We start from the raw sequence: 115,343 nt of genomic DNA, 5'->3' as shown, positions 1-115,343 counted from the left end.
CTTGGCAGACCGAGGACGCCGCCGTGCGTTCCCTCCTGGCCGAGGCTGACACCGCGACGGCCGCCCAGCAGCCGCCCGCCGACACCGCAGCCGCGGAACACGCCGCCGCCGAGGCGGAACGGCGACTGCGCGAGGCAGCCTCCGCGCGCGACGCGGCCGCTCACCGCCGCACCGAGCTGGATCGTCTCTCCCGCCGGGCCACGGAGGCGGTCCGCCGCCTCGCACCGCTTCGCGACGCGTACGACCGGGTCGCCCGGCTCGCCGCTCTCACCGCGGGCACCTCCGCCGACAACGAGCGCAAGATGCGCTTGGAGTCGTACGTGCTGGCGGCTCGGTTGGAGCAGGTGGCCGCCGCCGCGTCCCTGCGCCTGCAGCGCATGTCCTCCGGCCGCTACACCCTCGTCCACTCCGACGACCGCACCGGACGAGGTCGCAGCGGGCTCGGGCTGCACGTAGTCGACGCCTGGACCGGTCGGGAGCGGGACACCGCCACCCTGTCCGGCGGCGAGACCTTCTTCGCCTCCCTCGCGCTCGCCCTCGGCCTTGCCGACGTCGTCACCGACGAGGCGGGAGGCGTACGTCTGGACACCCTCTTCATCGACGAGGGCTTCGGCAGCCTCGACGACCAGACCCTCGACGAGGTGCTCGACGTCCTGGACTCGCTGCGGGAGCGGGACCGCGCCGTCGGCATCGTCAGCCACGTCGCTGACCTGCGGCGCCGCATCCCCGCCCAACTGGAGGTTCGCAAGGGCCGAGCGGGCTCCTCGGTGCGGCTGCGCACCGGGGCGGACGCATGGGGCGGCTGATCAGGCGGCTGTTCCCGAGGCCGCCGGCACGGCGTTTGCGCTCCGCGGCCTGCCACGGGCTGGTGGTCGTGGATGAGGCCCAGTGCGTGGTCCTGTCGGTACCGCGTTCGCGGTGTGTCAAGGACGCCTATCCGGGCGTGATCGTGTCCGGTTCCAGCGGCTGTGGGGCGCTCGGCCCGGTCAGGTGATCATCTGGGGTCCTCACCGTGCGGTGGGCCGGGGGCCTCGGGGCCCGGTGGTGCGGAAGGGAAGGGCGGACGATGGCGGACACGGCATCGGTCGAGGAGCAGGTCGAGCGGCTCAAGGCGCTGTTGACGGGGCAGAGTTCGCGTGCGCGCACGAATCGGGCGCTGGCCGGGGGCGGGATGGGGAACCTGCTGCTGGGGGTGGCCCTGCACGGTGCGGACCGGGTGCGGGAGGGGCAGACCCCGACGGATCTGGAGCGGCTCCTGGTGGACGCGATGGGCACGGTCCTGGAGCAGGCGGATGTGAAGGAGTGGGGCAGGGCGTATCGCGAGACGGTGCGGGACGCGGCACCGGGCTCGCTGATCGTGCCGCAGGTGATCGCCGAGCGGCCCGTCACCTCCGGCTTCGCCCTGACCGATCTCCCGCAGGTGGTGCCGGAGCTGACGCGTGCGGCGCAGGCGGCGCCGAACGTGTCGCTGCTGACCCTGGAGGATCTGGCGGCGGGCCGGGCCGAGGAGGACCCGGCGTTCGTCGCGGCGATGCGCGAGGAAGGGTTCGCTGTCACCGGCGTCGCCCGGTACACCGCTCCCGGCACTGCCACTGTCGCTGCGGCGGCGGACACCGCGGCCGACGGTGCTTCCGCCGCCGAGACCGCGGGCAGCTCAGCGGACACGGCCCCAACCCCGGTCCCGGCCGCGGAGGAGGTGGCGCAGGCGACGTGGCGGGCGCGGCTGGAGATGAGGGAGTTCTACGTCGAGCGGGCCGTCGGTGACCAGGGGGGCGGCCGTGACGAGATCTACTTCACCGCCGCCACCAGTACCGGTGAGGGCGGACAGACATTCATCTCGCAGGAGTTCGGTGCCGTCGAGGAGGGCGACCGACGGACCTTCTCCGTGGGCCGCCGCGAGTTCCTCGACGCGGACACCTCCATCGGCCTGGTCACCAGCATCAGCGTCTGGGAGGCCGACCAGTCCAACGCTGCGTGGTACGACCAGCTCCAGCTGGCCCTGCAGCACGCCGTGCACGTCATGAACACCGCGATGGACTCGCGCAACCCGATGAACGCGATCATTCCCATGCCCGACTCCGTCGCGTTCGCCTGGGAGATCGCGAAGGTCTTCATCGCCTTCATGGACTCGCTGCGCAACCACGACGACCTCTCGTGCAATCGCACCATCGTGCTCGACCGCGACCAGCTCGCCCTGGCCTACTACCGGCCGACGATGGAGTGGAACTTCAACGGCGACGGCCACCACAAGTTGAAGGTCGTCTACACCGGCGAGCGCCCCGTCTACCCCGCGGGCAGCGTCCAGATGATCAGCCGCGACCGCGGCACAGGCCCCGGGGGACCCGGCTCGTGGGGGGCGCCGGTCCCGCTGGGCTGGCAGTCCATCACCGCCCCGGCCATCGCCGTCTACCACGGCAAGCCGCACGCCGTCTTCTCCCGGCCGGGTGACAAGGCAGTGATGTGGAGCCGCTACGAAGGCGGCGCCTGGACCGTACCGCGGCGCATCAACGGCGATCACAGTGAACTGCCCGTGGCCCTGGCCGTCCACGACGACAAGCTGTACTACATGGTCACCGGCCTGAACAGGAGTGTCTATCACTGCCGCCTGGAGGGTGAGAGGTGGACCCCGACCCAGAAGATCCCCGACTGGGTCTCGGGCTACGGACCGGCCATGACCGTCCACGACGGCCACCTGTACTCCGCGCACACGGGCGGTGATTACCGTGTCTACCTCTCCAAGCACGAAGGCAACGGCTGGGGCATGGCGGATTTCCTCTCGTGCATTGAGCTCCCCAATGCACGCTTCGTCATGGGACAGTGCGCACCCGCGCTGGCCTCCGCTTCCGAACGCCTGTGGATCGCGACCCGCAGAAGCGACGACAGCATCTGGGTCTTCGGTAGCCCCCCTCCAGGCTTGCCCTTCTCGTTGTGGATCGCCTACGGAGCCCCGTACTGGCGCTCCAAGCAGGGATCCGCCCTGTACTTCGACGGTGACATGTGGCTGGCCCATACCGGCACCGAAGGACACCCGTACACAGCCCCGCTGCGCATTCCCCCCTCGGACGACTGGTACCCGGCCGAACGCATGGCCTTCGACGGCACACCCGACACCGTCCTCGGCCCTCCCTCCCTCGTCACCGTCGACAATCACGTGCACGCCCTCTACTACACCTGACCGTACGCACCGGGCACGGCATCACCCAGAGGCCCAATTTGCTCGGTGCCGCCTGAAGAGTGAAAGAGCACGCCCTGCTTCTGGCTGTCGGCAACACGTGCCGTGCTGCCGACAGCCACCACGCCCTGCCACAGCCCGACGCTGAGAGGCCCGAGGCGCGGACAGGCATTGTGACAAGTGCCGCTGGCTGAGCAGCAACGCTCGATGTCTTCCCAAACCTCAGCCTTGTTACTGAGCGGTCAAACGGGCGGGTGGCCATCTACGTCCGCTCAGGCGTGCGTCCTGGGAGTCGGTCGACACGGCCCCGCTGTGTTGCGGGTTCGCCAGCCCTGTCAGCGCATGTATCGCGGCGCCCATGCGGTCCAGCGAATTCATACCGGCGACCCAAGTGACCACCTTCTGCTCCAGGAGCGGCCACTCTCCGACGTGGTGGGTGCGTCCCCGCTCGCAGAGCTGCGCGATCGGCTCGGCACGCAGCCCCTTGCGTGCTTGGCGGTCACCGGCAGGACTGCGGGTATCAGCATGTTCTCGGCGCGCTGCTCGTGCTGGAGTTCCTGCCATGCCTGGTGGATGACCTGGCGGGTCATGTCGCCGCCGTAGTTGGACTCGATCGCGATCGCGTCGGCGCGCAGCTCGATCGCCAGGGGACAGGTCTCGCGGTCCGTCCACGTCGAGCCAGGTGATGGCGATCTTGTCCCAGCCGAGCTTCTTCGCGGCCTTCAGGGCGTGATTGCCGGCGAGGGCTTCGTTCGGGCGCCCGGTGAGACTGCTCCGGTTGATGACGATCGCACGGTACTGGCCGTTGGGGGACCGTGCGATCGCCTCCAGGCCACCGGTTCGCGGGGTGCGGTGATACGGCGTCCTTCAGGGGAAGACGTCACGGACCCTCCCAGAGGCAGCCAAGCCGGCGAGGCCCGAGATCAGTTCCGCTGCAACAGCACGAACCCGTTCTTGTTGGCGACTTCGGTGTACCCGTTGGCAAGTGCCGTGTGGAGGGCGGCTTGTTCCGCTGTGTGGGAAAGTGGCCATCGCCGCTCGTCGGGAACCTGCGTGTCCACCATGATCCACCCCGGATTCGGGCGACTCCCGGCCCAGCCGAAAAGGCTCACGCTGGTCCGGTTGGTGAGCTGAGGAACCAGATTCGTGGACGCCTGTACGGTGGCACCATCGGGGATGAGGCGCATCACGTCGCGCGCGGCACCCAGTCGGGGGGTGGCGCGCCAGGTGGCCGGCTGGACGAGCTGCCAGAGGGGGAACTGTGGGAGCAACAGCAGTGTCACAGCAAGCGAGCCCGCCAGGTACCTTCGCAGGCTCGCCACCTGCCCACGCCGGACGAGTGCGTCGACGAAGGCGGCGAAGACGATGGTCATCAGCACCAGTGAATAGTGAAAGCCGGTGCCCCAGTTGAAGCTGTTGTTGGAGGCGAAGCGCCATACGAGCGTCGGCACCGCGACCCACACCAGCGGCGATCGAAGAGCCAGGAACAGCGTCGGTGCCAGCACGAACAGCAGGGTCGACACCTTTGTCACGGGGGTGATGAGGCCAATCGTGTAGTGGTACAGCGTCCCGGCCAGGCCCTGTTCCGCACCGGCGGGATCCCCCAGCCGATCCCAGTAGCCGAAAGAACCTGTCGGACTGAATGCAGGCAGGATGAGGAACAGGGTCAGCAAGGTCCCCGCCAGTCCGATCCCCGCCGTTGCGAGGCCGATCCGTCGGTTCCCGCGCCAGGCAATGACCAGGCCGATCGCGATGACTGTCAGACCAAGATCCTCCTTGACCAACAGCAGCGGCAGCGCCCAGGCTGCCGCCGCACGCAGCCGCCCCTGGCCCAGAGCGCACAGCGAACAGGCCAGCAGCGGGGCTGCGAAGGCGACCTCGTGGAAGTCGAAGCCGACGGCACTCGCCACTCCCCAGGACAGCCCGTAGCTTGAGCCGATGATCAGGCCCGCCAGCCGCCCCAGTGACCGGCGGGCCCAGAGGGCCAGCGGGATGGCGCTCGCGGCCACGAGCGCGGCCTGGGCGACTAGGAGCGTCTTGGGTGACGGCCACACCCAGTAGAACGGGGCCAACAGCGCAAGGATGGGGTGGAAGTGATCCCCGAGCAGCGGGAAGTCCGGTCCTTTCAGTTCGGACACAGGCAACTCACCATGTGCGTAAGAGCGAATCGCCTGCTCAAAGATTCCCAAGTCGTAGCTGTTGGACAGCAAACGCTCATGGGTACGCAGGGACACCAGCGCATAGAGGAAGAACAGCACGCCGGACAGCGCCCAGATCCGCCACCCGATGCCTTGTTCTCCCTCGGGTGTTGTCTCCGCATCCGTGCTCCGCTGCACAGCTGCTTCTCGCGTGGAAAGCTGAACGGGAAGTGCTGTCACGGCTGGCACCTTTCCGAGGCTGGATCATGGATCAGGTTTTTCACATGGTGATTTCTGAGTGAGGAGGATCAGGGAATTCCCGGGCGTCCGAGCCCAACCGCCTCGGTGGCACCGATCAGCACCGGGGGATCAGGCCAGGAGTGTCGACCGACGGTGGGTGTGGCATCGGGTCAGCTGGCCGTCGGAGACGGGTCTCTCCTCCCGCCCGTCGGCACAGCGGGGACGTGGTGGGCAACAGCGGTGGAGTTTGCTCGTCGAGCGGTGAGGACCTCTTCACTGAAGCGCCGGTTCTTCACCGTCTGTTCGCGGATCTCTTCGGGGAGGTCGGGCATCTGCAGCAGACCATCGCACGCGTTGATGGCCCCAGCATGGTCACCCACCCAGTAGGAGGTGATCGAGAACTCGAAGAGCAGTCCCCAACGGTAGACCCACGGCTGCGTAAACAGCAGGTCCTCGGCAGGCAGGGCGCCACCCACCACACTGCTCACCACTGCGTGCGCGCTGCGGTACCGCCTCATTCCGCGCAGTCGCGTGACCATCTCGTAGCAGGCTTCCAGGCGCTGTGGACGGCTCTCCCATGCCTGAGCGAAAGCTTCCATGGCGTGTGGCCAGTCCCCGACGGAGGACTTGAGAACTCCGATTTGAAGGAGGGACCAATACACCTCCTCGACCCATCCGCCAAGCTCGACACGTCGCTGGTACAGCCGGACGGCCTCGGCGGTGCGCCCCAAGTCCTTCATGGTCTGGGCGAGATAGAAGACGGTTCTGGGATCATTAGGGTTCCGCTGCAACTCGCCCGTGAGGAGACGGGCATCACGCTCGAACTTGTCGTGCTTGCTTCCACCGTCGCCGTGGTCAACGATGACGAGCGCGTCCAGGTTCTCCTGACGGACGTCTTGATCACACGTCAGGTATTCGTGGGTCACACCTTCGTAGCGCCAGGGCAGGTCTCCGCGAACCAACCGGCGGATCCGGTAGGACGTGTCACAGGCATGGCGCAGCATGTATGCGTCCGCGGACAACGGAGGCAGAGGCCCTTCCCGGCGGACTTCCAGATCGGCGTCCACGAGGAGGAGGTAGTCGGCTTTGCCGCGAGCGTGCTGGAGGTTCAGGCTGCGGTTGTGACCGAAGTCCACCCAACGTTCCTCGTGCAAAACACCAGGAATATCCGCGAGAGTTCGGCGAATGCAGTCCTGTGTCCCATCGGTCGACCCGGTGTCAGAGATGACCCAGGTGTCAATGAGCCCCTTCACCGAGGCCAGACAACGCTCGATGACCTTCGACTCGTTCTTGACAATCATGCACAGGCAGATGGACGGCCGCACGGAGATCTCCTTAGCGAGGACGACATGAGTGGGAGAGGTGTTCCCTGATTCGAGAAGACATGTCTCGCGAGGGAAGAATCGCAGCGATGCCGCTCCGCCGCGCCGTGATCAGGTGAGGTCATCCGTGGGCTCCGACTCCGGTGCCGCCGTTGCCGGCTGGACCGTCACGGACTCGATGATCACCGGAGTTCTGGGCCTGCCGTCGGTCGAGTGGTCCTGCGTCCCGTTAGCGCCGATCTCCTTCACCACGTCCAGGCCGTCCACCACTCGACCGAAGGGCGTCCACTGTGGTGGCATCTTGACCGAGGGGTCGGCGTAGCTGATGAAGAACTGGCTGCCGTTGCGGCCGGGCACCACTTTGGAGACGCCAACGGTTCCCGCCGGGTATGACGCGCCCCTCAGGTTCTCCTCCTTGAAGTAATAACCGGGGTCGGCCGTTCCCTTGCCGGAGGGGTCCCCGCATTCCAGGACGAAGATGGACCGCGTTGTCACACGGTGGCAGGTGCTCTGGTCGTAGTACCCCTTGCCGGCCAGGTAGGCGAAGGAGTTGGTGGCGCAGGGCGCGCGGGTGGTCAGCGCCTCGAATGTGATGGCGCCCCTGTTGGTGACCAATCGGACGCTGTACGGACGTGCGGCCTTCGTGGCGTCATAGGGCGGCACGGTGACGGCCTTCCCTGCCTGGCTGGGCATGTACACGCACGTAGATGTGGCCCCCGCCACGGGGCGCGCTGGCACCGTTTCCCTGGTGAGTGCCAGGGCGGCCCACGCGGCCCCTGCGCCGACTACGCCGACGGAGAGAGCGGTCACCACCAGGCGGGACTTCCGACGTGCGCTCCGCCCCGGCCTGCGCTCTTCGCCTTCCTCGGCTGGACCCGTGCGCCACAGTCCGGGGTTGCGGGCCTTCGGCCCTTGGCTGATGCCAGACATGTACACCTCGGTGCATGGGGTGGTGGGCGCCCGGTGGGTGTCACCGGGTGTTCCGGTCCCCACACCGTTCCCATGCGTGGGACGCGTGTATGCGGATAAGGGCGGAATAGGCCCCGTTCAGATGGCAGGCCCTGAGGCGCCTGCGTGACCCGTCAGCCGTGGGCGTGGGCCGGGGTATTCACTCAGTCAGCAGTCGCCAGATCAGGGATCGTCTTCCCACCGGCGAGTAGCCGCAGGTGAGGCGTCCGCCCACACATCAGGGAGAGAAGGTTCCTCCCCCGGGTCGCGGCATGTGGGGCTCTCGAACAAGCGGAGCCGGCCAGGTTCCGACACGGCGAGGACGCCTCGGACGCCCGGACTGGGTGGAGTGCGTGGGGGTATCACGGGGCGGCCCCGTAGGCGTGGGAGTGCCAGCCCGCCACGCCACCCGGCGTCACATCCACTGGTGATTCCCCTGCATGCACAGAGGGTCATTGAATGTGATGATCTGATTACTGACTGCTATCTGCGGTGAGCGTGGCCAACCTCGAAAGGGTAAGAGAATGAGCGTTCGATCGAGACGTGCCCGGGTAAGGGGACTCCGTCGCCGGCGCCTGTGGGGGCTGGTAGGGGTCACTGCAACGGTTTTCTCAGTCAGCACGGTTGGCGCAGCCGCAAGTGTGCCCCTGGAGTCGACCCGTTTGGCGGGGCAAGCCCTACGGGCCCCGCAAGACCCCTGTTCAAGGGACTGTCACGCGGGCGACCAGCACGGTAAGGGCGACCACGACCAGGGTGACAAGGGAGACCACGGCAAGGCCGGCCCGACTGGTCCGACTGGTCCGACGGGTCCGACGGGTCCCACGGGTCCGACGGGTCCCACGGGGCCTACAGGTCCGACGGGTCCCACGGGTCCGACGGGTCCGACGGGTCCCACGGGTCCGACGGGTCCGACGGGTCCGACGGGGCCTACAGGTCCGACGGGTCCGACGGGTCCGACGGGTCCGACGGGTCCCACGGGTCCGACGGGTCCCACTGGCCCCACCGGCTCCACGGGTCCTCAAGGCCCCACCGGCCCGTCAGGCTTTGCCACCACGTCGGAAGTACTGGGTACTACCTTGACCTTGGCTCCGACCGAAATCGGCACGGTGACGGCGACCTGCCCAACGAGCGCCGTGCTCACCGGCGGCGGCTACACGAGTGATGGCAGCCTGACCGTGCGGGAGTCCCGCCGGAGCAATGAGCCCGGGACGTGGACCGTGACCGCCGTCAACGACTCCGGATTCAACGTCAGCTTCGTCGCGTTCGCCGAATGCACGGAGTGATCTGACGTCGCAGATCCCCGGAATCGTGCATTGCCGCCGGTGCGGCACAGCCGCACCGGCCCCGGCACCACTCACCCCACCGTCCAAGGACCCAAGTCAAGGAAGCCACGACCGATCCCTGCCGGTGGGGTGGCCGGAAAACTGACGTTCCACGAAGAACAGGACACTGCATGAACCTCCAACGTTCGACTCGCGCCGCAACCGTGGGCGCGGCTCTGGCCGCAATCTCCCTCTTCACAGCGCCGACGCCGGCCCACGCCGCCACCATCGCCGCCGCCTGCAACGCGAACCCCATCACCGCTGGTACCAATCTGAAGAACGCCATCGCCAGCGCCGCGACCGGAGACACCGTCACCCTCGTTGACTACTGCATCTACGCGTTCAACGACTCCAACGTTCCGGCGGCCGACGAAAGCGCCCTCACCATCGACAAGACCCTCACCATCGACACGGTCAGCGGCGCCAACACGGCGACGATCCGCCGAATCACCACAGCGCACGACTTCCGGATCATCAACATCACCACAGGTGAGGGCGGACCCGGCAATCTCACCCTGAACCACACCACCGTCCAGTTCGGATCCACTCTTGCCGGAGGAGAAGGAGGTGGCATCAGACTCGAAACCACCGGCACCATGCTCCGGACGAACAACGCCACCGTCGAGGGCAACAAGGCGAGCAGACGTGGCGGCGGCATTTTCGCCGTACTCAACTCCGGCAGTGTCGAACTCAACAACACCCTCGTGAGGGACAACGCGACCGACACGAACGATGGCGGTGGCATGTACACCAACGCCGCCACAACCGACGTGAACGGCAGCACCTTCAGCGAGAACCGGGCCCGGACCGGGGGCGGAGGAATCTATGTGGCCAACGCCGCCACCATGCTGATGGTGCACAACAGCACCTTCAAGAACAACACGTCCGAGGACGGCGGAGGTCTCTTGGTGAACGGGGGTGCCATGAACATGGACCACACCGTCATCACCAACAACCTCGCCTCGCGACCTGGAGTAGGAGGCGCAGGCGGCGGGCTGATGATCGGGCTCGGCTTCCCAGCCAACATCACGGACAGCCAGATCACGGGGAACAAAGCGACGGGCAACGGTGCGAATGGAGGTGGCCTCAACGTCACGACAGCGGGCGCGTCGAATGAGTCACTGAGGGTTGAGAACACCGACATCAGTGGCAACGAGACCATCGGCGCCGGTGGCCGTGGGGGTGGTGTCATGATCTTCGGGGTCTCCGCCAGCAGGATGCTGGACTTCGAGAATTCCACCATCAGCGGAAACCGCGCCGCAGGTGACAACTCTTCCGGAGCAGGCCTGTATCGAAACGACGCGGGTACAACGACTCTGGGCAATGTCTCGATCACGGACAACACTGCCAGCGGCACCGGCTCCCAAGTCGGTGGTCTCTACAACGTCGGTTTTGGGGGCAACTCGGTCCTGGCCTTCACCGGCGTGTCCATCACCGACAACACTGCACCCGCCGCTCCCGCTCCCGGTGGTCTGTACACCGACACCGCGGTGACTGACAACGGCGGCAACTCGGTCACCGGCAACAGCCCCACCAACTGCACCTACAGCCCTGTGGTGCCAGGCTTCTGCACCAACCTGCCCTAGACGAGTCACTCCGAATGCTGACGGAGCGTTCGGGAACGCAGACAGGGCGTCCAAGACCAATCTGTGACGAATGACATGGACGCCCTGCTCACCGCGCTGTACGTGAAGATCGACGATGAGATCGGAGATACCCGATGGCTGGGCCGCCCGTCCCGGTCGACGGATTCCGAGCTCGTCTGCCTCGCCATGGCCCAGGCGATACCGGGCTTCACCTCGGAGCGCAGGTGGTTGCGGCTCTTTCGCTGCCGCCTGCGCTCGATGTTCCCGTACGTGCCGAAGCAAGCGGGCTGGGACGGGAGGCTGCGGGCTGTGTCGCCGCGGGTCCGCGCCCCGACTGGGCTCGGGTTGGTCGCGTACGGGGTGGTTCCACCCGGGACCTTGCCTGCGTACGGAGCCTGCTCACCGCCGGCGACGGCACGGCTCCGGTCTTCGGGGACGAACCGGCCTCGGCCTTCCACCTGCCCGAACAGGCACGTTCCTGCGTTGGTCCGCCGGGCGCACCCGTGAGGTGGCCCAGGCGGTCCGGTTCGTCCTCAGACCGTTAACGCAAGGCGTCGAAGGCGATGTTCAGATGGCGGGGGCCCCGCAGCACCGCGTTCTGCCGGTAGGGCGGCGGGTCCTCGACCAAGCGGGGTCCGTCGAGCCGGCGGGCCAGTTCGGTCAGGGCGATCTGCGTCTCCAGCCGGGCCAGCGGAGCGCCGAAACAGCTGTGGACGCCGCTGCCGAAGCCGAGGTGCTGGATGTCCCCGCGGTCCGGGTCGAAACGCTCGGGGTCCGAGAACCGCTCCGGATCGCGGTTGCCCGCGCCGAGGACGAGCCAGATGCGCGAACCCTTCGGGATGGTGACCCCGCGCACCTCGATGTCGGCGATGGTGCTGCGCTGCGGAACGATCTGCACCGGTGGCTCGAACCGCAGCAGCTCCTCCACGATGTTGGCCGACAGACCCGGATCGTCCCGCAGCCGCGCCAGGATGTCCGGGTACCGCAGCAGGGTGAGCATGCCGTTGGTGATGAGATTGACGGTCGTCTCGTGACCGGCGATCAGCAACAGCAGCGAGGTGCTCAGCACCTCCATCATCGTCATGGCGCCGTCCGGACCGTGGCTGCTGACCAGGTCGGAGAGCATGTCGTCCTGAGGTTCCTTGGTGCGCTGCTCTACCAGGGAGGACAGATACATGCCGAGCTGCATCCGCGCCTCCTGCGCGGTCTTCCGGAATTCGGCATCGGCGTCCCTGCGGGTGTCCGGGTCGAGACTGGCGACCACCGGGTCCACCCACCCCCGGAACTTCGGTTCGTCCTCCCGGGGCACCCCGAGCAGCCGGCAGATCACCGTCACCGGGAAGGGGTAGGCGAACTGGTCGACCAGGTCGATCTGCCGTGCGTCGCCGAAGCCGTCGATCAGACCCGTGACGATGTCTGCCAGCTCGCCCCGCATGGAGTCGATCCGGCGTGGCTTGTGCGGCGGGCCGAAGGCGCTGTTGGTGATCCGGCGCAGCCGGTCGTGCTCCGGCGGATCAAGCCGGATGAAGGACGGAGGAAGCCCCGTCTCCTCTGGCTTGGACAGCTCATCGGCTCCGGCGGCGGTCAGGTTCGCGGCGTCCGAGCTGACCCGAGGGTCGTGGAGCAGAGCCTCGATGTCCCAGTACGAGCTGAAGACGTAGGGACCATCCTCCTCCTCGTGCAGCACCGGCGTCTTGCGGAGTTCCTCGTAGAGCGGATACGGGTTGGCACGATTGGCGAAGTCGGTGATCTGGCGCATCAGCGAGGCTTGGGTCATATCGGGTCCTTGGGGCGACAGGCCTGGGTGGCGGTCAGTGGTGGGCCGGGGTGAAGACCAGCTGACGGTCGGTCGGCGAGAAGCCGCTGAGGGTCACGGTGGGACCGTGCGTCGGCAGCGACGGGTCGGGGAAGTCGGCGGCGACCGGCTTCCGGCCCTCCGGGCGCCGGTCCATCGTCGGGAACTCCACCGGGAACGGCGCGCCGCGCTCGATCTGCCGCTGGTAGAACTCCAGCCACCGGGTGTTGTCGAAGCTCACGGCGGCCACCATGCGGCCCCGGTGACCGTAGACGGCGATGAAACGGCGTTCGGCCAGCGATCCCTGGGTGACCATGAGCTGGTCACCCATCGGCGGTACCCCGACCGACTTGATGTTCACGCCGAACTGCGAAGACCAGAAGGCTGGCATCCACATGTGGGGGCGGCGTTCGGCGCCCGCGCTGATCATGTTGTGCGCGGCGGTCTCCGCCTGGGCGACGGCGTTGCCCCAGTGCTCCAGGGCGAGGAACTGGTAGCCGAACAGCGGGTGCGGCGACCGCGCGACATCACCCGCGACGAAGACGTCGTCGGTGACGATGCCCCGGAAGTCGAAGGCCCGGCAGCCCGCGTCACAAGCGACGCCGCGGGGCCCGGCACCGAGCCCCGACCCGTTCAGCCATTCCGTGTTGTACAGCGAGCCCAGGGAGACGACCACGACATCCGCCTCGATGACGCTCTCGTCGGACAGGTGGACGGCCCGCACTCGGCCGACCGAGTCGCCCTCCAACTCGGTGACCGTGACTCGGGTGCGCAGGTCCACGCCGTTTTCCAGCTGCAGTTCGGCGGCGACCGCACCGATCGTCCCGCCGAGGGCGCCCACCAGCGGCGCGCCGGCCCGCTCGGCCACGGTGACGGCGATGCCCATCTCCCGGCAGGCCGAGGCGATCTCCGAACCCGCGAACCCGGCGCCGATGACGAACACCCGGCGCGGCCCGGACTTCAGCCGCTGGTACAGCGCGGTCGCGTCGTCGCGGGTGCGCAGCACGAAGACGCCGTCCAGACCGGCCTCCGCCTCCTTCGGCCAGGGACGGGCCCGGACGCCGGTGGCGATGAGCACGCGGTCGTACTCCACCTCGTCCCCGTCAGCCAGCCGTACCCGCTTGGCGGTCAGATCGAGGCCGGTCGCCGCGACGCCGAGCCGCCACGTCGCGTCGATCTCCCGGCGGTGCGGCAACTCGGTGTGGTGCGGGGACGCCTTCCCCAGTAGGACGGCCTTGGACAGCGGTGGCCGGTCGTACGGTTCGTACGGCTCGTCACCGATCATCGTGAGCGAACCGGTGAAGCCCTCGGCGCGTAGGGTCTCGGCGGCCCGAAGCCCGGCCAGTGAGGCGCCCACGATCACGATGCGTCCCTCGTGCCGGAGCCGGTCCACGTGGTCAGCTTCCATGGGAAGCCTCCCGGGCGGACTCGGCCGTCGGTTCGGCCGCACCGTCCAGGCCGTCGGCCGTGATCGCCTGTACCGGACAGGCCGCGACGGCACGCGCGAGGCCCTGCCGCTGGTCCTCGGCTACCCGTGGGTTGTAGACCAGGGATTCCTCGCCGTGCATGGTGAAGACATCGGGTGCGAGGAACGCGCACTGCGCGTAGCCCTGACACTTGTTGAGATCGACGACTAGCCTCATGGGCGTTTCGACCTTTCGGTGGCCAGGTCCGGTGCGCGTCCCCTGGTGCACGGGCACTTCCGGACGGCGGGCAGCTCTCGCTTGCCAGCATGGGAGCCGCGCCACCCGGTCCGCGCGCTGGTGCACGCCGATCGGGTGAGCGGTTCGCCAGCGGTGCAGAGGCCACCGTGCCGTCGTGGCCCCGGCCGGAGCCGCCGGTGGGGTGGGCCGCTCAGGAGGCCGCTGCGGGGTGGGTCCGGTTGTGGCCGCTCACCACGAGGATGTAGAGGCTGAGCACCAGTGACCAGGCCGGGAAGACCAGGTCTGTCAAGGGGAGGCTGGGCGAGACGAACAGCAGGGCCAGAGCGGTGAGGGAACCGAGGGCCGTGAGCCAGCGGGGCAGGACGCCGAGGCGTTTGCCGAGGACCGACAGGGAGGACACGAAGACGGCGGCCATCCGCGTTGCGTAGCTGGTCATCATCGTGTGGGCGAAATGGCGGCCGAAGTCCCAGGAGGCCAGCGTGGGTGTGGACCCGCTGGAGTGTGTGACCGCCAGCACAGCGCTGGCCGCTGCCGCCGCGACGAACATCGTGGCGGTGAAGACCAGACCGCTGCCGAGGAAGACGGTACCCAGGAACTTGTCCTCGACCTCGCCGACGTGGGCCCGCACGGCTCCCATGAACCACAGGAAGAAGATGCCGGCGAACGGCAGGAGCGACAGGGCCGTCTGCACCGCGCCGCGTTGCTGGGAGTCGGTGAACCCTTGCGCGTTGACCGCGTCAGCTCCTTGGGGGATCCCCATCCGGATCAGGATGATGGCAGCGGCCAGCAGCAACGCGAAGGCGATCCCCGCCAGTGCGGCGGCTCGAGGGGTCTCCAGCGCCTTCTGCGTCGGCCCTTTTCCCTGCATGTGTGGCCCGCCTCCACTACATCGGCTACCGCCACCAGCAAAGCCTCGCGACGGTGGCCCGCGCCATCGCAGGGGCCCACTTGGCCGAGCCGGTGGCACCCTGGTGGCAGCCCGACGGCCCCGGACGGTGACGCCGGCGGCCTGACGCCGCCGTTGCCGGGGGTGCCCGCGGCCGGGGCGTGGACCAGGCGGCACGCCGGACCGGATCGACACAGGGGTACTGGATGCCCACCGGGCGGTGGACGTGGACCAGGGTCCACCGCCCGGTGGGCACCGGTGACGGCCGGGGTGAAGCACCCGCGGCCGTCATCCCGCTTCCCGGCCGGGTGCCGGGTGCCGGGTGCCGGGTACGGGTGCCGGCTGTGCTGGCCCCTGGCCCCCTTCACCGCACGGCCGGCCGCCGACGGGACGGACCGGATCACCGGCCGGAGCAGCACATCGAGGCAGGCGTGGTCACGGAGCCTTGTGGTGTCAGAGCCGGGAAAGTTCGTCCACCAGATCGTCCAGGCCCAGCGACCCCTGCGACAGCGCGGCCATGTGCCAGGCCTTCAGGTCGAACGCGTCGCCGTGCCGCTCGCGTGCCCTTTCCCGGCCCAGCAGCCATGCCCGCTCACCGAGCTTGTAACCGATCGCCTGGCCCGGAATGGTCAGGTATCGGGTCAGCTCGCTCTCCACGAAGTCGGCGGGCCGGCTGCAGTGCGCGCCGAAGAACTCCTCTGCCAACTCGGGTGTCCAGCGCTCACCGGGGCGGAACGGCGAATCTGCCGGGATCTCCAGCTCCAGGTGCATGCCGATGTCCACGATCACCCGGAGCGCCCGCATCATCTGCGCGTCCAGGTAGCCAAGCCGTTCCTCCGGGTCCGTCAGATAGCCCAGCTCGTCCATCAGCCGTTCCGCGTACAACGCCCAGCCTTCCGCGTTGGCGCTGACCCCGCCGACCGTCGCCTGGTAGCGGGAGAGGTTCTCGGCCACGTGCGCCCACTGGGCGAGCTGCAGGTGGTGTCCGGGGACACCCTCGTGGTACCAGGTGGACACCAGGTCGTACACCGGGAACCTGGTCTGGCCCATCGTCGGTAGCCAGGTACGGCCGGGCCGGGAGAAGTCCTCCGACGGCCCCGTGTAGTACGGGGCCGCGGCACCGCCCGGCGGGGCGATGCGCGACTCCACCTTCCGCACCCGCTCGGCGAGTTCGAAGTGTGTGCCGTCCAGGTCCTCGATGGCACGGTCCATCAGGTCCTGCAGCCACTCGCGGACCTCGTCCACGCCCTGGATGTGCCGGCCGTGCTCGTCGAGATGTGCCAGTGCGGCCCACGGCGTCTCGGCGCCGGGCAGGATCTTCTCCGCTTCCTGCTTCATTTCGCCGAGGATCCGGTGGAACTCCGACCAGCCGTAGGCGTACGCCTCGTCCAGGTCCAGGTCGGTGCCGTTGAAGTACCGGGCGCAGCGCGCGTACCGCTCGCGGCCGACCACGTTCGGGGCGCCCTCGATGGCCGGCGCGTACACGTCCCGCAGCCAGTCCCGCAGCTCCGTCTGGGCCTCAGTGGCCGCACGGGCCGCCTGGTCCAGTTCGGTGCGCAGCGCGTCGGGCCCGGCCGCGGCGAAGTCCTCGTACCAGCCACGCCCCTTGCCGTCGATGTCCGTCCACTCGGTGAGCTGCCGGATGTAGGTGGCGGTCGGGCGGGGAGCCGCGAACAGCTTGCGGTCCAGGCCGAGTTGGAGCGACTCGCGGTAGCCCGCGAGCGCGCCCGGCACCGCGCGGAGCCGCTCGGCGATCGCCGCCCAGTCCTCCTCCGTCTGCGCCGGGGTGACCGTGAAGATGTCCCGCACCGAGTGGCCTGGCGTGTCCATGTTGCCCATCGCGCGGAGATGTTCGTCCGCCTCGTGCATCGCGAGTTCCGCGGTCAGTCGCTCCCGCAGTAGCCGTCCGCAGCGCCGCTCCGCATCGCTGTCCGCACCGGACTGCCGCTCTGCCCCGTCCAGCTTCGCGAGCGTCGTCCGCGCCAGCTCCGCGAGGGCCTCCTGGCCGGCGGGCGAGTAGTCGGGGAGCCTGTGAGAGCTCTCCTTGACACCGAGATAGGTGCCGGTGACCGGGTCCAGGGCTATGAGATCGGCGACATAGGCATCGGCGACCTGCCGGGGCAGTGGGCTGTTGGTCTCTGACATGCCGACCATCCTCGTATGAAGAGGATCACCGCGTCACCGGGTATGGGGGATTCAGCTCTGGGCGTGGCCGGGAGGCAGCAGTGGTCCGCACTCCCACTGCTGGAAGATCAGCCGGGTCTCCACCCGGGCCACCTCCCGCTGTGAGGTGAACTCGTCCAGTACCAGCCGCTGCAGGTCCGCCATGTCCGCGACAGTGACATGCACCAGGTAGTCGTCCGGTCCGGTCAGATGGAACACCGTCCGAGCCTCCGGCAGCGCGCGGATCCGCTCCACGAACGGCCCCACCAGTTCCCGCCGGTGTGGCCGGACCTGCACCGACAGCAGCGCCTGGAGCCCGCGCCCCAGCTTGGCCGGATCGAGTCGCAGCTGGTGCCCCAGGATCACGCCCGAGCGGCGCAGCCGGGTCACCCGATCCAGGCAGGTCGACGGCGCCACACCGACCTGTGCGGCGAGATCGCGGTAGGTGGTCCGGGCGTCGTTCTGCAGCAGCCGGAGTAGATGCAGATCCACCGGATCCAGTACGACAGATTCAGCCATTGGCCGAACGTAGCACGGTGTCGGGCTCCGGTGAACCGTTCGATATTCACTCTTCCGCCCATGGACGCAGCGAGCACCGGTGCCTACGACGACGTACGCACCGCTTCGAGAGCCCTGGCCACCGAGGCCGTACACGCCGGCCGCGACGATCTCGCCCGTCAGGGCCTGCACGCCCCGCCGATCGATCTGTCCACCACCTACCCCTCCTACGACAGCCGCGCCGAGGCCGCCCGCATCGACGCCTTCGCCACCGACGGCGCCGACCCGTCCGGGCCGCCCGTCTACGGCCGCCTCGGCAATCCCACCGTCTCCCGCTTCGAGACCGCACTCGCCCGTTTGGAAGGCACCGAGTCGGCGGTCGCCTTCGCCAGTGGCATGGCCGCGCTCAGCGCGGTCCTCCTCGCCCGCTCCGCCACAGGCCTACGGCATGTCGTGGCTGTACGCCCCCTGTACGGCTGTAGCGATCATCTCCTGACCGCCGGACTGCTCGGCACCGAGGTCACCTGGACCGATCCGGCAGGCATCGCCGATGCGCTGCGCCCGGACACCGGTCTGGTGATGGTCGAGTCCCCGGCCAACCCGACGCTCGCCGAACTGGACCTGCGGGCCGTGGCCCATGCCTGTGGCTCGGTTCCGCTGCTCGCCGACAACACGTTCGCCACGCCGGTGCTGCAACGACCGGTCGAACAGGGCGCACGGCTGGTGCTGCACAGCGCCACCAAGTACCTCGGCGGTCACGGCGATGTGCTGGCCGGGGTGGTCGCCTGCGACGAGGAGTTCGCGGGCCGACTGCGGCAGATACGGTTCGCCACGGGGGGTGTCCTGCATCCACTGGCGGGCTACCTGCTGCTGCGCGGGCTCTCCACCCTGCCGGTGCGGGTGCGGGCCGCCTCCGCGAACGCCGCCGAACTGGCCCGCCGCCTCACCGCCGACCCGCGCGTGGCCCGGGTGCACTATCCGCGGATCGGCGGCGCGATGATCGCTTTCGAGGTGCACGGCGACCCGCACGAGATCATCTCCCGGGTCCGTCTCGTCACCCCCGCGGTGAGCTTGGGCAGCGTGGACACGCTCATCCAGCACCCTGCGTCCATCAGTCACCGGATCGTCGACGCCGACGACCGGCGCGGTGCCGGGGTGAGCGACCGACTGCTGCGGCTGTCGGTGGGCCTGGAAGACGTCGACGACCTGTGGGCAGACCTGGACACCGCCCTGGGGGAGTACGTGGGTACGCCGGTCCCACTTCAGGAGGTCCGGGGATGACGGGCTGACCGGCACGGGCGCTACTGGCGGCCGGGGCGTCGGCGGCGGGCGCCGCCGGACGCCGACACCCCGGTTGGGCGTGCGCCCGGCCGTGACTCAGCGTCGCCGTGTCGGGCCCGCCTCCTTGGTGTCGACCGCGGACGGTCCGGTGTCCCGCCGCCGGGCCGCCCGCGGGTTCTCCGCGTGTTGGTGTGGGTCGCAGTCAGTCCCGGTGGGTCGGACCGCCAAGCCGCCGCAGACCGCCGTCATGCGGCGGACGGGAGGCGACCGGGGTGGCGTCCAGCCGGGCCGTGATGACCAGCGTGCCCTCCTCGACCTGGTAGTCCAGGGGCAGCCCGAGGCCGCGCATCGCAGCTACCATCCCCGTGTTGGAGGCCTGCGTCACGGCGTACACACTCTCGCAGCCGGCTTCCACCGCCATCGTCACCAGGCGGCCGAGTAGTTCGGCGCCGATGCCACGCCGCTGCCAATCGTCCTCGATCAACAGTGCGACCTCGGTCTCGTCCCCGTCCCACAGCAGGTGCCCGAGGCCGACGATGCGGCCCGAGGCGGTCTGCGCGGCCAGCGTCCGCCCGAAGCGAGGGCTGAGCAAGTGCTTCAGATAGCGGTCCGCGTCGCCGACCGGGCCGTGGTAACGCATACCGAGGGTGCGCGGGGAGCAGCGCTCGTGCATCGCCTTCGCCGCGGCAAGATCCGCGGTACCGACCCGGCGCACGGTGATGTCGTCGCCCGCGGCCAGCGTCAGCACATCGTGGCTGCTCGGAACCCGGGGACCGAGCCGGCCGTCCAGTTCCACCAGCGCCCGGGCCCGCGCGAACTCGGTCGGCGTGAAGGGCAGATACGGCCGCTCCACGGTGAGCACACCACCCTCCGGCGCCCGCAGCCGGATGACGGTGTCCTCCAGCAGGCCCTCGACCGGCACGGGCTCCGGACCACGTCCCCCACCGGCCGGTGTGCCGGGCAGTGAGCGGATCGTGCAACGGCCCAGGAGCTGGCGCAGGGCTAGCGGCAGTTCGGCGGCGTCCAGTGCCGTGCGTGCAGCCAGGCCGAGTACCCGGGTGGGGGCGTCGACCAGATCGTGAGCGTCGGCGCGTTCGATCCAGGTGGACGTACCTCCGGCCAGTGCCGCCGCGCGGGAGATCTCGGCCGCAGGCAGTGCTGCGGGCGCCCGGAGCAGGAACTCGTCCACGGTGCCGTCGGCCAGCGGATGCGTCTGCAGGCTGAGAATGTCGACTCGCTGCTCGGCAAGCACCATGCACAGTGCGGCCAGCGAACCCGGCTCGTCCTTCACCGTCGTCCGCATCCGCCACAGCACGCTCGCACCAGCCGCGCGGTCCATGGGGATGCCGGTGGGCGCGGGCCCGGTCGGCGGCGTTCCGGCGGCCGACCGGGCGCTGGTATCGCTGGCTGGTGGCGCGTGCCCGTGTCGGCGCGCCCACCAGGCGTGGAAGCCGGCCGTCGCTGCCAGCACGATCGCCGAGATCACCAGCAGGGCCGGGCCGTCGGGCCCGTGCCCGATCAGGTTCGCCACCCCGTCCGCCACGGCGACGGCGGTGAAGAGCGCGGCGAGCTCGACCATATCCCGCCGCCAGTGGTGCACGGGGCGACCGTGTCTCGCCCGGGTCACATCAGACATGTCTGGAGTCATGCAGCCACAGTGGCGGCAGGGTGTTGCGTGATCACGAACGGTTTGTGACTGATGGGTAAAAGCATGCTCCGCCCTATTTATTGCCTTTTCTACTATCGCTGGGGGCCGGTGGTCCGTGGTGCTGCGCTCGGGCAGCAGTCGGGCCGTGCAGGCGTCTATGGGCCCGGGCCGTGCAGGCGTCGAGGGGAGCTGCGGCCGATGACCCGGGCGGTGTTCGTCGTGCCGTGATGCACCGCACTGCCATCCGGGCCTGGGGTGAGCACGTCCAGGCGCGCGTACACCCGCCCCAACCGAAGAAGGGCTCGAAGTCCACCCGGTCGCCGTTGCCCGTCACCACCGGGGCGAGCGAGGCGCGCAGTTGCGACTGGTCGTACCGTGCGACCGCACCTGGGCCACCGCGAGCAGCCCGGCGGCTGCCATGTGGGGCGGGGTCAGAAAACCTGTGAAGAAACGCGAATGGTCCTCGACACCCATGGGTGTCGTACCCCGGGAGATTTCGCTCCCAGGTAGCGCCTGCCAGCGGCGGACTTCAGTGCGGAGGACCGGCGACAGGCCACGGCCCGCAGGGATCGCGTCATGGGAGGACCGTAGAGGCGACCGACAATCAACTCAACCTGTGGAAGCTGCTGCAGGCGCGGCGTCGAACTGCCCACGGACCGCAGGATTCGCCGGCCGCGCTCCGGGGGATGACGCCGGCGCGCGGCACGATGTGAAGAGTACGGGATCCGCGATGTGCCCGAGGCGTACCAGGGCCCCACCGGTGTCAGCGGGCCACCCCGGCCGGCCGCGGCCCGGTGTGAACAGCACGCTGCCGCCCGGCACGTCGGCGGGAGACGCACCAGGCGTCAGTGGCCCGCAGACGAGCCCCCAGACAGGTTCGGTGTCCGTGCTGTGTGACCGGCTGCGAGTCGGACCGTCCGGAAACCGGCCCGCCGGTCGACCGGTTCTCCGACTCCGCCGTACGGATCAGCGGCTGCAGTCCAGGATGACCCGTGCGACCAGCGCCGGGTCGTCGTTCATCGGGCAGTGGCCGCAGCCGGGCAACTGCACCAGTCGCGCCTGCGGGATGATCCGCTTGGCCCGGATGCCCTGGCGCCGGACCAGGAGCCGGTCCCGGGTGCCCCACGCCACCGTGACCGGCAGGCCCGGCAGGTCGTCGGTGAATTGGACGGTGGTGCCCGCGCGCAGCGTCGCGTCGAAACCGGTGGCTCCCGCGAGGGCCAGCGTCTCGGCGACCACGGCTTTTGGGGCCCGACGCGTCGGACGGCCGTAGATGGTGCTGGTCAGCGCGGTGCGGCCGGCCGCGGTGCGGCTCAGGCGTTCCACCAGCGGCAGCGGGAGGCGCTGTGCGATGCCCCGCATGGCGAGCAGCACCGCGAAGGCGTACCGGCGCTCGGCCTGCGTCCAGAAGCCAGCCGGGGACAGGGCCGTGACGGAGCGTACGAGCTTCTCCCGGCCGAGTTCCAGGGCGAGCAGGCCGCCCAGCGAGTTGCCGGCTATGTGCGGACGGTCGAGGTCGAGCGCCTCGAACAGGGCGCCGAGCACGGAGTCGGTGGTGGGCAGGTCGTAGGAGAGGCCGTTCGGTAGGGCGGGGGAGGCCCCGAAGCCGGGGAGGTCGAGGGCGATCACATCGCGTTCGGTGGCGAGGATGTCCACGACCGGGTCCCAGGCCTGCCGGTGGTGGCCGATGCCGTGCAGCAGGACCAGCGGTTCACCGTGCCCCACGCGCGCGTAGGACACGGTCACGTCCTTCGGGCCGTGTGGGGTGGGGACCTTGAAGGAGACGGTGGCGGACATGGAGTGCTCCTCTGGGTGCTGACGGACGCCGTAGACAGCTTGTCAGCAATTGCTACCGCCGGGTAGTCCCCCGTGTGACGGAGGCCGGCGCCCGCAGGGCGTGCGTGGTCTCCTCAATGGGCCCGCCGCACTTCGATGTTGAAGTCCGCGTTCCCGATCCGCCGGAACAGTCCGAGCCACAGTGGCAGATACATCTCCACCGCGCGCGCCGACCGGATGCCGCCCAGGTCCCACACCCGTTGCGCCGGCCAGCCGAACTCCCCAAGCATCACGATGACCTGCTCCTTGGCTTCGGCGTCCTCGCCGCACACGAACACGTTGTGTTCGCCCGGCACCCGTCCCGGCTCCGTCATCACCTGGCAGTTGACGGTGTTCAGCGTCTTCACCACGCGTGCGCGCGGGAAGGCCCGCTGAATGCGCTCGCCCACGCTGTCCGACTCCACGGGGTCCAGGCGCAGCTCCCCGTCCTCGATGGCCAGGGGATTGGACACGTCCACCACGATCTTGCCGTCGAGGTGCTCCCCGCCCGCCGCCTCCAGCGCTTGGAGTGCCACCCGGCCGCCGACTGCGTTGATCACCACCTCGGCGGCTGCGGCCGCGTCCGCGAAGTTCCCCGCGTGGGCCCGGCCCGCCGCGGCCGTGGCCCACTCGTGGGCCACCGGGTTGTCCTTGGAGCGGGATCCGAGGGTCACTTCGTGCCCCAGCTCCAGCAGTCTGCCACCCAGCGTGCGGCCCACCTCGCCCGTGCCCAGTACCGCGTAACGCATCGGCCCTCCAGATCGCTAGTCGCCGCCCGTCGGCGGTCCGCGGCCATTGTGATCCGAGTCGTCTCCCGGAGGCGTCCATTGCAGGAGGACACCCCGCCGTCGTGTCGGGTGGGATGGGGAGGCGGCAGCCGACCTCGCGAGCGACGTCGTCGAAGAACACCGGCTCCTGCTCACGTACGTTGCCTCCCGCGTGCTCGTTCGCGTCACGGACGCTGAGGGCGTGGTCCAGGACGCCTGGCTACGCTGGACAGGTGCTGCCGATCGCGTGGCGGTCCGCGAACCGTGCGTCCATCTGGTGCGCGTCATCACCCGTCTGGCCATGGACTGGCTGCGCCAGGTACGGGCACGTGGCGAGACCCACCTCTCTGGTCCGGTCCCCAGCCCGACACCCTGTGCCAGCTGGACGTCGTAGACGGCTGCAATGCCGTCTGCATCATGCACAACCCGCGCAAATTTCCACAGAGTGCCGACTCCGGCATCATGCCCGCCGGCCTCGGACTGCCGGGGCTTCGCTGGGGCTGCGTGGGCTTTGCTGCGATGTCATGAACGGCACCACTTGCGAACGCCTCGTGAACGGTCCGCGGCGAACCGCCTGTGCAGTGCCTAAGGGATCGAGGATTGGTCTTGACCAAGGGTGATGGCCGCCCTATGGTCGCAGATAAGTGCAACAACCTTTAATAAACAAGGGCGCCAAAACCGCCGGACCACGGCTCTTGCGGAGGACAGGGTGGGGACCACGCAGCTGGAATCGGTGCCGGAACCGAAGTACTGGCATCTCAAGACCGTTCTCAGTGAGGCATTGGACTCCGAGTTCTCGGTCGGTGAGATCCTGCCCAATGAGCGCGAGCTCGCCGCCCGCTTCGGCGTGGCCCGTGCGACGCTGCGCCAGGCTCTGGAGCAGCTTGAACTGGAGGGCCGACTGCAGCGACGACGCGGCGTCGGCACCACCGTCGCACCCCCACGCGTCGGCGTGGCCGTAGGCACCGAGCAGCACGCCTGGCCGGGGGCCAGCGGAGACGTCTGGCAGTCCGTTGACAGTGTCCTGGCGACACCGCCTGCGGTGGTAGCCGCGGCGCTGGAATGCAGCACGGACGAGCCCGTCCACACGGTGCGCCGGTCCCGCATGTCCCACGGCCAGCGCGTCGCCACCGAACTTCTCTACATCCTGGCGGCGGCGGTGCCCGACCTCACCGCGATCGACGCCCCCTCCGGCGCTGCACGCGCGCGTGCGGTGCTACGCGAACTGCAGCACCTGACACTGGAGGGGCAGGACCGCGCCGTCGAGCTGGGCTCCGCGCGTGCGGACGACGCCAAGGAACTCGACCGGCTCCCCGGCTCGCCCGTCCTCGTCGTCACCACCCGCTTCTTCGCCCAGGGCCGCACCGCCGCAGTGTCCGTCGCCACATACCGCGCCGACACCTGCCGACTGACCTTTGGCGACCCGGCCGGAGTGGAGATACACCACGACCCCGAGCAGCAGGCCTCCTGACCCCTGTGACGTCTGTGACCTCTGTGACCTCTGTGTTCTGACGGCGGGGCTGCCGTGGCGCGGCGGCAGCCCGTGCCGTGGAGGCCATCCGGTTCCTCCGTAGACGTTCCGCTCTTCAGGGCGGAGAGGAAACGGGCTCCTGCCGAGCAGGTCGAGGGGCTGCGCTTTGATGACGGAAGCTGCAGCCGGGACCGGAGCGGTGCCCCGGACCGGATCCGATCAGCGCCGTGCCGTCGCCGTGCCCTCCACAGCGAACAACTGCGCCTCGACGTGGTCCAGGGCGAGCCGCAGCGCGCCCGTGGCCACGGCCGCCTCGCCCAGCAGCGACAGCGTCACCTGGGGCGGGCGCAGACAGTAGCGCGCCAGTTCGCGGCGCAGCGGTTCCAAGACGCCGTCGAGACCGGATGCCCAGCCACCGATCACGACCAGCTCCGGATCGAGCGCCAACACCAGCGCGGCCACGTCGTGTACGAGCCGCTGGATGAACCGTTCGACGGCCGCGCGCGCCCGCTGGTCGCCCCCCCGAGCCAGCGCGAACACCTCGGCGACCGCTTGTTCGTCCAGCGGGTGCAGGGGTTCGTCAGTGGTGGACAGCAGAGTCTCCGGGGTCACCTCCCGGCCGAGCAGATGCAGCGCGCCGATCTCCCCAGCCGCCCCGCCGTAGCCGCGGTGCAGCCGTCCGCCGATCAGCGAGCCCGCCCCGGGGCTCAGCCCGGCCAGCACGAACACCACGTCGTCCGACTCCCTCGCGGCGCCCTTCCAGTGCTCGGCGACGACGGCCGCGTTGGCGTCGTTCTCCACCAGCACCGGGCACTTGAAAGAGCGGCTGAGGCGGTCACCCAGCCGCAGGCCCGTCCACTGGGGCAGGGCCGTGCCCAGCCGTACCGTGCCGTCCGCCTCCACGATGCCCGGCGTGCCCACCCCGACCGCGCGTAGCGAACTGCGTGCGATCCCGGCCCGTCGCAGCAGTTCGGCGACCACACCGCGCAGCCGGTCGAGCCGCTCGTCCGCCGGGTCGGTCACGTCGACCTCCTTGGCTTGTGCGCCCAGCACCCGCCCATCCAGGTCGGACAGGAGTGCCGCGACCCGGTGTGGCCCGATCTCCAGACCCAGCAGATGTCCTGCCTCAGCCCGGAACCTGAACCGGCGGGCGGGCCGCCCCTGGCGGCGTGCCGTACCCTCGTCCGCCGCCGTCTCCACGACGAGCCCTGCCTCGGTGAGCCCTTCCACGACGCCTTCGACAGTAGGCCGGGACAGCCCGGTGACCCGGGTGATCTCGGTGAGCGTCGCGCAGTCCGCAGCACGCAGTGCGTGCAGCACCACCGCGGAATTGATCCTTCGCAGCAGCGAGGGGTCACCGCCGGTCAGCTGCCCCACCGTCCGTCCCTCCAGGTTGCGGGCGTGTTGGCCGGATCGTACTCGCCCCGGCGGGCCCCGGCGAGCACCGGGCTCCGCCCCGGCCGGCGACGGCGGGTCAGCCCGGTCCGGCGGCGTGGCCCGGCTCGGCGAAGCCGGGCGGGCGTGCTGCCGTCCGGTCGGCTGGTACGGCTGCCGTGCTGCCGTCCGTGGCAGGCCCGAGGACCCAGCGGCACAGCAGTAGGGAGGCAGCACGCCGGGTGGGTCCTGCTGCCTCCGGACGTGGGCAACGCGTCACGCCGACCCACGTCGGCCCGCCCGCCCGGGCAGGGACGCGGCCGGGCGTGTTGCCGGACCGGCACGGTGTTGGACGGGTGCATGGAGTCCCGGTCGGAGGAGGTGCCTGACGGGCCGCCAGATGTCAGTGGTGCGCGCTTTACTGGACCGCATGGACATCGCGAAGTGCCTGGCCCTGATCGACCTGCTGTGCACCGAGGAGTTCCCCGCGCATCGGTGCAGGACGGACACTGGTACGGGCGGGCCGGGGTTCCTGATAGCCGAATTACAGACCAGCGGCGACTTCTTCGAGGACGACGGCACCGAACGGGCCGAGGCGGAGGCGCAGTACGAGGCCGACCGGGACGCCCTGGGCGAGCGGCTCGCCGAGCGATGGGGACCAGCGGACGTCTTCAGCCTGTTCAGCGTGTTCCAGCGGGGCATGGAAGGAGAGGAGACGGCTCAGCCATGGGGGACGCTCGCCTCGCACGTACCCGACGTACACCTGTGGCGGGTTGACCCGGGGCGGTGGGTGGCCCTGGGCGTCTCCCAGTGGGACGGCGAACTTCCCTTCCAGTTGCTGGCCATAGTCACCACGGCGGCACCGCCCTGAGCAGGGCCCCGCGCCCACCCGTACGGCCTCCCGGCGCCGGGGCCGCCCGATTCCTCAAGGGTCGGCCCTCAAGCCTCCGTCGCCGTGCGCAGCCGCGCGAACTCCGCTGCCATCGTCGCCGCCGTCCAGTGCGCGTTCAGCCCGCTGGGATTGGGCAGCACCCAGATCCGGGTGTTGCCGATACCCCCTTCCTGAGGCCCCACTTGCGCTGTGCGGGCGCCGAACGCGGCACGGTACGCGGTCACTCCGACCACGGCCAGCCACCCCGGCTGAAGTCGCCGCACCTTTGCGGTCAGCCGCCGTCCGCCCGCGATGTACTCCTCGGCGGTCAGCTCGTCCGCCCGTGCGGTCGCCCGAGCCACCACGTTCGTGATGCCCAGCCCGTACGACAGCAGTTCCTGCTGTTCGGCCGGGGCGAGCTGTCGCGGGGTGAAACCCGACAGGTGCAGCACCGGCCAGAAGCGGTTGCCAGGGCGGGCGAAGTGATGGCCGGTCGCAGCCGTCATCAAACCCGGGTTGATGCCGCAAAAGAGCACCCGGAGGCCGTCCGTGACCACATCCGGGACGAGTCGGTCGCGGGCGGCCTCCAAGTCCGCCTTGGTGAGACGGGTCAGAGGATCGCTCCAGGGGTGTAGCCGGCGGCCTCCGGGCGTTGCTTGGCGATCTCCTCGATCCGGCCGATGACCGCGCCGACCTGGTCGCCAGCGGCCCCGGTGAAGGACAGCTTGTCGGCCATCAAGGCCTGAAGCTGCTCACGGTCGAGCGGCAGGCGCTCGTCGGCGGCGAGCTTGTCGAGCAGGTCGTTACGCTCGGCGCCCTGCTCGCGCATCGCGAGCGCGGTGGACACGGCGTTCTCCTTGATCGCTTCGTGCGCGACCTCGCGGCCGACACCGGCCCGGACGGCACCCATCAGCACCTTGGTGGTGGCCAGGAAGGGCAGGTAACGGTCCAGTTCACGGGCGATGACGGCGGGGAACGCGCCGAATTCGTCGAGGACCGTCAGGAAGGTCTCCAGCAGACCGTCCAGCGCGAAGAACGCGTCCGGTAGTGCGACCCGGCGCACCACCGAGCAGGACACGTCGCCCTCGTTCCACTGGTCGCCCGCAAGCTCGCCGGTCATCGACGCATAGCCGCGCAGGATCACCATGAGGCCGTTGACGCGCTCGCAGGAGCGGGTGTTCATCTTGTGCGGCATCGCCGAGGAGCCCACCTGGCCCGGCTTGAACCCCTCGGTGACCAGTTCGTGCCCGGCCATCAGACGGATCGTCTTGGCCAAAGAGGACGGCGCCGCCGCCAGCTGCACCAGCGCGGTGACGACCTCGTAGTCCAGTGAGCGCGGATAGACCTGGCCCACCGAGGTGAGGGCCTGCGAGAAGCCGAGGTGCCGTGCGACCCTGTTCTCCAGTTCGGCGAGCTTCGAGGCATCACCACCGAGCAGGTCCAGCATGTCCTGCGCGGTACCGACCGGACCCTTGATGCCCCGCAGCGGGTACCGGTCCAGCAGCTCCTCGAGGCGGGCGTGGGCGACGAGCAGCTCGTCGGCGGCGGTCGCGAAGCGCTTGCCCAGGGTGGTGGCCTGCGCGGCCACGTTGTGCGAGCGGCCGGCCATGACCAGCTCCGCGTACTCCCCGGCGAGCCTGCCGAGGCGCGCCAGGACGGCCACCGTACGGTCGCGCATCAGCTCCAGCGAGAGCCGGATCTGTAGCTGTTCGACGTTCTCCGTGAGGTCACGGGAGGTCATGCCCTTGTGCACGTGCTCGTGCCCGGCGAGGTCGTTGAACTCCTCGATCCGCGCCTTCACGTCGTGCCGGGTGACCTTCTCGCGTTCGGCGATCGAGGCCAGGTCGACGGTGTCCAGGACGTGTTCATAGTCGGCGATCGCCCCCTCCGGCACCTCGATGCCGAGGTCCTTCTGGGCCCGCAGCACGGCGAGCCAGAGCTGCCGCTCCAGCTTCACCTTCTGCTCGGGGGACCAGAGCGTGGCGAGTTCGGCCGAGGCGTAGCGTCCGGCGAGGACGTTGGGGATGCGGGGCTTGGCGGGCGCTGAAGTCACGTGTACGGAGTTTACCCGGCGTCCGTGAGGGCTCCGGGACGTCCATACAGTCCGGAGAGCGCAGGTCGCGTGCACTCGGACCTGCGCTCTCCGGTGGGTCTGTGAGACACGTGCGAGACGGCCGTTTTGCCGCCGTCGGGATTCGGTGGCTGGCGCGTCCTCTTGGGCACACCGTGCCTTGCCGCTCGGTGAGTGCGGCTTGCCCTTGCCGCTCGTGGAGACGTGGCTGCCGCACTTACGTGATCGCCGCGTTCGCCGATGGTGCCCGATGACCATGGCGTTGACCAGGGTCAGGGTCAGAAGCCGCTCATCGCCGCGCACGTACCGCAGGCCTTCGCCGATCTCCTCACCCAGCCGGCGGGCCCGCGGTCGATGCGGGGCGGGTTCGCGGGCCTGGATGCGGGCGGTACATCCGGCACTGACCAGAAAGGAGGCGACGTCGCCGATCAGCGCCCGGGCGGGGCCGAGCAGCGCGGTCAGCGCGGCGCCGAGGTGGCTTCCGGCGGTTGCGAACAGCGCGCCCACGCGGCTGTTGCTCCGCTGGATCAAGGGCTGGTCGACGAGGCTGCGCAGGAGGCTGATGGCCGCCGTGTCGTGCAGTGCGCTCGCTGCCCCCTGGACCACGGCGACGATCATGAGCTGCGTCAGGGTCAGGGTGCCCAGCGCGGCCGCCACCGGCACGGTGGCGAGCACCGCGGCACTGATCAGGTCACCGGTGATCATCTGCCGGCGCTTGGAGTGTCGGTCGGCGAGCGCGCCGGCGTGCAGGGCGAGCAGCGCGTGAGGGAGCTGTCCGAGGAACGCCAGCCACGCGACCTGGGCGGTCGTGGCGTCCAGGTGGAGCACGGCGAGCACCGGCAGCGCCATCTGGGTGAGCGAGCTGCCGGCCACGCTCGCAGTCTGGCCGGGCAGGTACCTGCGGAAGTCCCGGTGCCACCACAGCGAGGCGCCCGGGACAGAGAGGGTCTCACCGCAGGACATCACGGAGCACCTCCTCGGCTTCGTCCAGGCGCTCCCACAGCACGCCCGCGGCCTCGTGCCGGGCGTGCCCGTACGCCTCCAGCGCCGGGGTAACCGCAGCGGGATCGTTCAGCGGCTCGGACAGGGGATAGACCGAGCAGGCCAGGTACCCGGCGGCAACCCGCGGCACGGCGAGGAGGTCCTCGGCCGGAAGCCGCGGGTTCGCCGCCCGGTAGGCACCGACCGCGCGGGCCAGGCCCGGGATCCATTCGTCCGGGCGGGCCAGGACGGTGCGCGGGTCCAGCACGATCCGGCCGAGCTCCCAGGCGGCACTGCGATGCGACGGCGGCCGGAAGTCGATCACCGCGGCGACCGCCTCGCCGCGCAGCAGCAGGTTGGGCGAGGCAAGGTCACCGTGCACGACCTGCGTCATCACGGTGGCCGGCAGCTTCTCCAGGCGGGCCGCAACCTCGGGAAGGGCGGCACGACGCTGCTCCGCGGTCTGGGCGCACCAGGCGGCGAACCCTTCCGGTGCCGGCGGCGCGGCGGACCAGCGGGCGAGGAGTTCCTCCAGCCGCCGCCCGGCCCGCGCGACGTCGCACACTGCGCGGGACGCAACAGGGCGCGGCGGTCCGACCGGGTGGCAGGCCAGGACCCGGTGCAGCCGGCCCACGGTCTCACCCACTGACGCCCACCGGCCGCCGGACAGACCGCCCTCCGCGGTCTGCGCATCCGCGACGTACTGCGCCACGGACACCGACAGCCCTCCGGCTGAGGCGATCACGTCGCCGGTCACCGTCCGCCGCACGCCCGGTACCGGCACCCCGCCCCGCCTGGTCATCTCCCCCAGAGCCAGCGCCCGCCGCTCCTCGGCCACATCAGTGCCGGGCGGGTACGCCTTCACGAACCACCGCCCGCCCTCACGGTCCTCGGCGAGGTAGTTGCGGGTCGCCGTTCCCGACGGGCCCTGGCTGACTGCCGCCGGTGTGATCCGGTACAGCAGCGCCAGGAGCCTGGCCACGACCATCGCCTCGGCCTCGCCGCTCATCTCGGTACCCCCGGCATCGGGGCAGTCCTGCGGACGGCGCCGGGCCGGGCGCCCGGCCCGGGCCTGCGGCTGGTAGGTGTAGGCACGTCGTTTACCAGCCCATCTGCGAGAACGCGCGGCCCTCGGCGATGCTGCTGATGGCCCTCCGGGTGTAGGAGACGAGACGGTCCGGAAGCTCGCGCGCCGGCCACCACTTCCAGGTCAGGCACTTGTCAGGCTCACGGACCTCCGGAGCGCCCTCCCACCGGCGCGCTCGGAAGACGAGCTGCATCAAGGGCAGGCTGCCTGGGGTGTCCACGACATGGACGACGTGCGCAAGCTCGACGTCAGCGGGGTCGATGACCAGCCCCGCCTCCTCCCACGCCTCGCGGACCAGGCACGCGAGGGCGGACTCCTGCTCGCACCGCCCGGCGAGGTAATGCCAGGTGTCGCCCGCGAACTTCGCATCGGGGTGACGCAGGCCGAGCAGCACCCGGCCCTCGTCGTCTTCGAGGTGGAGGTGGACCCCGATGCCGTTCAGCACGGTCCGGCTGCCCCCGTCCCACACGAAAGGAGCCACGGCCTGGCCGTCGTCCAGAGGATTCTCGGCGGCGTGCCGGTGAATCAGTGCGTGGGTGGCGGGGCTCAGCCGCAGCCGGTCCAGCCTGTCGGGTGTGAACCAGTGCAGCAGCACCCCCTCGTGTAGCCGGAGCCGCTCGGGGCTGCCGCGCCACCGGCCCGCGAACACCTGACCTGGGACGCTGAGGCCGTCGATGCTGGTGGCGGCCTCCACGGCGTAGGGCGTGAGGTCCTTGAGGCGGAGGTCGGGCACCTCCTCGGACAGCTCCCGCAGCAGCGTGCCCTCAAGGCTCTGGTCGTCGTGCGTACGCCCGCCGCCGAGGAGGGCGAACGCCCCCGACTCCCAGATGACGCCGGGCTTGTGGTCGCGCAAGTGGAGCAGGTAGCGGCCGGCCCCGTCGTGGATCAGAGCGGAGGCCTTCACCGGCTCCGGCCAGCCGTCCAGCCGCGCCTGGAGGAGCTTCGCGCGCAGAGTCGGCGAGGTGACCTCCGGCTGCGGGAGCCACTGGGCGCCGGACACCTCCTCGTCCTGCAGCACGATCGCCGGCGGCTCCTCCCCGGCGAGGTAGAAGACGTAGCGGACGTCGTAGTGGCGGTGGGCCGGTTCACCCTTGGACAGGTTGGCGGCGATGTCGTGGACGTCGATGTCGATCGGAGAGCCGAGAAGCTGCCGGGTCGGGCACAGGGCACCCGGCGGGATCCCTGCCTCCTCCGACACCTCGCGCAGCGCCGCGGCGAGCAGTGTGCGGTCGGCGGGCTCGATGTGGCCACCGGGAGTGAGCATGCGGCCGCCGGTGGACCGGTGCCGGATGTGCAGCACCCGGCCCTGCCGGTCGATGACGACGGCGCTGCACGTGACGTGCCCAGGCAGCGTCGTCCGTGCGGTCGCATCGACGGGCCGGTCCAGGGCGGCGAGCAGCCCGGTCAGGGCGTCGCGCTCGCCGGGGTGCCGGTGGAGGTATGCCTCGACGGTCCTGCGGACTGCGGTGGAGCTGGGGGGCATGGGTGTCGTCTCGCCTTCGGTGTCGTGGGGCGGGGTGGCGGGCCGGCTGGGGGAGTCGCGTTGGTCGGTCAGCTCGCCGTCTCGTGGCCGGACGGCTGGGTGCCGCGGGGCCGGGGAACCGGGTCGGCCACCGGCGTAAGCCCGTACTGGGCGGCCTGGACGGTGAACATCCCCTGGTACAGGCCGCCCGTGCGGGCCATCAGGTCCTCGTGGGTGCCGTCCTCGACGACACACCCCTGATCGAGGACGTAGATGTGGTCGGCGTGCATGGTCGCGGCGAGCCGGTGGGTGACGAGCACGACCGCGTGCCCTTCCTCGGCCAGGGACCACAGTCCTTCGAACGCAGCGATCTCCGCATGGGGATCAAGCGCGCTGGTCGGCTCGTCGACCAGCAGGAACGGCGCCTGCCGGTACCGGGTGCGAGCGGACCCCAGCTTCTGCCACTGCCCACCCGAGAGCTGAACACCGCGCTCGTAGCCCTTGAACACGATCGAGTCCCAGCCGTGCGGCAGGCCCTCAACCAACTCGCGCACCCCCGCCTCGCCGGCGGCCTTGCGGACGCGGTCCATGTCCCGGGGACGGTCACCGGCGCCGATGGCCACGTTCGCGGCCGCCGTCATCTCCCAGCGCGGGAAGTCCTGAGCCAGCAGCCCGACCTCGGCGAAGACCCGGGCGCGGTCCGCCTCACGCAGCTCCACCCGCTCGCCCGACCCGCCCACCCACCACACGTCCCCCTCGGAGGGCAGCAGCAGCCCGGCCAGCACCTTCGTGAGCGTGGTCTTCCCCGACCCGTTCGCACCCACCAGGGCCGTCACCTTCCCCCGGGGCACCCGCACACTCACACCCTTCAGGGAAGGACCATCGGCACCCGGATAGGTGAACGAGACCTCTTCCGTCCTCACCTCCCGCACCGGCGTGGGCAGCGGCGCACCCGTGAGCGGGATCGCGTTCTCACCCGCCACCTTGATCGCGTCCTCGGTGTCAGTGAGGAACAGCAGCTCCTCATACAGCCGGTTGACCTGCTGCACCAACGACGTCAGCCGCGCCGTCGACGTACGGATGGCGATCACCGCGGTCCCGCCGACGGCCAGTGGCAGACCACCGGTCGACAACAGCCACCACAGCACCCCGTAGCAGGCCAGCGACGCCACACCCGCGAACGCGCCCGCGACTAGATCCGTCGAGGCCTGCGCCCGGGCCAGCCTCCGCTGCTCGGCTTCGGTCTGCCGCGACATCTCCTCATAGCTGGACAGCAGCTTCGTGCCGGCCGCGTGCACACGGAGCTCACCGGCGGCGTGCGGGCGGGTCAGATAGGCCAGCAGGGACGCGATCGCCCTGCGGTGGTCGACCCAGTTCATCCGAGACAGGTAGTCCCGGCGCGCGGAACGGACCGCGCCCCACCCCTTGGGAAGGGCGATCGCCAGCAGCATCGGCAACAATGCCCAGTGCAGGGACGCGAGAACGACCGCGGCCGCCACCATGCCGATCACCACATTGCCGACGCCGACCGACAGCCGCAGCATGCTGCGGGCCGAGTCCGTGCCGAACTTCCCCGCCTCCAGAACCCGCTGGACCTCAGGCCGCTCGGTCGCCTCCACCTCCACCCCAGTGACGGCCGTGTAGTACCGGGCGGACACCGCCCGCTCCACCTGCGGCTCCAGCCGGCCCGACATCGCCGTCGACCACGCCGACAGCACCGCGGTCGCCACCGCCGCGACCGCGAGTACCGCCAGCGACGGCAGCGCCTCGCGGAGCTTGTCCGCGGTCGGACCGTCAGCGAACAACTGCGTGAGCACGCTGTTGACCGCCACCAGCCCCCACCCTGCCGTCACACCCTGCCCGAGCTGCGCCGCCACGAGACCGGCGAGCGCCCGCCGGTCCGCCTGCCAGCCGGTGCGCAGCACCATGCCCACCATCCGCGGCAGCGCGGCCGCCATGTGCCCGAACTTCAGCCGGGTCAAAGGGCCTTCATGGCGGACATAGGACTGGTTGTAGCGCAGTCGGCCGCCGTACAGCTCCTGCTCGGCGTCCGAGATGCTGTCCGTGGCTCCGGTCTTCGGCGGGCTCGCGATCTCACCGCTGCCTGGTTCGACTGACGTCAATGTGTTCCCCCCTCGTGGACGTGGTGGTGGTGTCGGCATGTTCAACGACGCCGCGGGATTTCGAGCACCTGTTCCTTTCGGACGGGTTGTGCACCCGGTGATTCAGCGGATTTCCGAAGGTGCGCAGTGCACCGACCCTTGCCGCGTATGAGCGCGTGGTCGGGGTCGGGTTGGCCGAAACGCCGACGTTCAGTCCGCAGCGGCAGGCGGTCAGGAAGTGGTCGCAGATGAAGCCGTTCCCTCCTGAGCCGAAGGGGACGTAAGGCCCAGGTGCAGCGTCATGACCGCGTGGTCGCTCAGCCCCGCTTCGCGGGCCTGGTGGTGGTAGTCGCAGGCGAGGACGCGGTCGGCGTGGGGTGTGAAGACGAAGAGGTGGTCGAAGCGGAAGCCGTTGCCGCTGCGCCCGTACCAGGAGTGGGCGACCCGCTCGGGGTGGGGGCGGCGGAAGGCGTCGGTGAGACCGGCTGTTTGGAAGGAGTCGTAGAAGGCGTACTCCCAGGCGCCGAACACCTTGTGCGGGGGCTGGTGGCCGCGCTCGATGACGTTGAGGCCCCCGGCCACGATGACGGGCATGTCCGGGAAGGCGTAGTGCAGCTTCGGCAGGGCCTCGGTGACCGCGTCCTGGAAGGCGCGCTTGGCGACGTTGCGCTGCTCCTTGGGGCCGCGGGAGGGGACGTAGAGGCCGAGGAGGCCAATGTCGTGGCCGCCGACGGTGACGCGGGTGGCTGGGGTGCGGGGTGACGGTGACGGGGCTCTGCACCGGCCGGGCGCTGGCGGTGCGGCAGGCGATGACGGTGCGGTAGTCCGGCGAGGGCGGCTGCGGGGCGGTGACGGTGGCGTACCCGCGCTCGGCGAGCGCGGTGACGAGGGCGTCGCCGCCGTGGGTGGAGGACACCTCGGTGAACACGGCGGTGTCCGCGTCCTCCTGGGCGGCGGTCCAGGCGGCCTGGCGGCGGGAGCGTTCGGGGGAGGCGTGCTGGGCGTTGAACAGCAGCAGCCGTACGGCGTCGTCGGCCGGCCGGTGCGCGGGCTGGTCCGGGGTGATCAGGGACAGCTGCTCGGTGGGGATGGTCACTGAGGTCTTTCAGCGTGGCCACCGATCGGGTGACAGACGCCGTGGCCACAACGCACAAGGCTCCCGCGCCGTTGAGGGAGGTGTTCGAAGTCTCAACCCATCGGCACAGGAGCCTTGTTGGTCCCTCATCCTGCCGCACTCGGCCTGCCCCATGCGCTCATCGAGTGGCTCACGATACTCATCGTCACCCGCGCGGGTGACCGCCGCTGCAAACTCCCGCCGCACCAGCGTGCCCTGGTCGCTCTGGTGTACCTCCGCAAGCACGAGCCACTCGCACAGATCGCCTCCGGGTCTGGCATCTCGGTCGGCACCGCGCACGCCTACATCACCGCCGTCATCGATCTGCTGGCCGCCCGCGCGCCCGGTCTGCTGCGCGCTCTGCGCGAGGCGGACTCCGAGTCTGTCCTGCTCGACGGCACCCTGGCCGAGTGCGACCGCCTCGGTGACGGCCGCGCCGACTACTCGGCCAAGCACCGTCGGCACGGGGTGAACGTGCAGATGGTCACCGATCCGCACGGCGAGGTGCTGTGGCTGTCGCCGGCGCTGCCGTCCAAAACCGGCCGATGTCCCGCCCGCTCCCGGCCCGCGGACGGACCCCGCGACCGTCGCGACCACCGCACGGCCGGCTGCTGGACCGGCCCACCTCGACGGCTGCACACTCCGGGACCCGGAGCTGACCGGCATGACCGTCCCTGAAATGGACGCCGTGCTCCACGATTTGATCCCTGCGCTGGCTGAACAGCGCGAGCGGCTCCGCCACGAGCGACGGGGCGGCGAACGCCGCCGGGCACGCGGTGCGGGCGCCAAGCACAAGCTCTCCGACGCCGATCGGATCCTGGCCACCGTGCTCTACCTTCGCAAGATCGGTACCCACGATCTGCTCGCCCGGCTCTTCGGCGTCACCGGAAGCACCCTCACCCGCGCTGTCCAGGAAGTACGACCCCTCCTGGCCAAGTCTGGCCCCACGATCCCGCCGTCAACAGCCAGATTCCGCACTCCAGCAGACGTCGCTGCCCACCTCGACAGGTACGGCAACCAGCCGCCAAGGAAGACCAAACCAGCCTGTTGATTCTCTGCGCACCCTTAGTGCGCGGGGATCCGAACCGGCGCGAGGTCGGGTGCCCGCCAACCGTCGAGGTCGTACTCGGCCAGGCAGCGGTCGACGAACTCTCGGTATCCGTCCATTTTCCCATCGCCGATCTGGCCGCGCAGCAACTCGATCCTGGTGTTCTCGTGGTTGCCGGAGTAGTTGCGCTCGTAGAGGTCGTGCCGGCCACCGAACTCCGTGCCGATCGTGTCCCAGAGCAGCTTCATCACCTTCACCCGCTCGACGGCTTCGACGCCGTGCGAGCCGCGCAGGTAGGTGTCCAGGTACGGCCGGATCTCCTCGTTGCGGAAGTCCTGCGCGCTGGACGGCAGGTAGATCAGTCCGCTCGCGACGTCCTGCAGCACGATCTCCCGGACCCTGTTGTAGCCGACCTGGGAGAACCACCGGTACGCCATGACGTAGTCGGGGTTCGGCAACACCGCGCCGTCCCGCCACTCCACCGGGTTCCGCGCCGCCGCGTCTGACAGCCCCCAGAACAGGTTCCGCCAGGCGAGCACCTCGCCCAGCCTGGTCTGGACGCCGTGGAAGTCGGCGGCCCCGGTGATGTCCAAGGCCTTGGCCAGTAGACCGGCCATGAACTCCAGTTTCACCGCGAGCCGCGTGCTGCCGTGGAACATGGCCCGCTCGACGAACCCGGAGTGCCCACTGAACATGCCGACCTTGTTGACATCGCCGTAGATGAACACGTTCTCCCACGGGATCAGTACCTTGTCCAGGACCAGGATGGAGTCGTTCTCGTCCAGCCGGGACGACAGCGGGTAGTCGAACGGGCTGCCGGTCGCCTCCGCCGCGGCGGAGTAGGACTGTCGGCAGATCAGTTTCAGACCGGGCGCGTGCATGGGTACGGTGGCCGAGATGGCGAACTTGCGGTCCTTGACCGGCAGGCCGGTGTGGGCGACGAAATTGTAGTGCGTGAGCGCGGAGTTCGTCGCGACGACCTTTGCCCCGCTCACGATCACGCCGCTGTCGGTCTCCCGCTCGACGTGCACGAACACGTCGCCGACCTGGTCCGGTGCCCGATGCCGGTCCACCGGCGGGTTCACGATGGCGTGGTTCCAGTACAGGACCTTCTCCTGCGATTCGCGGTACCAGCGCCGCGCGTTGTCGGCGAACGGGTTGTAGAAGTCCGCGTTCGCGCCGAGCGTGCCGAGCAGCGAGGCCTTGTAGTCCGGGCTGCGTCCCATCCAGCCGTAGGTCAGCCTGGACCACGCCGCGATGGCCTGCTGGTCAGCGACCAGATCGGCGGCGCTGTGCGGCGTGGTGAAGAAGCGGTGGGTGAAGCCGCCGGGGCCGCCGGCGTCCGTGGGGGTGGTGAGCACGTCCCGGTGTTCCGGATCGTGCAGCGCGTCGTAGAGCCGGGCGATCATCCGGGCCGGGTTGCGGAACGCCGGATGCCCGGTGACGTCGGCCACCCGTTCTCCGTAGATGTAGACCTCGCGGTCGTCACGGATGCTTTCGAGGTACTCGGCACCGGTCAGCGGCCGGGTCGGCCCCGTCATCAGGAGGCCGCCGTAGCCCGGTACGCGGCCCGGTTGGCGTCGATGTACGCCGCGAGCTCGGCCACGGTCGGGTTGTCGAACAGTTTGTTCACCGAGACCCCGACGCCGACTGCGGCGCCGATCCGGTTGCACAGCCGGATCGCCTGCAGCGATTGGCCGCCGAGGTCGAAGAAGCTGTCGTCGATCCCCACGTCGGGCACCTCGAGCAGGGAGCTGAACATCGCGCACAGCTCCTGCTGGAGTGGCGTCTCCGGCGTACGGGAGGCGACGACCTGGTCGAAGTCCGGTTCCGGCATTGCCTCGCGGTCCAGCTTGCCGTTGGCGGTCAGTGGCAGCGCGTCGAGTCGGACGAACGCCTCCGGCGTCATGTAGCCGGGGAGCTTCGTCCTGGCGTGTGCGCGTACCGCCGCCAGGTCGACCGTGCCCGTCTCGGCTACGACGTAGCAGACCAGCTGCTTGTTACCGTCTTCCCGCTCGCGTGCCAGGACGACGACTTGCGTCAGCCCTGGATGGTCGGCCAGCGCCGCCTCCACCTCGGCCAGATCGACCAGGAAGCCGAGGATCTTCACCTGGCTGTCTTCCCGGCCGACGAACTCGATCGCGTCGTCGGCGGTCCGGCGGGCCATGTCGCCGGTCCGGTACATGCGCGATCCCGGCAGGCCGAACGGGTCGGCCACGAATCGCTCGGCGGTCAGGTCGGGCTGGCCGAGGTAACCGCGGGCGACGCCCTCGCCCGCGAGGTAGATCTCGCCGACGGCGCCGGCCGGCGCGGGCGTAAGGCCCTCGTCCAGGATGTGGATGCGGATCCCGGTGAAGACGTCGCCGACCGGCACGACCTTGCCGAGTTCCGTGTCGCGGGTGATCACACAGTGCGCCGAGAACACGCTTCCCTCCGTCGCGCCGTACAGCGCGCGGATCACGATGTCGGGGCAGGCCGCGAGCACCCGGCGGACGGCCACCGGCGAGACCACGTCGCCGCCGGTGAGCACTTCGCGCACGCCGACCAGCGTCGCCGGGGACTCTTCGGCGAACACCCGGAACAGGCCGGCGGTCATGTGGAGCCCGGTGATCTCGTACTCCGTGATCAGCTCACGCAGGACCGAGGGCTCCAACCGACCGGGGGGCGCGACGACCACCTGGCCGCCGTGCAGCAGTGGCATCCAGATCTCGTACGCGGACACGTCGAAGGCGTACGGCGCCAACTGCAGCACCCGGGTGTGCCGTTCGACGGCCCACTGCGGATCTACCAGGAGCCGCACCACTTCCCGCTGGGTCACCGCGACGCCTTTGGGCTGGCCGGTGGAACCGGACGTGTGGATCACGTAGGCCAACTGATCGGGATGGAGCGGCACCCGGGGGTCGTCGATCAGCTCCCCGGCGATCTCCGGGTCGTGCACGGCGACGACCGGTACGCGGTCGGGCACGCCGGCCGCGCGCATCGCGTCGTCCACGAGCAGCAGCATGGGGCGGGCGCGGTCCACGATCCACTGCCGCCGGTCGGCGGGGTCGGCCTCGTGGACCGGCAGGTAGACCCCGCCGGCTTTGAGGATCGCAAGGAGCGCGACCACCAGATCGGCGGACCGCTCCATCAGAACCCCGACCCGGTCCTCGCGGCCGACCCCGAGCCTGATCAGACGACGCGCGAGCCGGTTGGCTCGCTGGTCCAGTTCCTGATAACTCAGAGCGGCCCCGGTCGCAGCCTCGGACACGGCTGTCGCATGCGGCGTCCTGGCGACCTGCTCAGCGAACCGGGCGGGAATAGAAAAGGCTGTCATGTGCGACTCTCCGCATAGCTCTGTGTATTCGGCTGTCGTCATGAAGGAACACGCGTCGTATTCATGAGACCGGTTCCTTGCATTCCTTCATAACCATGCCGCAGGCGTCAGTTCGGATCGCCTCCGTCCTTGCTGTGCACCGTCGCCGCCTGTTGCGATACGCAACTACGGAGACGTTGGCCGTGTTCTTCCCTGGCACGATGAACGCCGGTCGTCAACCATCGGTGTCGCGAGGGGGAGCCGGTGCTCGTTCATTTGGTGCTCGACGATGAGATCCAGCAATACGTGCAGGACGTGTCGCTTCGCGAGGACGGGATCGCGCGTGAACTGCGGGCTGCCACCACCTCGCAGGTGTTCGAACACAACATGTCGGCCTCGCCGGAGCAGGGGCAGCTTCTCGGCTTCCTCGTCGGGCTGATGTCGGCCAGAACCGTCGTCGAGGTGGGGGTGTTCACCGGCTACAGCACGCTGTGCATGGCCCGCGCGCTTCCACCGGACGGTCGCCTCATCGCGCTCGACTTCAACGAGGAGTGGGCCGGCATCGGGCGCCCGTTCTGGGAGCGGGCCGGCGTCGCCGACCGCATCCAGCTCGAACTGCGCCCGGCGGCCCAGACCCTGGACATGCTGCTGGCCGACGGCGCAGCTGGCACGGTGGACTTCGTCTTCATCGACGCCGACAAGGAAGGCTACCCGGCCTATTTCGAGCGCTGCCTCGAACTGTTGCGGCCAGGCGGTCTGATGGCGATCGACAACGTCCTGCTGACCGGCAACGTTGCGCGACCGGACGTCAGCGACCCGGAGATCGACTCGATGCGTGCGCTGAACTCCATGCTGCTCGACGACGAGCGAGTCGAGCTGACCATGCTCCCCATCTTCGACGGCGTCACGTTGGCGTACAAGCGCGCCCGCGACTGAGATGTCCTCTCGCGTCAGGAGCGACGAATGACCTACAACGACTCCCGGGCAGCGGCCGGCAGGCTGTCCGTGGCGGTGCTCGGCACCGGCCTCATCGGCATCGATCTGGTGACCAAGATCATCCGTTCCGGCCGTCTCGATCTGCGGCTGGTCGCGGGCCGCAACGAAGCCGCGCCGGCACTGCGGCGGACGGCGGCACTGGGCGTGCCGGTTTCGGCCGGGGGCGTAGAGTCCCTGGTGGACGTCGAGCACCCCTTCGACGTGGTCTTCGACGCCACCAGCGCGGCCTCCCACGCTCGGCACCGGGAGAAGCTCTCGCCGCTGGGCACGACGCTGATCGACCTGACGCCGAGCCGGAGCGGGCGGATGATCATCCCGACCGTCAACCGGGCGGACATCCCCGGCCACCGTGACCTCAGCATGGTGAGCTGCGGCGGGCAGGCGTCGGTGCCGGTCCTGCACGCGATAACGCGGGCCCACCGGATCGACTACATCGAGGTGGTGACGACCTGTGCCACCCTGAGCATCGGTCACGGGACGCGCATGAACCTCGACGAGTACGTGGAGACCACGCAGGAAGCGATCCGCTACTTCACCGGTGTCAGGGACGTCAAGGTGATGCTCAACATCAGCCCTGCCCGGCCGCCGGCGACCTTCCGGGTCGCGATGTCCCTGCTGGGCCCGGATCTCACCACCGAATCCGTGTCCCCGCTGGTGGCGGCAGCCGCGGACGACGTCCGTTCCTACGCCGGCGGCTTCGAGGTGAAGGCGTGCACCGTGAACGACGGCAAGGCGTTCGTCTCCGTCGAGGTCACCTCCTCCGGGGACCGCATCCCGCGGTACGCCGGGAACCTCGACATCATCAACTCCGCCGCGATCCTCGTCGCGGAGAGCTACGCGGCGGAACGGCTCTCGATGGCAGGCGTGGGGAAGTCATGACCGAGGCGACAGGACCAAAGACCTCGGGCAAGCCGATCCAGATCCACGACCCGAGTCTGCGGGACGGCCACCATGCCGTCCGGCACCGTCTCGGCGCGGACCAGCTGCGCGCGTACGCCCGGGCGGCGGACGCCGCGCGCGTTCCGGTGGTCGAGGTCGGCCATGGCAACGGGCTAGGCGCGTCCTCCCTCCAGGTCGGCCTCGCCAAGCTCAACGACGACGAGATGCTGTCGATCACGAGGGAAGCCCTGACGAACAGCAAGCTGGGCGTCTTCCTGCTTCCAGGTTGGGGCACGGCCCAGGACATCAAGAACGCCATCGCGCACGAGGTCGACCTGGTCCGCGTCGGCACGCACTGCACCGAGGCGACCCTGGCCGAACGGCACCTCGGCTTCCTGCGCGACGAGGGTGTGGAGGCGCACGGCGTCCTCCTCATGAGCCACATGGCGACCCCGGACCAGCTCGCCGAGGAATGCGCGCGCTTGGTCGGGTACGGTGCCACCGGGGTGGGCATCCTCGACTCCGCCGGCCACTACCTCCCGCCCGATGTCACCGAGCGCGTCCGGGCCATCCGCGCCGCCGTCGACGTATCGGTGATCTTCCACGGGCACAACAACCTGGGCATGGCCGTCGCGAACTCCGTCGCGGCCGCCGACGCGGGAGCGGACATCCTGGACGCGTGTGCGAGGGGCTTCGGCGCCGGCGCGGGCAACACCCAGCTGGAGGTACTGGTGCCGGTGCTCGAACGGCTCGGGTACCGGACCGGCATCGACCTGTACGGGCTCCTGGACGCGGCGGACATCGCCGAACGGGAACTGATGCCCGCGCCGCCCACGATCGACTCCCTTTCCGTCGTCAGCGGCCTGGCCGGAGTGTTCTCCGGGTTCAAGACCCGGGTGCTCGACATCTCCACGCGCGAGAACGTCGATCCGCGGGATGTCTTCTTCGAGCTGGGCAGGCGCCAGGCGGTCGCGGGCCAGGAGGACCTCATCATGGATGTCGCGCTGGCCCTGAGAGGCGCCGGGATCGGGGACAAGCCGTGACCGGTGGCACGGGCGGGGCCGCGGATCGGGCGGTCATCTGCGGTATCGGGTACCGGGTGCCGGACCGGATCGTCACCAACGCGGAACTGTGCGCGCGTCTTGACACCTCGGAAGACTGGATCGTGGCACGGACCGGGATCTCCCGGCGCCGCTGGGTCGAGCCGGGCGAGGCGACATCCGACCTCGCGGTCCGGGCGGGCCGGGCCGCGCTCAAGTCGGCCGGCGGTGGGCAGATCGACGCCGTCGTGCTGGCGACCACCACCCCGGACCAGCGCTGCCCGGCGACCGCGCCCGAGGTGGCCTCGCGCCTCGGCCTCGGCGGTGTCGCAGCCTTGGATGTCTCCGCCGTGTGCACCGGATTCCTCTACGGCCTGGCGACGGCGGCGGGATTCATCGCGGCGGGGCTGGCCGAGCGTGTCCTGATGATCGCAGCGGAGGCGTTCTCCACTTTGCTCGACCCGGACGACCGGACGACCCTGCCGATCTTCGGCGACGGGGCTGGCGCGGTGGTGCTGCGGCGTGGCCGGGCCGACGAGCCGGGAGCCGTCGGCCCGCTGGTCCTGGGCAGCGACGGTGATCGCAGCGAGCTGATCACGGTCAAGGCCGGCGGCGCGCGACAGCCCTTCCCGGGACCCATCCCCGACGATGGGTCGCAGTACTTCAAAATGCGGGGACGCGAGGTGTTCCGGCAGTCGGTCGAGCGGATGAGCGCTGCGGGGACCGAGGCGCTGAGCCTGGCCGGCTGGCAGCTGGGCGACGTCGACCGCGTGGTCACCCACCAGGCGAACGCGCGCGTGAGCGCCGCGCTGGCCGAGCGGCTCGGCCTGCGCCGGGACGTGATGGCACAGAACATCGCCGACGTCGGCAACACCGCCGCCGCCTCGATCCCGGTCCTGCTCGCCCAGGCGACGGCGGACGGGAGCGTCGAAGCGGGTCACCGGCTGTTGCTCGTCGCTTTCGGCGGCGGCCTCACCTGGGGCGCCACCACGCTGACCTGGCCCCACCTCGAACTCCACGATGCGTAGGGCATCGGAGCTATGGGACACCGGAGGACGCAATGTACGAGCAGCTGAAGGCGATCATGGTCGATGTCCTGCTGCTGGACGCCGACAGCGTGCATCCGGACGCGACGCTCGAAGAGGCGGGCATAGACTCACTCGCTGTCGTCGAGCTGTCTTTGGTGCTCAGCCAGCACCACGGCATCGAGATCACCGACGACGAGCTGATCGAGCTCGACAGGGTGACGGACATCGCCGCCCTCATGGAGCAGCGGACCGGCCTCTGATGCCTTCCGCTGACGCCTGTGGTGGGGCGGCGGCAGCCGCCCCACCACCCGCTCAGGTGCGCAGGTAAGAGGCGCCGTTCAGGTCGAGGATGGCGCCGCTGGCCCACTCGGCCTGAGCGGAGGCCAGGTAGAACACGGCAGCGGCGATCTCATCCGGCTCTGCGACGCGGCCGAACGGGCTCTGTGTCCTGATCTCGTCGCCGCTCGGCGGCTTGAGCCACTCCGTGGTCATACCGGTGGCCACAAATCCGGGTGCCACTGCGGAAACCGCGATCCGGTGCGGCGCGAGCGCGAGCGCCAGCGACTGGGTCAACGAGTTCAGGCCCGCCTTGCTGGCGCCGTAGGCAGGCACGTCCGGCTCGCCGCGGAACGCGCCCCGCGACGAGACGTTGATGATCCGCCCACCGCGACCCCGCTCCTTCATGTGCCTGACCGCACACCAGGTCACGTTGGCCGCGCCGACGAGGTTGACCCCCAACGTCGAGCGCCACAGCTCCTGCCAGGTCGCGTAGTCGACCTCGGTGATCGGGTGTGCGATGAAGATGCCGGCGTTGTTCACCAGGACGTCCAGACCGCCCAGTTGGGCGACGGCCGAGTCCACTGCCGCCAGGACAGCCTTGCTGTCGGTCAGGTCGGCCTTGACGGCGAGGTGCCCACCGCCGTCAAGCCCGGCCACCAGTTTCTCGGCGACCTCATCCGGCACCTGGTCCAGGATCGCCACCCGGTCACCGGCCTTCGCGAACCGCCGCGCGACGGCCCACCCGATACCCCGGGCCGCCCCAGTCACGAGAACCGCGCGGCCTCCGGTCGACTCACTCACGTCCTCGGTCATGATCAGACCCCTCTCGCCAACCTGCCGGCGGCATCGGCTATGACTTCGTCCGGAAGGGAGAAACATGCGCGAATGTACGGAAGGTCCGGTGAGTGCAGGTAGAAGGTCTCTCCGGGCACCGTTCCGACGAGGCTTCGCTGCAGCAGGATCTCCGTCGCTTCCGCCCCGGTCGTCACTCCCAAGGGCGAGCACTCGACGAACAGGTAGTAGGAGCCGTCCGGTTCGTTGGGCGACAGCCCGGCGGCGACAAAGCCTTCCGTCAGGGCTCGGCGCTTCCGGTCGTACATCGCGCGGAGGCCGCGATAGTAGTTGTCGCCCAGCCTCAGCGCCCGCGCGCCGAGTTCCTGGAGCGGAGCCGGCGGGCAGACCACGAGCGACTCGGCCGCGACCCTGATCGCGTCCATCAGCCCTTCCGGGCCACAGGCGTAACCGAGCCGCCATCCTGGAACGCTGAACGACTTCCCCAGCGACGACACCGTCACCGTGCGCCTGCCGAGATCGCCGACGGTCGCCGGGGCGATGTGCGGGGCCGGGCCGAAGTAGATGTCCTCATAAACTTCGTCGGTGATGACGAGCAGATCGTGCTCCTCCGCGACGGCCGAAATCGCCATGAGCTCCGCCATGGTGAGCCGTCGTCCACTCGGGTTGTTCGGAGTGCAGACGATCATCGCTCGGGTGCGGTCGGTGACAGCCGATCGCAGCGCCTCCTCGGTGACCTCGAAACCCGGGCCGAAAAGCCGAACCGGCTCCGCGCGCAGGTCCAGTACCCCGAGCGCGGTCGGATAGTTGCCGTAGAAGGGCTCGAAGAGGAGCACGCCGTCTCCCGGGTTGAGTAGCGCTGTGAGCGTGGCCATGAGGGCGCCGGTCGCGCCGACGGTGGCCACGATCTGAGTCGCCGGCTCGACGCTGAGCCCGCTGTACTTCTTCAGCTTGTCTGCGACGGCTTCGCGAAAGACGGCGAATCCTTCGGGCGCGCTGTATGAATGGTCGATGTCCCGGAAATCGCGCGCGCCCTCCGCCAACAGCGAAGGAGGCGGTGGGACCTGGCACAGTCCCTGCGCGAGGTTGATGGCACCGAGTTCCTGACAGCGCACGGTCATAGCGGTGATCGAGGACTCCTGCAGGCCCCGCATGCGGTTGGCGACGTCGACCATCGTCAGACCTCGGTGCTCAGCGTGTCCAGGAGCCGGTCGAGCTCCGCTGCGGTGGGTGCGTCGAAGACTTCGTTCATCGATATCTCCAGGCCGACCGCCTGGCCGACGCGGCTGGCGATCAGCATGGCGTCGATGGACTCGCCGCCCATGACGAAGAAGTCGTCGTCCAGACCGCACCGGGGCCTGGCGAGCACCTCGGCGAAGATCGTGCACAGCACTTCCTGGCGGGCCGACTCCGGCGACCGGTAGGGCATCAGGCCCCGCAGATCAGGTGCCGGCAGCGCCTGCGGATCCGGTGTCCCGTCGGAGGCCACCGGCATGGCGTCGACGACCACGATCGCCGCCGGCACCGCCGCGCCGGGCAACGACCCCCTGAGGTACTGGTGCAGCGCGGCCAGGTCGAAGCCAGGGCCGGCGGGCACGACATAGGCCACATGGACCTGGCCGGCAGGATCCTGAGCAAGTGTCCGGACGGCGCCGTCCGCGAGTTCGGGGTACGCGGCCAGCACGTCTCGCACGTCCTGGATCGCAGCAACAGCCATCAGTCGCTCACCTTCCATGCAGGCTCCCAGCGTTCCCACAACCTTCGCAGCCCCGGACTCGGCGGCAAGCTCCCAGATTGCTCAACCACAAGGCGCTCGTTTCTGCCTGGAAGTTGTACCCTGAGAAACTTTCAGGATGCTGACTCAATCCGGTTAATCCCGGGTACCGCCGCATCTCGCAGAATGCGGATACGGAAGAGCATGGCCTCGACGGGCGGGTTCCTGAATACCCTTTCGTCGGAAACAGGCGCCATCCCAGGGAGTAGTGGTGACCGTCAAAAATGTAACGGACCAGAAAATCAGGACCCGGACCGCGCACCGGACCTGTCCGCTGTGTGAGGCAGGCTGTGCTCTGCGGCTCGACCTGGACGACGATGGCCGCGTCCTCCGGGTCGCTGGGGACGAGCGGGACCCCCTCTCCAAGGGATATATCTGTCCCAAGGGTGCGGTGCTGGGAAAGGTGGACGAGGATCCCGACCGGCTGCGCAGACCGCTGCTCCGTCAGGAGGGCGAGTGGCGGGAGGTCGGCTGGGACGAGGCGTTCGCCGCGGTGGAAGCCGGCCTGTCCGAGGTGATCGGCACGCACGGCCGGGACGCGGTGGCGCTGTACTTCGGCAACCCGACGTTCCACACCATCGCCGCGTACCTCTACCGTCAGGCGATCACCCAGGCCCTGGGGTCGAAGAACGTGTACTCGGCCAGTACCGCGGACCAGATGCCCAAGCAGGTCGCCTGCGGCCTGATGTTCGGCGACGCGATGGCGATCGGGGTGCCGGACCTGGACCACACCGGCCACCTGCTGATACTGGGCGCGAACCCGGTGGAGTCCAACGGCTCGCTGTGCGCGGCTCCGGACTTCGCCGGGCGCCTCAAGGCTTTACGACGGCGGGGTGGGAAGGTGGTGGTCGTCGACCCCCGGCGCACCCGCACCGCCGCGCTGGCCGACGAGCACCTGTCCGTCCGGCCTGGCACCGATCCGCTGCTGCTGATGGCGATGGTGCACACCGTGCTGGACGAGAATCTGGAACGGATCGGTCTGCCGGTCTCCGGGCTGGAGCAACTGCGCGAGCTGGCCCACGACTTCCCGCCGGAGGCCGTGGGGCCGGTGTGCGGGATCGCGCCGGAAACCATCGTGCGGACGGCCCGCGAGCTGGCCGCGGCGCCCTCGGCCGCGGTCTACGCGCGGATCGGGACGTGCACGACGCCGTTCGGCACGGTGGCGCAGTGGCTGGTGGATGTCCTCAACACCCTGACGGGCAACCTGGACCGCCGGGGCGGCGTGATGTTCGCCGAGACAGCGGCGCTGGAGATCTTCCGGGCAGGCCCGGCGTTCTCGACCGGGAAGTGGCACAGCCGGGTGCGGGGACTGCCGGAGGTGCTCGGGGAGTTCCCGGTTGCCACACTGGCCGACGAGATCGAGACTCCGGGCGAGGAGCAGGTCCGGGCACTGGTGACGATCGCCGGGAACCCGGCGTCCTCGGCCCCCAACGCTCCCCGGCTGGCCCGGGCCATCGAGGGGCTGGACTTCGTGGTCTGCGTCGACCCGTACCTGAACGAGACGACGCGCCTGGCCGACGTGATCCTGCCGCCGCCGCGGACGCTGCAGAGCCCGCACTTCGACTTCCTGGTGCAGATCATCATGGTGCGCAACTACGCGCGCTACTCCCGCGCGATCCTGCCACTGGACGACGACCAGCGCTCCGAGGCCGAGATCCTGGCCCGCCTGATGCTGATCGCCGCCGGGCTCGGCGTCGGCACCGAGCCGACCCGCGCCGAGGAGATGTTCCTCGACCAACTCGGCATCACTGGGGAGGCGGTCGACGCGCTCGACGGGGAGGACGGCACCGAGAAGATCGTGGACGCGCTGCTACGGGCCGGCGGCTACGGCCTGTCGCTCAAGGCACTGCTGGACGCGCCGCACGGCCTGGATCTGGGGCCGCTGCAGCCACGCCTGCCGGCGCTGCTCCGCACCCCGGACAACCGGGTGGACCTGGCGCCGCCGCAACTCGTCGCGGAGGCCCAACGGCTGCGCGCTTGTCTGGACGGCGAGCCGCCGGAGTTCTTGCTGATCGGCCGCCGCCACCTCCGGTCGAACAACAGCTGGCTGCACAACGTGGAGGAGCTTCGCGGCGGCACCAACCTCTGCACGCTCCAGATTCACCCGGCCGACGCCGCCCGGCTCGGCCTGGACGCCACGACGCCGGCGGTGATCGGCTCGGCGGTCGGCGAGTTGACGGTGCCGATCGAGGTTACCGACACGATCATGCCCGGCGTGGTGAGTCTGCCGCACGGCTGGGGCCACCAGGACTCCCCACAGAGGGTGGCGCGCCGGGACCCCGGGGTGAACACCAACATCCTGACCGACGACGCGGTGTTGGACGGGGTGTCGGGGACCGCTGTGTTCAACGCGGTGCCGGTGACGGTGCGGGCTGCGCCTCAGGGGTGACGAGCGGAGGGTAGCGCGGCCGAATTGGTCCGCGCGACCTCGAACCTGCCCGTGCGCACCGACATGGCCGGCACCCGGCTGACATGGCCGGCACCCGGCTCCGCGCAAGCAGCATGCCGGAAGCGGCGGTGTCCTGCGGCACCGCCGCTGTCAGACCGGCGAGCCTCTCAACCCGCCGTTCAGCCCCCGCGCGACATCCGAGGCAGTCCGCCGCACATCCATGAGCGCGAACAGCACGGGCGGGACCAGCATGTCGGCCGGCTTCAACCGTAGGTCGGCGTCGGCCGCCGACTGCGCCGGCAGGTACCAGCGTCCCGACGGCGGGTGGCGCCGGGTTGTGTGCCCCCGGCCGGCAGCAGCTCCTACACCCGGGAAGCCTCGGGCACGGCTGCTGCCGAGCCGGCCTGGCGGGCCGATATCCGGCCCGTGCCATGCAGCCAGCGAACCGTGTCGGCCATGGTGTCGGCGGTGGGCCGCGCGCCGATGCCGTACGTGGAGACGTCCGGGCCGACGGGGACCGCGTGCGCGCAGGTGTACACGGCGCCGTGTTCGGCAGGTATGTGCCAGGGCCAGATCCGCTGCAGCACGCCGGTCAGGGCCCCGAGCGGAAGCATCGCGCGGGCCGGAAGGAACACCGCGGGGAGCCCCCGGCCCGTCACCTCACGGAGAATGCGGACATACTGTCGGGTGGTCAGGTACCGGTTCGGCCCGAAGTGCCGTTCCTGTGCCCCGGCCGGCTTGGCGAGCAGTGCCGCATGCAGTTCCGCGGTGTCCCGGACATCGCCCACCGGGAAGCCGCCGCCCGGCCAGACGGGCATCAGGCCGCGCAGCGCGTTGCGCAGCCGGGAGTTCTGGTCACCCAGGTGGGGGTCGTGCGGCCCGAGCAGCGCCGGCGGGTAGGTGATCACCACGGGCGCGCCCTCCTCCTGGTACAGACGGGCGATGCCTTCGGCCACGGACTTGCTTGCCAGATAGGCCTCATGCGGCATGCCGAGGGGGGAGTCCGCCCGGATCGCCGCTTGGGCGGCGGGGTAGAGCGCGCCGACGGTGGAGACGTGGACGACGGGGTCGGCCCCGGCACGCACGGCGGAACTCAGCACCAGCTGGGTGCCGCGCACGTTGGTTCTGCGCATCTCGGCGCGCCGTCTGCTGTCGAAGGAGTACACGGACGCCGCGTGCAGCACTGCGTCCGCGCCGTCGACCGCCCTGGCCACCGCCGCTGCGTCGGTGACATCACCGGTCACGACCTTGACGGCCGCCGGGCCGATGCCCAGCGGCCGCAGCGCCCGGTCGACACCGGCGGGGTCGCGGGCCAGTATCCGCACCCGCGCGCCCAAACGGAGGATGGCCGCGACGGAGTGGGAGCCGACGAAACCGGTGCCGCCTGTCACACAGACCAGCATGGTTTCCTCCTTCGTCCAGGCCGCGGGGTGCGGCGGGGTTCGTGCCGGCGCCCCGGCCGTGGCACGCATCCCGCTCATGGTGAGGTACGGGGCGCCGCTGCGCTTCTTGCGCGTTGCCCCGGTCGGTTCGGCGGGGAGCAGTTCACCAGTGGCGGGCGGAGCACGGCCGAAGATGCCTGTCCCCGGTGGGGAGTGCCATCGTCGCTGTCCGTGCCGTGGGCCGTGCCGCTGTTGCGCGGCTCCGGCCCCACCCCTTCCGGAGGCAGGGCATGAGCGAGAGACAGACGCTGCCCCAGATCCCGCAGGGCGGCCTTCCGCCCGAATACAGCGCAGCCACGGCGCGTCCGGCCGCTACAGCGCTGATCCGCGAGTTCGTGACGGCTCTGGCCGCCCTGGACTGGCAAGAAGACCAGCTTTCCGTCCCGCCGACGGCTCTCCGTGCCTCCGCGATGATCAGCGAAACCTCCAGAGCGCCTGCACCAGTGGACCTCGCGGAACGGTATGCGGCACCGGGTGAGCGGCCGGCCGGTCCACGGCACGGGGAAGGGCTGTGGCTGGTGGACGGACACCGGCACGGGGATGCTGCCGTGCGTGTCGCCTCCGGGGTGCCAGCTGCCGAAGAACAGCGGCGCGCCGCGGCCCTCGTGCGTGAGGAGGACCGCTGGCGCTGTACCGCCCCGTACGTGGCGCTGCGCATGGTCCTCGGCGCCCGAGTGGGGGTCCTCCCGGAGCAGGTCGAGCTGGTGCGCGAGCCCTGCCCCGGCTGTGGTGGCCCGGGTGCGGACGCGCAAGGAGGCGCGTCTCGAAGGGACCGGCATCGGTCTCGCCCATGGCACGGCGCCTGACCGCGTTGGCGCCGGACCGGTCCCCGTCCCTCCCGCACCGCAGCACCTGGCTCGTCGAGCCACCGTTCCGAGGCCGCGACCGGCCCGGCTTGCCGATCTGTGAACCCGCATCGCGCGGCGTCGGCGTCAAACCGGCGCACCGGTGCCCATCTTTCGGAATGCGGTGTTCGCATCGCCGGATGGAATCACGCCGGTGCGCCTCGTTACGGTGCGCGAATGGATGCCACAGTCGAAGAGCTACTGGCGGTTCTGCCCGCCGATCGCGTGCTCACCGACCCGGATCTGCTGGCCGTTCACCGCCGCGACGAGGCTGACCTGTGCGCCGCGGGCACGCCGCTGGCCGTGGTGCGCCCGCGGGACACCGCCGAAGTCGCCGCGACCGTCCGGGTGGCCGCCGCACACGGTGTGCCAGTCGTCCCGCAGGGTGCGCGCACAGGGCTGACCGGCGCAGCCAACGCGGTCGATGGTGCCCTGGTGGTGTCGCTGACCGGGCTGGACCGGGTCCTCGAAATCGACCCGGCGGAGCGGATCGCGGTCGTGCAACCGGGCGTCGTCAACGCCGACCTGAGCCGCGCCGCCGCCGAGCACGGCCTCGCCTACCCGCCGGATCCGGGCTCCTGGGAGTCCTCGACGATCGGCGGCAACGTCTCCACGGACGCGGGCGGGATGTGCTGTGTGAGGTACGGCGTCACCGGCGAGTACGTGCTCGGCCTGGAGGTCGTGCTCGCCGACGGCGAGATCCTGCGCTGCGGCCGCCGGACGGTGAAGGGCGTCGCAGGGTACGACCTGACCCGGCTGTTCGTCGGCGCGGAGGGCACGCTCGGCATCATCACCGAGATCACCGTCCGGCTCCGGCCCGCTGCCGACGAGATCCGGACCCTGGTCGCGCTGTACCCCACGGTGGCGGCCGCCTGCGGCGCCGTGGCGGCCGTGACCGCCGCCGGCCACGTCCCGAGCATGCTGGAGCTGCTCGACCGCACGCACCTGGGGGCGATCGAGGCCTACCGGCCGATGGGCCTTCCGGGTACGGCCGCGGCGATGCTGCTGATCGCGACGGACACGGGCGACCGTGCTGGGGCCGAGTTGGCCGCGATCGCAGACTGCTGTCGAGCCGCCGGGGCGAGCGAACTGTATGTGGCCGAGGACGCGGAGCAGGCGCAGGCGCTGACTGCTGCCCGCCGACTGGCCCATCCGGCGATGGAACGCCTTGCCACGCAGGCGTTTCCCAGCGGCCGAGGTGGCCTCGTGGTCGACGACGTCGCGGTGCCGAGAACGCGGATCGCTGAGTTCGTCACGGGCGTCGAGGAGATCTCCGCACGACACGGGCTCCTGGTCGCGGTGGTCGGGCACGCCGGAGACGGAAACCTGCACCCGGTCATCGTGGTGGACCGGGCGGATCCGTCCAGCATGGACCGCGGACGGCGGGTGTTCGACGACATCATGCGGCTGGGCCTCGCGCTGGGCGGCACCTGCACCGGCGAGCACGGCGTCGGCATGCTCAAACGGGACTGGCTCGCCCGCGAACTCGGCCCCGTCGGAATGCGGGTGCACCAGGTGCTGAAGGCCGCGCTCGACCCGTCCGGGATCCTCAACCCCGGAAAGGTGATCGCGCCGGAATGGCCGCAAGCTGGAAGGCGGCGGCCGCCGCCCCGGCTGCGAGCATCGAAGAAAACGGATGTCGCGAGGACGGTGATCCCATGATGATGGGCGGCACACGGCCTCCGGTGGCGGTCATCGCCGGCACCCCGTACGACACGGGGCTCGGCACCGAACTGTTGCGTGCCAAGGGAGTGGCCGCGCAGCCGTACGCCATGGCGGCGTCGCCCGACGAGCAGGACTGGTTGCAGTACCACGACCCCGGCACTCTGGCGGCCTCGTTCCACCAGCGCCTCGCCGAGTTGCGGGCGGGCGGGACCGAACAGGCCATGCTGTTCTGCAACTCCCTGTCCGCGGTGGTGAACCATGACGGCGCGGTGTTGCCGGTCGTCTCACCGATCACGGTCTACGGTGACCTGCTGCCGAAGCTGAAGTCGTCGTTGGTGGTCACCGGGAACGCGCAGGCCCTCCTCGGCTTTGAGCGGACCGCCCTGCGGATCGCCCCCCGACATCGGATGCTCGGCGTGTCGGATTCCGCGCTGGTGCGCGGGATCGAGGCCGGTGACGTGGAGGCGGCCTTCGCCGCCTCGCACCTGCCGACCACCCTGCGCCTGGCCCAGCATCTCGACCTCGACGCCGTCGTTCTGGCCTGCACGCACTTCACTGCGCTCCTGCCGCTGATCATTGCCGTCTGCGACCTGCCCGTCATCGACGTCGGCACCCGGCTCGTGGAGCTGGCGACGCTGGCCGTGACCGGATCGGCGACCCATGGTTGAGCTGTCCCGTGCCGATCTGCACGTCTCGGTGTCCGACCCGGCCGCGACCTCGATGAACTTCCTCAACGAGGTCGCGATCCGGTTCCCGAACGCGATCTCGCTGGCCGCGGGGCGTCCCTACGACGGGTTCTACTCGACCGAAGACGTGCAGCGTTACCTTGAGGCCTATCTGAACCATCTCCGCGCCGACGGACTCTCCGAGGTACAGGTGCGCGGTCTGCTGTTCCAGTACGGGCGAACCAACGGCCAGCTCCACACGCTGATCGCCAAGATGCTTGAGATCGACGAGGGCATCGTGGTGCCGCCGGAATCGGTGATGGTCACAGCGGGCTGTCAGGAGGCCATGGTCATCGCGCTGCGGGCGCTGTGTACGAGCCCTCAGGACGTCGTCCTGGCCGTCGAGCCCTGTTACGTCGGGCTGAACGGCGCGGCTCGGATCCTCGGCGTCGAGGTGGTGCCCGTGCCGGAGTCTCCAGCCGGGCTCGCGCCGGAGACCGTGGCCGAGGTGGTGCGTGCGGTCCGCGCCGCGGGCAAGCGCCCTCGCGCGCTGTACCTCGTGCCGAACTTCTCCAATCCCTCGGGGTTCTCGCTGCCCGTGGCGACCCGCCGCCGGCTGCTCGACATCGTCGGCGAGCAGGACCTGCTGCTGCTCGAAGACGACCCGTACGGCCTGTTCGGACTCGACGACGAGCCGCGTCCGACCCTGAAGTCGTTGGACACCGACGGACGGGTGATCTATCTGGGATCGTTCTCGAAGTCCTGCTTCCCCGGCGCCCGCGTGGGCTTCCTCGTCGCCGACCAGACCGTGGTCGGCGAGAACGGCCGGCGCACCCTGCTCGCCGACGAGATGTCGGCGGTCAAGAGCATGCTGACCCTGAACACCTCGGCGATCTCGCAGGCCGTCATCGGCGGCGTCCTGATCGAGTCAGGCTGCGGCCTGCGCGCCGCCAACCGGGACAAGATCGCGTTCTACCGGAGCAACCTGCGTACCCTGCTCGCCGCGCTGGAGGAGCACTTCCCGCAATCTGGGCGCGGCGAGGGCGCGGTGCGGTGGAACGTGCCGGGCGGCGGCTTCTTCGCGGTCGTCGACCTGCCGCTCCGGGCCGACGAGACACTTCTCGAACTCTCCGCGGAGCAGTACGGCGTCCTGTGGACGCCGATGAAGTTCTTCTACGTCGACGGCGGCGACCACTCGGTCCGGCTGTCCTGTAGCTACCTGATGCCGGAACAGATCGCGGAGGGCGTGCAACGGCTTTCCTGGCTTGTCGCAGAGAATGAATGACCCGCTGTCATTTCATCGACGCAGGCAACATGAGAGACGACAGCCTCGGTCCGGCACTGTGATTCTTGAAATAGCTCGCTGGGGCGGGACGCCCGGTGTCAAATGCTCGCCGGTGGAGGTAGAGACTGTGAAGAACGCTCTTCAGCGTATGGAGATCGACTATGTCGAGTTCTATGTGGAAGATGTGGAACGAATCCTCGCCTGGCTCGTTGAAGGTTACGGTTTCGCTGTGCGCGCGAAGTCGGCCCCGGCAGGCGGAGCGACGCAGTCGGTCAACGTCGGGCAGGGCGGCATCGATCTGCTGCTCACCGAGTCGAGCGAGGACCACCCCGCTCGCGACTACGCAGAGCGGCACGGGGACGGTGTCGGCGACATCGGCATCCGGGTGCCGGACGCCGCCGGGGCGTTCGCCGAGGCCGTGTGGCGTGGCGTGCGGCCGGTCACGGCACCGGTCACCCAGGGGGCGGTGACCACCGCGACGATCGCCGGCTTCGGTGACGTGACGCACACGTTCGTCCAGCGACCGGACGACTCGACGGTAGCCGACGTGCGCGGCCTCGTCGCGGTGCCGGGCCGCGGCCCCGTCCCGGGGAGCGGGCTGCTCAAGGTGGACCATTTTGCGGCCTGCGTCGAACCGGGCAGGCTCGACGAGACGGTCGAGTACTACCGGCGGACGCTGGATTTCGACCTCACCCTCACCGAGCGGATCGTCACCGGTGACCAGGGGATGGTCATCAAAGCGGTCCAGAGCAAGTCGCGCGCTGTCACGTTCACTCTCATCGAGGCGGACACGCGTATGGCGATAGGCCAGATCGACAGGTTCCTCAAGGAACACGATGGTCCTGGCGTGCAGCACCTGGCCTTTAGCACCGCGGACATCCTCACCACCGTGCGGCGACTCGCCGATCAGGGCATCGAGCTGCTGACCACTCCGGCTGCGTATTATTCCGCGCTCGCCGACCGGGTCCCGCAGCATCGGCATCCCGTCGACGAGCTGCGAGATCTGAACGTCCTGGTGGACGAGGACCATGACGGGCAGCTGTACCAGATCTTCGCCAAGTCCGTTCACCCGAGGAACACCATCTTCCTGGAGATCATCGAGCGGGTCGGTGCGACCTCGTTCGGCAGCTCGAACATCAGGCACCTGTACGACAGCGTCAAGGCGGAACAGGAAGCGCGTGACTAGCCCCACTCGTTGATCCGGCCGCGGACGCCGCGTTCCGGTTCGACGACGCCGCGGTGGGGGCGCGGCGGAGTCTGCGGCAGGTCACCTCGGTGAACCAGCCCTCGACGAGGTTCAGCCAGGACGCGGAGGCCGGGGTGAAGCGCCGACCGGTGCGAATCACCGCACGGTGGCTTCCGGCCGAGGGTATGGGCGACCAGGGGTTCGACCGGCTCGTCCGTGACCTTCGCGGGGCATCCGTCCGCGGCTTGTCCACCTGCCCGTCCAGCCGGTCGGCGACGAACCGCGCCCGCCCCTTGCGCACCGTCTCCCGCGAGACCCCCAGATCCCCCGCGACCTGCGCCTCCGGCCGGCCTTCGCACACGTCGGCACGATCCTGGAGGTACACCAGCGCCTGACTGGCGGTCCGCCTGCGCAACCGGCTGCTCTGTTCCCCGAGTTCACGATCGGACGAATCCAGTACCAAGCGGCTTCGGACCAGTCACCACCCCGCCCTGCGACCGCCCGCCAACTTACGACTCGGCACACCAGGAATCTGATAGTCAATGGGAATGAGGTTTCCGTGTCTAATCCATTTGAGGACCCTGACGCCCTGTACCTGGTCCTGGTGAATTCCGAAGGGCAGTACAGCTTGTGGCCCGCCGGCATTGACGTTCCGGCCGGGTGGGTCACGGCGCACGACGTGGATTCCCGCTTGAATTGCCTCGAGTATGTCGAAGCGCAGTGGACTGACATGCGCCCCAACAGCCTTGCCCAAGCCGAACGGTCATGACGGAAATGGGCCTCCAGCCGGAGTCGGTTGTCTCGGGGTGGAACGACATGGCGCGGGATGTGACCGTGACGGTGTTGCCGGAGCTGTTCACGGCGCAAGTGGCGCGGACGCCGGACGCGGTGGCGTTGGTGTGCGCAGGTGTGTCCTGGACGTACGCGGAGTTGGACGCGCGATCGAATCGGCAGGCGCGGTATCTGGTGGAGGCGGGTGCCGGGCCGGAGTGGCTGGTGGCGGTGGTGTTGCCCCGGTCGCCGGAAATGGTGGCGGCGGTGTTGGCGGTGACCAAGGCCGGCGCGGCGTATCTGCCGATCGATCCGGGCTACCCGGCGGACCGGATCGAGTTCATGCTCACCGACGCCGCGCCGGGCCTGCTGATCACTGACCGGGCCACCTCCGCAGGCCTGCCGGACGTGACGGGCGTGACCGTGATCCATGTGGACGACCCACAGGTGATCACGGCGGTGGCCGAACTGCCGGACAGCAGCGTCGGCGACGCGGACCGACCCGCGCCCCTGCTGCCTGCGCACCCGGCCTACGTGATCTACACGTCGGGGTCCACGGGGCGTCCCAAGGGCGTGGTGGTCAGCCATCGGGGTCTGGCGAGCCTGTCCGCGTTCCTGATCGGCACCTTGGGGATCGGGCCGGAATCGCGGGTCGGTCACGTGGCCTCGCTGAGTTTCGACGCGGCCGTCATGGAGCTGGTCATGTCGCTGCCCGCCGGTGCGGCGCTGGTCCTGCCGGAACAGCGGCAACTGGCCGGGGAGGTGCTGGCCGACGCGCTGCGCGGGCTGCGGGCCACCCATGCCCTGGTCGGGCCGGCTTCCCTATCCGGAGCGACTCCGGAGCAGCTGCCCGAGTTGGAATGCCTGGTGGTCGGCGGTGAGGCCTGCCCGGGCGAGGTCGCCGCCGAGTGGTCGGCGGACCGGCGGATGTTCAACGCGTATGGCCCGACCGAGGCGACGGTGTGCACGACGATGAGTGGGCCGCTGTCGGGAGGGGATGCGCCGCCGATCGGGAAGCCGATCTGGAATGCACGGTCGTACGTGCTGGATGCTCGACTGGAACCGGTGCCGCCCGGGGTGGCGGGGGAGCTCTATCTGGCCGGGCCGTGCCTGGCTCGGGGATACCTGAACCAGCCCGGGCTGACCGCGCAGCGGTTCGTGGCGTGTCCGTTCGGGTCCGGTGAGCGGATGTACCGGACAGGCGACCTGGTGTCCTGGCGGGAAGACGGTGAGCTGGAGTATCGGGGCCGGGTCGACGAGCAGGTCCAGGTCCACGGGTTTCGGATCGAGCCGGGCGAGATCGAGGCGGTGCTGGCCGCGCAGCCCGGGGTGGCCCGGGCCGTGGTGGTGGCCCGCGAGGACCGGCCGGGGGACCGGCGGCTGGTGGGCTATGTCGTGCCCGCCGCGGGGAGCCAGCTGGACCCGGTCGCGATACGGGCCGCCGCGGCCCAGGTGCTGCCTGTCCACATGGTGCCTGTCGCGGTGGTGATGCTGGACGCGCTGCCGTTGTCGGCGAACGGCAAGCTGGATCGAAAAGCCCTGCCCGCGCCGGTTTTCGCCGGTGGTGCCGGCCGGGAGCCGTCCACCCCCGCCGAAGGGATCCTGCGCGAGCTGTTCGCCCAGGTCCTGGGGGTGGAGCGGGTCGGGGTCGAGGACAGTTTCTTCGATCTGGGAGGGCACTCGCTGCTGGTGGCCCGGCTGATCAGCCGGGTGCGGTCGGTGCTCGGCGTGGAGCTGGAGATCCGGACGGTGTTCGACCACCCGACGGTCGAGTCGCTGGCGCGGTCGCTGGACGAGACCGGGGAAGCGTGGCCGGCGCTGGTGCGGGTGGACCGGCCGAAGCGCCTGCCGTTGTCGTTCTCCCAGCAGAGGCTGTGGTTCCTGGCGCAGTCGGAGGGGCCGAGCGCGACCTACAACGTGCCGGTCGCGTGGCGGCTGCGGGGGCAGGTGGACGCGGACGCGCTGACCGAGGCGTTACGCGACGTGGTCGGGCGGCAAGAGGTGCTGCGGACGACGTTCCCGGTGGTGGACGGGCAGCCGTACCAGCGGGTGACCCCGGCCGCGCTGGCGGTGCCCGAGGTCACGGTGATGCAGGCCGGAGAGTCCGAACTGGCCGCGCTGACCGACCAGGCGGCCCGGTATGTCTTCGACCTGGCTGCCGAGCTGCCGGTGCGGGCGTGGCTGTTCATGCTGGGGCCTGACGAGTGCGTGTTGGTGCTGCTGATGCACCACATCGCCAGCGACGGCTGGTCGCTCAGCGTCCTGCTGCGGGACCTGGGGGCGGCGTACCGGGCACGGTTGGCGGGCCACGCACCGCAGTGGCCGGGCCTGCCGGTGCAGTATGCGGACTACACGCTGTGGCAACGCCAACTGCTCGGCGGGGACCAGGAGCGTGACAGCGTACTGGCTCGGCAGGTGGCCTACTGGCAGTCGGCACTGGCTGACCTGCCCGAGCGCCTGGAACTGCCGTTCGACCGGCCCCGCCCGGCGCACCCCTCCTATCGTGGTGCGCACATCACGGTGGATCTGGACGCGAAGCTGCACCGCGCGCTGGTGGAACTGGCGCGGGCCCGTCAGGTGACGTTGTTCATGGTGCTCCAGGCCGGGCTGGCGGTTCTGCTGTCCCGGTCCGGGGCGGGCACCGACATCCCGATCGGTGTTCCGGCGGCCGGCCGCGGTGGTGACGAGAAGCTGTACCAGCTGGTCGGATTCTTCGTCAACACGTTGGTGCTGCGGACGGACCTGTCCGGCGACCCGAGTTTCGCGGAGCTGCTCGGCCGGGTCCGTGACCGGGACCTGGCGGCCTACGCGCACCAGGACGTCCCGTTCGAACGGCTGGTGGAAGTGCTGAACCCGATCCGTTCGAGCGCTCACCACCCGCTGTTCCAGGTGATGTTGGCCTCGGACGACGACACCGCCAGGCAGTGGGAGGTCCCTGGTCTGCAGGCACAGGACGTGCCGCTGGACGCGGGCTCAGCCAAGTTCGACCTGTCGCTGACGTTCCGGTCGCGGCACCGGCCCGACGGCACCCCGGACGGGATCAGCGGCGTGCTGGAGTACGCGGCGGACCTGTTCGACGAGAGCACGGTGCGAGCGTTGGCCAGACGGTTGGTGCGGTTGCTGGGCCAGGTCGCGGCCGACCCGGCGCTGCGGGTCAGCGGCGTGCGACTGCTGACCACAGCTGAGCACGAGTTGGTGGTCTCAGGGTGGAACACGACGGCACGGGACGTGCCCCTGACGGTGTTGCCGGAGCTGTTCACGGCGCAAGTGGCACGGACCCCGGACGCGGTGGCCTTGGTGTGCGCCGGTGTGTCGTGGACGTACGCGGAGCTGGACGCGTGGTCGAGTCGGCTGGCGCGGTACCTGGTGGGATTGGGCGCCGGGCCGGAGCGCGTGGTGGCGGTGGCGTTGCCGCGATCACTGGAACTTGTGGCGGCGGTGCTGGCGGTGTCCAAGACCGGCGCGGCGTATCTGCCGATCGACCCGGGCTATCCGGCGGACCGGATCGAGTTCATGCTCACCGACGCCGCGCCGGTCGCGGTGGTCACGAGCAGGCAGGCCGGCGGGCGCCTGGTCACCCAGAGCCCACTGGTCGTCCTGGACGCCCCCGAGGTCGCTGCGGCGGTGGCGGGGCAGCCCGGCGGCGTTGTCACCGATCAGGACCGGCCGGCCCCTCTGTTGCCCGCACACCCGGCCTACGTGATCTACACGTCGGGGTCCACCGGGCGTCCCAAGGGCGTGGTGGTGAGCCATCTGGGTCTGGCGAACCTGTCCGCGTTCATGATCAGCACTCTGGGGGCCACCCCGGACTCACGGGTGGCCCAGCTCCTTTCACTGAGCTTTGACATGTCGTTGCTGGAGCTGCTCTCGTCGCTGCCCGCTGGTGCGGCGCTGGTCCTTCCCGAGCCGGGGCCGCTGGCCGGGGAAGAGCTGGTCGAGACGTTGCGTGAGCTGCGGGCCACCCACGCGGTGGTGGCACCGGCCGCTCTGGCCGGGGCGGCACCCGAAAGCCTGCACGAGTTGGAGTGTCTGGTCGTCGGCGGTGAGGCCCTCCCCAACGAGCTGGCCGTCGAGTGGTCGGCGGGCCGGCGGATGTTCAACGCGTATGGCCCGACCGAGACGACGGTGTGCACGACGATCAGCGCGCCGCTGACGGGAGGGGACGCGCCGATCGGCGGGCCGATCTGGAACGTGCGAGCGTATGTGCTGGACGCGCGGCTGGAACCGGTGCCGCCCGGGATGGCGGGGGAGCTCTATCTGGCCGGGCCGTGCCTGGCTCGGGGATACCTGAACCAGCCCGGGCTGACCGCGCAGCGGTTCGTGGCGTGTCCGTTCGGGTCCGGTGAGCGGATGTACCGCACCGGCGACCTGGTGCGCTGGCGGGAAGACGGCGAGCTGGAGTATCGGGGCCGGGCCGACGAGCAGGTCAAGGTCCGCGGGTTCCGCGTCGAGCCGGGCGAGGTCGAGGCGGTGCTGGCCGCGCAGCCCGGAGTGGACCAAGCCGTCGTCGTGGTCCGGGAGGACCGACCGGGGGACCGGCGGCTGGTGGGCTATGTGCAGCCGGCGGCTGGGTCCGTGCTGGATCCCGCGGGGTTGCGAGCCGCGGCCGGACAGGTCCTACCCAGCCACATGGTGCCCTCCGCGGTGGTGGTCCTGGACACGCTGCCGTTGACGGCGAACGGCAAGCTGGACCGAAAGGCCCTGCCCGCACCCGTTTTCACCGCCGGGGCCGGCCGGGAGCCGTCACCCGTCGAAAAGCTGCTGTGCGAGCTATTCGCCCAGCTCCTGGGAGTGGAGCGGGTCGGGGTCGATGACAACTTCTTCGACCTGGGTGGGCACTCGCTGCTCGCCGCCGTGCTCGTCGCCCGGCTGGAAGAGCAGTTCGGGATCACGATCAGTCTGCGGGACTTCCTCGCCGACCCGTCCGTCAGCGGCGTCGCCGGCCGGATCTCGGTGTCCACGACCGAACAGCCTGATCCACGAAACCACGCCCGCAGGGCGGGAGGGACGAAATGATCGATTTGGCTGCCGGCGGTGTCACCCTCTATTCCACAGTCCGGTCCAGTATCGGACACGGCCAGACTTCCCACCTGCGCACGCTGCTGGAGCTTGCCGGGTGGGTGGATGACGCGGGCTACCGCGGCGCCCTGGTGTACAGCGACAACACTTCGATGGACGTCTGGCTGGCGGCCCAGGCGGCCATCGCGAACACCACCTCCTTCGTACCGCTCGTCGCGGTACAGCCGCTGGACAAGACCCCGTTCGCGGTGGCCAGGGCGGTGTCATCGCTTGCGCACCTGTACGGCAGGCGAGTCGACATCAACTACGTCAGCGGCGGATTCATCCGCGATCTCGCCGTCCAGGGGGACACCCTGTCGCACGACGCCCGCTACGACCGGCTCACCGAGTACGTGACGATCGTCGACATGCTGCTCCGTGGCGGCATGGCCAATTTCGCGGGCGAGTACTACAAGGTCCGGCGGGCCCGGCTCACCACGGCGGTGCCCGACGACCTGCTGCCGACGGCGTATGTGTCCGGCTCCTCGCCGGCCAGCCTGCAGGCCGGCGAGTCGCTGGGCCTCGGCCAGCTCTCGTTCCCGGTGCTGCCCGAGGATTTCGCGAGCCCCGACGTGCGCAAGAACAGGTTCGGCTCAGGCATCAGCATCGGCATCATCGCTCGGGACGACTCGGCCGAGGCGTGGCGGATCGCGCACAAGCGGTTTCCGGCCGACCCGGAGGGAGCCGAGCGAATGAAGCTGCTCCTGTCCGCCGGTGGCTCGTCCTGGCAGCCGCGACTGGCCTCCGTGCCTATCCCCGACGAGGCGGAGGGACAGCCGTACTGGCTGGTGCCCTTCCGGTATCACCACACATTCTGCCCCTACCTGGTGGGGAACCACGACGAGGTGGCACAGGCGGTGACCACGTACCTGAACGGAGGCATCCGCACCTTCGTGCTCGACATCCCTCGGGAGCCCGACGACTTGTGGCACGCGCGGATCGCGATCGAACGAGCTGTCGCGGCCATGGACAGGTAGCAACAGCCATCAGCCGTCTCGCGCCGAGTCCGACGGCGCGGTCGAAGGCCGCAGGCGTCCGCCTGCACGTAGCGAAGGAAAGCGATGACAGACATTACTGAGACCGACGTCGTGGTCGTCGGCGGCGGCCCGGGCGGTTCGACGGTGGCGACGTTGGTGGCCCGGCAGGGGCACCGGGCCGTGCTCCTGGAGAAGGAACGGTTCCCTCGCTACCAGATCGGCGAGTCGCTGCTGCCGTCCACCGTGCAGGGCGTCTGCCGCCTGCTTGGGGTGTCCGAGGAACTCAAGGAGGCCGGGTTCCCGGTCAAGCGGGGCGGCACTTTCCGCTGGGGCTCCAACCCCGAGCCATGGACGTTCGACTTCGGCATCTCGCCCCAGTTCGCCGGCACGGCGGCACCCGCCTACCAGGTGGAGCGGATGAAGTTCGACCAGATCCTGCTCAACAACGCCATGAGGAACGGCGTCGACGTGCATGAGGAGCACACCGTCACCGACGTCATCGAGGAGAACGGCCGGGTCTGTGGGGTCAGCTGCACCGACGCCGCGGGCGTGCGCCGCGAGTTCCGCGGCCGGTACGTGGTGGACGCCTCGGGCAACCTGAGCCGCATCCACTCCCGCGTGGGCGGCAAGCGGCAGTACTCGGAGTACTTCCGTAACCTCGCGCTGTTCGGCTACTTCACCGGCGGTAAGCGGATGCCCGCCCCGACCAGCGGCAACATCCTGGCTGTCGCCTTCAGCGCCGGCTGGTTCTGGTACATCCCGCTGTCTGACGAGCTCACCAGCGTGGGCGCGGTGGTACACCGCGAAGCGCTGGACCGCGTCCAAGGTGACCGCGAGCAGGCACTGAACGAGCTGATCGCGGAGTGCCCGATGATCGCCGACTTCCTGTCCGACGCCCAGCGGGTCACCAGCGGCCCGTACGGCGAGATCCGGGTGCGCAAGGACTACTCCTACATCCAGGAGAAGTTCTCGCGGCCGGGACTGGTGCTCGTGGGCGACGCGGCGGGCTTCATCGACCCGGTGTTCTCCTCCGGCGTGCACCTGGCCACCTACGGCGGACTGCTGGTCGCGCGCTCGCTCAACACCGCCCTGCGCCCGACGACCGAGTCCGGGATGGACGAGAAGACGCTGTTCGAGGAGTACGAAGCCCGGTACCGGCAGGAGTACATGCGCTTCCACGACTTCCTCGTCTCCTTCTACGACATGCACTCCGACGAGGAGTCCTACTTCTGGAAGGCCAAGAGGGTCACCGGCAACACGGCCTCGGAACTGCAGTCCTTCGTGTCCCTCGTCGGCGGTGGCTCCTCGGATGAGCGCGCGCTGGTCAACGCCGGCTCCTACGGCGACCGGCAGGACGTCGAGGAGGCGATCTGGTCGGTCGCGCAGGCTGGAGCCAACATCCAGGTGCAGGCCGCCACCGGAGGCACCATCGACGAGCAGGTACCGGTCCGCGACGGAGGGCTGGTGCCGTCGGCCGACGGGATGCACTGGGCTCTGCCGGCAACCGCGGCAGCGTGAGGCGGGGACGGCGACACCTTGTGGTGGCGCCGGCCCCTGTTGCAGCGCGACAGCGCGCAGTCGGTCAGGTGCTCAAGAGCCATACCGTTCCTGCCTGCTATGCCGATCGGGCATCTCCGAGGGGCGGTGGAGATCGGCGGCGAGTTGCCTGGCGAGGTGGAACTGAGTGCGGGCGGCCATCACGCGCCAGGTCCAGCGATCGCCGGCTTCGGCGGTACGAAGTTCGAGATCGAATCCGCACGGGGACGCCTGCCGGCGCAGACCGACAGCGTCGCTGGTCATGCCGGTGGCCGAGGACCACGGCCGGACCGGCAGCGGTTCACCTCAAGGTCGCTCAACGCCGAGCGGGCGGTCAGCCTCAGACGGGTGCGTCCCAGGCCGTCGCGGGCGCAGTTCGGCGGGGGTGCAAGCCGCTACGACCGCCCGCCGGCCGATGTCGGCGGCCGTCCGGTGCTGATCGCCCTATCGGTGCGTCGGTTGTTCCGTGACAGCGCGGACTGCGGTCTGCAGACGTTCGCCGAGCAAGTCCAGGGGCTCACGGCTCGTTATCAGCGCCGCAGCTCGCTGCTGCGACACCTGGTGGAGATGGCCGGGTCCTGCTCGCCGGCCTGGTCGGCGCCCGACTGCTGCGGATCCTCAAGGTCCCGCTGTCGCGGACCGGCGTGCTGTTCCACCTGATGCGCACGCCACTGCCGCCGCTCGCGACACCGCGGCCGGCGGCAGTGGATGTCTTCGCGCGGCGCCCCGGACGAAGGTGGCTCGGAAGAGTTCGAGGAGTCCTTGCCCCACCGCTGTTCCAGCTCAGCCACCCGTGCGGCCGACTGACCGACCGGCTCCGTCAAGCCCGACGAACCGTCACCTCACCTGGACAGTACGGTCAGGCGGCCGTGCTGCTCGCCATCGCATGCAGCCGGACGGGCAAGGAGCGGTGGCCGTTCATGATGAACGTCGGCATCGGCACCAGCTCGTCGCGCGTCACGGCCAGGGACAGGTCCGGGAAGCGCTCGAACAGGGCCGACAGGCCGATCGTGGCGGCCAGGCGGGCTATGCCGGCCCCCAGGCAGTAGTGCGGGCCGTGGCCGAAGGACAGGTGGTCCTTGCTGCCGCGGGCGATGTCGAAGCACCCCGGGTTGTCCGGGTGCAGGTCGGGGTCGCGGCCCACCGCGGCGTAGTTGATCAGGATCGGGTCGCCCTTGGGGATGGTCACGCCGTCCAGTTCGATGTCCTCGGCCGCGTAGCGCAGTGGGAGGCTCGCCAGCGGGGACTGCATACGCAGAATCTCGTCGATGACGTCGTCCCAGCTGTGCTCGCCCGACAGGACCTTCGCGAGCTGTTCGGGGTGGGTCAGCAGCTCGGTGATGGCATTGTCGAAGAAGTTGATCGTGGTCTCCGAGCCGGCGCCGAGGATGGCGAAGATGGTGTCGGCCAGCTCCTGCTCGGTCAGCCGTGAGCCGTCCTCGTCGCGGGCGGCGATGAGGTCGCTGGTGAGGTCCTCGCCCGGGTTGGCGCGCTTCTCGGCTATCAGGTCCGCCATCGCGCCGCGCCAGCCCTGCAGGATGCCCTGCGCGACCTCCGGGGTCACCGTGGTGTCGATCATCATGTCGATGACCTTCGCGGTGGCGGCGCGCTGCTCCTCACCCATGCCGATCAGCTCGGCGACCAGCATGCCCGGCAGCGGGTAGCAGAACCGCTCCTTGAGGTCGACGACCTCGCCGGCGGGCACCGCCCCGAGCGCGTCGAGCAGCATCGTGGTCAGGCCGACGACCAGCGGGCGGATGGCCTCGGTGCGGCGCGGGGTGAACGCCTTGCCGATGAGCTTGCGCAGCCGCACGTGGTCCTTGCCGTAGGAGGTGGACACGTTGTCCATGGCCACCCAGCTGATCATCTCCCAGTCCGGCGCCAGCTCGCCGTTGTAGAACGCCGGCCAGTGGTTGCGTGCGCTCTTGGTGACCTTCGGGTTGGACAGCATCTCCTTGATGACGCTGTGGGAGGTCACCGACCAGACCACGACGCCGCCGGGCAGTTCGACCTGGGTCGCCGGTCCGAGCGCCCGCAGCGTGGCTGCTTCGGCGTGGATATCCCGACCCGTCGTATCCAATACGGGACAACGCTTCTCCATCAGGATCCGCTCCCTCGTAGCCGTTTCCGCAAAGTACATGCGACCAGGCTATGGTTCGCTGAGACCGGTCGTACTCTTCCTGCTTGCCAGGGTGGTGCCCCGCGCCGCCGATCCGACCGATCGGCGGCGCGGGGCACACCTCACCGCATCGCGAACCCGGCGTAGCCGGCGCTCGCGACCTCGTCGCACCTCTGCCGGTAGCCCCCGACGCCGCCGACGTACGGCATGAGGACGCGGGCCTTGCCGGGGACGTTGGCACCGACGTAGTACGAATCCGCTTTGGGGAACAGCGTCATGTCGCCGACCGCGCGGACGTGGTCGGTCCACTCCTTCTCCGCGGTGGCTTCCGCCTCGACCACGGAGTGCCCGTTGGCGGTCATGTGGTCGATCAGGTCACTGATCCACTCGACGTGCTGCTCGATCGAGACGACCATGTTGCTGAGCACGGACGGGCTGCCGGGACCGGTGATCATGAACAGGTTCGGGAAACCCGAGAGCGCCAGGCCGAGGTAGGTGTCCGGGCCGTCCTGCCACTTCTTGCTCAGCGACACACCGCCCTTGCCGGTTATGTCGATGCCCAGGAGCGCGCCCGTCATGGCGTCGAAGCCCGTGGCGATCACCAGGGTGTCGAACGCGTACTCGCCCGCAGTGGTCCGGACGCCCGTCTCCGTGATCTCGATGAGCGCTTCTTCCCGCAGATCGACGAGGTGGACGCTCTCACGGTTGAACGTCTCGTAGTACCTGGTGTCCAGGCAGGGCCGCTTCGTGCCGTACGGGTAGCCTCGCGGCTCGAGCTTCGCCGCCGTCGCCGGGTCGGTGACCTTGGCGCGGACCTGCTCCCGGATGAACTCCGCGGCGGTCTCGTTGGACTCCTCGTTGAAGATGAGGTCGGTGTAGGCCTGGATGATCGCGTTCAGGTGTCCGCGCTCCCAGCCCTTCTGGTAGACCTCCCGGCGCTCCTCGTCGCTCACCTCGAGCGCCGACTTCGTCGGCATGTCGACCGCGATGCCGAAGATGGACTGCCGCGCGGCCTCACGGGCCTGCCGGTAGTTCGCCTTCGTGGCGGCGACCCGATCCTGGTCGATGGGCCCGTTGAACGACGACAGGACGTAGTTCGGCGTGCGCTGGAATACCGTCAGATCGGCAGCCTGGTCGGCGACGAACGGGATGACCTGGATGCCCGACGAGCCGGTGCCGATCACGCCGACGCGCTGCCCACTGAAGTCGACGGCGCTGTCCGGCCACAGGCCGGTGTGGTACCAGGGGCCCGAGAACGTGTCCAGGCCGGGCACCTCCGGGAACTTGGGCTTCGACAGGCAGCCGGTCGCCATGATGCAGTACTTCGCGGACACCTCGTGGCCCTGATCGGTTCGCACGGTCCACCGGGACGTGCTTTCGTCGAAGCTCGCCTGCGTCACCCGGGTCCGCAGGACCACGTCTTTCCGCAGGTCGTACCGATCGGCGACGTGCTGGAGGTAGGACAGGATCTCGGGCTGGCTCGGGTATTTCTCCGTCCAATCCCACTCCTGCTCCAGCTCGGGATCGAACGAGTACGAATAGTCCATGCTCTCCACGTCGCACCGGGCGCCGGGGTACTTGTTCCAGTACCACGTGCCGCCGATCTCGGCGCCGGCCTCGAAAACCTTGACCGACAGGCCCTTCTCCTGGAGCTTGTGAAGCATGTAGAGACCGGAGAAGCCGGCTCCCACCACAACCGCATCGAGTTCCTCTGCCGCGCTGGCCATGTGTATCAATCCTCCGCAACCGTGGATGGTGGCACCCAATACGCCTTGACCGCTGACGACAACGGTGTTCCCGATTATTGGCGAGGGCGGATGGTCCGGATTCTCTTCGATTGCGGTGCCCGGGAGGCGCGCACGGGCGGAGAAGACGGTCACCGCCGGCGGCGGGACAGTCGTGTCCGGAGCCATTCCTTGGGAGGTCACCATGGGCGCCGATTACTATTCTGCCGCGGTGCAAGGTCCGCATGAGCACTTCGAACTCGGTCCGTACACACTGGACAGCGGGGACACGCTGCCCGCCGCGCGGTTGGCGTACCGGACGCTGGGCCGCTTGAACGCGGCGAAGGACAACGCCGTGCTCGTGCCACACATGTACTCGGGCACGTCCGCCTCGATGCAGATGCTCATCGGTGAGGGCCGCGCGCTTGACCCTTCCCGATACTTCCTCATCCTGCCCGACCAGTTCGGCAGTGGCTTGTCGTCATCGCCGAGCAACACGCCGGCGCCGTTCGACCGCGGCCACTTCCCCGCGGTGACCATCGCCGACGACGTACGGGCCCAGCACCGGCTGCTGACCGAGCAGTTCGGCATCACGGCCCTGCACACGGTGCTCGGCTGGTCGATGGGCGGCCAACAGACCTACGAATGGGCGGTGCGTCACCCCGAGATGGTGCTGCGGGCGGCCGTGTTCGCGGCCACCGCGAAGACCCCGGTCCAGAACCAGCTGCAGCTCGACGTGCAGTGTGAACTCCTGCGCGCGGATCCCGCGTTCGCGGACGGCTTCTACACCGACTCTGACGACGTGCATCTCGGCCTGAGCCGGCACGCGATGGCGTGGGCCGCGACCAGCACCAGCTACCGGTTCTTCCGTGACGAGGTGTGGCGCCGGATCGGATTCGCCGCCGCCGAGGAGTTCACCCTGGGATTCACCCGCAGCCACTTCCAGCCGATGGACCCGAACAACCTGCTCCGCCAGGCGGCGAAGTGGCGCGCCGCGGACGTCAGCCTGTGTACCGGCGGAGACCTGAAGGCGGCACTCGACCGGATCAGTGCTGAGTTCTTCGTCTTCGCGTTCGGCGACGACCTCCTGTTCCCGGTCGAGGATCACGAGCGCGACGCGGCCATGATCCGCAACGCCCGGCTGCGGGTGATGGAAAGCCCGCTGGGGCACTTCACCATGTTCGGCCTGATCCCCGAGGACGCGGCCGCCATCGACGATGCACTGGCCGAGGTGCTGAAGTCCTGATCGGCGCCGACGTCCGGACATGACGTGTGGCCGGTACCCCGAGGCGTACCGGCCACATCGAGGGGCCGGTACCAGGCGAACGGCCGGCCCCCGGGGATCGGATCAGTTCTCGTACTGGTCGTGATACCGCAACCAGGCCCACTTGAAGGGCAGATCGGCTTCCTGCCGCCCGAGGAAGGTCAGGTCGAGGTAGTTGTACGTGTTGTTGACCAGGTCGGTGCCGCGGAAGGCAGTCGAATAGGTGCAGTAGACCTCGTCGTCGTCGCGCAGGAAGACGCTGATTCCGGGTATCTTCGTCGCTCCCGGGACGAGCTCGAAGTTGAAGTCGTCGTAGAAGCTGCTGCCGTGCGAGGAGACCACGGGGACCGTCCAGCCCATCCGCTCCTTGTGCGCGACGAAGTCGGCCAGGGGCACCGGGCAGTCCACCGCCAGCGAGGTGTCGCGGGCGTGCAGGTGCTCGAGGTGGTGGGGCATGTTGTCGACCCAGAAGGAGCAGCCGACGCAGAAGCTGCCGCCGGTGTTGGACGGCAGCATGAAGTGGTAGATGATCAGCTGTCGCCGGCCGTCGAACAGCTCGAGCAGGCTCCGCTTGCCCTCGGGTGTGTCGAAGCCGTAATCCTTGTCGACACGGAACATCGGCAGGCTCTGCCGCTCGGCATGCAGTGCGTCCCGTGCGCGGCTGTGCTCCTTCTCCTTTGCGAGGAGCGGCAGACGCGCCGCGAACCATTCATCTCGTGACACAACTTCGGGCAGAGCCATCGCGACATCTCCTGATCCCGGACTCGTCCATAGGGTTGCCCCCACTCTTCCGGCGGGTCTGTTGAGGCGCATCTCTTCAATTGCCTCAGCCGGGCCCGACCTGAGCAATGGAGAAGATTGCCGCCGAGTCCGGGGCTGCGAAGGTTGTGGGAACGCTGGGAGCCTGCATGGAAGGTGAGCGACTGATGGCTGTTGCTGCGATCCAGGACGTGCGAGACGTGCTGGCCGCGTACCCCGAACTCGCGGACGGCGCCGTCCGGACACTTGCTCAGGATCCTGCCGGCCAGGTCCATGTGGCCTATGTCGTGCCCGCCGGCCCTGGCTTCGACCTGGCCGCGCTGCACCAGTACCTCAGGGGGTCGTTGCCCGGCGCGGCGGTGCCGGCGGCGATCGTGGTCGTCGACGCCATGCCGGTGGCCTCCGACGGGACACCGGATCCGCAGGCGCTGCCGGCACCTGATCTGCGGGGCCTGATGCCCTACCGGTCGCCGGAGTCGGCCCGCCAGGAAGTGCTGTGCACGATCTTCGCCGAGGTGCTCGCCAGGCCCCGGTGCGGTCTGGACGACGACTTCTTCGTCATGGGCGGCGAGTCCATCGACGCCATGCTGATCGCCAGCCGCGTCGGCCAGGCGGTCGGCCTGGAGATATCGATGAACGAAGTCTTCGACGCACCCACCGCAGCGGAGCTCGACCGGCTCCTGGACACGCTGAGCACCGAGGTCTGACGACGGGCCGTGCCGAGTACGACCTGACGGCTGGCGATCCCCCGACCTCGCACGACAGATTTTGGAGTGTCACCGTGAACATGTATCCGCTGAGTTCCCGGCAGAAGGACCCGATGGGCATCCAGCGCTCACCGAAGCACGTCTGCGCACACGTGCTTCGCATCAAGGGCGAACTGGACGTCGACGCGCTCAACGGTGCGCTCGACGATGTGGTGGCACGGCAGGAGTCCCTGCGCAGCCGGGTCCACTACGACGAGAGCGGCATGAGCGGATCTCTGGAAGTGCTGCCGCCGTTGCCGGTCCCGCTCGCCGTGCGCGATGTTCCGGAGGCCCCCGGTCGATCCCGCGACGAGATCGCCGCCGAGCTGCTCCACGAGGTGAACGAAGAGTCGATGGACTTCCTGGAGACGCCGTCGTTGCGCGCCGTCCTGCACCGATTCGACGACCAGGACGCCGTGCTCACCCTCCTGAGCCACCACCTCTACAGTGACGGCTGGTCAGTCGGAGTCCTCCGCAGCGAAATCGCGGCCTGCTACCGGGCCAGGGTGACCGGGGTGCCGCACACGCTGCCGAACCCGGTTCCGTACAGCGGGTTCGCCTCCTGGGAGCAGGAGTTCCTGCAGAGCGAGAAGGCGGCGCAGGCACGCCGCTACTGGAAGGACAAGCTGGCCGGCGCCGCGATGTGTACGATGCCGGCCGACCGGCCCTACAACCCCGAGAACCAGTCGGCACGCACCGCGGTGCGAAACTTCTCGATCGATCCGGACACCCTCGCGAAGGTCACCGTGGGCGCGGCCCGGAACCGGTGCAGCATCTGGCATGTCTGCCTGGCGGCGTACATGGTGCTGATGGAGAAGATCTCCGGCCAGACCGACATCACGCTGATGACCGTGAACAGCGGCCGGCCGGCCAGGGAGTACTACAACACCATCGGCTTCTTCGCGAACCTTGTTCCCGTCCGGCTGGAGTTCGACGACTGCAAGACCTTCCTCGACTTGATGCTCTGCGCCCGCAAGGCGAGCGCCGAGGCCCAGCAGCACCAGCTGCCCACCGAGTCGCTCCTCGGGATGTACCCCACCCTGATGAACCCGCCCGGCGATTCGATGGTCCTGCCGGCCGGTTTCAACTACATCAGTGCGCCGGCGGATCACCAGGACACTGATTTCACCACTAGCGTTGAACCGGTGACCCTGCCGGAAGAGGAGCCCGCCTCGTTCCGCCGCGGCGTGATCATCTGGACCTTCCTCGTCGTTCCGGGGGGCGGCTTCCGCTGTGTCATCGAGTACGAGCCCGACTCGGTGGACGCCGACACGGTCGACGGCTGGGGCTCCAACTTCGTCGAGCTGGTCCTGGCGATGGCCGACCGGCCGGAGCAGGAATGGAACCGCAGCCGATCCGAAAGGGCGGCGGCCCTCTCCGCACAGGATCACTCTTAGACCGCTGCGAGTCGATCGACGCGAAGAAGGCCCACCATGCGGACCGTCGGTCGTGACGCCGGGCGACCGTGGTGGCAATGACCGGCTGGATCGTGCCAATGGGAATGAGGTTGCCGTGTCCAATCCGTTTGAGGACGCCGACGCCCTGTACCGGGTTCTCGTGAACTCCGAAGGGCAATACAGCCTGTGGCCCGCCGACATCGCCGTTCCGGCCGGCTGGGCCACGGCGCACGACGCGGACTCCCGCAAGAATTGCCTGGAGTACGTCGAAGCGCAGTGGGCCGACATGCGTCCGGACAGCCTTGTCCAGGCTCAACGGACCCGGAAGGCCGACGACGCGTCCGCGCGGCGCCCGCTTTCGGCCAATGAGGAATTCATGTGCGCCTTCGACCGGGGTGACGACCTCGGTGTGTTCGGCCCGCGGGGCATCGTCCTGGCCGGCTGGCGCGTTCGCGGGCAGTTGGACGTGGCGACCGTGCAGCTCGCGCTAGACGATGTCGTCGCGAGGCACGAGGCGCTCCGCACGACCATCATCAGGGACAAGGACGCCCCCTACGCCCGAGTCTCCCCGCCGTCTCCGGTGGCCCTCACCGTCGTCGACCTTCCGTCAGCAGCGGGGGAGGCCGACCGCGAGTGTCTGGCGCACGAGTTCCTCGACGAGGTCGACCGGCACGGCAGGCTCGGCTCCACGGAGCTGCCGTTGCTGAGAGCAACCCTGGCGCGGTTCGACGAGGACGACGCGGTGTTCGTGCTCGTCACCAACCACCTGGCCAGTGACGGCTGGTCCATGCACGTGCTGATGCGTGACTTCGCCATCTGCTACGCGACCCGCCGGGGGCTGCCCGCCCCGGAGTTGCCGGTGACGCGCCAGCTCGGTGAGTACGCCCACTGGCAGCAGGAAGTCCGCAACAGCGAGTCCGCCGCCATCGCGCGCGAGTACTGGCAGGACACGTTGTCGGGTGGGGAGATGCTCATCCTCCCCACCGACCGGCCCAGGAGGTTGGACGTCCCACCGGTCTATTCGGTGTACCGCTTCGTGCTCGACCAGGAGCTGGCCGGCGCCGCCACGGCGCTGGCCAAGTCGCTGCACAGCTCGCCGTTCATGGTCCTGTTCGCCTGCTTCAACCTGTTCCTGCACCGCAGGACAGGCGTGACCGACATCGTCTCTCCCGTCATCACGTCCGGCCGCACCGAGCCCGGTTTCGAGGACACGGTGGGGACGCTGTTCAACTTCCTGCCGATCCGCACCGACGTATCCGGCTGTGCGAGCTTCGCCGACTTGGTGCGCCGGACCCGGGCCTCGTTGCTGGAGGCGTACTCCTACGAGCTCCCGTTCGGCGAGATCATCGCCAAGTCCGAACCGGAACTGATGGCGGGTCCGATCATGAATGTGAGCAGCGTCGTCTCCGCGTTCCAGATCTCCCAGTTCCCGCCGGAAACGGGAGCGGACGACATCGGCGGCCTCCGCTTCTCCGCGCTCCGCCGGCGCCTGAAGTCACTGGTCGACGTGTCGGAGATCCCGGACGGCAACCTGTGGGAACTGGACCTGCACCCGGACGGGGACGTGGTGGGCGTCGTGAAGTACAACAGCCTCGACTTCGACCTGCCGACCATCGCCGCGATGGTCGACGAGTACCGGGAGCTGCTGCTCGCGTCGCTGAAGTCCCCGGATGCGGCGTTGCCGAAGTAGGAATCCAGCGCGCGAATCGGGAAGGACACGTCGATGCAGGCCGTCGTTGGTACCAAACCCCTGTGCAGCCGGCTCAGCTCCGGGGACGGAGCGGCCATCCTGGTCGCCGACTTTCAGCCGCTCACCGCGGCGCCGCGGCTCAGCAGGCTGGTCGGTGACGTGGCCGCCGGTCACTCGGTCTACCAGGTGGATCCGCGCGGTGCGCTGTCCGGCGACCGGCTCTATGCCGCTCTGCCGGACCTGGCTGACGAGGCCGCTGGCCTCTTCCGCGCCGGCGAATCCTCCGCGGCGCCTGACCGGCGTGTGTTCGTCGTGGCCCACTGCAGTTCCGCCAGCCTGTCCCTGCGGATCGCCGACCGGCTGGCGGGGGAGCGGGAGGTCACCGCGATCCTGGTGCAGCCGACCTGGCCCGATACGGACCATGTCACCGAAATCTTCGCCGAGTTCCAGGGGAAGCTGGGCGCGGGCCGCCGTCCCTGTCCTGATCTGGACGGCGATCCGAGGTCCTGCATCGCCGGGATGGAGCAGCTCATGAGCGAGGACCTGGCGGCGGTGGCGAAGCGGCTCGGCCTCGGCAAGGCCCCTCTCGCCTTCTCCGAGCTGCTGGTGTCGTACCGGACCTGGCTGGCCTTCCTGCTGGCCTGCCGCAACGACCAGCCCGTGAAGGTGCCCTCCGACGGGGTCGCGATCTCGGTGCTGACCGACGAGCCGGGCTTCGTCCTGCCCGGGAGCGTTCCCGAACGGTGCCGCGTCACACCGCCGCCGCCCGCGCAGCGGGCCGACGCCGTGACGTCGGAGCTGGCCACGTCCGTGCTTGGGGAGGTCGACGGACAGACACGGGATCGGCACGTGTCGCAAAAACTTCGCCAGGCGGTGTCGGACGGCCCAGTAGTCTTCGCAGAAGCTGAGAGCGCCCAGGACGGGCGCCACTGACGGAACCGAGAGGGACGTTTCTCTTGACTAGTTTACAGAACCCGGCCGCGGACACCGCACACGTCTCCAGCCGCCGGATGTGGGTGATCCTGGGACTGGTGCTGGTCGTCGACGCTCTCGATGTGATCGATGGGACGATCACGAACATCGCGGCCCCCACCATCGCCGCCGATCTCCACGGTGGAGTGAGCCTGATCAAGTGGCTGGGGCCAGCTTACATGATCGCCATGGGCGTCCTGCTCCTGGTCGGCGGACGGTTGGGTGACAAGTTCGGCCAGCGCAAGCTCTTCCTTATCGGCATCGGCGGGTTCACCCTCGCCTCGGCACTGGCCGGATTCGCCCCCGACCCGGTCCTGATCATCATCGCCCGGATCGCCCAGGGGGCGTTCGGCGCTCTGCTCATCCCGCAGGGCATGGCGATTATGACGAAGGTTTTCAGCCCCGAAATGCTCGCCAAGGCGTTCGGCCTGTTCGGCCCGGTTCTCGGTGTTTCCGCCGTCGTCGGCCCGGTCCTCGCCGGCATCATCATCGATGCGAACCTATTCGGCCTGGACTGGCGCCCGGTCTTCCTTCTCAACATTATTCTCGGTGTCGCCGGGCTGCTTGTGGCCGTCAGACTCCTGCCGCGCGACGACGGCGACCGGTCCACCGTCATCGACGGCTGGGCCTCCGGCCTGCTCGGGCTGGCCATGTTCGGGCTGCTGTACGGTCTGATCGCGGGCTCGACCAACGGCTGGAAGGCCGTCTCCATCGCCTCGATCGCCGCCGGCGTCCTGTTCTTCGTCGCCTTCGCCTACCGCCAGCGCACCGCGGCCAACCCGCTCATCGTGCCCTCGCTGTTGAAGAACCGGGGTTTCACCTCCGGAATGCTCGTGGGCCTGGTCTCGTTCGCCGCGGGCACCGGCCTGTTCTTCGTGCTGTCGCTGTTCATGCAGGAGGGACTGCACGCCAGCCCGCGGACCGCCGCGCTGAACATGGTGCCGCTCACCGCAGGGCTCATCATCTCCACGTTCGCCGCCATGGGCGGCTTGGTCACCAAGCTCGGCCGTACGCTCGTCTTCATCGGCCTGGGCGTCAGCATCATCGGCAGCGGATGGGTCCTGGCACTCGTCAACCACACCGGGACGCATGTCAGCCTGTGGGCGCTGGCCCCGGCGTTCCTGGTCATCGGCATCGGCACCGGCTTGTGCTACACCACGATCCCGACCGTCGCCCTCGGTGACGCGAAGCCTGAGGAAGCGGGCAGCGCCAGTGGCTCACTCGGCTCGATGCAGCAGCTCTCCACGGCGATCGGCTCGGCCGCGGTCTCGTCGATCTTCTTCGAGTACGCGGCCTCCGGATACGGCCACGCGATGAAGGTCACTCTCGTCGTCGTCCTGGCCGCCACGGCCCTCAGCATCCCGTTCGTCACGCTGATGCCCCGCCAGGCGCCGGCAGGGCCCCCGGAAGGGGAACCGGCCACGGAGCCGGCGGCCGCATAGGGCGAGGACGACCTTGCCGACGAGGTGTCTCCCACCTCGTCGGCAAAGCCGTCTTCCGGCGGCTGGAAACCATTACATCGATGGACCGCTGATGCCGACGGCACCGGCTGTCCCGGAGGTTGACGATGAAATCGACAGTTGACACGTTCCGCACGACCGAAGGCGTCACGCTCGGCGTCGAGCACTTCGGCGACGAGGCGGCGCCCCTGGTGCTGCTTGCGGGTGGCACGACCATGTTGTCCTGGCCCGACGCGCTCTGCGAGGCGCTTGCCCGCGGCGGACGTCACGTCGTCCGCTACGACCTGCGCGACGCCGGTGCGTCGACGACCGTCGACCCCGGCGCGCCCGCGTACACACTCCGAGACCTTGCCGCCGACGCGGCCGCGCTGGCCCGCGGGCTCGACGACCGTCCCGCGCACCTGGCGGGCATCGGTGTCGGCGGGATGGTCGCCCAAGTGGCCGCCCTCGACCACCCGAAGGCGTTCTCCGCACTGACTCTCGCCGGGACGCGGTCGGTCGCCCCAGGCCCGGTCGACGACGACCTGCCCGACCACGACCAGGCGGCGATGAAGGAACGGTTCCAGCTCCCGAAGCCCGACTGGTCCGACCGTGCCTCGGTGGCTGAGTGGGCGGCTGCCGGAGCCGCCGTCTTCGGTGACGAGCCCGACGCGGCACGGACCATGGCCGGGCGGATCTTCGACCGCACGCCGGGCACATCGCGTTCTGTCCAGATGGCCAACCAGCTCGGCACCGTGTTCGCCAGCCTGGACTGCGCGCCCCGCTGGCGCGAGCGCCTGCCCGAACTCGTGGTGCCGACGCTCGTGGTGCACGGTCGTCGCAACCGGTTCTTCCCGGTCGGCTGTGGTGAGGTACTCGCGCGCGAGATCCCCGGCGCGCGGCTCCTCGTGCTTGAGCAGGCCGCGACCGCGATCCCCGCCGCGTCCGCCGACGAGGTCGCCAAGGCCATGCTCGAGCTCTGACCTCAGGGCCGTTCCCCACGTATAGAGCAGAGGGGCCAGGCGACCCGGCCCCTCCACACGGCACCATCACCGCGCGGCCGTGATGTGCCTGCCCCCGTAACCAAGCGGTCCCCGGCCCGGGTTGATGAGGAACGCCTACCACACCTCTCCCGGCCGGGGACCATGTCGAGTTCGCCTGCCAGTGCCGGCTGCGCTGCGGACGACCAGCGCCTGGCCGCCCTCGCCGGCGGCAACGCCATCTCGCTCACCACCGTGGACCGGTGGCTCAACGACGGATCGCTGGTACTCACCGAGGCCGCACCGCTCCGCCTGTGCGATGCCGCTGGTCAGCGAAGCACGAGCGGCACCGCCCGCCCGGCGCGCGAGTCGGAGATCATCGTATGCCGCCACGACGACATGGACAGCTCTGCACGGTCTGGAAGTTGCTCCTGCAGCGGGTCGCGGACCAGGTCTGCGGGGACTCGATCTCGGTGTCGGTCATGCGCAGTCACTGTACTGAGGCAGACCCGCCCGGGGCGGGCAGCTTCAGCTGCGCGTGGCTGTTCTGGTAGGCGGCCAGCCGCCACTCCCCGTCTCGCTTGACCACCACCCAGGACGCCCGGATCGACTGCTCGTCCGGCACCTCGTTGTGGCCGGCCGGCAGCACCCCGCCCTGGGTGATCAGGATGCCGGAGTCCGCGCTGAGCAGGCGCAAGTCCAGCGGGCGTCCGGTGACCTGGGTGCCCTTGTACTGCCCGGCGAAGGACTCGACCAGGTAGGCGTGGATCGCGTCGCGGCCCTTGAGGTACATGCCGGGCAGGATCATCGTGCCGTCGTCGACGAAGACGTCGGCGAAGGACTCGGCGTCGTTGTAGGCCCAGGCCGCGACCACCTTCTGGGTCAGCGCGACGATCGCCGCCATGTCAGCCTCGGGTGCGGCGGCACTCGACTCGGTGTGGGTGTCCGTGCTCATGTGCTCACTCCTGTCTCAGATGTAGGCCGTGTTCGGGTCAAGACCGCACAGCACGCGTCCGTAGAGCTCTGCGTTCGTGTTCGGGTGCATTAGGGCGTGGAGCGTGACCGCGTTCAGGTCCCTGACATACCGCTGGATCGGCACGCTGGTGTAGATCGAGGAACCGCCGCTGGCGGTGCCGAGGATGTCCGCCGCTTCCTTGGCCAGCCGGCCGGTCGCGCCGAGGTCGGCTCGGGCCAGCGCGCGCTCGCCGATGTCCCACGCCGAGCCCTCGGCGCATTTGGCGTCTAGGGTGGCCGACAGCCGGTGCGCGTGGAACGCCGCCTCGTCGATCTTCATCGCCGCCTCGGCGATCTGCAGGTGGGTGATCGGCGCTTCGGACTGCTTCTCGTAGGCGGTGTAGGTGATCTTGCGGTCGGGCAGCCGCTTGACGAAGGCGTCCATCGCACCGCGGGCCATGCCGACCAGTGGTCCCACGGTGGAGGCCGAGGCCACCGGGAGCAGCGGTGCACGGTAGATCGCCGAGTCGGCGTTCAGCTTGGACGCGGACTGGGCGTCCAGGATCGCCGGCAGCGGCAGTACGCGCTCGGCCGGGATGAACACGTCTTGCGCCACCGTGCTGACGCTGCCGGTGCCCTTCAGCCCGGTGGTGTGCCAGTCGTCCACGATCAGCAGGTCCGTCATGGGCACCAGCGCGACGATCGGATAGGGCTGACCCTCCGGCGGCACCAGGATCGCGATGATCTCCTGCCAGTGCGCGTGCTGCGAACCGCTCTGGAAGCCCCACTTGCCGTTCACGACGACACCGCCCTTGGCAGGGGTGGCGGTCGCTGACGGGCTCAGGGTGCCGCACACCCGGGCGTCCGGGCGAGCGAAGACCTCGTCCTGGACCTCGTCGGGGAACAGGCAGGCCATCCAGCCGGGGATCCAGTAGACCGAGGCCACCCAGGCCGTGGAGCCGTCCGCGCGGCCCAGCTCGGTGGCGACGTCGACCAGCGTCGCGCTGTCCGCCTCGAAACCGCCGTAGCGGGTAGGGAGGCGCAGCTTGAAGACGCCGGCGTCGGTCAGCGCCTCGATCGATTCGTCGTGGATGCGCCGGTGCTCCTCGTTCCAGGCGGCGTGCCCGCGCAGCAGCGGCGCCAGCTCAGCCACCCGGCGCACCATTTCCTGTCTGGTCGGTACTTCGATGTCGGACACGGGACACCTCCTGGAGAAGGGGGATCTGTCGTCTGGGGCCGGCCGACACCGGCACGGTGTCCGGGCCCCGCACGGTGAACCACACGCCCCTCACGACGGGCCGGAATGATCCCTGACGTTAAGAGCCCTGGCATCGCCGTGTCGTCTCCGAGATTGCCGGCGCCGACCGGGGCACCCGCCCACCTCGGGTCCCGGCGATTTCCATGTCTCAAAGTGCTGGCCTCGGGACCCCCACCAGCGCCAGAGCCGCTCCAGCCCCACAACGGCATTCCGGGAGACGTTCTCGATGAGGGATCTCTGCATGCTGATGCGCGGAGCTTGAGCACCGACGGGACATCCCGACGCATCATTCGCCTGCCGCACGCCGACCCCAGCCGGCCGTCGCGACCAGCACGGCGGGCGCCTCACCGCCCGCGCCCCGCCGACCCGCGACTACGGACCAGGCGGTGCCGCGGCGACCCGCACGAAGCACCTGCACTGATCCGCATCGAGAACCGCCGATCCCCCCGCACATCGCCGAGCCCAAGACCTGAACACCCAGGGGCGGTCCGCCGACGCCCAGGCATCACCGGCCCCCCACTTCGCCGTTCTCGGAGACACCGGGGCACCGGACCTGCCCCTGCTCCGCCGACGGGGACCGTCACACTGAGGAATCGGAGCCATGTCATGGACGAGACCGTGGAACAGGCGGTGCAGCGTGCCATCACCACGATGCACGACCGGCTCGGAGAGCCGGTGACCCTGGACGACATGGCGAAGGCCGCCATGTTCAGCAAGTTCCACTTCACCCGGGTCTTCCAACGGGTGACCGGCCTGTCACCGGGCCGGTTCCTGTCGGCGATCCGCCTGCAGCGGGCCAAGCAGCTCCTGGTGTCCACCGACCTGAACGTCGCGGACATCAGCTTCCTGGTCGGCTTCAACAGCGTCGGCACCTTCAGCTCACGCTTCAGCCGCAGCGTCGGAATGTCCCCGTCCCAGTACCGGAAGCAGGGCGGCTTCGCCACCCACCTCCCCGACCCGGCACCGCCGGAGTCCACGGAGTCCGCCGCCGACACGTCTGCGTCGTTGGTCGAGGGCGTCGTGCGTGCGCACGAGGAGCGCGGCGGACCGGTGTTCGTCGGCCTGTTCCCCGGACGGCTCCCCGAGGGGGCGCCGGTTCGCAGCACACTGTTGGAGCGCCCCGGCCACTACCAGCTGCACCGGGTGCCGAAGGGATCGTGGTACGTCCACGCACACCGGCTCGCGCATGACGTGCCGAACCCGTCGCGGGCAGTCGCGGTCGAGCCCGAACCGATGATGGTCGGGTCGAAGGGGCCGATCGTCACCGGCCGCGAGGGCGACCGGATGGTGCGGAAGGTCGACGTGCTGCTGAGCTCGGCACGGATCATGGATCCGCCGGTGCTGCTGGCGGTGCCCGATGCCCGCACCCTGGCTTCCCGGCTGGCGACGCGGGACGTCGGTTAGCCAGCGCAACCGGCTGCTGCCGCCGCGAGGTGGTCTACTTCGTGCTTGTCATGTGCCTGTTCTCCGGCCGGGGCTACGAAGAGGTCGCGCGGCTGCTGACCCACGGGCTGGCCTGGGCTAAACGCTGGTCCGGCTCCTGGCAGTTGCCCACCACGGCGGCGATCTCCGGGCCCGGGCGAAGCTGGGTCCGGAGCCGCTCCAGGCACTGTTCGACCAGGCGGCCAGGCCTTTGGCGACGGAGTTGACGCCAGGCGCGTTATAGGCCGGTGGCGTCTGGTGGCGATCGACGACACGGTCTTCGACGCGCCGGACAGCGAGGAGAATGCCGCGTATTTCGGCCGTCCGAAGGTGCACCGCACCCAGTGGTGCACCTTCCTCCAGGCGCGGGTGGTGGCGTTGGCCGAGTGCGGCACCCACGCCATCACCGCAGCCGTCCTGGGCCCGCTGGTCACGTCCGAACCGGCCCTCGCCCGCGAGTTGTTCGGCCGCCTCGGGGCGGGCGACCTGCTGCTGGCAGACCGCGGCTTCAATGGCCTTCAGCTGTGGCGGGCGGCCTCGGCCGGCGGCGCGGACCTGCTGTGGCGCATCCGATCCCACCAAGTGCTGCCGGTCCGCGGGGAGTTGCCCGACGGCTCGTACTTGTCGGACATCGTCGCGGCGGGTACGGCCGCAAGCGCGCCGATCCCGAGGTGGTGCGGGTGATCGAGTACGCGCTGCACGACCCCGGCCGGCCCGAACCGGAGGCCCCCTACCGACTGATCACCACCATCCTCGACCACGAGGCCGCCCCGGCCCTGGAACTGGCCGCGCTCTACGGCCAGTGGTGGGAGATCGAGACCGCCCTGGATGAGCTGAAGACCCATCAGCGCGGTTCGGCCGAGGTCCTGCGCTCCCGCTCGCCCGGCGGCGTTGAACAGGAGGTCTGGGGGCGTCTGCTGGTCCACCACGCCATCCGCACCCTGATGCGCGACACCGCCGAACAGGCCGGGCTCTGGACACCGACCGGCTCTCCTTCACCCGCAGCATCCGCCTCTGCCGCCGCCAGGTCACCGCGCAGGCGGCCCTTCCCCCCCGGACCGCCGTCGCCGACGGCATCCGCGAGATAGCCGCGCGCCCGTTACCCGCCCGCCGTCGGCGTCTCGACGCCCGCGTCGTCAAACGCAAGATGTCCACCTTCGACGTTAAACGCGACGATGGAGCTTCCCCGTGATCTTGGACACTCGTCGGTTATGCCGCAAGGGCGTGTTGATGCCGCTGCCTGGTCTCGGCCGGGGTGAGGTAGCCGAACGTCTTGTGCTTGCGCAGGCGGCGGCGGTTGTAGAAGGTCTCGATGACCCTGTTGCCCGATTGCTCATGCGGCGAGGTCGAGGGCTGCGAGGTGTGATGTCCGGGTGGGGGCGAGTGGTTGCCCGGTCCACCAGGCGTCGAGGCGGATGAGGTTGACGGCGGTGGCTGTGAGGACGTGTGTGAGGGCGGTCTTTCGTAGTCCTGCGTAGCGGGTTCTGCGGCTGCCGGCGGTCGTGACGGCCTGGTGAATCGTGCCTTCCACACCGGATCGGATGGCATGGACGGTCTTCCATTCCTCGGTTGACTGCTCGGCGCGGACGCGTTCGAGGACGGCGTGTAGATCTTGCGGACGGATGGTGAGCTGTCGGCCGTAACGTGTCGAGCTGGTGCATTGACCGCGGGAGGTTCAAAGAGGATCTCGCCTGGGCCGTGGACGGCCGGCGGTTCCCGCCAGGGGACGAGCGCCGCGGAGAGGGCCCGGTCGAGGCCGATGTTCGCGGGCCGCTTCGACCGGCAGGACCGAACCGGCCTGCGAGACGACGATGCGTGCTGTCGCAGGTTCGCGACGTCGCGGAATCCGCCACGAGGACTGGACCGGCGAAGATCGCCTGATTCGGTGAGCGTCCGGTGAGTGCCGTCGCGATGCCGCGGCGGGTCAGGCCCGCCGGTACTCGCACCGACCCGGACAGGCACCGGCCCACAGCCGCCCGGCCTCCCGCCGGGCGGCGACCATGCTCGCCCAGGCGGTGACCTCGATCAGGGCCGCATCAGAGCCCTGCCGCTCCCGGAACCGCCCCACGACGGACTCCTCCACCTGGTGAGAAGCCAGAGCGGTGAGAAGCGCCAACCGCCCGACGTCCCGCTCGCGCTCTGACAGCGTCTCGACGGCCGCCTCCACCGCCGCCCGGCCGCCGGCATTCGGAAGCCCGTCGGAGGCGTCGACCAACTGCCGTACCAGCTCCTGGACCTGGGGCGGCACCGACGCCTCGCCCGCGAGGTCGGCAGCCGCCGCGGCCCGCGCGAAGGCCTGTGCCACCACGTCATCGCCCAGGGCCCAGGCCATGTCAGGCGGCAGCGGCGCCGACGGCAGCAGGTCCAGCGACTCCCCGGGGTCGCCGACCCCCGGCGCCGCCGCCCGGATCAGGCTGCTGAGCAGGGCCGCCAGCGGCCGCAGGGCCGTGCCAGGCACCCGGGGCGGCAGCGGCGCGCTGCCGAGAAAGATGTTCACCATCCGGTTCAGGTAGTGGAACAGCGTCGCCACCGCGACGAGTTCGCAGGTCTGCTCCGGGGGAAAGAGCGGCTCCGCGCCGCCGCCCGTCTCCGCGCACAGCGTGCCGGCGGCCCCCATGGCCCAGGTCGCCACGTCCTGCAGCCGGCTGCCGTCGACCGAGCCGGGCCGGTCCGCGGCGACGGCCGCCGCGTGGCCACGGATCAGGCCGTGCAGGGTGGCGCTGTGGACCGTCACGCAGAACGGGCAGGTGTTGCTGACCGATACCGCGGTCGCCACCGCCTCCTTGACGCTGCGACTGGCGCGGCGTGACGCCAGCAGCGCCTCGCGCATCATCACCCAACTCGCCGCCAGCAGGTCCGGGCAGGGGGCGTGGAGCAGGATTGGCGGAGCCAGCACCCCGAAGTCGTGCTCCACACCCCGGTAGACGTCGGCGACGACGCCCCGCGCCTCGGCGAAACGGATCGGGGTCACGTACCGGACCTGCGCGAACGAACCCGCGCGCAGCCGTCGACGGATGAAGTCGCCGCTCACATTGATTGCCTTCCCTTGAGGCCGCAGCGGCAGGTCCAGGGCAAGCCCAATGCTCCTGGCCTCCCGCCGAAAACGCGGGAATTCCGGTATCAGGCAACTGCCACGCGCGCCGCCTAGGCAAACCGTTCCCCGTGCGCCTGTCATGTCCTGCGGACGGCATCAGGGCACGCGCGCATCATCGGGCGCCGTGAGCTGCGGCTTCATCTTCGAAAACCACCTTGTGCCGAGAGCTGAGCGGTAGCCCGCACACGGGTGTGGCTCCGCTCAGCTCCTGACGGTCGCACAGGTCGTCGCCGACGCCGCGGCGAGCCATGCGACAACGGCCGTGTCGACGCCGAAGGCGTGGACCCAGGTCGGCCCGAAGCGCGCGCAACAGCCGTCTGTCCGCCCGAACTGCGCGGGCGGACGAACTCCACCATGGGGTTCCTGATGGGGAGCATGATGCCGGTCGGCGGATTGCTCGGAAGCTCTCCGGCCCGGAGCGTCGGAGACCGGGACGTGCCCTGGGTGCGCGTCGGCCGGCGCCCTGCCCATGCTCGTGAGGCCGATCCGTCGGCCGTCCAAGGACGCCGGCATCGAACACGGCGATGAGGCGAACGCGTTCGATCCACTGCCGTCTCCTGGCAACCGCGGAGATGCAGGCGCGCGTGGCACGGCGGAACGATGGACGCGACGGCTGGCAACCTGACACACCCACTTGGAGAATCGGTGAGCGACTCTACGAAATCCCGCGCGGTGGTACTGGGTGGCAGCATTGCGGGCCTGTTCGCGGCCAGGGTGCTTGCCGACGCCTACGACGAGGTGCAGATCATCGACCGCGACAGGCTGCTCGGCGCCGAGGAGCCGCGGCGCAGCTGCCCGCAGGGCAAGCACATCAACGGCCTGCTGGCCCGCGGCCAGCTGGTCATGGAGGAGTTCTATCCCGGGATCACGCAGGAGATCTTCGCGGACGGAGTGCCCACCGGCGACCTGTGCGGCGATGTGCGCTGGTACTTCAACGGCGTGCGCATCAAGCAGGAGGCCGCGGGTCTGACCTGCGTGGCGGCCAGCCGCCCGATGCTGGAGAAGCACATCCGCCGGCGCACCGCGGCGCTGCCGAACGTGGGGTTCGTCGAGGAGCACGGCATCCTCGGCCTGGCGACCACTCCGGACCGGGGCACCGTCGTCGGTGTGCGCGTGCTGGCGAACGGTCACGAGCACGAGCACACCATCGAGGCCGATCTGGTGGTCGACGCCACCGGCCGCGGGTCGCGCACCCCGGTGTGGCTGCAGGAGCTGGGCTACGAAACGGTCGAGGAGGAGAGCAAGAAGGTCGGCCTCGGCTACGTCACCCAGCACTACAAACTCAAGGCCGACCCGTACGGCCACGACCTGTCGATCAACCCGGTCGCCAACGCCAAGCTGCCGCGCGGCGCGATCTTCACCAAGACCGACGGCGGCCGCGTCGAGCTCACCGCCTACGGCATCCTCGGCGACCACCCGCCGACCGACCAGCAGGGCTTCTACGGCTTCGTGAAGACCCTCGCCGCGCCGGAGATCTGGGAAACGCTGCAGCACGCCGAGCCGCTGGACGACCCGGTCGCCTTCCGCTTCCCCACCACACTGCGCCGCCGCTACGAGAAGCTGACCCGCTTTCCCAACGGCCTGGTCGTCGTCGGTGACGCGGTGACCTGCTTCAACCCGGTCTACGCGCAGGGCATGACCGTTGCGGCGCTGTCGGCGCTGATCCTACGTGGACACCTGCACAGCGGGGCCGCGCCGCAGCCGCTGCTGTACTTCCAGGATCTGGCGAAGAACGTCATCGACCTGGCCTGGGAGATGACCAACATCATCGACCTGAGCTTCCCCGGGGTCGAGGGCGAGCGCACGCTGCAGGTCAAGGCGGCGCAGAAGTTCCTGAAGCTGGTCCAGATCGCCGCGACCCGCGACAGGAAGGTCGCCGCCGCGTACATGCGCACGGCCGGCTTGATCGACAGGCCCGAGTCGCTGCAGAGACCCGCGTTCATAGCGCGAGTGCTGTGGTACGCGCTGCGGGGACCGGCCAAGAGTCCGACGACGCCGCCGCTGGTGCCGATCAGCCCGGTGGAGAGCTGGTCCGCACAGACGACGGCGGCATAGCCCGCGGCGCGCGTCGCGGGATCGCCCCAGTCGATTGTTGGCTGGGGCGACCGGCGCGTGTGCCCTGCACGGGCGATCGCCTGGGCTGGCAATCCCCGAGGCGAGAACTGGGTATTGAGGAACACGGAGAACGCATGAGCTTTTTCTTCAGCCTTCGCGGGCTGTCAGGCGGCGCGGTGGCAGGCGCGAACGCCAGGCCTGCCGGGACGCAGGCCACGAACCGAGCCGACCGCAACGTGGCGGCGATCAGGAGCGTGTCGTGGATGTGGGCGTCCGTCGCTCCCTCGGATGGTGCTGCGGCGCCCCATTCTGCCTCGCCCGTCGAGTTGTGTGGCCGCGAGCGCGCGGTGCGAATCGGCGCAGAAGGCGGTGCGGTCGAGGTGCGGCGGGAGCTAACTGTTCGGCCATGACGACGGAGCAGTCCGTTCCCAGGCGAGACGGGCGGCGGCACGGACCGAGGGCTCTGCCGCCAGGAGCCGGACCAGGTCGAGCGTGAAGTCGGCAACCCGGGCAGGGCGGTTTCAAAGTCCCGGTGATCACGTGAGTGCGCAGGTCGCGACGGTATGACGATGCGCGGTCGGCCCGGTCCGTACGCAACGAAGCTCCGGTTGATGCCGGTGACCGATCAAGTCGCCCGCACCGCCCGGAGCTTCGATGTGCCGTCAGTCTGCCACCGTCTGTCTGATCAAGTCGCCCACCCGTCAGCACCGGTTGATCGGACCGCTGGCCCTGCGGCTGCGGACCTTGGCCGACCCCCGGCATCGGTGCGGGAAGCGTCACTCGTTCGTGAGCGTGCTGCTGGTGGCCTGCTCGGCGGTGCTGGCCGGAGCCCGTTCCTTCGCCGCGATCGGCCAGTGGGCAGCGAGCGCCCCGCAGGACACGCTCGCCCGGCTCGGCGCCCGCGCCACGACGGTCTTGAACGTGCGCATCGCGCCGAGTGCGGCGACCATCCGCCGCGTCCTGAACGCCGCCTGCCCCGGCGGGCTCGCCGACCTGCTCGGATCCGATCCGGCTGGGGCGGACACCCTCGCGGTGGATGGCAAGAGCGCCCGCGGCTCGCGCCACGGCGAGATCCCGGCCGCCCATCTGCTGGCCGCGATCACCGGCGCCGGCCTGACCGTCACCCAACTGCGGGTCCCCGGCAAGACGAACGAAATCACCTGCTTTGATGCCTTGCTGGCGCCCTACGACCTGACCGGCGTCACGGTCTCCGCGGATGCCCTGCACTGCCAGCGCGATCACGCCCGGTTCCTCGTCGAGGAGAAGAAGGCGCACTACGCCTTCACCGTGAAGCGCAACCAGAAGAACCTGCACCGCCAACTCGCCACCTTGCCCTGGGAGAAGGCGAGTGCGAAGTTCTACGACCGCACCGATGCCCACGGACGCCTGGAGACCCGCGTCGTGCAGGCCCTGACCATCACCGACCTCGGCGTCGACTTCCCCCACGCGGTCCAGGTCGCGAAGATCGTCCGGCACCGCACTCAGCGCAAGACCGGCAAACGCAGCCGCGAGACGGTCTACGTCATCACGGACCTGGCCAGCCGCGAAGCCTCCCCCGAGCGCATCGCGAAGATCGTCCGTTCGCAGTGGATCATCGAGAACCGTCTCCACTTCGTCCGAGACACCGCCTTCGCCGAGGACGCCTCCACGGTCCGAACCGGACACGGCCCGGACAACATGGCCACCCTCCGCAGCTTCGCGATCAACACACTGCGAGCCTCCGGCCACGCGAACATCGCGGCCGGACTCCGCGAGATGTCCTACGACGGCTTCCGCCGACCACTGGACCTCCTCGGCCTTGCCTGACCAGCGCTCCCACGCAAGATCAAAAGACTTTGCAACAGCCCTGGCAACCCGGGTGAGCGGTGGTGCCGTCTGCGCAATGACGTGCTGTACGGCGGCCTTTATGAGAATGCCGTCCTCTTTCTGTACGGCATCCGCCATCTGTGCCTTTGTTGCGAAATGGAAGCTTAATGAGCCCACGGACATGCCGGCGGCTTTGCTGATTCGAGAGAATGAGGCACCGTCATAGCCGCCCTGGTCGAACTCGATGGCGGCGGCCCGGATGATGACAGTACGCGTCCGTAGAGCTCTGTCTTGTTTCACCATATTTTCTCCGGGTGGGTGCTTGTTGATGAATGCAGGAAGGTGTGGTTCCAAATCAACAGGCCTACACGCAGGACAAGATGCCCCATTTTATGCAGGTTTGAGAACCGGCAACGCCATTACCGGACCTTATCCATTTGCTTGCTTTTGCGTGGTCGAATACTGCTATGTCGGTGCTTGGCGTGTATCGAGGTGGCGAAGTGGGAAGCTGCCCCCGTCGTGGACTAGAAAAAATGAGGGTACCCGCTCTATTTTTGCATCTCGGCAGATGCTTGCTCTTGCAAGGATGGGGGAGATGCCATGGAGACGCCTGCCATGACGGTGACGCAGGCCTCACTGACCGCGTTCGCCCGGAGGCTATTCGAGCACCTGCCGAGGGCCGATCAACGCCGCTGGGCGCACGTCTATCTGGAGGGGTTGCTCACTGCGCCGGGAAAGAAGTCCGTGCGGCGTATTGCCGCGGCGGCCTCAGAATCTCCCACTGCCCCTCAGTCGCTGCAGAAGTTCGTCAACACGAGCCCGTGGGACTGGATGCCCGTCCGGGAGAAGCTGGCCCGTTGGGTCGAGCAGCAACTGCCCCTGCGGGCGATGGTGATCGACCAGGCCATCCTGCGCAAGCGCGGGCAGCACTCCTGCGGAGTACACCGCCGCTACCTGGCGTCCACAGGGCGCTCGGTGACCTGTCAGGTGGGCGTCGGGGCTTTCCTGGCGTCCGACGACGCCGCTCTACCGGTGGACTGGAGCCTGCTGCTTCCCCGGGCGTGGATCGGGGATCCGCTGCGACGGGCGCGCGCCCGTATACCGGACGAGGCGCGGGCTTGGCCGTTCGCGACGCACGTGCTGGAACTGGCCGGCCCGGGCTCCGCAGGTGCCCGGTCGAGACCACTTCCTGTGGTGGCCGACCTGGACAGCTCATCCGGTGCGAGCGTGGTGATCGGCCGACTTGCCCTGATGGAGCGCGATTTCGTCATTGCCGTGCCAGGGAACCTCAAGATTCTCGGGTGCTGCCCGAGGACGCCCTGCCATGTCAGCGCCTCCTTCCATGGGCCGCTCCTGCCGGCCTACGGCCTCCATGAGCGCGACCGGGGCTTCCCGGTCCGCACCGAGGATGTGGCCGGGATCGGTCACCTCGGGGCCGAGACGGTGACGTCCTGCTTCGTGCACGTGCCCGAACAGGGTTCCGGAGCGCCCCTGCGCACTTACCGGCTGCTCGCGGTGCGCAGCGGTGCGAAGGGCCGCTCGGCTCAGCTGTGGCTCACCAACATGCTGGACACCCCTACGGAGGATGTACTCATTTTGGCCGGATTGCTCTCCCGCACGGCAGGGGCGGTGCGGGACATGGAGGAGCACGTAGGCCTGCTCGACTTTGAGGGGCGTTCCTACCCCGGGTGGCACCATCACATGACCCTGGTGTCCGCGGCTTACGCATACCGCCTGCTCGGCTCCGCCCCGCGGCGGGAGGGCTCTCGCTTGCTGCAGTGTGAGCGAATGCCCTTGCGCACGCGGCAGCCGGGTGGTGATCGCACACTTGGCCCGCTGCGGTATGACGAGCGCGGCCACGTCGTTTTCGAAGAAGACGTCCTGGTGCACCGCACCCGCTGAGCCCGGTTCCACCGGCCGACATCCGGCGGTGACGTCGCCCGGGAACGAGCAAGTGCGGCGGGCTCGCGCCGCCGGCACGCCTGGCCGGGCGGTGCGGACCGCCCCACAAGGGGCCGGCATGGACAGCCTCCACGGCGTGCGCCCCCGGGTGGAACGTTGCCCACCAGGTCGCCCATCCGACCTCCATCCTCACTCTCCTCCCCATGACCGCCGCGGCCGATCCGCCGCACTCCAGAACCTCACGGCGGTGGTCGCGAGCCACTTCAACGGGGCTGTCACCGCCGCACCGCACCAGGTCGGCGACCTGCCGCCGTAGCAGTTGCTCGCCCGGTTCCGGGCCGAGGGCGAGGCGTCTGCGGAAGCCCTCGCCGCTGTGCAGGTCAGGAGGACCGTCCCCTGGCTGGTCGACCCGCTGCCGCCGGCGGTACTGGCCTGCGCGGGGATCATGGAACTCTTCGGGCACGGACAAGACATCGCCGAATCCCTCGGTATGCGCAAGCCTGCCACCGACCGTCTGCGCCACCTGTTCGCTTCGCCTTCCTGACCCGGGACCTCAGATCCGAGCATGACCTCCGTCTGCTGGGCGCCCGGCGCCGCCACCGCGACGACCGCCCTGACCGCCGCCGGCGAGGACGCGAGCAGTGGCTGGACGTTGCGCAGGCCTATCGCGGCCTCCGCGAAGGCCGTAAGCAACGGCCAGTCCGTACCCGCGGCAGGACTGAGCCGCGGCATCCGCCCGGCGGATCGGGCCGTCACCTGGCAGCACCGCGGCCTGGTCCGTCGCGGCGACGTCGGGGAACGGGGCCTGCCATGCCGGTGTTTCGCTGTTTCGCGCCTGAGAGGGCTCACAGCATCCGCCGGTGAGCCGCCGGCCGCAGCGCTGGACCAGCGGCGCCGCGCACGGGTGGCAAGACGCCGTGGCCGGTGAGTTGTAGCACTGCGGCTGTGCTGACGACGATGGGTGCCATCGGGCGCGGTCTCCACGTCGGGACGGCACCACCCTGGGGCTGGGCCGTCCCCAGCGGCCGGTCCATCGCCGCCGGCCGGACCGGAACGGGGGCATCACCGGCCCGATCAGGTTGCGCTCAGCCGCAGGCCGAGCGGCGGCGCGGGTCCGGAGGGCGCCGGTGCGCCCGGAGCCGGCCGGAGGAGGAACCGGTCACAGACCGGCTGCCGACGACCGTGGCACGGGCGCACTGATCGCGGCCGCCACACCACGCCGGCGGCTCGCTGCCCCGGACGTGGTACCGGCTTCCCTGCTGCCGGGCACGGCGATCAGCACCGGCGGATCCAACAGGCTCGCCGGGCGGAGGACGACGTCGGCAGGCATCAGCAACACGTCGGGCCGGACCGTGACGGGCCCGTATCGTCCAACGGAAAGGTTCTCCGAGGCCCCCCGCCCGCGCTCGGCCAGGACGGACGGGCTTCCATAGGGGACGGAGGCCGCTAACAGATACCAAGTGCCCGGCCTGACCTCGTGCAGTTCGAACGGGCCAGGCCCGTCCATGATGGTGCACTGAACGGGGTTGCCCTGAGGGATGGGGCTCGCGAAGAGCCCGATGAAGACCTGGCCCAGAGGCCGGTCCGCGGGCAGCACGATGCGACCTTGCACGGAGAGGGATGGGTCCGCACCGGGCCCGGCGCCGCTCCCCCGTGACGGCTGTGTGCTCACGCGCCTGGAGTCCCCGTCCAGCTCGCGGAATCTGCTGGGCGATAGACCGACGCATTCTTTGAATCGTGAACTGAATGTCCCCACGCTGCTGTACCCGACCTGGGCGCTGATATCTGCCACGCTGCGGTCGGTACGGACAAGAAGACGCTTTGCCTCCTGGATGCGGAGCGCGGACAAGAAGCGTCCCGGGGAGATTCCGGTCACCTCCCGAAACACCCGGGTGAAGTGGAATTTGCTGAACCGTGCAGTCCTGGCCAGGTCGTCGATAGTCAGGTCCTGATCAAGGCGATCATGCATATCATTGATGACCCGGAGGATTGCCATCTCCATGGAGGCAGTGGTCATGGATACCCCTTCGAAGACTTCAGCCGCGGGAACGGCGGCCCGCGGGCACCGGATGGATCCTCTTCTTTTCCGAGAGTTCCTCAGCGAAGCGCCGCCAGGTGTCCGAGCACTTCATGGCGATTTCCGTGACGGTCTCCGTGCAGTGCGGAGGGACGTTTTCTACGAGTTCTTTCCAGGCATCATCGGTGATGAAATGGCCGTGGAGCCAGCGGAGGAAATCCCGCCCGGATTGCGAGTCTCGGAGGGACGGGTTGTTGCGTAGAATCCGCAAGAGATCCCGAGATGTGCGCGCCGTCGTGGGCCGGGCGGAGCGCACCTGGGCATGTCGAGCCGTGGGCGTGCGCGGGGACACCATGCGCGGCTGAGCGTCGGGGGCCCGCTCCTCCCCCTTGTGCAGGCGCTCCCGCACGCTTCGGGCGGTGCCCAGCGATGGCAGCCCGCTCTCCTGTGCAATCGGTCTCAGCGGCTTCTCAGGGGCGTTGGCCAGGGGATTGGCGGCCTGTCCGAGCTCGGCGGTGCAGGCCGGCGGAGGTAATGTGCCACCGCCTCGGACGGGGAGGTTCAGCCGCGGTGAATCGGCAGCCGCATGTCGGCGAACCTCGGTTACGACTCCGACATCGAGGCCGGTGTAGACGGCGACGCTCCGGTCGGACATGGCGGGAAAGCTGGTGAGGATACGGCGGACGGCCGCCCTGCGGTCGGCGAGCGACAAGAGCATACCGTCAGCGATGTTCCGGGTGACCGACTGGATGAATGCCTCGGCCTCGCAGCCGTCGAAGAACTGGGAATCGACCGTATCCAGTCCGAGTATGACTGCCGCCCTGAGGCGATGCATTCCGTCGATTACCCGCATGGAGGGGCGGTGAACGAGTATCGGTGGCAGTGATGAGTAGAATTCGGCAAGGCGCTGTGCGTGAGCTTCGTCGACCCCGTTCAGTCGCGGAGAATCCGCGGGTGAGAGGTCTTTCACGTGTACGGGCTGCGTGAAGTAAGGCGGTTGTTCCCTGATTTTTGCAGCGATGCCCCTCACGGGTCCCTCCGAAACGAGTTGCTGGCCTATCGCCAAACCAGACGGGCCGGGTTGGTTCGGTGAGCAAGCTACGATCCGAACCTACCCGTTACCCGGTTCTCTGTAAGCCGCTCGACGATCCGAAGCGGCAACTCTGGCTAGTCTTTTCGGAATGCACCACTCCGTGAGATACCCCAACTGACAGGTAACCACAGACGGCTGATGTCCGGCAGCCGCTCGGACTCCTGCACGGCCCCGCTGTTGCCGGCCTGTACAGATGACCGGTCTCCACGCCCACCGCCCCGACCCCGCGGATCGTGCTGCTTCGAACACTGACCGACGCCGCCTTCGGGTCGAGTGACGGATCGCCGAACCGACCGCCCGCCACGGCTAGGGCGTGTGTCGGAAGTTCGGCGGCGGAGCCGGCCGAACCAATCACCTTCGTGGTCGACACGGACGGTGTGCTTCGCCTGGCGCCGCGGCGAGGCGAGGCGAGCACGTGGCCCGTGCCGGCGGAGTCATGGTTCTGAGTGCCGGCGAGATCGGCTTCGTGCGGGAGGCGGACTGGTGGGCTGTGGACGAGGTCAGCTACCAGTCCACCGGTTGCTGCCCGGACGTGAGCTCCTGGTCAGCAGTCGCCCGTGCTCTGGACCGCGTAGGGCTCGGGCGGCCCTCCGGCTTCACCCACGAGGTGGTGTTCGGGCGGTGCCCTGACTGCTGGTACAACGGTGAACGCCTCCGCTCCTCCCTCGGCTACATGCCACCCGACGAGTACGAACAGGGGTACTGGGCGAGACTGGAGCAAGTCCCGCAGACCGCTTGATCACACGATCGCGGACTCTACGAAAGTCGGGGCAGCTCACCCGCCCGCATCCGGTGGGAGGTTCACCTGCGTGAGGGGGAGGGCCGGTGACGTGTCCGGGCCGCTGGGCGCGGCCCCGCCCACCACGGGAACGGGGCGGTCCAGCTTCGGGATCAAGCGCCATGCCCATCTTTCGTGGCGAGTCACACTGGCGACCAGCTCCCGGTCCGGCGGGCAGCGGAAAGCGCCGCCCAGGAGGCCAGCGCCACCAGGTCGGCGTCGTCCGGCCGGTCCTTCCGGTAGGCATCGACGACCGTGGCGTCGATCTGGTGCGAGGCGAAGGCGACGAGCAGGGCGAGCCGGCCCGCCGGGCGGTCGGCCGACGGCAGCGCCGCGAGCGGGGCTTCCACCCAGCTGCGGCTGAGCCCGCGCGGCAGGCCGTCCCAGTCCTTGAGCTCCATGACAAGCAGGTCCATGACACTCGGGGCCACCACCTCCCGCGCTGCCCGGTCCACTGCGCCGGCGGCTCGCGCGAAGGCCTGCTCGATCGTCCGGTTCGGCCTGGCCCAGGCGAGGTCTGCCGGCACCGGCGCCTGCGGCAGCAGATCCAGTGAGGCGCCGGCCTCGCCGATCCTCCGACCCGCCCCGCGGATCACGTGGCTGAGCACACGCTGCACCATGCCGAGCCCGGCCCGTGGCGCGCTCGCCGGCATCGGCGCGTCCTCCAAGAAGGTGTTCACCATCCTGTTGAGGTAGTGGAAGAGCACCGCCACACCGGCGTACTCGGGAGCCTCCTGCGCAGTGAACGGCACGTGTGGGCCCTCGCCCGCCCGCGGCCGCAGGGCAGCCGCCGTCGCCCAGACCGCTGCCTCGCGCAGCCGCGTCCTGGCCACCTCCGCGACCCGCCCCGCGGCGATGGTCCGCGCGTCCTGGCCGCCGACCAGGCCGTGCAGCGTGGCGCTGTGCACGGACACGCAGTACGGGCACATGTTCACCGCCGAGACAGCCGCGGCCACCGCCTCCCGCACCGCGCGGTCGACCAGACCCGGGGCGATCAGCGTCTCCCGGAGCATCAGCCATGCCGCGGTCATCACCTCGGGGGCGGGGGAGTGCAGTGCCACCGGCGGCGCCAGTACGCCGAACTCCCGCTCCACCTGGCGGTACACCTGGGCGGTGCGCCCGTCCGCGTCGCCTGGCCGGACCGGGGTGACGAGGCGGATCTGGGCGAGCGCGAGTCCGCGCATGGCGCGCGCGGAGATCCGGGCCACGGCGGTCACCCCAGGACCGCGCGGGCGGCCGCGGCCGTGCCGCGCCGTGCCGCGCCCCCGCCGTCCGGCGCTGGTGCGCCGTAGCGGACATCGACCCCGCGTTCCCGCAGCGCGTGCACGATCCCGGGCACCGCCCGTTCGGCGAGTGCTGCGATGGTGAAGGCCGGGTTCACCGTCAGGGCCCCGGGTACGGCCGAGCCGTCGGTGACGAAGATGCCCGGGTGCCCGCGCAGTTCGTGCCGGTCGTCGAGCGCCGAGGTCGCCGGGTCGTCGCCGATCCGGCACGCCGAGAGCGGGTGCACGGTGTACGCGCCGATCACGTCGTTGGTCCACGGCATCACCCGGGACAGCCCGTTGTGTTCGAGGATCTGCCGGACCGCCGCGTCCGAAACCTCCCAGCCCCGCAGCGTGTTCGCGGTGGGCCGGTAGCGCAGGCGGCCGAAGCCCAGCAACTGCTGCGAAAGCCGCTCCGAGTTGCCGGTCGGCGGCGGCGGACCGAACACCCCCTCGTTGTCGTCCTCCGACATGGTGAAGACCGTCAGCCAGGAGCGCCACTTGCGCAGCATCTCCTTCTTCTCCGGCCCGTACCAGGTCGGGCCCGTCGCGTCCGGGACCTGTGCCAGTATGGTGCCGAAGCCGGGCGGGAAGTACAGTTGCTCCAGGGAGAACCGCTCGTACTCGGGCAGGTCCGCGTTGAGGCGGTCCCAGGACGCGACGACCGGTCCGCGGCCTATCTGATAGGCGCCGTACGCGTTTTCTTCGTCGCGGGAGAGCCCGAGCAGCTCCCTGACCTTGTCCTCCTCGATCACTGCGGTGTTCAGCCGTTCGCCGTTGCCGGAGAAGTAGCGGCCGACCGCGTGCGGCATCGTGCCGAGCTCGGCCTCGGAGCGCTGCAGGATGACCGGGGTGGCTGCGGTGCCGGCCGCGAGGATCACGACCTTCGCGTCGATGGCGCCGGAGCCGGTCTGCTGCCGGTAGTCGACCTCGTGGATCGTGTTGTAGTGCACCCGGTAGCCGCCGGTGTCCAGCCTGGTGATCCTCTGCACTTCGTGCAGAGGCCTGATCTCGGCACCGTGCGAAAGGGCGGCGGGCAGGTAGTTGAGCAGCAGGGACCGCTTGGCGTCGAACCGGCAGCCGGACATCATCCAGTTGCAGTTGGTGCACAGACTGGTGTCCACGGCGGACGGCGAGGGGTTCGCGGTGTGCCCGGCGGCCTTGCACGCCGCGGCGAAGACCCCGCCGATGTAGGGCACCTCGTCCCACGAGGTGGGGGTGATCGGCAGGGCCTCGGCCACCCGGTCGTACCAGGGTTCGAGGACGTCGCGGTCGATCACGGCCGGCCACATCCGTCGGCCGATGGAGCCGTGCCGCTCGAAGACGAAACGCGGGGCGCGCGGCATGGTGGCGAAGTAGACGACGCTGCCGCCGCCCACGCAGTTGCCGCCGAGCACGCTCATCCCGTCGCCGACCACGAAGTCGAACACGCGGGTGGCCGAGGAGCCGAACTTGAAATCGTGGTCGAAGTCCTCGGAGCGCAACCAGGGCCCGCGCTCCAGTACCGTCACCCGCGCCCCGCCCGCGGCGAGATGGTAGGCGGTGATCGCGCCGCCGAAGCCGCTGCCGACGATCAGGACATCCGTGGTCTCCGTGGCGTTCACGCGGGGCTCCCGGTGGGGTCGGTGTCGGGGTGTACGTCGGCCAGCTGCCGACCGTAGGAGTAGGCCGGGAAGCGCCACAGCCCGTCCTCGCCAGGCGGGGCGAAACCGAGGACTGCCAGGCCCGGGTGGCCGGCCGCGATGGCGTCCGCGGTGTGCATGTGCGCACCCGTGTCGAAGGCCATGAAGCTGAACATCGCAAGGCCGGCCCACATCGCGCGCTCCGGGTGTTCGGGCGCGAGCAGCTCACCGACCAGCGCCAGCCGTTCGTCGTAGCGGAGTCCGACGAACGGTTCACGCTCGTCGGGGGGCAACCCGTGCTCGGTGCGGAACCGGACGGCGTGTTCGTCGAGCGTGCGGGCCAGGTCGTCGAGTGCCGGGGCCATTCCGCCCTCGGGCGACTCGAGCACGGCGATCACGCCTGACGCCACCGCGCCCCCGCCCGCACTCACGCCGGCCACCGCACGGTCGTCCGGATGGTGCTTCTCACCGGGGATGATCGTGTCGGCGAAGGCTTCGAGGGCTGCGTTCCTCGACTCCTGGCCTTCCGGATCTGGCATGGCGGACTCCCTCGGACGCGGCGAAAGCCGTCTGGTGTGTCAGTGCGCTGGGGTACGTGTGGCGTGGACGATTCTGGGTGGGTGCGGTGGTCCACGCATCTTCCTGACTGCCGGTCAGGCTCCGTGCCGAGGCGTGGATCCGCACCGGGCAACGGGCGAGAAGACAAGTGCCGGGTCCGGCAACAGACTCGATTCGCCGCTGTGATCGGCGTGCGCAGGAACCCCCGTTTTCCCGGAAGGACCGCCCATGACGAAGACCTCTGACGTATATGCGGATCTGGTGGCCGAGGGCGAGGAGATCGACGCGCTGCTCGACGGCCTGGACGAACAGCAGTGGCAGTTGCCCACGCCCGCCCCGGGTTGGACCGTGGCGCACCAGGTCGCTCACCTCGCTTTCGTCTGCCATCTCGCCGCCACTTCCGCGCGCGACCCGCAGCGCTTCGCGGAGTACGCCGCGCAGGCCAGGAACGGCTTCCAGGCGGCGGTGGACGCGGCGCTCGCCCAGTTCCTCGCCGCGGGTCCCAAGGCGGCGAGGGCACGCTGGCGTGAGGAACTGGCCGCCGCCGTGGCAGGGCTCGCGGCGGCCGACCAGAAGGGCACGGTGCCTTGGCTGGTCAACCCCCTGCCACCGTCGGTGCTAGCCGCGGCCGGCATGATGGAGGTCTTCGCACACGGCCAGGACATCGCGGACGCGCTCGGCGTACGCCGGGAGTACACCGACCGGGTCGGACACCTGGCCTGGTTCGGCGTGCACACCCGGGACTTCGGCTACCAGGCGCATGGACTGGTCCCACCGAGCGAGGAGTTCCACTTCGAGTTGACCGCCCCCTCCGGCGCGACCACCTGGACCTTCGGGCCGGAGGAAGCCGTCGACCGGGTCACAGGGCCGGCCGTCGACTTCGCGCTGCTGGTTTCCCGTCGCCGCCACCACGCTGACCTCGCGGTGCGGGCCGAGGGAGCCAGGGCCGAGCAGTGGCTGGGCATCGCCCAGGCCTACCGGGGACCAGGCGGAGCCGGGCGGACGCCGGGTCAGTTCGCGCCGTAACCGGCAGGCGGCCGCCCTCGTCCAGGGGCCGGGGATCGGACGGCCCCCCCGTGTCGATCACCAGTAGCAGCGGAGCGGCGGCCTGTGGGGCGGCGTTGCGCGACATAGGGTCTTCTGAGGTGGGGTGGGGCCGCCTGTGCCGCGGCGGCCCCGGCCTGTCATCCCTACGACGAAGGGGGCGCGGCCGGAATCGACAGCGCGGCCGATGGAATGCGGGGAGAAATCCGCCGTCCCGGTTCGGCGAGCGTTTACGCGAACCGCCGGTGAACGGCGTGGTGCCGATGCGGGAGTGGGCAGGTGCATACGCGAGCTTGGTGATGCCGTGCCGATGAGTTCCGGCCCGCCCGGAGGTCTGACGCGGTATGGAAACCGTGACGTTCGCCCTGAGCTCGATCCCGTCCGGGTCGGGGGCATTCCTTGCCGACCAACTGGCCGCGCTGCTGACCGCCCGGCCGGACGCCGCGGTCGTCGTCTGTGACGTGTCCGCCGTTGATCAGCCACGCGCGGCTGATCTCGACCACCTTGCCTGGTTGAAGCTGACCACTCGGCGCGCCGGCCGGGACTTCGTTCTCCAGGGCGTGGGGACACGGTTGCGGCTGTTGCTGGCACTCACCGGGTTCGGCGAGGTGCTCGACGCAGAGCCCGGTGGGCCGTCGGCCCACGATGGTGACGGCGGCCGGCCGGCCGGGAAGCCCTCGTAGTGGGACCAACCACTTCCACCGGTGGTGGCCGCCGCGCCGGCCTGTCGTCGCGATATGCGCCCGGCTCGCCGCGTCCGTTGCAGCATGTCCTTGGGCCGGGAGGACGGCAGCGTGGGACGGGCGGGAGGACGGCCGCGGGGAGCGTGCCGATCCAGAAGGGCCAAGAGGCGCTCGAAGCCCCGACTGACGGTCCTGCGGTCCCGGTTTCCCGGGCCTCAGCCGGAGACGGACATGCGTATCCTCCGGTCAGGTGTCGACGGGCTGACCGAGCGCTGACGGCAGGTGCTGCTACATCGTGTGGTGCGGTGGTGGGCGCGGGCCTCTCGTGGATTGCCGTGAGGGTCCGAGGGCGGTGCCGGTGTGACGCACCGTCAGCCGGACGCCGCCCACTGTGCGTGGAGGCCGTGCGGGATGCGCACCGGCAGGCGGACGGCCGCGACCGGCGGCCCGGTGAAGTCCGCGGTGTCGATGACGACGAGTTCGCCGCGGTCGGTGGCGGTGTCGTGGACGACACCGAGCAGCCAGCCGTCCGCCTCGGGGGCGTCGGCGGCGCGCGGCACGAAGACCGCTTCGCCGCCTTCGCGTCCCGCGCCGAAGGTGTGCCTGTCGACACGGCCGGTGACGAGGTCATGGCGCAGCAGTGCGGGTCCGGCGAGTGCGGCGCCCTGGCCGGGGCGCAGACCCACGGTGAAGGCGTAGCGGTAAGGGGAGTTCGTGTACCGGTCGTCGATCCGAGGGAACTCCTGTACCTGGTCGGATAGTTGAGCTTCGGTCACGGTGCCGCTGGTCCGGTCCACGGTCCAGCGCCACAGGGTGGGCGAGGACTCGCTGGGATGCAGGGGGACACGATCGAAGGCTCGCTCGTGGCGCATGACGTCGACGATGATGTGGCGGCCCCGTCCGTACGCGTTGACGGGATGGAAGACGAAGCAGGGTGCGATGTCCATCCACCGCACGTCGGCGTCCCCGCCCTCCCGGGGCAGCACGCCGAGGCGGGCGCCGTGGCTGTCGTTCCACGCGTAGGGGACGCGTGAGCCGGCGGCCGCCGCCCGGGCGCTGTAGGTGACGGGCAGGTCGTAGATGATGGCGTCTCGGTCCGTCAGCGAGAAGGCGTGCATCATCGGGGTGTCCTTCACCGTGATGTTCTCGCATCGTCGTACCCGGCCGGACGCGTCCAGCGTCAGGTAATCCACGCCGGGGCGGCCCGGTTCGTATGCCACCGCGTGCATCTCCTGAGTGAGCGGATCCAGGACGGGGTGGGCGCTGAAGCCGCCGGGCAGGGTGCCGTCGAAGTCGACCCGGTCGAGCGTCTCAAGCCGGTCACCGAGCCGTGTCGGGAGTGCTCCGCCGTCGCCGAGCGCGTACGTGTGCCCGGCGTGCTGGACGATGGCGCAGTTGGTGTTGTCCGACAGGCCGTGGCGTGGTCCGGGTGTGGGGAGTTCACCGAGGGCACGTGCCACCCGGTCCGTGCGCACCCAGCGGTTGCGGTACCACTCGGCCCGGCCGTCGCGCAGCCGCAGGCCGTGCACCATCGCGTCGCCGGCGAAGGAGTGGTCGCGGGCCGGGTCGTGGCTGCCCAGCGTGTTGGGGCCGATCCGCAGGAACGTGCCGTCGAGCTCGGTGGGCAGCTTTCCGCGCACCGTCGGGAAGGGGAGGGTCACCTCCTCGGCAACCGGCTGGTAACCGCTGCTCAGCAGATGTGACGTGCTGTTCTGGTGATGAGTGGGCATCGCTGTCCATCCTCACGAAATCACTGTTACGTAACATCGTTACGTCAGAATCGCACCGGCATGAGAGGATGTCAACGGTGAGCCCACGGCCAGCGAATCCAGCTCTTGGCATGCAACTCCTTGAGGCCGCAGCACAGTTGCTCTCCGAAGAGGGCCCCTCCGCACTGTCGACACGTCGCCTGGCCGCGGCGGTGGGTACTTCCACGACGGCGGTGTACACGCACTTCGGGGGGAAGAACGACCTGGTCAGAGCCATGGTGCAGGAGGGTTTCCGACTGCTTGACCGACGCCTGAGGGGCGTGGGGGAATCGTCGGACCCGGTCGCGGACATCTGCGCCCTCGGGGCGGCGTACCGGCGCAACGCGCTGGAGCACCGCCACCTCTACGGCGTGATGTTCGGCGGTGCGAGCCTCGGTGGCTTCTCGCTGACCGAGGAGGACCGTCAGCATGGCCGCTACACGCTGAACGTGCTGGTGCGGGCCGTGGAACGCGGCATGGAGACGCGCAGGTTGAACACCGGTGACAAGGACCTGGTGGCCCATCAGTTGTGGGTCGCGCTGCACGGGCTCGTCACCCTGGAACTCGGGGGCTACCTGGTCGAGCCCTACGACGCGGATGTCTGTTTCGAAGCCCAGGTGACCGGCCTTCTCGTGAGCGTCGGCGCGGACCGGGACGCGGTGACCGCCGCGCTGAGGGGGAGACGCGACGGTACGGACCGTTGAGCGGCCCGCCGCGGCCGACCCGACGTGCGACGCGAAACCGTCGGTGCCCGTTCCGAGGGGGGAATGACGGCGGCCGTGCCGCCATGCGCGCAAGACCCTTGTCGCCGACGGGGAGGCGTACACCTGTCCGGTGAACCGCGCCCGTGCTGATCCATCGGGGACGTCGGGACGTTCCTGCTGCCGCATCAGGCAACTGTTGTCCGGCCGAGCCGGGCCGGCCCGCGGCATGCACCAGGACCGTGGAGTGTGCCGCGCGCCGTCGATCCTGCATCAGGGACCGCGTCGATCGGGTGACGCGGCGTCACGGCTTCCCGGCGGCGAGCCTCCTTCGGGAGTGCTGTCTTCCGCCGAAACTCGGCAGCTCGCTGAGGTGCCGCCCGTTTCAGGCAATGTCGGAGAGGCCGTGTGAGCAGCCGTCACTCATTCTCAGAATGCGAACCCACGCCGAACATCCGTCCGGTTCTTTGTGGTAACTGAGGGGGAGTGCGATGAAACAACGCGAGCGATTTCGCAGAATGGCGCCAGGTGTGGTGACAGTCCTGGTGGCCGCGTCCCTATTCTTTGCGGTCCGGACTTCCGTCGCCGTGGCCGGCGGTGATGACGCCGCGGCGAAGTACAAGTTCCAGGAAATGCCCATCGCGCTGCCACCCGGCTACGACTCGCAGCACATGAACACGGTTCGCAAGGTGAATCCGGCCTATCAGAAGATACGCTCCTGGATCTCCTCCGTCGGTGCCGGGATAGCCATCAACGACCTGGTCGGCCACGGGAAGGCCGACGGGATGTGCATCGTCGACACCCGTACCGACAAGGTCGTCGTGACGTACACCCCGACCGCAGCGAAGGAGGACCGGTTCACTCCGTTCGTCCTCGACGCGTCCCCGCTTCCGATGGACCACGCCATGGCGCCCACCGGCTGCGCGCCGGGGGACTTCAACGGTGACGGCAGGATGGACCTGCTGGTCTCCTACTGGGGACGCACGCCCGTCGTGTTCATGGCCAAGGACAGCGCCACCACCCTGTCACCGGACGCGTACGTGCCACGCGAGGTCGTGCCGTCGGAGAGCCCTGACGGCGCGTACCACGGCCCCCGCTGGAACACCGACGCGGTGTACATCGGCGACCTGGACGGCAGCGGACACCCGTCGGTCGTGGTGGGGAACTACTTCCGGGACTCGGATGTGCTCGACCCACAGGGTCTCGACAACGTGGGCATGAACGACTCGCTGTCCAACTCGAAGAACGCCGGCGGCGACCATGTCCTGCGCTGGACAGGCGCGAGCGTCGGCGACAAGCCCACCGTCTCCTTCGTGGAGGAGAAGGAAGCCATCCCCTACCACGCGTCCACCGGCTGGACGCTCGCGATCTCCGGAGCCGACCTGACCGGGGACGACCTGCCCGAGATGTACATCGCCGACGACTTCGGCCACGACCACCTGCTCTACAACCGGTCGACCCCCGGGCACATCAAGTACACCGAGGCCACCGGTAAGCGCACGCCGACCACGCCCAAGTCCTTCGTGCTCGGCAAGGGCTCCTTCAAGGGTATGGGAATCGACTTCGCCGACGTCGACCACAACGGCCGCTTCGACATGATGGTCAGCAACATCACCGTCGACTGGGGCCTGGAGGAGAGCAACTTCCTCTGGATGAACAAGGCCAGGAACGAGGCCGACATGGCCCGCAAGCTGGCCGCCGGCGAGGCGCCGTTCACGCAGGAGGCACAGCAGCACGGTGTCGCCTGGACCGGCTGGGGCTGGGACACCAAGATGGCCGACTTCCTCAACAACGGGGAGCTGTCGATCCTGCAGGCCACCGGCTTTGTGAAGGGCAAGATCGACCGCTGGCCCTGGTTGCAGGAGATGGCCATGACCAACGACGATCTGCTGTCCAACCCGGCCATGTGGCCCCACGTCCAGCCCGGCGACGACATCGCCGGCGACGACATACTGGGCTTCTACGCGAGGACCGAGAGCGGAAAGTACGCCAACATCTCCAAGCAGCTGGGGCTGGACGTGAAGATTCCCAGCCGGGCGCTCGCCACCGGGGACACCACCGGGACCGGCACCCTCGACTTCGCCGTCGCGCGACAGTGGGGTCCGCCGGCCTTCTACGCCAACCAGGCACCCGACAGGGGCCAGTACCTCGGCCTGCGCCTGTACCGGCCCGCTGCCGGCTCCGGCCAGGGCGCGGGCAAGGGCATCGCGAACATCGGCGCGCCCGCCTACGGCGCCACCGTCAAGGTCACGACGTCCGCCGGTACCCAGGTCTCCCAGCTCGACGGCGGCGGCGGCCACAGCGGTTTCCGCAGCTTCGACGTGCACTTCGGACTCGGCTCGGACCACGGGCCGGCAACCGTGGAACTGTCGTGGCGGGACGCGGACGGCGGAAGGCACCGCACGACCCAGAAGCTCACCCCCGGCACCCACACGTTCATGCTGACCGACACCGCGCAGGAGGTTGCCAACCGATGACCGCCGTTGCCTCTTCACCAGCCGGATCCCCGCCGGCGGCCAGGCGCGACCCGCGCTACCTCGCTCTGCGCAACTTCGCCATCTCGATCAGCGTGTTCAACATTCTCGGGTACACCGTGCTCGGCTTCGAGCAGCCATGGCTGTGGCCCATCATCGCGGCCGTCACCGGCTACACGACCGAGATCCTCCTGGAGCTGCTGAGTGCCTGGGCCCAGCGTCGCTCACCGCGCTTCCGGGGCAGGGGATTCCGCGGCGTCTACGAGTTCCTCCTGCCCTCCCACATCACGGCACTGGCCGTCAACATGCTGCTGTACGCGAACAACCAGTTCCTGCCGGTGCTCTTCGGGGTGTTCGTGGGTGTCGCGGGCAAGCACGCGCTGCAGGCCCCCATCGCGGCCCGCATGCGGCACTACATGAACCCGTCCAACTTCGGGATCACCCTCACGCTGGTCTGCTTCGGATCATGGGTGAGCATCTCTCCGCCCTACCAGTTCACCGAGAACGCCAACACCTTTTTCCGAGTGGCGATTCCGCTGGTCATCGCCACCGCCGGAACGATCATCAACACCGCGCTCACGAAGCGGACCGCACTGATCGTCGGCTGGCTCGGCGGCTTCGTGATCCAGGCCCTGATCCGGCACTGGTTCTGGGACGTGGCCTTGGCCTCCGCGCTCGGACCGATGAGCGGCGTGGCCTTCACCCTGTTCACCAACTACATGATCACCGACCCGGGCACCACCCCCACCAAGGGGCGCAACCAGTTCATGTTCGGGTCCTCGGTCGCCGTCGTCTACGGCGTCATGATGCTGTTCAACGTCGTCTACACCCTCTTCTTCGCCACCACTGCGGTCTGCGCACTGCGCGGCATCGGCTGGTGGGTCGCCCACCTCGTCCAGCGCCGGAACGCCTCGGGGACCTCCGGGGGCGACCACGCCGGGGGTCCGAGCACGGCGCTCGGCGACAAGACCACGACCGAGGCGGTGGCCGCATGACGTCCTCCTCCCGTACCAGCCCCGCCAGAATCGCCGTCGTCGGCATCGCCTGCCGTTACCCCGACGCGGACACCCACGAGCAGTTGTGGCAGAACGTCCTGGCCGGCCGGCGGGCCTTCCGCCGGCTGCCCGATGAGCGGATGCGCGCCGAGGACTATTACTCGCCCGACCCCGCGGCTCCGGACCGCTTCTACTCCAGCAAGGCCGCCGTCCTCGACGGCTTCGAGTTCGACCGGGTCAAGTACCGGGTCGCGGGCAGTACCTTCCGCGCCACCGACATGACGCACTGGCTCGCGCTCGACACCGCCGCGCAGGCCCTCGGCGACGCCGGCTTCCCCTTCGGGGAGGGCCTCGGCGACCTCAACACCGGGGTCATCATCGGCAACACCCTCACCGGCGAGTTCAGCCGGGCCAACCTGATGCGGCTGCGCTGGCCCTATGTGCGCCGCACTGTCGGAGCGGCGCTGCGCGAGCAGGGCTGGGACGACGCCGCCCTGGCCGTGTTCCTGGAAAAACTCGAGGAGCGCTACAAGAGTCCCTTCCCGCCGATAGGCGAGGACACCCTGGCCGGCGGTCTCGCCAACACCATCGCCGGCCGGATCTGCAACCACTTCGACCTCAAGGGCGGTGGGTTCACCGTCGACGGGGCCTGCTCCTCGTCGCTGCTCTCCGTCGCCACCGCATGCGACGCCCTGGCCGACGGACGGCTCGACGTCGCCGTCGTCGGCGGTGTGGATCTCAGCATCGACCCCTTCGAAGTGATCGGTTTCGCCAAGACGGGTGCTCTCGCCACCGGTGAGATGCGCGTCTACGACCGTGGTTCCAACGGCTTCTGGCCCGGTGAGGGCTGCGGCATCCTCGTGCTCATGCGCGACCAGGACGCTGTCGCGCAGGGCAGGTTCCGGTACGCGAGCATCGCCGGCTGGGGCTACTCTTCCGACGGCCGCGGCGGGATCACCCGGCCCGAGGCCGGCGGACACCGCCTCGCCCTGCAGCGCGCCTATGCCGCCGCCGGGTTCGGCATCGAAACGGTGGGCTACTTCGAAGGTCACGGCACCGGTACCGCCGTGGGCGACGCCATCGAGCTGCGCGCCTTCTCGGAATCGCGCCGGGCCGCCGACCCGGACGCGGCGCCCGCCGCCATCAGCACGGTGAAGGGCAACTTCGGGCACACCAAGGCGGCGGCAGGGGTCGCCGGGCTCATCAAGGCCGTCCTCGCCGTACGCCACCAGGTCATTCCGCCGGCGACCAGCCATGTGGACCCGCATCCCGAACTCACCGGCGACCGGCCGGCCCTGCGCGTCCCCAGCGAGGCGGAGCTGTGGCCCAAGGACGCCGCCATCCGCGCGGGTGTCTCCTCCATGGGGTTCGGCGGTATCAACGCGCACATCGTGGTCGAACACGCCGACGGAGTGCGCAAGGAGGCCGTCGGCCGGGTCACCCGACAGCTCGTACGGTCCCGGCAGGACGCGGAGCTGCTGCTGCTCGACGCCGACACGATGGCCGAGCTGCGCGGCAAGGTCACCCGCCTGGCCGCCTTCGTCCCGAGACTGTCCTTCGCGGAACTCGGCGACCTCGCCGCCACGCTGCAGAGCGAACTCGACGGCCGGCCGATCCGGGCTGCCGTCGTCGCGGCCACTTCGGAACAGGCGGACCAGCGCTTCACCAAGCTGCTCACGCTGCTGGACGGCGGGGCACGGTCCGCGCTCGACATCGCGGGAGGGGTGTTCCTGGGGAGCGCGACGCCGCATGCCCGCATCGGGTTTCTCTTCCCCGGCCAGGGCTCCGGCCGACGGGGCGACGGCGGCGCGATGCGCCGGCGCTTCGCCTCGGTCGACGAGCTGTACCGCGCGCACCCCCTGCCCACCGACGGGGACCTGGTCGACACCGCGGTGGCGCAGCCGCGCATCGTCACCTCCTCCCTCGCCGCCCTGCGGGTGCTTTCCACCCTGGGTATCGAGGCGGTGGCCGCGGCCGGACACAGCCTCGGCGAAGTCACAGCCCTGCACTGGGCCGGAGCGACGGACGAGGCCTCGGTGCTGCGGATCGCCGCGGAGCGCGGCCGGCTCATGGCGGAGGCGAGCGAGAGCGGCGGAGGCATGGCGGGCATCGCCGCTCCTCCCGCCGACGTCGAACCGCTGCTGGCCGGGGAACCGGTCGTGGTCGCCGGCTACAATGGTCCTCGGCAGACCGTGATCTCCGGGCCGGCGGACGCCGTCCAGCGAGTCTGCGCCGCAGCCTCCGCCCAGGGCCTGGGCACGGCGCTGATCCACGTCTCGCACGCGTTCCACTCCGAGGCCGTCGCCCCCGCGGCCGAGGCCTTCGGGACCTACCTGGGGACACAGGAGTTCACCCCGCCAGCCCGTCGCGTCATCTCCGCGGTGACGGCGGGCGAGGTCACGGCCGACACCGATGTGCCGGAGCTGCTGACCCGACAGGTGCTGGAGCCGGTGCGTTTCACCGAGGCGGTCCAGGCCCTGTCCACCGAGGTGGACCTGCTGCTCGAGGTCGGCCCGGGTAAGATCCTGCAGGGCCTGGTCGCGGACATCGCCCCCGGTGTGCCCGTCGTCTCGCTCGACGCGGACAGCACGTCTCTGTCCGGCCTGCTGACCGCGACCGCGGCAGCCTATGCCCTCGGCGCGGGCCTGCGGCACGCCGCGCTGTTCGAGGACCGGTTCACCCGGCCGTTGCCCCTGGACAAGGAGTTCCACTTCTTCGCCAGCCCGTGCGAGTCGACTCCCGAAGTCGATCTGCCCTTCGCCGATGTGCGCTTGGACGCACCGCCCGTCTCCGTTCCGGCGAACGAGCTGCCGACAGCCGCCGCGGCCGGGGACGGCGACAGCCTCTCGGTGCTCCTGCGCCTGGCTGCAGAGCGTGCCGAACTGCCCCTGGAGGCGGTCAACCCACACAGCAACCCACTCGACGAACTGCATCTGAGCTCCATCACCGTGACTCAGATCATGAACCGCGCCGCCCAGGAACTCGGCATCACCGCACCGATGGTGACCACGGCGTTCGCCACCTCCACGCTGGCCGAGCTCGCGGAACTGCTGGACGGGCTGGACGAGACGACCCATGACGACGCGGCACAGCCCCAGGTGCCCCTGGGCGTGGCCCCCTGGGTACGGGCCTTCGCCGTCGACCTGGTGCCGGCGGAGCCGGGCCCCGCGGCCGTACCCGAGTCCGCCGGCGACGGCGACTGGGAGCTGTTCGCACCCGCACGGCACCCGCTCGCGCCCGCGCTCCACGAGGCGCTGCGCATCGGGGGGCTCGGCGGCGGCGTGCTGCTGTGCCTGCCCACGGACTGCGACGAGAACCACACGGCGCTCATGATCGCCGCAGCCCGTGCCGCACTGTCCCGCACCGGCGCCACCCGGTTCGTCGCGATCGGTGACCGGCGGGGTGCGGCGGGCCTGGCCAAGACCCTGCACCTGGAGAGACCGGGCATCGCGACCACGGTGGTCACCTTGCCACTGCCGGACCGCATGCCGGCGGAACGCGCAGGGGAACTGAGCGCCCGCATCGTGACCGACGTCGCGGCGACCCGTGGGTTCAGCGAGGTCCACTACGGGGCGGACGGCCGCCGCACCGTACCCGTGCTGCGCGCGCTGCCGCTCGTCTCCCCGGCCGGTGCGCGTGGCGCGACCTCCGGGACGGAGCAGGTGCTCGACACCGAGGACGTCCTGCTGGTCACCGGCGGCGGCAAGGGCATCACTGCCGAATGCGCCCTCGCCCTCGCCGCGGGTACCGGAGCCGGTGTCGGCCTGCTCGGCCGGTCGGACCCGGCCACCGATCCCGAACTGCGGGCCAACCTCGACCGGATGACCGCGGCGGGTGTCAACTTCCGCTACGTCAGCGCCGATGTCACGTCCGCCGACGAGGTCAAGGCGGCGGTCGACGAGATCCGCGATGCGCTCGGGCCGGTCACCGCCGTGCTTCACGGCGCGGGACGCAATGAACCGCACGCACTCGCCAACCTGGACGAGGCGTCGTTCCGCCGCACCCTCGCCACGAAGATCACCGGCCTGGAGAACGTGCTCATCGCGGTTGATCCGGCCGCCCTGCGGCTCCTCGTCACCTTCGGCAGCATCATCGGGCGGGCCGGCCTGAGCGGCGAGGGGGACTACGCCACCGCCAACGACTGGCTCACCGACCTGACCCAGCGGGTTCAGGACGACTACCCCGACTGCCGGTGCCTTGCTCTGGAGTGGTCCGTGTGGTCCGGGTCCGGCATGGGCGAGCGGCTCGGCGTGCTGGAGTCGCTGGTCCGGCAGGGGATCGAGCCGATCCCCACCGAGGAGGGCGTGGCCCTGCTCAAGCAGCTGCTCGCCGAGCCGCAGACGCCGTCCGCCCTGGTCGTGATGGGACGTGCCGGCGGCCTGCCGACGCTGACACTGGAGACCACCGACCTCCCGCTGCTGCGCTTCGTCGACCGCCCGCAAGCCCACTATCCGGGCGTCGAACTGGTCGTCGACTCCGACCTGAGCGCCTCGGGCGACCCCTACCTGGCCGACCACGAGCTCGACGGCGACCTGTTGTTCCCCGCCGTCCTCGGCATGGAGGCCATGGCCCAGGCGGCTACGGCGCTCACCGGGTTCGAGGGCGCACCGACGTTGGAGGACATGGAGTTCCTGCGCCCGATCGTCATACCTCTACACGGGCGGACCACCATCCGGGTCGCGGTGCTGGCCGAGAACGTCGGAGCCGTACGGGCCGTCATCCGCAGCAGCGAGACCGGCTTCCAGGCCGACCACTTCCGCGCCACGCTCCGCTACGACCGCCCGGAGCCGGAGGACACCGGGCCCGCACCCGTCCCCGACGACGCACCGAGGATCCCGCTGGACCCCGCACGCGACCTCTACGGACCGGTCCTCTTCCAAGGGCTGCGCTTCCAACGCCTCACCGGCTACCGGGAACTGGCCGCCAGGGAATGTGTCGCGGAGATCTCCGACGCGGCCACGCTCCCTTGGTTCGCGCGCCATCTGCCTGCCGAACTCGTACTGGCCGACCCGGGGACCCGGGACGCCCTGATGCACTCGATCCAGTGCTGCGTGCCGGACGCCACGCTGCTCCCGGTGAGCATCGAGCGCCTCCACCTGAGCGACCCCACCGCGGCGTGCGACGAGAAGCAGGTGACGCTGCACGCCCGGGAGCGTTCCCGCACCGGTGACACTTACGTCTACGACCTCGACGTCCGCGACCAGTCGGGCCTGCTGGTCGAACGCTGGGAGGGGCTGGTCCTGCAGGCGGTACGCAAGCAGGACGGAACCGGGCCGTGGCGGCCCGCTCTGCTCGGCCCGTACCTGGAGCGGCGCGCCGAGCGGCTCCTGCCCGAGGCCGTACGCTGCGTCGTGCGGCCCGACGACGAGGCGCTCGCGGAAGGATTGGCCGCACGCCGTAAGTCCACTGCCCAGGCGGCCAGTTGGGCTCTGGGTCGTCGGACGGTGGTGGCCTACCGTCCCGACGGCAGGCCCGAGATCGCGGGCGGGCCGCAGCTCTCCGCCTCGCACGGCGCAGGGGTGACCTTCGTGGTGGCCGGCGAGGTGCCGGTGGCCTGCGACGTTCAGCCGGCCGAGCCCCGCTCCCTCGAGGAATGGGAGGGGCTGCTGGGGCCGGAGGGCACCGCCCTCGCCCGGCTGATCGCCACCGAGCAAGACGAAGAGCTGTCCGTCGCGGCCACCAGGGTGTGGAGCGCGGTCGAGTGCCTGCGCAAGAACGGCCGCGCACTCGCCGCACTCACGGTCGACAGCACGCCCGGGGCGGAGAAGCACTGGGTGGTGCTGCGCTCGGGCGCGGCCCGGATTGCGACCTTCCCGACGCTCCTGGAAGGGGTCGGCGAGCCCGTTGTCTTCGCGCTCATGGCACAGACCATGGAGAGGAACGACTGACGATGCAGCCGTACTACGAGTACCGCCACCTGGTCGGTTTCGAGGACACCAACCTGGTCGGCAACGTCTACTACGTCAACTACCTCCGTTGGCAGGGGCGGTGCCGTGAAATGTTTCTCAGGGACCACGCACCCGACGTGCTCGCGGACGTTCAGGGCGACCTGAAACTGTTCACCCTCAAGGTCGACTGCGAGTTCTTCGCGGAGATCACGGCGTTCGACGAGCTGTCGATCCGCATGCGCCTCGACGACCTGACGCAGACACAGGTGGCCTTCAGCTTCGACTACGTCCGCGTGCGGCAGGACGGAACCGAGGACCTCGTGGCTCGGGGACAGCAACGGATCGCGTGCATGCGCGGCCCGAACAACGACACCCGTCCGGCCCGGGTGCCGGAAGCGCTGCGCACTGCACTGGCGCCCTACGCGGCGCGGCACGGTGGACAACTCGTCGACACGACGAGCGGAGCCACGACATGACGACCGCAGACCCACTGACACCACCTCACCGCCCCCTGCGCGTGGTCGACCTGCCGCGGCCGGATCGCGCCCGCGGTGAACTGCGTGGCGTGCTGGGACGCTTCGCCACCGGGGTCACCGTCCTCACCGCGGGCCGGGACATCCCCCGGGGCATGACCGCGAACTCCTTCACCTCCGTCTCGCTCGAACCACCACTGATCCTGGTGTGCGTGGTACGCACGGCAGCGGTCCACGACGTGATCCTGACGGAGGAGGCCTTCGCGGTCTCCGTCCTCTCCGGCCATCAGCAGGACGTCGCCAGGTACTTCGCGGACCGCAGCAGGCCACGAGGTCCCCGCGAGTTCGAGACGGTCGACACCACGCTCGGACGGCACACCGGAACCCCCGTCCTGGTCGACGCGCAGGCATGGCTTGAATGCAGTCTCGCGGCGGTCTACGACGGCGGCGACCACTCGATATTCCTGGGCTCGGTGCTCGACATCGGGCGCAAGGAGACCGACGACCCGCTGCTGTACTTCGGCGGCGGCTTCCACCGGCTCTCCGTCTGAGGCTCATCGCAGTGACGGGCCGATTGTGGCGCCGGCCTTCACCGCCCCGATCGGGGCGGTGAAGGCCGGCGCCGCGTGAGAGGTTGTTTTCTCACGATGTTTCATCATGGAATTGGTGTTTGATCCCGTGGTGTCGGGTCGCGCCAGGAGATGGCGGCTTCGCCGGTGAGGCGGCGGGCCATGAGGTCGGTCATGGCGAGGTGGATCATGGCTTCTGAGCGGGTTGGGAGAGTCTCGTAGTCGCGCGCCAGGCGGCGGTGGAACATCAGCCACCCGTAGGTCCGCTCGACCGTCCAACGTTTCGGTCATGGGGTGAACCCCCTGGTCACGGGAGCGCGCTGGACGATTTCCATGTCGATACCGAGCGGGGCGGCGTGCTCAACGAGGTGCCGACGGTAGCCGCCGTCCCCCCCAGGCTTTGCGGATCGAGGGATGGGCGGCCGCGACCTGGTCGATCAGGTGGGTGCGGGCGACGGAGTCCTGCACGCTCGCGGCCGTGACCAGCACCGCGAGGAGCAGTCCGAGGGTGCCGGTCGCGATGCTGCGCTTGCGGCCAACGATCTTCTTCGCCGCGTCCGTGCCCTGCCCGGCGCCGGGACGCTGGTGAAGGTCTTGACGCTCTGGGCGTCGATCACGCACGCGGACGGCTCCGCATGCTTGCCCTCCTTCTGCCGAAACAGCCTGCGCAGTACGCCGGCGAGCTGGGTGAACACACCGGCCTCTTCTGCCACTTGGCGAAGTAGCCGTACACCGTTTCCCAAGGCGGGAAGTCGTGCGGCAGGTAGCGCCACTGCCCCCGGTGCGGTCCACGTACAGGATCGCGTTCATGATCTCGTGCAGATCGTGCTCGGGTGGGCGTCCGATGTTCAGCGCATGCCGGCGCCGTTCGGCCCGCCAGGCACTCAGCACCGGCAGAGCGACCTGCCGGCCGGCGATCACTCCGGTGATCGCGGCACTGCACTGTACGTCGGGAACCGACCGCCGCCCGTCTACGACCGGGGCCAGGACGCCGACAGCGCCCATAGCCGTTGCGGAATTGCCCGGGTCGGCGGCGACGGCGCACTCCGGAAGTGGCCGGCCCGCCCGGACGGTGGCGATGATGCCTGACAAAGGTTTCAGAGGCGGAATCGGCCCGGCCCGGACCGTCGAGATGGACAGCCAAGGGAGAGTTGCCAGATGGCCACCCCGCTCGGTTCGCTGCGCAGACTTCTGCTCGCCCCTTCGCTGCACTCGGTCAGCTTCGCCGGCCGGGAATTCCCGGTCACACCGACTCCGGCCACGGCGCGGCTGGAGGCGATTCCTCAGTCGGTGGTCATCGGCTTCGAGTGGGGCATCGAGACCCGCGGAACCGCGGAAGTCGAACGGCGGCTGGCGATGGTCGAACCCGAGTTGCGAGGGTTCGCGTACGAGGGGGCCGTCATGGCGTTCACCGTGCGCGACGCGGTGCGCGGGCATCGGACCAGGGAGCTGGTTCTCGGATCCGGCCGCCCGCACTTCTTCCTGGCCTACATCGGCATCGGCTTCGCCATGGCGCGGTTGCCTCGTCCGCTGTGGCGCAAGATACTGCCCGATCTCGACGACATCCCCTTCCACCCCACGATGAGCTGGCTGGCCGTCGACGGGTACGGCTTCGACCGCGCGTACTTCGACACGGCACGGTGGGTCGACGGGCAGTACCGGCCCGCGCCGTACCCGTGGGACGGGCATCCCGGGTACTTCCTGCGGGCCGTCGACCAGGGGATCGGACGCGCGCTGTGGTTCATCCACGGCGGTCGCGCCCCCGCGGTGGCCGCGGCCGTGGAGCGGTTCACCGAGGACCGGCGGGCCGACCTGTGGAGCGGCGTCGGTCTCGCTGCGACCTTCGCGGGCGGCGCGACGGCCACCGAGCTTGCAGGGCTGCGGGACACAGCCGGCCGGGCCGGCTACGCCGCGGACCTCGCGATCGGCGCGGTATTCGCGATCAAGGCCAGGCACTACGCGGAGTTCGTGCCCGAGCACACGGTCACCGCCGCGTCCGAGCTGACCGGACTGGTCATCGATGAGGCCGTGGATCTGGCCGACCGCACCGAGGTCGAGCGCACCGGCACCGGCCTCGTACCGCAGTACGAGCTGTGGCGCCGGAACATCCGCGCGCACTTCATGAGCGCGGTCGTCGCCCCTTCCCACGAGGAGTAGAGATGGCGAATCGGTTCGGCCGGCTCCGCAGCCGCCTGCTGACCCCAAGCATGAACGAGACGAGGCTGTTCACCCGCGGCTTCCACGAGAAGAGTCCCGAGGCACGCGAACGACTTGAAACGGTCGGTGAGTCGTTCCTGACCGGCTACGCCTACGCCGCCGCGGCCTCCTCGACCGCGGATGCCGAGATCCGGCTCGGGACCGTGCCGCCGCAGTTCCGGGGGTTCGCCTACGAGGGCGCCGCCATGGGGATGGCGGTGCGCGACGGGCTGCCGATCGGCGGCAACCGGCACGTGGAGCACTTCCTGCGTGGCGAGGCCGCGAGACACAAGTACATGGTCTACGTGGGAGTGGGCTGGGCCATGGCCCGGGTGCCGCGGTTCCGCTGGTCCCGGATGTACACCGCCGACCCGTTGCTGCGCTGGCTCGTGCTCGACGGCTACGGCTTCCACCAGGCGTACTTTCGCACCGACAAGTACGTGCGCGGGCAGTATCAGGAGCCCGACTTCCCCTGGCCCGGCGCCGAGTGGTCCTGGTACGCCGACCGGGTCATCGACCAGGGGATCGGCCGTGCCATGTGGTTCGTCGGCGGGACGGACGTCGAGCGGGTCACTGCAATGATCGATTCGTTCTCCGAGGAACGGCACGCGGACCTGTACGCGGGGGCCGGACTGGCCGCCACGTACGCCGGGGGCGCCGGCAAGGCAGAACTGCAGCTCCTCCAGGAGCGGGCCGGGAAGCACCGGAAATGGGTCGCCCAGGGTTCCGGGTTCGCCGCCACGGCGCGGCTGGAGGCGGGGCTGGGCAACGAGCACACCGTGCTCGCCACCGAGGTGTTGTGCGGCACTACTCCCGAGCAGGCCATGCTCGTCTGCCAGGAGTCGCTGCCCGATCCCTGCGTGGACGACGGTACGCCGGCCTACGAGGTCTGGCGCTGCCGGATCGCCGAGCGGCTCGCCGCCGGTGCGGAGG

Annotated in this window: 88 protein-coding genes and 12 pseudogenes (2 of these 100 cut by a window edge); 55 read left to right on the top strand and 45 right to left on the bottom strand. The window is 69.6% G+C overall.

Annotation, left to right across the window (positions count from 1 at the left end):
* Together LK06_RS02955 and LK06_RS02945 are read left to right on the top strand one after the other, a co-directional pair.
* On the top strand, window positions 1-806 hold the final stretch of the coding sequence (locus LK06_RS02955; RefSeq protein WP_043434555.1) for an AAA family ATPase. It extends 2,203 nt beyond the left edge of the window; only the last 806 of its 3,009 coding nucleotides appear in the window; its start codon lies off the left edge, out of view; it ends in the stop codon at window positions 804-806.
* Window positions 807-1,066: 260 nt separating this feature from the next.
* Window positions 1,067-3,175, top strand: coding sequence for a hypothetical protein (locus tag LK06_RS02945; RefSeq protein ID WP_039654093.1), 2,109 nt, complete (start codon window positions 1,067-1,069; stop codon window positions 3,173-3,175).
* 920 nt (window positions 3,176-4,095) lie between these two features.
* Here LK06_RS02945 and LK06_RS02935 read toward each other — a convergent pair.
* The 3 genes from LK06_RS02935 to LK06_RS02925 all read right to left on the bottom strand — a co-directional run bounded on the left by LK06_RS02935 (window position 4,096) and on the right by LK06_RS02925 (window position 7,565).
* Window positions 4,096-5,550: a DUF2079 domain-containing protein gene (locus LK06_RS02935; RefSeq protein ID WP_234367345.1), complete on the bottom strand. Its 1,455-nt coding sequence runs from the start codon at window positions 5,548-5,550 to the stop codon at window positions 4,096-4,098.
* A 170-nt stretch (window positions 5,551-5,720) separates the two neighbouring features.
* Entirely contained in the window at window positions 5,721-6,875 is a 1,155-nt protein-coding gene (locus LK06_RS02930) for a glycosyltransferase (protein ID WP_234367344.1), read from the bottom strand.
* 108 nt (window positions 6,876-6,983) lie between these two features.
* Window positions 6,984-7,565, bottom strand: a complete 582-nt coding sequence (locus LK06_RS02925; protein WP_159025155.1) for a peptidylprolyl isomerase — start codon at window positions 7,563-7,565, stop codon at window positions 6,984-6,986.
* A 1,337-nt stretch (window positions 7,566-8,902) separates the two neighbouring features.
* On the opposite strand from LK06_RS02925, the gene LK06_RS33620 reads away from it, so the two are divergent.
* The 3 genes and pseudogenes from LK06_RS33620 to LK06_RS35175 form a co-directional block, all read left to right on the top strand.
* Complete coding sequence (locus tag LK06_RS33620) at window positions 8,903-9,103, top strand: hypothetical protein (protein ID WP_167747923.1); 201 nt, start codon at window positions 8,903-8,905, stop codon at window positions 9,101-9,103.
* A 170-nt stretch (window positions 9,104-9,273) separates the two neighbouring features.
* Window positions 9,274-10,728: a hypothetical protein gene (locus LK06_RS02915; RefSeq protein ID WP_039654091.1), complete on the top strand. Its 1,455-nt coding sequence runs from the start codon at window positions 9,274-9,276 to the stop codon at window positions 10,726-10,728.
* A 75-nt stretch (window positions 10,729-10,803) separates the two neighbouring features.
* Window positions 10,804-11,055 (top strand): annotated as a pseudogene (locus LK06_RS35175) (IS982 family transposase); the annotation flags it as partial.
* Between the two features lie 214 nt (window positions 11,056-11,269).
* On the opposite strand, the gene LK06_RS02905 reads toward LK06_RS35175, so the two are convergent.
* The 4 genes from LK06_RS02905 to LK06_RS02890 all read right to left on the bottom strand — a co-directional run bounded on the left by LK06_RS02905 (window position 11,270) and on the right by LK06_RS02890 (window position 15,055).
* The gene (locus LK06_RS02905; RefSeq protein WP_039654088.1) at window positions 11,270-12,505 is read right to left on the bottom strand and encodes a cytochrome P450; all 1,236 of its coding nucleotides are present in this window, start codon (window positions 12,503-12,505) and stop codon (window positions 11,270-11,272) included.
* Between the two features lie 34 nt (window positions 12,506-12,539).
* Window positions 12,540-13,931 carry an NAD(P)/FAD-dependent oxidoreductase gene (locus tag LK06_RS02900; protein ID WP_039654087.1) on the bottom strand — a complete coding sequence of 464 codons (1,392 nt, stop codon included), beginning with the start codon at window positions 13,929-13,931 and terminating at the stop codon, window positions 12,540-12,542.
* Window positions 13,921-14,166: a ferredoxin gene (locus tag LK06_RS02895; protein WP_039654086.1), complete on the bottom strand. Its 246-nt coding sequence runs from the start codon at window positions 14,164-14,166 to the stop codon at window positions 13,921-13,923. Before LK06_RS02895 ends, LK06_RS02900 begins: the two co-directional genes overlap by 11 nt.
* Before the next feature lie 211 nt (window positions 14,167-14,377).
* Window positions 14,378-15,055 (bottom strand): hypothetical protein, encoded by a 678-nt coding sequence (locus tag LK06_RS02890; RefSeq protein ID WP_039654084.1) that lies wholly within the window; start codon window positions 15,053-15,055, stop codon window positions 14,378-14,380.
* Between the two features lie 2 nt (window positions 15,056-15,057).
* Here LK06_RS02890 and LK06_RS34820 point away from each other — a divergent pair, with 2 nt between their 5' ends.
* On the top strand, window positions 15,058-15,186 hold the full coding sequence (locus tag LK06_RS34820) for a hypothetical protein (RefSeq protein ID WP_267886113.1): 129 nt from the start codon (window positions 15,058-15,060) through the stop codon (window positions 15,184-15,186).
* 340 nt (window positions 15,187-15,526) lie between these two features.
* On the opposite strand, the gene LK06_RS02885 is transcribed toward LK06_RS34820, so the two are convergent.
* Window positions 15,527-17,218, bottom strand: coding sequence for a DUF885 domain-containing protein (locus tag LK06_RS02885; protein ID WP_039654083.1), 1,692 nt, complete (start codon window positions 17,216-17,218; stop codon window positions 15,527-15,529).
* Between the two features lie 51 nt (window positions 17,219-17,269).
* Window positions 17,270-17,755: an Lrp/AsnC family transcriptional regulator gene (locus LK06_RS02880; protein WP_039654082.1), complete on the bottom strand. Its 486-nt coding sequence runs from the start codon at window positions 17,753-17,755 to the stop codon at window positions 17,270-17,272.
* Between the two features lie 60 nt (window positions 17,756-17,815).
* On the opposite strand from LK06_RS02880, the gene LK06_RS02875 reads away from it, so the two are divergent.
* Window positions 17,816-19,015, top strand: coding sequence for a trans-sulfuration enzyme family protein (locus LK06_RS02875; protein WP_039654081.1), 1,200 nt, complete (start codon window positions 17,816-17,818; stop codon window positions 19,013-19,015).
* A gap of 202 nt (window positions 19,016-19,217) precedes the next feature.
* On the opposite strand, the gene LK06_RS02870 is transcribed toward LK06_RS02875, so the two are convergent.
* The 4 genes and pseudogenes from LK06_RS02870 to LK06_RS02855 all read right to left on the bottom strand — a co-directional run bounded on the left by LK06_RS02870 (window position 19,218) and on the right by LK06_RS02855 (window position 23,227).
* The gene (locus tag LK06_RS02870; protein ID WP_234367343.1) at window positions 19,218-20,651 is read right to left on the bottom strand and encodes a GNAT family N-acetyltransferase; all 1,434 of its coding nucleotides are present in this window, start codon (window positions 20,649-20,651) and stop codon (window positions 19,218-19,220) included.
* A 224-nt stretch (window positions 20,652-20,875) separates the two neighbouring features.
* A pseudogene (locus LK06_RS34190) lies at window positions 20,876-21,241 on the bottom strand (SWIM zinc finger family protein); the annotation flags it as partial.
* Window positions 21,242-21,629: 388 nt separating this feature from the next.
* Window positions 21,630-22,460, bottom strand: coding sequence for an alpha/beta fold hydrolase (locus tag LK06_RS02860; RefSeq protein ID WP_039654080.1), 831 nt, complete (start codon window positions 22,458-22,460; stop codon window positions 21,630-21,632).
* Window positions 22,461-22,573: 113 nt separating this feature from the next.
* Window positions 22,574-23,227 carry an NADPH-dependent F420 reductase gene (locus tag LK06_RS02855; RefSeq protein ID WP_039654078.1) on the bottom strand — a complete coding sequence of 218 codons (654 nt, stop codon included), beginning with the start codon at window positions 23,225-23,227 and terminating at the stop codon, window positions 22,574-22,576.
* A 160-nt stretch (window positions 23,228-23,387) separates the two neighbouring features.
* Here LK06_RS02855 and LK06_RS02850 point away from each other — a divergent pair.
* Both LK06_RS02850 and LK06_RS02845 read left to right on the top strand, forming a co-directional pair.
* Window positions 23,388-23,639, top strand: a pseudogene (locus LK06_RS02850) (sigma factor); the annotation flags it as partial.
* Window positions 23,640-23,954: 315 nt separating this feature from the next.
* Window positions 23,955-24,716, top strand: coding sequence for a GntR family transcriptional regulator (locus tag LK06_RS02845; protein WP_039654075.1), 762 nt, complete (start codon window positions 23,955-23,957; stop codon window positions 24,714-24,716).
* Between the two features lie 219 nt (window positions 24,717-24,935).
* On the opposite strand, the gene LK06_RS02840 is transcribed toward LK06_RS02845, so the two are convergent.
* Complete coding sequence (locus tag LK06_RS02840; protein ID WP_043407651.1) at window positions 24,936-26,093, bottom strand: ROK family transcriptional regulator; 1,158 nt, start codon at window positions 26,091-26,093, stop codon at window positions 24,936-24,938.
* A 427-nt stretch (window positions 26,094-26,520) separates the two neighbouring features.
* On the opposite strand from LK06_RS02840, the gene LK06_RS02835 reads away from it, so the two are divergent.
* The gene (locus LK06_RS02835) at window positions 26,521-26,961 is read left to right on the top strand and encodes a hypothetical protein (RefSeq protein WP_039654182.1); all 441 of its coding nucleotides are present in this window, start codon (window positions 26,521-26,523) and stop codon (window positions 26,959-26,961) included.
* A 68-nt stretch (window positions 26,962-27,029) separates the two neighbouring features.
* On the opposite strand, the gene mug is transcribed toward LK06_RS02835, so the two are convergent.
* From mug to LK06_RS02805, 7 genes and pseudogenes are all read right to left on the bottom strand, one after another.
* Entirely contained in the window at window positions 27,030-27,575 is a 546-nt protein-coding gene (gene mug, locus LK06_RS02830; protein WP_039654073.1) for a G/U mismatch-specific DNA glycosylase, read from the bottom strand.
* The gene (purB, locus tag LK06_RS33615; RefSeq protein ID WP_039654181.1) at window positions 27,572-29,014 is read right to left on the bottom strand and encodes an adenylosuccinate lyase; all 1,443 of its coding nucleotides are present in this window, start codon (window positions 29,012-29,014) and stop codon (window positions 27,572-27,574) included. The genes mug and purB overlap by 4 nt, the downstream gene beginning before the upstream one ends.
* 279 nt (window positions 29,015-29,293) lie before the next feature.
* Window positions 29,294-29,995: pseudogene (locus LK06_RS33610) on the bottom strand (MFS transporter); the annotation flags it as partial.
* On the bottom strand, window positions 29,982-31,022 hold the full coding sequence (locus tag LK06_RS02820; RefSeq protein WP_267894059.1) for a phosphotransferase enzyme family protein: 1,041 nt from the start codon (window positions 31,020-31,022) through the stop codon (window positions 29,982-29,984). The pseudogene LK06_RS33610 and the gene LK06_RS02820, both read right to left, overlap by 14 nt.
* 91 nt (window positions 31,023-31,113) lie before the next feature.
* A complete protein-coding gene (locus tag LK06_RS02815; protein WP_043407654.1) occupies window positions 31,114-32,583 on the bottom strand; it encodes an NUDIX hydrolase in 1,470 nt (489 codons plus the stop codon).
* Window positions 32,584-32,651: 68 nt separating this feature from the next.
* Complete coding sequence (locus LK06_RS02810) at window positions 32,652-34,685, bottom strand: ATP-binding cassette domain-containing protein (RefSeq protein ID WP_052270020.1); 2,034 nt, start codon at window positions 34,683-34,685, stop codon at window positions 32,652-32,654.
* Window positions 34,686-34,895: 210 nt separating this feature from the next.
* Window positions 34,896-35,258 (bottom strand): hypothetical protein, encoded by a 363-nt coding sequence (locus tag LK06_RS02805; RefSeq protein ID WP_052318852.1) that lies wholly within the window; start codon window positions 35,256-35,258, stop codon window positions 34,896-34,898.
* Window positions 35,259-35,273: 15 nt separating this feature from the next.
* Between LK06_RS02805 and LK06_RS32970 the strand changes: the two genes are divergently transcribed.
* The 4 genes and pseudogenes from LK06_RS32970 to LK06_RS02790 form a co-directional block, all read left to right on the top strand.
* Window positions 35,274-35,426: a hypothetical protein gene (locus LK06_RS32970; RefSeq protein WP_159025267.1), complete on the top strand. Its 153-nt coding sequence runs from the start codon at window positions 35,274-35,276 to the stop codon at window positions 35,424-35,426.
* On the top strand, window positions 35,407-35,763 hold the full coding sequence (locus LK06_RS02800; protein WP_086083040.1) for a hypothetical protein: 357 nt from the start codon (window positions 35,407-35,409) through the stop codon (window positions 35,761-35,763). The genes LK06_RS32970 and LK06_RS02800 overlap by 20 nt, the downstream gene beginning before the upstream one ends.
* Before the next feature lie 114 nt (window positions 35,764-35,877).
* Window positions 35,878-36,318 (top strand): annotated as a pseudogene (locus tag LK06_RS02795) (helix-turn-helix domain-containing protein); the annotation flags it as partial.
* 10 nt (window positions 36,319-36,328) lie between these two features.
* Window positions 36,329-36,829: pseudogene (locus LK06_RS02790) on the top strand (helix-turn-helix domain-containing protein); the annotation flags it as partial.
* Window positions 36,830-36,843: 14 nt separating this feature from the next.
* Here the strand turns inward: LK06_RS02790 and LK06_RS02785 are convergent.
* On the bottom strand, window positions 36,844-38,367 hold the full coding sequence (locus tag LK06_RS02785) for a 4-hydroxyphenylacetate 3-hydroxylase family protein (protein WP_052270363.1): 1,524 nt from the start codon (window positions 38,365-38,367) through the stop codon (window positions 36,844-36,846).
* Window positions 38,367-40,142, bottom strand: coding sequence for a non-ribosomal peptide synthetase (locus tag LK06_RS02780; RefSeq protein ID WP_039658258.1), 1,776 nt, complete (start codon window positions 40,140-40,142; stop codon window positions 38,367-38,369). Before LK06_RS02780 ends, LK06_RS02785 begins: the two co-directional genes overlap by 1 nt.
* 258 nt (window positions 40,143-40,400) lie before the next feature.
* Between LK06_RS02780 and LK06_RS02775 the strand changes: the two genes are divergently transcribed.
* Genes LK06_RS02775 through LK06_RS02755 form a run of 5 tightly spaced genes read left to right on the top strand, consistent with a single transcriptional unit; the run spans window position 40,401 to window position 44,324 of the window.
* On the top strand, window positions 40,401-41,057 hold the full coding sequence (locus tag LK06_RS02775) for an O-methyltransferase (RefSeq protein ID WP_234367342.1): 657 nt from the start codon (window positions 40,401-40,403) through the stop codon (window positions 41,055-41,057).
* A gap of 27 nt (window positions 41,058-41,084) precedes the next feature.
* Window positions 41,085-41,996: an acetylating acetaldehyde dehydrogenase gene (locus tag LK06_RS02770; RefSeq protein ID WP_052270364.1), complete on the top strand. Its 912-nt coding sequence runs from the start codon at window positions 41,085-41,087 to the stop codon at window positions 41,994-41,996.
* Window positions 41,993-43,039 carry a 4-hydroxy-2-oxovalerate aldolase gene (gene dmpG, locus LK06_RS02765; protein WP_052318868.1) on the top strand — a complete coding sequence of 349 codons (1,047 nt, stop codon included), beginning with the start codon at window positions 41,993-41,995 and terminating at the stop codon, window positions 43,037-43,039. The genes LK06_RS02770 and dmpG overlap by 4 nt, the downstream gene beginning before the upstream one ends.
* A complete protein-coding gene (locus LK06_RS02760) occupies window positions 43,036-44,064 on the top strand; it encodes a beta-ketoacyl-ACP synthase III (RefSeq protein WP_039658260.1) in 1,029 nt (342 codons plus the stop codon). Before dmpG ends, LK06_RS02760 begins: the two co-directional genes overlap by 4 nt.
* A gap of 32 nt (window positions 44,065-44,096) precedes the next feature.
* On the top strand, window positions 44,097-44,324 hold the full coding sequence (locus tag LK06_RS02755) for an acyl carrier protein (RefSeq protein WP_039658261.1): 228 nt from the start codon (window positions 44,097-44,099) through the stop codon (window positions 44,322-44,324).
* 52 nt (window positions 44,325-44,376) lie between these two features.
* Here the strand turns inward: LK06_RS02755 and LK06_RS02750 are convergent, their stop codons facing one another.
* From LK06_RS02750 to LK06_RS02740, 3 genes are read right to left on the bottom strand one after another with little or no spacing between them, the layout of a single operon-like run.
* Window positions 44,377-45,156 (bottom strand): SDR family NAD(P)-dependent oxidoreductase, encoded by a 780-nt coding sequence (locus LK06_RS02750; protein WP_039658263.1) that lies wholly within the window; start codon window positions 45,154-45,156, stop codon window positions 44,377-44,379.
* Window positions 45,157-45,158: 2 nt separating this feature from the next.
* Window positions 45,159-46,310 carry a pyridoxal phosphate-dependent aminotransferase gene (locus tag LK06_RS02745; RefSeq protein WP_039658265.1) on the bottom strand — a complete coding sequence of 384 codons (1,152 nt, stop codon included), beginning with the start codon at window positions 46,308-46,310 and terminating at the stop codon, window positions 45,159-45,161.
* Window positions 46,311-46,312: 2 nt separating this feature from the next.
* Entirely contained in the window at window positions 46,313-46,852 is a 540-nt protein-coding gene (locus LK06_RS02740; RefSeq protein ID WP_159025241.1) for a phosphopantetheine-binding protein, read from the bottom strand.
* Between the two features lie 268 nt (window positions 46,853-47,120).
* Here LK06_RS02740 and LK06_RS02735 point away from each other — a divergent pair, with 268 nt between their 5' ends.
* Entirely contained in the window at window positions 47,121-49,298 is a 2,178-nt protein-coding gene (locus tag LK06_RS02735; RefSeq protein ID WP_234367341.1) for a molybdopterin-dependent oxidoreductase, read from the top strand.
* 362 nt (window positions 49,299-49,660) lie between these two features.
* On the opposite strand, the gene LK06_RS02730 is transcribed toward LK06_RS02735, so the two are convergent.
* A complete protein-coding gene (locus LK06_RS02730) occupies window positions 49,661-50,701 on the bottom strand; it encodes an NAD-dependent epimerase/dehydratase family protein (RefSeq protein WP_043432765.1) in 1,041 nt (346 codons plus the stop codon).
* 269 nt (window positions 50,702-50,970) lie between these two features.
* Between LK06_RS02730 and LK06_RS02725 the strand changes: the two genes are divergently transcribed.
* The 9 genes from LK06_RS02725 to LK06_RS02680 all read left to right on the top strand — a co-directional run bounded on the left by LK06_RS02725 (window position 50,971) and on the right by LK06_RS02680 (window position 64,710).
* Window positions 50,971-51,546, top strand: coding sequence for a hypothetical protein (locus tag LK06_RS02725; protein ID WP_052270368.1), 576 nt, complete (start codon window positions 50,971-50,973; stop codon window positions 51,544-51,546).
* Window positions 51,547-51,762: 216 nt separating this feature from the next.
* Window positions 51,763-53,247 carry an FAD-binding oxidoreductase gene (locus LK06_RS02720; RefSeq protein WP_078858757.1) on the top strand — a complete coding sequence of 495 codons (1,485 nt, stop codon included), beginning with the start codon at window positions 51,763-51,765 and terminating at the stop codon, window positions 53,245-53,247.
* Window positions 53,244-53,918 carry an aspartate/glutamate racemase family protein gene (locus LK06_RS02715; RefSeq protein ID WP_086083038.1) on the top strand — a complete coding sequence of 225 codons (675 nt, stop codon included), beginning with the start codon at window positions 53,244-53,246 and terminating at the stop codon, window positions 53,916-53,918. Before LK06_RS02720 ends, LK06_RS02715 begins: the two co-directional genes overlap by 4 nt.
* Window positions 53,911-55,200, top strand: coding sequence for an aminotransferase-like domain-containing protein (locus tag LK06_RS02710; RefSeq protein ID WP_039658121.1), 1,290 nt, complete (start codon window positions 53,911-53,913; stop codon window positions 55,198-55,200). Before LK06_RS02715 ends, LK06_RS02710 begins: the two co-directional genes overlap by 8 nt.
* 127 nt (window positions 55,201-55,327) lie before the next feature.
* On the top strand, window positions 55,328-56,386 hold the full coding sequence (gene hppD / locus LK06_RS02705) for a 4-hydroxyphenylpyruvate dioxygenase (protein WP_234367340.1): 1,059 nt from the start codon (window positions 55,328-55,330) through the stop codon (window positions 56,384-56,386).
* Window positions 56,387-56,945: 559 nt separating this feature from the next.
* Window positions 56,946-57,155 (top strand): MbtH family protein, encoded by a 210-nt coding sequence (locus LK06_RS02695; protein WP_039658123.1) that lies wholly within the window; start codon window positions 56,946-56,948, stop codon window positions 57,153-57,155.
* Window positions 57,152-62,173, top strand: coding sequence for a non-ribosomal peptide synthetase (locus LK06_RS02690; RefSeq protein ID WP_078858755.1), 5,022 nt, complete (start codon window positions 57,152-57,154; stop codon window positions 62,171-62,173). The genes LK06_RS02695 and LK06_RS02690 overlap by 4 nt, the downstream gene beginning before the upstream one ends.
* Complete coding sequence (locus LK06_RS02685) at window positions 62,170-63,192, top strand: LLM class flavin-dependent oxidoreductase (protein ID WP_052270354.1); 1,023 nt, start codon at window positions 62,170-62,172, stop codon at window positions 63,190-63,192. Before LK06_RS02690 ends, LK06_RS02685 begins: the two co-directional genes overlap by 4 nt.
* 84 nt (window positions 63,193-63,276) lie before the next feature.
* Complete coding sequence (locus tag LK06_RS02680) at window positions 63,277-64,710, top strand: tryptophan 7-halogenase (RefSeq protein WP_039658124.1); 1,434 nt, start codon at window positions 63,277-63,279, stop codon at window positions 64,708-64,710.
* 72 nt (window positions 64,711-64,782) lie between these two features.
* Here LK06_RS02680 and LK06_RS32965 read toward each other — a convergent pair whose 3' ends face one another.
* From LK06_RS32965 to LK06_RS02665, 4 genes are all read right to left on the bottom strand, one after another.
* On the bottom strand, window positions 64,783-64,992 hold the full coding sequence (locus LK06_RS32965) for a hypothetical protein (RefSeq protein ID WP_159025231.1): 210 nt from the start codon (window positions 64,990-64,992) through the stop codon (window positions 64,783-64,785).
* A 266-nt stretch (window positions 64,993-65,258) separates the two neighbouring features.
* Window positions 65,259-65,519, bottom strand: a complete 261-nt coding sequence (locus tag LK06_RS35170; protein ID WP_411572783.1) for a hypothetical protein — start codon at window positions 65,517-65,519, stop codon at window positions 65,259-65,261.
* Between the two features lie 68 nt (window positions 65,520-65,587).
* Complete coding sequence (locus LK06_RS02670; RefSeq protein ID WP_308355525.1) at window positions 65,588-66,868, bottom strand: cytochrome P450 family protein; 1,281 nt, start codon at window positions 66,866-66,868, stop codon at window positions 65,588-65,590.
* A 101-nt stretch (window positions 66,869-66,969) separates the two neighbouring features.
* Window positions 66,970-68,574, bottom strand: a complete 1,605-nt coding sequence (locus LK06_RS02665; protein ID WP_039658128.1) for a flavin-containing monooxygenase — start codon at window positions 68,572-68,574, stop codon at window positions 66,970-66,972.
* 229 nt (window positions 68,575-68,803) lie between these two features.
* On the opposite strand from LK06_RS02665, the gene LK06_RS02660 reads away from it, so the two are divergent.
* Window positions 68,804-69,817 carry an alpha/beta fold hydrolase gene (locus LK06_RS02660; protein ID WP_199806397.1) on the top strand — a complete coding sequence of 338 codons (1,014 nt, stop codon included), beginning with the start codon at window positions 68,804-68,806 and terminating at the stop codon, window positions 69,815-69,817.
* Between the two features lie 102 nt (window positions 69,818-69,919).
* On the opposite strand, the gene LK06_RS02655 is transcribed toward LK06_RS02660, so the two are convergent.
* Window positions 69,920-70,576 carry a DUF899 domain-containing protein gene (locus tag LK06_RS02655; protein ID WP_039658130.1) on the bottom strand — a complete coding sequence of 219 codons (657 nt, stop codon included), beginning with the start codon at window positions 70,574-70,576 and terminating at the stop codon, window positions 69,920-69,922.
* A 185-nt stretch (window positions 70,577-70,761) separates the two neighbouring features.
* Here LK06_RS02655 and LK06_RS02650 point away from each other — a divergent pair, with 185 nt between their 5' ends.
* The 6 genes from LK06_RS02650 to LK06_RS02625 all read left to right on the top strand — a co-directional run bounded on the left by LK06_RS02650 (window position 70,762) and on the right by LK06_RS02625 (window position 77,821).
* Window positions 70,762-71,301, top strand: coding sequence for a phosphopantetheine-binding protein (locus LK06_RS02650; protein ID WP_159025241.1), 540 nt, complete (start codon window positions 70,762-70,764; stop codon window positions 71,299-71,301).
* 80 nt (window positions 71,302-71,381) lie between these two features.
* Window positions 71,382-72,737 carry a condensation domain-containing protein gene (locus LK06_RS02645; RefSeq protein ID WP_234367576.1) on the top strand — a complete coding sequence of 452 codons (1,356 nt, stop codon included), beginning with the start codon at window positions 71,382-71,384 and terminating at the stop codon, window positions 72,735-72,737.
* 115 nt (window positions 72,738-72,852) lie between these two features.
* Window positions 72,853-74,427 carry a condensation domain-containing protein gene (locus tag LK06_RS02640; RefSeq protein ID WP_199838658.1) on the top strand — a complete coding sequence of 525 codons (1,575 nt, stop codon included), beginning with the start codon at window positions 72,853-72,855 and terminating at the stop codon, window positions 74,425-74,427.
* A gap of 33 nt (window positions 74,428-74,460) precedes the next feature.
* Complete coding sequence (locus LK06_RS02635) at window positions 74,461-75,360, top strand: hypothetical protein (RefSeq protein ID WP_043410392.1); 900 nt, start codon at window positions 74,461-74,463, stop codon at window positions 75,358-75,360.
* Between the two features lie 23 nt (window positions 75,361-75,383).
* Window positions 75,384-76,841 (top strand): MFS transporter, encoded by a 1,458-nt coding sequence (locus LK06_RS02630; protein WP_039657099.1) that lies wholly within the window; start codon window positions 75,384-75,386, stop codon window positions 76,839-76,841.
* Window positions 76,842-76,966: 125 nt separating this feature from the next.
* Window positions 76,967-77,821 carry an alpha/beta fold hydrolase gene (locus LK06_RS02625; protein ID WP_039657097.1) on the top strand — a complete coding sequence of 285 codons (855 nt, stop codon included), beginning with the start codon at window positions 76,967-76,969 and terminating at the stop codon, window positions 77,819-77,821.
* Between the two features lie 487 nt (window positions 77,822-78,308).
* Here the strand turns inward: LK06_RS02625 and LK06_RS02620 are convergent, their stop codons facing one another.
* Both LK06_RS02620 and LK06_RS02615 read right to left on the bottom strand, forming a co-directional pair.
* Window positions 78,309-78,773, bottom strand: coding sequence for an SgcJ/EcaC family oxidoreductase (locus LK06_RS02620; protein ID WP_039657095.1), 465 nt, complete (start codon window positions 78,771-78,773; stop codon window positions 78,309-78,311).
* A gap of 15 nt (window positions 78,774-78,788) precedes the next feature.
* On the bottom strand, window positions 78,789-79,970 hold the full coding sequence (locus LK06_RS02615; RefSeq protein ID WP_039657093.1) for an acyl-CoA dehydrogenase family protein: 1,182 nt from the start codon (window positions 79,968-79,970) through the stop codon (window positions 78,789-78,791).
* Window positions 79,971-80,636: 666 nt separating this feature from the next.
* Between LK06_RS02615 and LK06_RS02610 the strand changes: the two genes are divergently transcribed.
* Genes LK06_RS02610 through LK06_RS33995 form a run of 4 tightly spaced genes read left to right on the top strand, consistent with a single transcriptional unit; the run spans window position 80,637 to window position 82,540 of the window.
* Window positions 80,637-81,434, top strand: a complete 798-nt coding sequence (locus LK06_RS02610; protein WP_039657091.1) for a helix-turn-helix domain-containing protein — start codon at window positions 80,637-80,639, stop codon at window positions 81,432-81,434.
* Between the two features lie 50 nt (window positions 81,435-81,484).
* The gene (locus tag LK06_RS34005; protein ID WP_234367575.1) at window positions 81,485-81,679 is read left to right on the top strand and encodes a transposase domain-containing protein; all 195 of its coding nucleotides are present in this window, start codon (window positions 81,485-81,487) and stop codon (window positions 81,677-81,679) included.
* Window positions 81,680-81,710: 31 nt separating this feature from the next.
* Window positions 81,711-82,136, top strand: a complete 426-nt coding sequence (locus LK06_RS34000; RefSeq protein WP_063837918.1) for a hypothetical protein — start codon at window positions 81,711-81,713, stop codon at window positions 82,134-82,136.
* The gene (locus tag LK06_RS33995; protein WP_063891054.1) at window positions 82,133-82,540 is read left to right on the top strand and encodes a hypothetical protein; all 408 of its coding nucleotides are present in this window, start codon (window positions 82,133-82,135) and stop codon (window positions 82,538-82,540) included. Before LK06_RS34000 ends, LK06_RS33995 begins: the two co-directional genes overlap by 4 nt.
* Before the next feature lie 245 nt (window positions 82,541-82,785).
* Here LK06_RS33995 and LK06_RS02600 read toward each other — a convergent pair.
* From LK06_RS02600 to LK06_RS02595, 3 genes and pseudogenes are all read right to left on the bottom strand, one after another.
* Window positions 82,786-83,109, bottom strand: a pseudogene (locus LK06_RS02600) (transposase); the annotation flags it as partial.
* A gap of 31 nt (window positions 83,110-83,140) precedes the next feature.
* Window positions 83,141-83,298, bottom strand: a pseudogene (locus tag LK06_RS34185) (IS1380 family transposase); the annotation flags it as partial.
* A gap of 78 nt (window positions 83,299-83,376) precedes the next feature.
* A complete protein-coding gene (locus LK06_RS02595) occupies window positions 83,377-84,483 on the bottom strand; it encodes a carboxymuconolactone decarboxylase family protein (protein ID WP_052270262.1) in 1,107 nt (368 codons plus the stop codon).
* 708 nt (window positions 84,484-85,191) lie between these two features.
* Here LK06_RS02595 and LK06_RS02590 point away from each other — a divergent pair.
* Window positions 85,192-86,601, top strand: a complete 1,410-nt coding sequence (locus LK06_RS02590; RefSeq protein WP_234367339.1) for an FAD-dependent oxidoreductase — start codon at window positions 85,192-85,194, stop codon at window positions 86,599-86,601.
* Between the two features lie 654 nt (window positions 86,602-87,255).
* The gene (locus LK06_RS02580; protein WP_234367338.1) at window positions 87,256-88,407 is read left to right on the top strand and encodes an ISAs1 family transposase; all 1,152 of its coding nucleotides are present in this window, start codon (window positions 87,256-87,258) and stop codon (window positions 88,405-88,407) included.
* Window positions 88,408-88,542: 135 nt separating this feature from the next.
* Here LK06_RS02580 and LK06_RS34180 read toward each other — a convergent pair.
* A pseudogene (locus tag LK06_RS34180) lies at window positions 88,543-88,710 on the bottom strand (TetR family transcriptional regulator); the annotation flags it as partial.
* Between the two features lie 297 nt (window positions 88,711-89,007).
* On the opposite strand from LK06_RS34180, the pseudogene LK06_RS02570 reads away from it, so the two are divergent.
* Together LK06_RS02570 and LK06_RS34175 are read left to right on the top strand one after the other, a co-directional pair.
* Window positions 89,008-90,177: pseudogene (locus LK06_RS02570) on the top strand (IS701 family transposase); the annotation flags it as partial.
* 451 nt (window positions 90,178-90,628) lie between these two features.
* Window positions 90,629-90,853, top strand: a complete 225-nt coding sequence (locus tag LK06_RS34175; protein ID WP_052270261.1) for a maleylpyruvate isomerase N-terminal domain-containing protein — start codon at window positions 90,629-90,631, stop codon at window positions 90,851-90,853.
* 615 nt (window positions 90,854-91,468) lie between these two features.
* Here LK06_RS34175 and LK06_RS02560 read toward each other — a convergent pair.
* Both LK06_RS02560 and LK06_RS02555 read right to left on the bottom strand, forming a co-directional pair.
* Window positions 91,469-92,326: a helix-turn-helix domain-containing protein gene (locus LK06_RS02560; RefSeq protein WP_039657085.1), complete on the bottom strand. Its 858-nt coding sequence runs from the start codon at window positions 92,324-92,326 to the stop codon at window positions 91,469-91,471.
* Window positions 92,327-92,345: 19 nt separating this feature from the next.
* A complete protein-coding gene (locus LK06_RS02555) occupies window positions 92,346-93,179 on the bottom strand; it encodes a hypothetical protein (protein WP_234367335.1) in 834 nt (277 codons plus the stop codon).
* Between the two features lie 566 nt (window positions 93,180-93,745).
* On the opposite strand from LK06_RS02555, the pseudogene LK06_RS02550 reads away from it, so the two are divergent.
* Window positions 93,746-94,053: pseudogene (locus LK06_RS02550) on the top strand (hypothetical protein); the annotation flags it as partial.
* A gap of 287 nt (window positions 94,054-94,340) precedes the next feature.
* On the opposite strand, the gene LK06_RS02540 reads toward LK06_RS02550, so the two are convergent.
* The 3 genes from LK06_RS02540 to LK06_RS02530 are packed head-to-tail and all read right to left on the bottom strand — an operon-like array spanning window position 94,341 to window position 97,620.
* Window positions 94,341-95,405 (bottom strand): carboxymuconolactone decarboxylase family protein, encoded by a 1,065-nt coding sequence (locus LK06_RS02540; RefSeq protein ID WP_234367334.1) that lies wholly within the window; start codon window positions 95,403-95,405, stop codon window positions 94,341-94,343.
* Window positions 95,406-95,410: 5 nt separating this feature from the next.
* On the bottom strand, window positions 95,411-97,063 hold the full coding sequence (locus LK06_RS02535) for an FAD-dependent oxidoreductase (RefSeq protein WP_039656386.1): 1,653 nt from the start codon (window positions 97,061-97,063) through the stop codon (window positions 95,411-95,413).
* Complete coding sequence (locus LK06_RS02530) at window positions 97,060-97,620, bottom strand: DUF5987 family protein (RefSeq protein ID WP_039656385.1); 561 nt, start codon at window positions 97,618-97,620, stop codon at window positions 97,060-97,062. The genes LK06_RS02535 and LK06_RS02530 overlap by 4 nt, the downstream gene beginning before the upstream one ends.
* A gap of 247 nt (window positions 97,621-97,867) precedes the next feature.
* Here LK06_RS02530 and LK06_RS02525 point away from each other — a divergent pair, with 247 nt between their 5' ends.
* Together LK06_RS02525 and LK06_RS02520 are read left to right on the top strand one after the other, a co-directional pair.
* On the top strand, window positions 97,868-98,665 hold the full coding sequence (locus LK06_RS02525; protein ID WP_039656384.1) for a TIGR03084 family metal-binding protein: 798 nt from the start codon (window positions 97,868-97,870) through the stop codon (window positions 98,663-98,665).
* 362 nt (window positions 98,666-99,027) lie between these two features.
* On the top strand, window positions 99,028-99,366 hold the full coding sequence (locus LK06_RS02520) for a hypothetical protein (RefSeq protein ID WP_052270215.1): 339 nt from the start codon (window positions 99,028-99,030) through the stop codon (window positions 99,364-99,366).
* Between the two features lie 371 nt (window positions 99,367-99,737).
* On the opposite strand, the gene LK06_RS02515 is transcribed toward LK06_RS02520, so the two are convergent.
* Complete coding sequence (locus LK06_RS02515; protein ID WP_039656383.1) at window positions 99,738-101,096, bottom strand: carotenoid oxygenase family protein; 1,359 nt, start codon at window positions 101,094-101,096, stop codon at window positions 99,738-99,740.
* 110 nt (window positions 101,097-101,206) lie between these two features.
* Between LK06_RS02515 and LK06_RS02510 the strand changes: the two genes are divergently transcribed.
* The 6 genes from LK06_RS02510 (at window position 101,207) to LK06_RS02485 (ending at window position 112,196) form a co-directional block, all read left to right on the top strand.
* Complete coding sequence (locus LK06_RS02510) at window positions 101,207-101,818, top strand: TetR/AcrR family transcriptional regulator (RefSeq protein WP_078859110.1); 612 nt, start codon at window positions 101,207-101,209, stop codon at window positions 101,816-101,818.
* Between the two features lie 530 nt (window positions 101,819-102,348).
* Complete coding sequence (locus LK06_RS02505) at window positions 102,349-104,292, top strand: CRTAC1 family protein (RefSeq protein ID WP_039656388.1); 1,944 nt, start codon at window positions 102,349-102,351, stop codon at window positions 104,290-104,292.
* Window positions 104,289-105,284 carry a hypothetical protein gene (locus tag LK06_RS02500; protein WP_039656381.1) on the top strand — a complete coding sequence of 332 codons (996 nt, stop codon included), beginning with the start codon at window positions 104,289-104,291 and terminating at the stop codon, window positions 105,282-105,284. Before LK06_RS02505 ends, LK06_RS02500 begins: the two co-directional genes overlap by 4 nt.
* The gene (locus LK06_RS02495; protein ID WP_071659053.1) at window positions 105,281-111,172 is read left to right on the top strand and encodes a type I polyketide synthase; all 5,892 of its coding nucleotides are present in this window, start codon (window positions 105,281-105,283) and stop codon (window positions 111,170-111,172) included. Before LK06_RS02500 ends, LK06_RS02495 begins: the two co-directional genes overlap by 4 nt.
* Window positions 111,173-111,174: 2 nt before the next feature.
* Complete coding sequence (locus LK06_RS02490) at window positions 111,175-111,648, top strand: acyl-CoA thioesterase (protein WP_039656380.1); 474 nt, start codon at window positions 111,175-111,177, stop codon at window positions 111,646-111,648.
* Window positions 111,645-112,196: a flavin reductase family protein gene (locus LK06_RS02485; protein WP_039656379.1), complete on the top strand. Its 552-nt coding sequence runs from the start codon at window positions 111,645-111,647 to the stop codon at window positions 112,194-112,196. Before LK06_RS02490 ends, LK06_RS02485 begins: the two co-directional genes overlap by 4 nt.
* A 104-nt stretch (window positions 112,197-112,300) precedes the next feature.
* On the opposite strand, the pseudogene LK06_RS02480 reads toward LK06_RS02485, so the two are convergent.
* Window positions 112,301-113,144: pseudogene (locus tag LK06_RS02480) on the bottom strand (IS5 family transposase).
* Between the two features lie 228 nt (window positions 113,145-113,372).
* On the opposite strand from LK06_RS02480, the gene LK06_RS02475 reads away from it, so the two are divergent.
* Window positions 113,373-114,371, top strand: a complete 999-nt coding sequence (locus LK06_RS02475) for a DUF1702 family protein (protein WP_039653759.1) — start codon at window positions 113,373-113,375, stop codon at window positions 114,369-114,371.
* A gap of 2 nt (window positions 114,372-114,373) precedes the next feature.
* Window positions 114,374-115,343, top strand: the 5' portion of a protein-coding gene (locus LK06_RS02470; RefSeq protein ID WP_039653761.1) for a DUF1702 family protein. Its footprint extends 5 nt past the window's final position; 970 of the gene's 975 nt are visible here — the first part of the coding sequence; it begins with the start codon at window positions 114,374-114,376; the stop codon falls past the right edge of the window.

Origin of the sequence: Streptomyces pluripotens (assembly GCF_000802245.2) — a bacterium.
GTDB lineage: Bacteria > Actinomycetota > Actinomycetes > Streptomycetales > Streptomycetaceae > Streptomyces > Streptomyces pluripotens.
The sequence above is the reverse complement of the archived record's forward strand: the minus strand, read 5'-3'. Positions and strand labels throughout refer to the sequence as shown.

Excerpts from the sequence above, each read along its gene's own strand:
- LK06_RS02945 (WP_039654093.1), top strand. The coding sequence starts at position 1,067 with ATGGCGGACACGGCATCGGTCGAGGAGCAGGTCGAGCGGCTCAAGGCG.
- LK06_RS02925 (WP_159025155.1), bottom strand. The coding sequence starts at position 7,565 with ATGCCCAGCCAGGCAGGGAAGGCCGTCACCGTGCCGCCCTATGACGCC.
- LK06_RS02915 (WP_039654091.1), top strand. The coding sequence starts at position 9,274 with ATGAACCTCCAACGTTCGACTCGCGCCGCAACCGTGGGCGCGGCTCTG.
- LK06_RS02905 (WP_039654088.1), bottom strand. The coding sequence starts at position 12,505 with ATGACCCAAGCCTCGCTGATGCGCCAGATCACCGACTTCGCCAATCGT.
- LK06_RS02900 (WP_039654087.1), bottom strand. The coding sequence starts at position 13,931 with ATGGAAGCTGACCACGTGGACCGGCTCCGGCACGAGGGACGCATCGTG.
- LK06_RS02895 (WP_039654086.1), bottom strand. The coding sequence starts at position 14,166 with ATGAGGCTAGTCGTCGATCTCAACAAGTGTCAGGGCTACGCGCAGTGC.
- LK06_RS02890 (WP_039654084.1), bottom strand. The coding sequence starts at position 15,055 with ATGCAGGGAAAAGGGCCGACGCAGAAGGCGCTGGAGACCCCTCGAGCC.
- LK06_RS02885 (WP_039654083.1), bottom strand. The coding sequence starts at position 17,218 with ATGTCAGAGACCAACAGCCCACTGCCCCGGCAGGTCGCCGATGCCTAT.
- LK06_RS02880 (WP_039654082.1), bottom strand. The coding sequence starts at position 17,755 with ATGGCTGAATCTGTCGTACTGGATCCGGTGGATCTGCATCTACTCCGG.
- LK06_RS02875 (WP_039654081.1), top strand. The coding sequence starts at position 17,816 with ATGGACGCAGCGAGCACCGGTGCCTACGACGACGTACGCACCGCTTCG.
- LK06_RS02870 (WP_234367343.1), bottom strand. The coding sequence starts at position 20,651 with ATGTCTGATGTGACCCGGGCGAGACACGGTCGCCCCGTGCACCACTGG.
- LK06_RS02860 (WP_039654080.1), bottom strand. The coding sequence starts at position 22,460 with ATGTCCGCCACCGTCTCCTTCAAGGTCCCCACCCCACACGGCCCGAAG.
- LK06_RS02855 (WP_039654078.1), bottom strand. The coding sequence starts at position 23,227 with ATGCGTTACGCGGTACTGGGCACGGGCGAGGTGGGCCGCACGCTGGGT.
- LK06_RS02835 (WP_039654182.1), top strand. The coding sequence starts at position 26,521 with ATGGACATCGCGAAGTGCCTGGCCCTGATCGACCTGCTGTGCACCGAG.
- LK06_RS02820 (WP_267894059.1), bottom strand. The coding sequence starts at position 31,022 with ATGAGCGGCGAGGCCGAGGCGATGGTCGTGGCCAGGCTCCTGGCGCTG.
- LK06_RS02815 (WP_043407654.1), bottom strand. The coding sequence starts at position 32,583 with ATGCCCCCCAGCTCCACCGCAGTCCGCAGGACCGTCGAGGCATACCTC.
- LK06_RS02805 (WP_052318852.1), bottom strand. The coding sequence starts at position 35,258 with ATGCCCGTCATCGTGGCCGGGGGCCTCAACGTCATCGAGCGCGGCCAC.
- LK06_RS02785 (WP_052270363.1), bottom strand. The coding sequence starts at position 38,367 with ATGACGGGGCCGACCCGGCCGCTGACCGGTGCCGAGTACCTCGAAAGC.
- LK06_RS02780 (WP_039658258.1), bottom strand. The coding sequence starts at position 40,142 with ATGACAGCCTTTTCTATTCCCGCCCGGTTCGCTGAGCAGGTCGCCAGG.
- LK06_RS02770 (WP_052270364.1), top strand. The coding sequence starts at position 41,085 with ATGACCTACAACGACTCCCGGGCAGCGGCCGGCAGGCTGTCCGTGGCG.
- dmpG (WP_052318868.1), top strand. The coding sequence starts at position 41,993 with ATGACCGAGGCGACAGGACCAAAGACCTCGGGCAAGCCGATCCAGATC.
- LK06_RS02755 (WP_039658261.1), top strand. The coding sequence starts at position 44,097 with ATGTACGAGCAGCTGAAGGCGATCATGGTCGATGTCCTGCTGCTGGAC.
- LK06_RS02750 (WP_039658263.1), bottom strand. The coding sequence starts at position 45,156 with ATGACCGAGGACGTGAGTGAGTCGACCGGAGGCCGCGCGGTTCTCGTG.
- LK06_RS02745 (WP_039658265.1), bottom strand. The coding sequence starts at position 46,310 with ATGGTCGACGTCGCCAACCGCATGCGGGGCCTGCAGGAGTCCTCGATC.
- LK06_RS02740 (WP_159025241.1), bottom strand. The coding sequence starts at position 46,852 with ATGGCTGTTGCTGCGATCCAGGACGTGCGAGACGTGCTGGCCGCGTAC.
- LK06_RS02730 (WP_043432765.1), bottom strand. The coding sequence starts at position 50,701 with ATGCTGGTCTGTGTGACAGGCGGCACCGGTTTCGTCGGCTCCCACTCC.
- LK06_RS02725 (WP_052270368.1), top strand. The coding sequence starts at position 50,971 with ATGAGCGAGAGACAGACGCTGCCCCAGATCCCGCAGGGCGGCCTTCCG.
- LK06_RS02720 (WP_078858757.1), top strand. The coding sequence starts at position 51,763 with ATGGATGCCACAGTCGAAGAGCTACTGGCGGTTCTGCCCGCCGATCGC.
- LK06_RS02715 (WP_086083038.1), top strand. The coding sequence starts at position 53,244 with ATGATGATGGGCGGCACACGGCCTCCGGTGGCGGTCATCGCCGGCACC.
- LK06_RS02710 (WP_039658121.1), top strand. The coding sequence starts at position 53,911 with ATGGTTGAGCTGTCCCGTGCCGATCTGCACGTCTCGGTGTCCGACCCG.
- LK06_RS02690 (WP_078858755.1), top strand. The coding sequence starts at position 57,152 with ATGACGGAAATGGGCCTCCAGCCGGAGTCGGTTGTCTCGGGGTGGAAC.
- LK06_RS02685 (WP_052270354.1), top strand. The coding sequence starts at position 62,170 with ATGATCGATTTGGCTGCCGGCGGTGTCACCCTCTATTCCACAGTCCGG.
- LK06_RS02680 (WP_039658124.1), top strand. The coding sequence starts at position 63,277 with ATGACAGACATTACTGAGACCGACGTCGTGGTCGTCGGCGGCGGCCCG.
- LK06_RS32965 (WP_159025231.1), bottom strand. The coding sequence starts at position 64,992 with ATGACCAGCGACGCTGTCGGTCTGCGCCGGCAGGCGTCCCCGTGCGGA.
- LK06_RS02670 (WP_308355525.1), bottom strand. The coding sequence starts at position 66,868 with ATGTACTTTGCGGAAACGGCTACGAGGGAGCGGATCCTGATGGAGAAG.
- LK06_RS02665 (WP_039658128.1), bottom strand. The coding sequence starts at position 68,574 with ATGGCCAGCGCGGCAGAGGAACTCGATGCGGTTGTGGTGGGAGCCGGC.
- LK06_RS02655 (WP_039658130.1), bottom strand. The coding sequence starts at position 70,576 with ATGGCTCTGCCCGAAGTTGTGTCACGAGATGAATGGTTCGCGGCGCGT.
- LK06_RS02650 (WP_159025241.1), top strand. The coding sequence starts at position 70,762 with ATGGCTGTTGCTGCGATCCAGGACGTGCGAGACGTGCTGGCCGCGTAC.
- LK06_RS02645 (WP_234367576.1), top strand. The coding sequence starts at position 71,382 with ATGTATCCGCTGAGTTCCCGGCAGAAGGACCCGATGGGCATCCAGCGC.
- LK06_RS02635 (WP_043410392.1), top strand. The coding sequence starts at position 74,461 with ATGCAGGCCGTCGTTGGTACCAAACCCCTGTGCAGCCGGCTCAGCTCC.
- LK06_RS02625 (WP_039657097.1), top strand. The coding sequence starts at position 76,967 with ATGAAATCGACAGTTGACACGTTCCGCACGACCGAAGGCGTCACGCTC.
- LK06_RS02620 (WP_039657095.1), bottom strand. The coding sequence starts at position 78,773 with ATGAGCACGGACACCCACACCGAGTCGAGTGCCGCCGCACCCGAGGCT.
- LK06_RS02610 (WP_039657091.1), top strand. The coding sequence starts at position 80,637 with ATGGACGAGACCGTGGAACAGGCGGTGCAGCGTGCCATCACCACGATG.
- LK06_RS34005 (WP_234367575.1), top strand. The coding sequence starts at position 81,485 with ATGTGCCTGTTCTCCGGCCGGGGCTACGAAGAGGTCGCGCGGCTGCTG.
- LK06_RS02580 (WP_234367338.1), top strand. The coding sequence starts at position 87,256 with ATGTGCCGTCAGTCTGCCACCGTCTGTCTGATCAAGTCGCCCACCCGT.
- LK06_RS02560 (WP_039657085.1), bottom strand. The coding sequence starts at position 92,326 with ATGACCACTGCCTCCATGGAGATGGCAATCCTCCGGGTCATCAATGAT.
- LK06_RS02555 (WP_234367335.1), bottom strand. The coding sequence starts at position 93,179 with ATGCGGGTAATCGACGGAATGCATCGCCTCAGGGCGGCAGTCATACTC.
- LK06_RS02530 (WP_039656385.1), bottom strand. The coding sequence starts at position 97,620 with ATGCCAGATCCGGAAGGCCAGGAGTCGAGGAACGCAGCCCTCGAAGCC.
- LK06_RS02525 (WP_039656384.1), top strand. The coding sequence starts at position 97,868 with ATGACGAAGACCTCTGACGTATATGCGGATCTGGTGGCCGAGGGCGAG.
- LK06_RS02520 (WP_052270215.1), top strand. The coding sequence starts at position 99,028 with ATGGAAACCGTGACGTTCGCCCTGAGCTCGATCCCGTCCGGGTCGGGG.
- LK06_RS02515 (WP_039656383.1), bottom strand. The coding sequence starts at position 101,096 with ATGCCCACTCATCACCAGAACAGCACGTCACATCTGCTGAGCAGCGGT.
- LK06_RS02510 (WP_078859110.1), top strand. The coding sequence starts at position 101,207 with ATGCAACTCCTTGAGGCCGCAGCACAGTTGCTCTCCGAAGAGGGCCCC.
- LK06_RS02500 (WP_039656381.1), top strand. The coding sequence starts at position 104,289 with ATGACCGCCGTTGCCTCTTCACCAGCCGGATCCCCGCCGGCGGCCAGG.
- LK06_RS02495 (WP_071659053.1), top strand. The coding sequence starts at position 105,281 with ATGACGTCCTCCTCCCGTACCAGCCCCGCCAGAATCGCCGTCGTCGGC.
- LK06_RS02490 (WP_039656380.1), top strand. The coding sequence starts at position 111,175 with ATGCAGCCGTACTACGAGTACCGCCACCTGGTCGGTTTCGAGGACACC.
- LK06_RS02485 (WP_039656379.1), top strand. The coding sequence starts at position 111,645 with ATGACGACCGCAGACCCACTGACACCACCTCACCGCCCCCTGCGCGTG.
- LK06_RS02475 (WP_039653759.1), top strand. The coding sequence starts at position 113,373 with ATGGCCACCCCGCTCGGTTCGCTGCGCAGACTTCTGCTCGCCCCTTCG.